General features: G+C 38.5%; 102 protein-coding genes and 5 pseudogenes (1 of these 107 running past the window's edge). 59 read left to right on the top strand and 48 right to left on the bottom strand.

What is annotated here, in order from left to right:
- The 3 genes from PVK70_RS06620 to PVK70_RS06610 form a co-directional block, all read left to right on the top strand.
- A protein-coding gene (locus PVK70_RS06620) for a replication initiator protein RctB domain-containing protein (protein ID WP_130047074.1) crosses the window boundary here: on the top strand, window positions 1-20 show its end. The gene continues 1,966 nt to the left of window position 1, outside the view; 20 of the gene's 1,986 nt are visible here — the last part of the coding sequence; its start codon lies beyond the left edge, outside the window; its stop codon occupies window positions 18-20.
- Between the two features lie 354 nt (window positions 21-374).
- Window positions 375-722 carry a RidA family protein gene (locus PVK70_RS06615; protein WP_130047075.1) on the top strand — a complete coding sequence of 116 codons (348 nt, stop codon included), beginning with the start codon at window positions 375-377 and terminating at the stop codon, window positions 720-722.
- A gap of 81 nt (window positions 723-803) precedes the next feature.
- Complete coding sequence (locus tag PVK70_RS06610) at window positions 804-2,111, top strand: alpha/beta fold hydrolase (protein ID WP_130047076.1); 1,308 nt, start codon at window positions 804-806, stop codon at window positions 2,109-2,111.
- A gap of 63 nt (window positions 2,112-2,174) precedes the next feature.
- On the opposite strand, the gene PVK70_RS06605 is transcribed toward PVK70_RS06610, so the two are convergent.
- Window positions 2,175-2,948, bottom strand: a complete 774-nt coding sequence (locus PVK70_RS06605; protein ID WP_422836537.1) for a DUF4344 domain-containing metallopeptidase — start codon at window positions 2,946-2,948, stop codon at window positions 2,175-2,177.
- 205 nt (window positions 2,949-3,153) lie between these two features.
- Between PVK70_RS06605 and PVK70_RS06600 the strand changes: the two genes are divergently transcribed.
- Complete coding sequence (locus PVK70_RS06600; RefSeq protein ID WP_242504735.1) at window positions 3,154-3,981, top strand: hypothetical protein; 828 nt, start codon at window positions 3,154-3,156, stop codon at window positions 3,979-3,981.
- Window positions 3,982-4,027: 46 nt separating this feature from the next.
- A complete protein-coding gene (locus tag PVK70_RS06595; RefSeq protein WP_242504736.1) occupies window positions 4,028-4,663 on the top strand; it encodes a DUF4832 domain-containing protein in 636 nt (211 codons plus the stop codon).
- Between the two features lie 39 nt (window positions 4,664-4,702).
- On the opposite strand, the gene PVK70_RS06590 is transcribed toward PVK70_RS06595, so the two are convergent.
- From PVK70_RS06590 to PVK70_RS06575, 4 genes are all read right to left on the bottom strand, one after another.
- On the bottom strand, window positions 4,703-5,866 hold the full coding sequence (locus tag PVK70_RS06590; protein ID WP_130047077.1) for an alpha/beta hydrolase: 1,164 nt from the start codon (window positions 5,864-5,866) through the stop codon (window positions 4,703-4,705).
- A gap of 178 nt (window positions 5,867-6,044) precedes the next feature.
- Window positions 6,045-7,271 (bottom strand): sodium/glutamate symporter, encoded by a 1,227-nt coding sequence (gene gltS / locus PVK70_RS06585; protein ID WP_130047078.1) that lies wholly within the window; start codon window positions 7,269-7,271, stop codon window positions 6,045-6,047.
- Window positions 7,272-7,580: 309 nt separating this feature from the next.
- Window positions 7,581-7,751, bottom strand: coding sequence for a hypothetical protein (locus PVK70_RS06580; protein WP_165367173.1), 171 nt, complete (start codon window positions 7,749-7,751; stop codon window positions 7,581-7,583).
- A gap of 176 nt (window positions 7,752-7,927) precedes the next feature.
- Window positions 7,928-9,034, bottom strand: coding sequence for a M20/M25/M40 family metallo-hydrolase (locus tag PVK70_RS06575; RefSeq protein WP_130047079.1), 1,107 nt, complete (start codon window positions 9,032-9,034; stop codon window positions 7,928-7,930).
- 229 nt (window positions 9,035-9,263) lie between these two features.
- On the opposite strand from PVK70_RS06575, the gene msrB reads away from it, so the two are divergent.
- The 11 genes and pseudogenes from msrB to PVK70_RS06525 all read left to right on the top strand — a co-directional run bounded on the left by msrB (window position 9,264) and on the right by PVK70_RS06525 (window position 21,583).
- Entirely contained in the window at window positions 9,264-10,409 is a 1,146-nt protein-coding gene (msrB, locus tag PVK70_RS06570) for a peptide-methionine (R)-S-oxide reductase MsrB (RefSeq protein WP_130047080.1), read from the top strand.
- Between the two features lie 290 nt (window positions 10,410-10,699).
- The gene (locus PVK70_RS06565) at window positions 10,700-11,572 is read left to right on the top strand and encodes a patatin-like phospholipase family protein (RefSeq protein ID WP_130047081.1); all 873 of its coding nucleotides are present in this window, start codon (window positions 10,700-10,702) and stop codon (window positions 11,570-11,572) included.
- A 62-nt stretch (window positions 11,573-11,634) separates the two neighbouring features.
- Complete coding sequence (locus tag PVK70_RS06560) at window positions 11,635-13,086, top strand: catalase (protein ID WP_130047082.1); 1,452 nt, start codon at window positions 11,635-11,637, stop codon at window positions 13,084-13,086.
- Window positions 13,087-13,237: 151 nt separating this feature from the next.
- Window positions 13,238-13,369: pseudogene (locus PVK70_RS19095) on the top strand (rhodanese-related sulfurtransferase); the annotation flags it as partial.
- A gap of 217 nt (window positions 13,370-13,586) precedes the next feature.
- Entirely contained in the window at window positions 13,587-14,774 is a 1,188-nt protein-coding gene (locus PVK70_RS06555) for a lytic polysaccharide monooxygenase (protein ID WP_130047083.1), read from the top strand.
- A 233-nt stretch (window positions 14,775-15,007) separates the two neighbouring features.
- The gene (locus tag PVK70_RS06550) at window positions 15,008-16,546 is read left to right on the top strand and encodes a methyl-accepting chemotaxis protein (RefSeq protein ID WP_130047084.1); all 1,539 of its coding nucleotides are present in this window, start codon (window positions 15,008-15,010) and stop codon (window positions 16,544-16,546) included.
- 191 nt (window positions 16,547-16,737) lie between these two features.
- Window positions 16,738-18,351, top strand: a complete 1,614-nt coding sequence (locus tag PVK70_RS06545; protein WP_130045999.1) for an ABC-F family ATPase — start codon at window positions 16,738-16,740, stop codon at window positions 18,349-18,351.
- 155 nt (window positions 18,352-18,506) lie between these two features.
- Window positions 18,507-19,139 (top strand): 3'-5' exonuclease, encoded by a 633-nt coding sequence (locus PVK70_RS06540; protein ID WP_422836538.1) that lies wholly within the window; start codon window positions 18,507-18,509, stop codon window positions 19,137-19,139.
- A 414-nt stretch (window positions 19,140-19,553) separates the two neighbouring features.
- On the top strand, window positions 19,554-20,615 hold the full coding sequence (gene rsgA, locus PVK70_RS06535) for a ribosome small subunit-dependent GTPase A (RefSeq protein ID WP_130047086.1): 1,062 nt from the start codon (window positions 19,554-19,556) through the stop codon (window positions 20,613-20,615).
- Window positions 20,616-20,764: 149 nt separating this feature from the next.
- Window positions 20,765-21,211, top strand: coding sequence for a redox-sensitive transcriptional activator SoxR (gene soxR, locus PVK70_RS06530; protein WP_130047087.1), 447 nt, complete (start codon window positions 20,765-20,767; stop codon window positions 21,209-21,211).
- A 120-nt stretch (window positions 21,212-21,331) separates the two neighbouring features.
- A complete protein-coding gene (locus tag PVK70_RS06525) occupies window positions 21,332-21,583 on the top strand; it encodes a hypothetical protein (RefSeq protein ID WP_072055435.1) in 252 nt (83 codons plus the stop codon).
- Window positions 21,584-21,734: 151 nt separating this feature from the next.
- Here PVK70_RS06525 and PVK70_RS06520 read toward each other — a convergent pair whose 3' ends face one another.
- Window positions 21,735-21,983 carry a D-fructose-6-phosphate amidotransferase gene (locus PVK70_RS06520; RefSeq protein WP_130047088.1) on the bottom strand — a complete coding sequence of 83 codons (249 nt, stop codon included), beginning with the start codon at window positions 21,981-21,983 and terminating at the stop codon, window positions 21,735-21,737.
- A gap of 440 nt (window positions 21,984-22,423) precedes the next feature.
- On the opposite strand from PVK70_RS06520, the gene PVK70_RS06515 reads away from it, so the two are divergent.
- The gene (locus PVK70_RS06515; RefSeq protein ID WP_045103419.1) at window positions 22,424-22,609 is read left to right on the top strand and encodes a hypothetical protein; all 186 of its coding nucleotides are present in this window, start codon (window positions 22,424-22,426) and stop codon (window positions 22,607-22,609) included.
- 342 nt (window positions 22,610-22,951) lie between these two features.
- Window positions 22,952-24,469 (top strand): peptide MFS transporter, encoded by a 1,518-nt coding sequence (locus PVK70_RS06510; protein WP_130047089.1) that lies wholly within the window; start codon window positions 22,952-22,954, stop codon window positions 24,467-24,469.
- A 69-nt stretch (window positions 24,470-24,538) separates the two neighbouring features.
- Here the strand turns inward: PVK70_RS06510 and PVK70_RS06505 are convergent, their stop codons facing one another.
- Together PVK70_RS06505 and PVK70_RS06500 are read right to left on the bottom strand one after the other, a co-directional pair.
- Window positions 24,539-25,420: a radical SAM protein gene (locus PVK70_RS06505; RefSeq protein ID WP_130047090.1), complete on the bottom strand. Its 882-nt coding sequence runs from the start codon at window positions 25,418-25,420 to the stop codon at window positions 24,539-24,541.
- Between the two features lie 80 nt (window positions 25,421-25,500).
- Window positions 25,501-26,313 (bottom strand): enoyl-CoA hydratase/isomerase family protein, encoded by an 813-nt coding sequence (locus PVK70_RS06500; protein WP_130047091.1) that lies wholly within the window; start codon window positions 26,311-26,313, stop codon window positions 25,501-25,503.
- 178 nt (window positions 26,314-26,491) lie between these two features.
- On the opposite strand from PVK70_RS06500, the gene PVK70_RS06495 reads away from it, so the two are divergent.
- Window positions 26,492-27,442, top strand: a complete 951-nt coding sequence (locus tag PVK70_RS06495; protein WP_130047092.1) for a LysR family transcriptional regulator — start codon at window positions 26,492-26,494, stop codon at window positions 27,440-27,442.
- A 161-nt stretch (window positions 27,443-27,603) separates the two neighbouring features.
- Here PVK70_RS06495 and PVK70_RS06490 read toward each other — a convergent pair whose 3' ends face one another.
- The 3 genes from PVK70_RS06490 to PVK70_RS06480 form a co-directional block, all read right to left on the bottom strand.
- Window positions 27,604-29,463 (bottom strand): methyl-accepting chemotaxis protein, encoded by a 1,860-nt coding sequence (locus tag PVK70_RS06490; RefSeq protein WP_130066348.1) that lies wholly within the window; start codon window positions 29,461-29,463, stop codon window positions 27,604-27,606.
- Between the two features lie 425 nt (window positions 29,464-29,888).
- Window positions 29,889-30,740: a DMT family transporter gene (locus PVK70_RS06485; protein WP_130046807.1), complete on the bottom strand. Its 852-nt coding sequence runs from the start codon at window positions 30,738-30,740 to the stop codon at window positions 29,889-29,891.
- A 116-nt stretch (window positions 30,741-30,856) separates the two neighbouring features.
- Window positions 30,857-31,954 carry an alkene reductase gene (locus tag PVK70_RS06480; protein ID WP_130046806.1) on the bottom strand — a complete coding sequence of 366 codons (1,098 nt, stop codon included), beginning with the start codon at window positions 31,952-31,954 and terminating at the stop codon, window positions 30,857-30,859.
- A gap of 240 nt (window positions 31,955-32,194) precedes the next feature.
- Between PVK70_RS06480 and PVK70_RS06475 the strand changes: the two are divergent.
- From PVK70_RS06475 to PVK70_RS06460, 4 genes and pseudogenes are all read left to right on the top strand, one after another.
- Window positions 32,195-32,461 (top strand): annotated as a pseudogene (locus tag PVK70_RS06475) (EamA/RhaT family transporter); the annotation flags it as partial.
- Window positions 32,462-32,673: 212 nt separating this feature from the next.
- Window positions 32,674-32,985, top strand: a complete 312-nt coding sequence (locus PVK70_RS06470; protein ID WP_130046805.1) for a helix-turn-helix domain-containing protein — start codon at window positions 32,674-32,676, stop codon at window positions 32,983-32,985.
- Window positions 32,970-33,281: a HipA N-terminal domain-containing protein gene (locus PVK70_RS06465; RefSeq protein ID WP_130046804.1), complete on the top strand. Its 312-nt coding sequence runs from the start codon at window positions 32,970-32,972 to the stop codon at window positions 33,279-33,281. The genes PVK70_RS06470 and PVK70_RS06465 overlap by 16 nt, the downstream gene beginning before the upstream one ends.
- Window positions 33,281-34,318: a type II toxin-antitoxin system HipA family toxin gene (locus PVK70_RS06460; protein ID WP_130046803.1), complete on the top strand. Its 1,038-nt coding sequence runs from the start codon at window positions 33,281-33,283 to the stop codon at window positions 34,316-34,318. Before PVK70_RS06465 ends, PVK70_RS06460 begins: the two co-directional genes overlap by 1 nt.
- A gap of 136 nt (window positions 34,319-34,454) precedes the next feature.
- Here the strand turns inward: PVK70_RS06460 and PVK70_RS06455 are convergent.
- Window positions 34,455-34,706: pseudogene (locus PVK70_RS06455) on the bottom strand (CatB-related O-acetyltransferase); the annotation flags it as partial.
- 266 nt (window positions 34,707-34,972) lie between these two features.
- Between PVK70_RS06455 and PVK70_RS06450 the strand changes: the two are divergent.
- Window positions 34,973-35,425, top strand: a complete 453-nt coding sequence (locus PVK70_RS06450) for a helix-turn-helix domain-containing protein (RefSeq protein WP_130046802.1) — start codon at window positions 34,973-34,975, stop codon at window positions 35,423-35,425.
- Between the two features lie 188 nt (window positions 35,426-35,613).
- Here the strand turns inward: PVK70_RS06450 and PVK70_RS06445 are convergent, their stop codons facing one another.
- Together PVK70_RS06445 and PVK70_RS06440 are read right to left on the bottom strand one after the other, a co-directional pair.
- Window positions 35,614-35,988, bottom strand: a complete 375-nt coding sequence (locus tag PVK70_RS06445) for a hypothetical protein (RefSeq protein WP_072055419.1) — start codon at window positions 35,986-35,988, stop codon at window positions 35,614-35,616.
- Between the two features lie 302 nt (window positions 35,989-36,290).
- Window positions 36,291-37,997, bottom strand: a complete 1,707-nt coding sequence (locus PVK70_RS06440; protein ID WP_130046801.1) for a P-loop NTPase fold protein — start codon at window positions 37,995-37,997, stop codon at window positions 36,291-36,293.
- A gap of 346 nt (window positions 37,998-38,343) precedes the next feature.
- Between PVK70_RS06440 and PVK70_RS06435 the strand changes: the two genes are divergently transcribed.
- The 4 genes from PVK70_RS06435 to ugpC all read left to right on the top strand — a co-directional run bounded on the left by PVK70_RS06435 (window position 38,344) and on the right by ugpC (window position 42,619).
- Window positions 38,344-39,636, top strand: coding sequence for an extracellular solute-binding protein (locus PVK70_RS06435; protein ID WP_130046800.1), 1,293 nt, complete (start codon window positions 38,344-38,346; stop codon window positions 39,634-39,636).
- A 71-nt stretch (window positions 39,637-39,707) separates the two neighbouring features.
- Complete coding sequence (locus tag PVK70_RS06430) at window positions 39,708-40,589, top strand: ABC transporter permease subunit (RefSeq protein ID WP_130046799.1); 882 nt, start codon at window positions 39,708-39,710, stop codon at window positions 40,587-40,589.
- A 44-nt stretch (window positions 40,590-40,633) separates the two neighbouring features.
- Window positions 40,634-41,476: a sn-glycerol-3-phosphate ABC transporter permease UgpE gene (gene ugpE, locus PVK70_RS06425; RefSeq protein WP_130046798.1), complete on the top strand. Its 843-nt coding sequence runs from the start codon at window positions 40,634-40,636 to the stop codon at window positions 41,474-41,476.
- 60 nt (window positions 41,477-41,536) lie between these two features.
- Entirely contained in the window at window positions 41,537-42,619 is a 1,083-nt protein-coding gene (ugpC, locus tag PVK70_RS06420; protein WP_130046797.1) for a sn-glycerol-3-phosphate ABC transporter ATP-binding protein UgpC, read from the top strand.
- A 46-nt stretch (window positions 42,620-42,665) separates the two neighbouring features.
- Here the strand turns inward: ugpC and PVK70_RS06415 are convergent, their stop codons facing one another.
- Entirely contained in the window at window positions 42,666-43,559 is an 894-nt protein-coding gene (locus tag PVK70_RS06415) for a LysR family transcriptional regulator (RefSeq protein ID WP_130046796.1), read from the bottom strand.
- Between the two features lie 116 nt (window positions 43,560-43,675).
- Between PVK70_RS06415 and PVK70_RS06410 the strand changes: the two genes are divergently transcribed.
- Complete coding sequence (locus PVK70_RS06410) at window positions 43,676-45,697, top strand: alkyl/aryl-sulfatase (RefSeq protein WP_130046795.1); 2,022 nt, start codon at window positions 43,676-43,678, stop codon at window positions 45,695-45,697.
- A 410-nt stretch (window positions 45,698-46,107) separates the two neighbouring features.
- Here PVK70_RS06410 and PVK70_RS06405 read toward each other — a convergent pair whose 3' ends face one another.
- The 8 genes and pseudogenes from PVK70_RS06405 to PVK70_RS06370 form a co-directional block, all read right to left on the bottom strand.
- The gene (locus PVK70_RS06405; RefSeq protein WP_130046794.1) at window positions 46,108-46,299 is read right to left on the bottom strand and encodes a hypothetical protein; all 192 of its coding nucleotides are present in this window, start codon (window positions 46,297-46,299) and stop codon (window positions 46,108-46,110) included.
- Window positions 46,300-46,310: 11 nt separating this feature from the next.
- Window positions 46,311-47,873 (bottom strand): patatin-like phospholipase family protein, encoded by a 1,563-nt coding sequence (locus PVK70_RS06400; protein ID WP_130046793.1) that lies wholly within the window; start codon window positions 47,871-47,873, stop codon window positions 46,311-46,313.
- A gap of 1 nt (window position 47,874) precedes the next feature.
- The gene (locus tag PVK70_RS06395; protein WP_130066347.1) at window positions 47,875-48,747 is read right to left on the bottom strand and encodes a hypothetical protein; all 873 of its coding nucleotides are present in this window, start codon (window positions 48,745-48,747) and stop codon (window positions 47,875-47,877) included.
- On the bottom strand, window positions 48,735-49,541 hold the full coding sequence (locus PVK70_RS06390; protein ID WP_130046791.1) for a HipA family kinase: 807 nt from the start codon (window positions 49,539-49,541) through the stop codon (window positions 48,735-48,737). The genes PVK70_RS06395 and PVK70_RS06390 overlap by 13 nt, the downstream gene beginning before the upstream one ends.
- Before the next feature lie 251 nt (window positions 49,542-49,792).
- Window positions 49,793-49,978: pseudogene (locus tag PVK70_RS06385) on the bottom strand (sugar efflux transporter); the annotation flags it as partial.
- A 76-nt stretch (window positions 49,979-50,054) separates the two neighbouring features.
- Window positions 50,055-50,393 (bottom strand): annotated as a pseudogene (locus PVK70_RS06380) (nucleotidyl transferase AbiEii/AbiGii toxin family protein); the annotation flags it as partial.
- The gene (locus PVK70_RS06375; protein WP_130046790.1) at window positions 50,392-50,796 is read right to left on the bottom strand and encodes a DUF6088 family protein; all 405 of its coding nucleotides are present in this window, start codon (window positions 50,794-50,796) and stop codon (window positions 50,392-50,394) included. The pseudogene PVK70_RS06380 and the gene PVK70_RS06375, both read right to left, overlap by 2 nt.
- A 194-nt stretch (window positions 50,797-50,990) precedes the next feature.
- Complete coding sequence (locus PVK70_RS06370) at window positions 50,991-52,193, bottom strand: sugar efflux transporter (protein WP_130046789.1); 1,203 nt, start codon at window positions 52,191-52,193, stop codon at window positions 50,991-50,993.
- A 205-nt stretch (window positions 52,194-52,398) separates the two neighbouring features.
- Between PVK70_RS06370 and PVK70_RS06365 the strand changes: the two genes are divergently transcribed.
- Together PVK70_RS06365 and PVK70_RS06360 are read left to right on the top strand one after the other, a co-directional pair.
- On the top strand, window positions 52,399-53,286 hold the full coding sequence (locus PVK70_RS06365; protein ID WP_130046788.1) for a helix-turn-helix transcriptional regulator: 888 nt from the start codon (window positions 52,399-52,401) through the stop codon (window positions 53,284-53,286).
- A 34-nt stretch (window positions 53,287-53,320) separates the two neighbouring features.
- The gene (locus tag PVK70_RS06360) at window positions 53,321-54,160 is read left to right on the top strand and encodes a LysR family transcriptional regulator (protein ID WP_130046787.1); all 840 of its coding nucleotides are present in this window, start codon (window positions 53,321-53,323) and stop codon (window positions 54,158-54,160) included.
- Window positions 54,161-54,494: 334 nt separating this feature from the next.
- Here PVK70_RS06360 and PVK70_RS06355 read toward each other — a convergent pair whose 3' ends face one another.
- Entirely contained in the window at window positions 54,495-55,223 is a 729-nt protein-coding gene (locus PVK70_RS06355) for a TetR/AcrR family transcriptional regulator (protein ID WP_130046786.1), read from the bottom strand.
- A gap of 242 nt (window positions 55,224-55,465) precedes the next feature.
- Here PVK70_RS06355 and PVK70_RS06350 point away from each other — a divergent pair, with 242 nt between their 5' ends.
- The 4 genes from PVK70_RS06350 to PVK70_RS06335 all read left to right on the top strand — a co-directional run bounded on the left by PVK70_RS06350 (window position 55,466) and on the right by PVK70_RS06335 (window position 61,277).
- Window positions 55,466-56,539 carry an efflux RND transporter periplasmic adaptor subunit gene (locus PVK70_RS06350; protein ID WP_130046785.1) on the top strand — a complete coding sequence of 358 codons (1,074 nt, stop codon included), beginning with the start codon at window positions 55,466-55,468 and terminating at the stop codon, window positions 56,537-56,539.
- Window positions 56,539-57,600, top strand: a complete 1,062-nt coding sequence (locus PVK70_RS06345; protein ID WP_130046784.1) for an efflux RND transporter periplasmic adaptor subunit — start codon at window positions 56,539-56,541, stop codon at window positions 57,598-57,600. The genes PVK70_RS06350 and PVK70_RS06345 overlap by 1 nt, the downstream gene beginning before the upstream one ends.
- Window positions 57,600-60,662: an efflux RND transporter permease subunit gene (locus PVK70_RS06340; protein ID WP_130046783.1), complete on the top strand. Its 3,063-nt coding sequence runs from the start codon at window positions 57,600-57,602 to the stop codon at window positions 60,660-60,662. The genes PVK70_RS06345 and PVK70_RS06340 overlap by 1 nt, the downstream gene beginning before the upstream one ends.
- 198 nt (window positions 60,663-60,860) lie before the next feature.
- Window positions 60,861-61,277: a VF530 family DNA-binding protein gene (locus tag PVK70_RS06335; RefSeq protein ID WP_130046782.1), complete on the top strand. Its 417-nt coding sequence runs from the start codon at window positions 60,861-60,863 to the stop codon at window positions 61,275-61,277.
- A 136-nt stretch (window positions 61,278-61,413) separates the two neighbouring features.
- On the opposite strand, the gene PVK70_RS06330 is transcribed toward PVK70_RS06335, so the two are convergent.
- Window positions 61,414-62,133: an SDR family oxidoreductase gene (locus PVK70_RS06330; protein WP_130046781.1), complete on the bottom strand. Its 720-nt coding sequence runs from the start codon at window positions 62,131-62,133 to the stop codon at window positions 61,414-61,416.
- Between the two features lie 165 nt (window positions 62,134-62,298).
- On the opposite strand from PVK70_RS06330, the gene PVK70_RS06325 reads away from it, so the two are divergent.
- Both PVK70_RS06325 and PVK70_RS06320 read left to right on the top strand, forming a co-directional pair.
- Window positions 62,299-63,189: a LysR family transcriptional regulator gene (locus PVK70_RS06325; RefSeq protein WP_274441290.1), complete on the top strand. Its 891-nt coding sequence runs from the start codon at window positions 62,299-62,301 to the stop codon at window positions 63,187-63,189.
- 149 nt (window positions 63,190-63,338) lie between these two features.
- Window positions 63,339-64,640, top strand: a complete 1,302-nt coding sequence (locus PVK70_RS06320; protein WP_130046779.1) for a diguanylate cyclase domain-containing protein — start codon at window positions 63,339-63,341, stop codon at window positions 64,638-64,640.
- A gap of 22 nt (window positions 64,641-64,662) precedes the next feature.
- Here the strand turns inward: PVK70_RS06320 and PVK70_RS06315 are convergent, their stop codons facing one another.
- The 4 genes from PVK70_RS06315 to PVK70_RS06300 are packed head-to-tail and all read right to left on the bottom strand — an operon-like array spanning window position 64,663 to window position 69,419.
- Window positions 64,663-65,637, bottom strand: coding sequence for a GGDEF domain-containing protein (locus tag PVK70_RS06315; RefSeq protein ID WP_242504723.1), 975 nt, complete (start codon window positions 65,635-65,637; stop codon window positions 64,663-64,665).
- A 58-nt stretch (window positions 65,638-65,695) separates the two neighbouring features.
- Window positions 65,696-66,628 (bottom strand): CHASE sensor domain-containing protein, encoded by a 933-nt coding sequence (locus tag PVK70_RS06310; protein WP_242504722.1) that lies wholly within the window; start codon window positions 66,626-66,628, stop codon window positions 65,696-65,698.
- Window positions 66,625-67,206, bottom strand: coding sequence for a YfiR family protein (locus tag PVK70_RS06305; RefSeq protein WP_130046778.1), 582 nt, complete (start codon window positions 67,204-67,206; stop codon window positions 66,625-66,627). The genes PVK70_RS06310 and PVK70_RS06305 overlap by 4 nt, the downstream gene beginning before the upstream one ends.
- Before the next feature lie 2 nt (window positions 67,207-67,208).
- Window positions 67,209-69,419, bottom strand: coding sequence for a TonB-dependent receptor plug domain-containing protein (locus PVK70_RS06300; RefSeq protein WP_130046777.1), 2,211 nt, complete (start codon window positions 69,417-69,419; stop codon window positions 67,209-67,211).
- A gap of 564 nt (window positions 69,420-69,983) precedes the next feature.
- Between PVK70_RS06300 and PVK70_RS06295 the strand changes: the two genes are divergently transcribed.
- From PVK70_RS06295 to PVK70_RS06270, 6 genes are read left to right on the top strand one after another with little or no spacing between them, the layout of a single operon-like run.
- Window positions 69,984-70,427 (top strand): PTS sugar transporter subunit IIA, encoded by a 444-nt coding sequence (locus PVK70_RS06295; protein WP_130046776.1) that lies wholly within the window; start codon window positions 69,984-69,986, stop codon window positions 70,425-70,427.
- A 13-nt stretch (window positions 70,428-70,440) separates the two neighbouring features.
- Window positions 70,441-71,838 carry a PTS mannitol transporter subunit IICB gene (locus PVK70_RS06290; protein WP_130059991.1) on the top strand — a complete coding sequence of 466 codons (1,398 nt, stop codon included), beginning with the start codon at window positions 70,441-70,443 and terminating at the stop codon, window positions 71,836-71,838.
- 50 nt (window positions 71,839-71,888) lie between these two features.
- On the top strand, window positions 71,889-73,160 hold the full coding sequence (locus PVK70_RS06285) for a zinc-binding dehydrogenase (RefSeq protein WP_130046774.1): 1,272 nt from the start codon (window positions 71,889-71,891) through the stop codon (window positions 73,158-73,160).
- A 58-nt stretch (window positions 73,161-73,218) separates the two neighbouring features.
- Complete coding sequence (locus PVK70_RS06280; protein ID WP_130046773.1) at window positions 73,219-73,737, top strand: MltR family transcriptional regulator; 519 nt, start codon at window positions 73,219-73,221, stop codon at window positions 73,735-73,737.
- A 9-nt stretch (window positions 73,738-73,746) separates the two neighbouring features.
- Complete coding sequence (locus tag PVK70_RS06275; protein WP_122032429.1) at window positions 73,747-74,481, top strand: nucleoside/nucleotide kinase family protein; 735 nt, start codon at window positions 73,747-73,749, stop codon at window positions 74,479-74,481.
- Between the two features lie 9 nt (window positions 74,482-74,490).
- Window positions 74,491-75,237, top strand: coding sequence for a phosphatase (locus PVK70_RS06270; protein WP_130046772.1), 747 nt, complete (start codon window positions 74,491-74,493; stop codon window positions 75,235-75,237).
- 95 nt (window positions 75,238-75,332) lie between these two features.
- Here the strand turns inward: PVK70_RS06270 and PVK70_RS06265 are convergent, their stop codons facing one another.
- The 3 genes from PVK70_RS06265 to PVK70_RS06255 form a co-directional block, all read right to left on the bottom strand.
- The gene (locus PVK70_RS06265) at window positions 75,333-76,541 is read right to left on the bottom strand and encodes an MFS transporter (RefSeq protein ID WP_130046771.1); all 1,209 of its coding nucleotides are present in this window, start codon (window positions 76,539-76,541) and stop codon (window positions 75,333-75,335) included.
- A gap of 9 nt (window positions 76,542-76,550) precedes the next feature.
- Window positions 76,551-76,733 carry a hypothetical protein gene (locus PVK70_RS06260; RefSeq protein ID WP_130046770.1) on the bottom strand — a complete coding sequence of 61 codons (183 nt, stop codon included), beginning with the start codon at window positions 76,731-76,733 and terminating at the stop codon, window positions 76,551-76,553.
- 132 nt (window positions 76,734-76,865) lie between these two features.
- Window positions 76,866-77,330, bottom strand: coding sequence for a hypothetical protein (locus PVK70_RS06255; RefSeq protein WP_130046769.1), 465 nt, complete (start codon window positions 77,328-77,330; stop codon window positions 76,866-76,868).
- 294 nt (window positions 77,331-77,624) lie between these two features.
- Here PVK70_RS06255 and PVK70_RS06250 point away from each other — a divergent pair, with 294 nt between their 5' ends.
- Window positions 77,625-78,158: a heme NO-binding domain-containing protein gene (locus PVK70_RS06250; RefSeq protein WP_130046768.1), complete on the top strand. Its 534-nt coding sequence runs from the start codon at window positions 77,625-77,627 to the stop codon at window positions 78,156-78,158.
- A 19-nt stretch (window positions 78,159-78,177) separates the two neighbouring features.
- A complete protein-coding gene (locus PVK70_RS06245) occupies window positions 78,178-79,914 on the top strand; it encodes an ATP-binding protein (protein WP_130046767.1) in 1,737 nt (578 codons plus the stop codon).
- 69 nt (window positions 79,915-79,983) lie between these two features.
- Here PVK70_RS06245 and PVK70_RS06240 read toward each other — a convergent pair whose 3' ends face one another.
- The 7 genes from PVK70_RS06240 to PVK70_RS06210 all read right to left on the bottom strand — a co-directional run bounded on the left by PVK70_RS06240 (window position 79,984) and on the right by PVK70_RS06210 (window position 89,345).
- Window positions 79,984-81,459 (bottom strand): peptide MFS transporter, encoded by a 1,476-nt coding sequence (locus tag PVK70_RS06240; protein ID WP_130046766.1) that lies wholly within the window; start codon window positions 81,457-81,459, stop codon window positions 79,984-79,986.
- A 264-nt stretch (window positions 81,460-81,723) separates the two neighbouring features.
- Window positions 81,724-82,644: a M14 family metallopeptidase gene (locus PVK70_RS06235; RefSeq protein ID WP_130046765.1), complete on the bottom strand. Its 921-nt coding sequence runs from the start codon at window positions 82,642-82,644 to the stop codon at window positions 81,724-81,726.
- Window positions 82,645-82,680: 36 nt separating this feature from the next.
- A complete protein-coding gene (locus tag PVK70_RS06230; RefSeq protein WP_130046817.1) occupies window positions 82,681-87,093 on the bottom strand; it encodes a DUF6701 domain-containing protein in 4,413 nt (1,470 codons plus the stop codon).
- Window positions 87,086-87,517, bottom strand: a complete 432-nt coding sequence (locus PVK70_RS06225) for an MSHA biogenesis protein MshP (protein WP_130046764.1) — start codon at window positions 87,515-87,517, stop codon at window positions 87,086-87,088. The genes PVK70_RS06230 and PVK70_RS06225 overlap by 8 nt, the downstream gene beginning before the upstream one ends.
- The gene (locus PVK70_RS06220; protein WP_130046763.1) at window positions 87,489-88,283 is read right to left on the bottom strand and encodes a PilW family protein; all 795 of its coding nucleotides are present in this window, start codon (window positions 88,281-88,283) and stop codon (window positions 87,489-87,491) included. Before PVK70_RS06220 ends, PVK70_RS06225 begins: the two co-directional genes overlap by 29 nt.
- Window positions 88,283-88,831, bottom strand: coding sequence for a type IV pilus modification PilV family protein (locus PVK70_RS06215; protein ID WP_130046762.1), 549 nt, complete (start codon window positions 88,829-88,831; stop codon window positions 88,283-88,285). The genes PVK70_RS06220 and PVK70_RS06215 overlap by 1 nt, the downstream gene beginning before the upstream one ends.
- Complete coding sequence (locus PVK70_RS06210; RefSeq protein WP_130046761.1) at window positions 88,821-89,345, bottom strand: pilus assembly FimT family protein; 525 nt, start codon at window positions 89,343-89,345, stop codon at window positions 88,821-88,823. Before PVK70_RS06210 ends, PVK70_RS06215 begins: the two co-directional genes overlap by 11 nt.
- 424 nt (window positions 89,346-89,769) lie before the next feature.
- Here PVK70_RS06210 and PVK70_RS06205 point away from each other — a divergent pair, with 424 nt between their 5' ends.
- Window positions 89,770-90,741 (top strand): esterase/lipase family protein, encoded by a 972-nt coding sequence (locus PVK70_RS06205; protein WP_130046760.1) that lies wholly within the window; start codon window positions 89,770-89,772, stop codon window positions 90,739-90,741.
- 79 nt (window positions 90,742-90,820) lie between these two features.
- Here PVK70_RS06205 and PVK70_RS06200 read toward each other — a convergent pair whose 3' ends face one another.
- Window positions 90,821-91,837, bottom strand: coding sequence for a curlin associated precursor, CsgA like protein (locus tag PVK70_RS06200; protein ID WP_130046759.1), 1,017 nt, complete (start codon window positions 91,835-91,837; stop codon window positions 90,821-90,823).
- Between the two features lie 21 nt (window positions 91,838-91,858).
- Window positions 91,859-92,428, bottom strand: a complete 570-nt coding sequence (locus tag PVK70_RS06195) for a curlin subunit CsgB (protein WP_130046758.1) — start codon at window positions 92,426-92,428, stop codon at window positions 91,859-91,861.
- 262 nt (window positions 92,429-92,690) lie between these two features.
- Between PVK70_RS06195 and PVK70_RS06190 the strand changes: the two genes are divergently transcribed.
- The 4 genes from PVK70_RS06190 to PVK70_RS06175 are packed head-to-tail and all read left to right on the top strand — an operon-like array spanning window position 92,691 to window position 95,060.
- Complete coding sequence (locus PVK70_RS06190; protein WP_130046757.1) at window positions 92,691-93,335, top strand: LuxR C-terminal-related transcriptional regulator; 645 nt, start codon at window positions 92,691-92,693, stop codon at window positions 93,333-93,335.
- Window positions 93,336-93,358: 23 nt separating this feature from the next.
- Window positions 93,359-93,793, top strand: a complete 435-nt coding sequence (locus PVK70_RS06185) for a curli production assembly/transport protein CsgE (RefSeq protein WP_422836526.1) — start codon at window positions 93,359-93,361, stop codon at window positions 93,791-93,793.
- 9 nt (window positions 93,794-93,802) lie between these two features.
- The gene (locus tag PVK70_RS06180) at window positions 93,803-94,204 is read left to right on the top strand and encodes a curli assembly protein CsgF (protein ID WP_130043464.1); all 402 of its coding nucleotides are present in this window, start codon (window positions 93,803-93,805) and stop codon (window positions 94,202-94,204) included.
- Between the two features lie 22 nt (window positions 94,205-94,226).
- Window positions 94,227-95,060, top strand: a complete 834-nt coding sequence (locus tag PVK70_RS06175) for a CsgG/HfaB family protein (protein WP_130046755.1) — start codon at window positions 94,227-94,229, stop codon at window positions 95,058-95,060.
- Window positions 95,061-95,122: 62 nt separating this feature from the next.
- On the opposite strand, the gene PVK70_RS06170 is transcribed toward PVK70_RS06175, so the two are convergent.
- Window positions 95,123-96,973, bottom strand: a complete 1,851-nt coding sequence (locus PVK70_RS06170) for a M3 family metallopeptidase (RefSeq protein WP_130046754.1) — start codon at window positions 96,971-96,973, stop codon at window positions 95,123-95,125.
- A gap of 130 nt (window positions 96,974-97,103) precedes the next feature.
- A complete protein-coding gene (locus tag PVK70_RS06165; RefSeq protein WP_130046816.1) occupies window positions 97,104-98,663 on the bottom strand; it encodes a methyl-accepting chemotaxis protein in 1,560 nt (519 codons plus the stop codon).
- 293 nt (window positions 98,664-98,956) lie between these two features.
- On the opposite strand from PVK70_RS06165, the gene PVK70_RS06160 reads away from it, so the two are divergent.
- Window positions 98,957-100,327, top strand: a complete 1,371-nt coding sequence (locus PVK70_RS06160) for an NCS2 family permease (RefSeq protein ID WP_130046753.1) — start codon at window positions 98,957-98,959, stop codon at window positions 100,325-100,327.
- A gap of 152 nt (window positions 100,328-100,479) precedes the next feature.
- On the top strand, window positions 100,480-101,154 hold the full coding sequence (locus tag PVK70_RS06155; RefSeq protein WP_130046752.1) for an NAD(P)H-binding protein: 675 nt from the start codon (window positions 100,480-100,482) through the stop codon (window positions 101,152-101,154).
- 69 nt (window positions 101,155-101,223) lie between these two features.
- On the opposite strand, the gene PVK70_RS06150 is transcribed toward PVK70_RS06155, so the two are convergent.
- Window positions 101,224-103,632, bottom strand: a complete 2,409-nt coding sequence (locus PVK70_RS06150) for a beta-mannosidase (RefSeq protein ID WP_130046751.1) — start codon at window positions 103,630-103,632, stop codon at window positions 101,224-101,226.
- Window positions 103,633-104,081: 449 nt separating this feature from the next.
- Between PVK70_RS06150 and PVK70_RS06145 the strand changes: the two genes are divergently transcribed.
- The 3 genes from PVK70_RS06145 to PVK70_RS06135 all read left to right on the top strand — a co-directional run bounded on the left by PVK70_RS06145 (window position 104,082) and on the right by PVK70_RS06135 (window position 106,988).
- Window positions 104,082-105,965, top strand: a complete 1,884-nt coding sequence (locus tag PVK70_RS06145; RefSeq protein WP_165367111.1) for a methyl-accepting chemotaxis protein — start codon at window positions 104,082-104,084, stop codon at window positions 105,963-105,965.
- 268 nt (window positions 105,966-106,233) lie between these two features.
- Window positions 106,234-106,521 (top strand): hypothetical protein, encoded by a 288-nt coding sequence (locus PVK70_RS06140; RefSeq protein WP_130046750.1) that lies wholly within the window; start codon window positions 106,234-106,236, stop codon window positions 106,519-106,521.
- Window positions 106,522-106,559: 38 nt separating this feature from the next.
- The gene (locus tag PVK70_RS06135; RefSeq protein WP_130046749.1) at window positions 106,560-106,988 is read left to right on the top strand and encodes a hypothetical protein; all 429 of its coding nucleotides are present in this window, start codon (window positions 106,560-106,562) and stop codon (window positions 106,986-106,988) included.
- Here PVK70_RS06135 and PVK70_RS06130 read toward each other — a convergent pair.
- Complete coding sequence (locus PVK70_RS06130) at window positions 106,980-107,465, bottom strand: hypothetical protein (RefSeq protein WP_130046748.1); 486 nt, start codon at window positions 107,463-107,465, stop codon at window positions 106,980-106,982. The genes PVK70_RS06135 and PVK70_RS06130 overlap by 9 nt on opposite strands.
- Before the next feature lie 452 nt (window positions 107,466-107,917).
- Here PVK70_RS06130 and PVK70_RS06125 point away from each other — a divergent pair, with 452 nt between their 5' ends.
- Window positions 107,918-108,040 (top strand): hypothetical protein, encoded by a 123-nt coding sequence (locus PVK70_RS06125; protein ID WP_274440005.1) that lies wholly within the window; start codon window positions 107,918-107,920, stop codon window positions 108,038-108,040.
- A 54-nt stretch (window positions 108,041-108,094) separates the two neighbouring features.
- Here PVK70_RS06125 and PVK70_RS06120 read toward each other — a convergent pair whose 3' ends face one another.
- Together PVK70_RS06120 and PVK70_RS06115 are read right to left on the bottom strand one after the other, a co-directional pair.
- On the bottom strand, window positions 108,095-109,876 hold the full coding sequence (locus PVK70_RS06120; RefSeq protein ID WP_130046747.1) for a methyl-accepting chemotaxis protein: 1,782 nt from the start codon (window positions 109,874-109,876) through the stop codon (window positions 108,095-108,097).
- Window positions 109,877-110,140: 264 nt separating this feature from the next.
- Window positions 110,141-110,830, bottom strand: a complete 690-nt coding sequence (locus PVK70_RS06115; protein WP_130046814.1) for a DNA-3-methyladenine glycosylase I — start codon at window positions 110,828-110,830, stop codon at window positions 110,141-110,143.
- Between the two features lie 194 nt (window positions 110,831-111,024).
- Between PVK70_RS06115 and PVK70_RS06110 the strand changes: the two genes are divergently transcribed.
- The 3 genes from PVK70_RS06110 (at window position 111,025) to PVK70_RS06100 (ending at window position 113,969) form a co-directional block, all read left to right on the top strand.
- Window positions 111,025-111,948: a Gfo/Idh/MocA family protein gene (locus PVK70_RS06110; protein ID WP_130046746.1), complete on the top strand. Its 924-nt coding sequence runs from the start codon at window positions 111,025-111,027 to the stop codon at window positions 111,946-111,948.
- Window positions 111,949-112,091: 143 nt separating this feature from the next.
- A complete protein-coding gene (locus PVK70_RS06105; RefSeq protein ID WP_130046745.1) occupies window positions 112,092-112,919 on the top strand; it encodes a CPBP family intramembrane glutamic endopeptidase in 828 nt (275 codons plus the stop codon).
- 93 nt (window positions 112,920-113,012) lie between these two features.
- Window positions 113,013-113,969, top strand: coding sequence for a LysR family transcriptional regulator (locus PVK70_RS06100; RefSeq protein ID WP_130046744.1), 957 nt, complete (start codon window positions 113,013-113,015; stop codon window positions 113,967-113,969).
- Window positions 113,970-114,029: 60 nt separating this feature from the next.
- Here the strand turns inward: PVK70_RS06100 and PVK70_RS06095 are convergent, their stop codons facing one another.
- Window positions 114,030-114,689, bottom strand: a complete 660-nt coding sequence (locus tag PVK70_RS06095) for a nitroreductase family protein (protein WP_122032476.1) — start codon at window positions 114,687-114,689, stop codon at window positions 114,030-114,032.
- Window positions 114,690-115,343: the final 654 nt, after the last annotated feature.

Here is a 115,343-nt window from a genome sequence, read left to right as displayed (position 1 = left end):
TAGATGAAATGGCAGGGTAATTAAATCATTGACAACGTTATAGCTTTACTCTGACATAGTGATGACAAATGAATGTGGCTGAAGGTTATTATCTCTAACGAATAGACAACCTTTGTCCTTTACCAATCGAAAGATTGGCTCATATTGTTACACATCTTACTTTTATTGGTTTCAATAATCGTATTGGCGAGCCTAGTGCTCGCCGTTTTTTTATCTATCAATAAATCCTCATCACATTCCCCGTATCTTATGGGGCCATGATCATTCTTCCATTATGAAATAAGGCTTTAACGCGAAGAGTCCTCGTATTTTCTTTCATTTTTTATTACCCTAATACTCTAAATTCCACCTTAATATTTTAGAAGTAGGTAAGCATGATTGAACGTCAAGAAACAAAACAGCGCATGAGTCGTATCGTTAAGCATAACGGAACGGTTTATCTGTGTGGTCAAGTTTGTGCTGATGCAACCAAAGGCATAGCAGAGCAAACGCAAACCATGCTTGATAAAGTAGATCTACTACTAGATCAAGCAGGTAGCTCTCGTGAGCACATGTTATCAGCCACGATCTACATTAAAGATATGAAAGACTTTGCTGAAATGAATGCGGTTTGGGATGCATGGGTACCGGAAGGTCACGCTCCTGCACGCGCATGTGTTGAAGCAAGTATGGCTCGTGAAGCACTGCTTGTTGAAATATCAGTAGTAGCGGCTGAAAAATAATAAAAATAGATAATTAAAATAATAACTTACTTAGCAATATTATCTCTGGTTTGTTAGGTAACTTTGATATAAGGAAGTGTCATGCTCAATCATTCTGAACCTGCTTTTTATCTTGATGGTGTAAAGTATCAATCTCATCATTTTACTTTGCCACTTAATTACGATGATTACACATCTACCCCTGATCATGTTTCCGTTTATGTTCGAGAATTAGTAAAAGTAGAAAACAGCGATCTGGATCTTCCATATTTAGTTTATTTTCAAGGTGGGCCTGGTTTCCCTGCTGCTCGTCCACTCAGTAATTCTGGTTGGTTAAAGCGTGCCTTAGATCAATATCGTGTGATCTTATTGGATCAGCGTGGTACAGGATTAAGCTCTCCGATCACAACTCAAACGATCCAACACTTAGATCCGATAAAACAAGCAGAATATTTAAGCCACTTTCGAGCAGATAATATTGTTCGTGATGCTGAAGCGATTAGAAAGCATTTTAGCGTTGATAAATGGGCCATCATTGGCCAGAGTTTTGGTGGGTTCTGTTCACTTACTTACTTATCATTGTTCCCGGAAAGCTTACTGGCTTCGTATATTACTGGTGGAATTCCTTCTATCTCACGCAATATAGATGATGTTTACCATGCGACATACAAGCGAACACTAGATAAAAATAATGAATTCTTTGCTCGCTTTCCACGAGCGCAAGAGCTGTGTGATCGCATTGCGAACAGCTTACTAGATCACTCGGTTACTTTGCCTAATGGCCAGATCTTTACCGTTGAGCAATTTCAACAAATGGGGATCTGTTTTGGTATGGCGGGTGGACCTGAAGAGCTCTATTTCCAATTAGAAACAGCTTTTGTAGATGTAAATGGCCAACAAGAGTTAGGTTATGGCTTTTTGAATTATGTACTTTCACAACAAGCGCACTTAACTAATCCACTGTATGCGATTTTACATGAGGCGATTTATTGCCAGCATAACGCTTCAAAGTGGTCTGCACATCGAGTGAGAGAGAGTTACCCTCAATTTAACCACCAGAAAGGCGCTCCATTGCGCTTTACCGGTGAAATGGTCTATCCATGGTTCTTTGACCAACTTGAAACGTTAAAGCCTTTAAAAGCTGCTGCAGAGCTTTTGGCGGAAAAGTCTGATTGGCCAAATTTATACAATACTGAACAATTAGCAAAGAATACGGTTCCCGTGGCGGCAGCAACGTATGTCAATGATATGTTTGTTGAGTTTGATTTCTCTCGTGAAACATTGAAAGCAATTCCTAGTTCAAAAGCATGGATGACCAGTGAGTATGAGCACAATGGCTTGAGAGTCGATGGAGAGAAGATCTTATCAACTCTAATATCAATGGCTGAAGATATTAAAGCCATTCAATAAGTTTTTTATTGATCCAGAAGCATGATCAAGTAGGACTCGATCCCTTGATCATGCTTCTTATATTTAGTTTGTTTGCTTAAAATAATGATCCCAACTTTGACTTAATGAATCAAATTGAAACTCACAAAACTCTTTTCTATCCTTCAAATAATCGTTTTCGACTTCATCCAATAAATTACTTTGCTTTTTTGGATCACTACCATAAACAAGGCATAAGGTAGAGAAATAGCGCTGTAAATCAAAACTATGTTCATCAATGTACTCTCCGAAATCGTAGTAATCAGGTCTATCCTCTGACTCAAATGCAAACATATCTGCCGCACTTATCGCAATATCATCGCCATTATCTACATAATTTAATAATAAGATGGTTGCAAAGTTATCGGCTGCATCCTCTTCTTTCCCCAATATTGGAATATTTTGATCGGCAATATAAGCATGCCCTACCTCATGTAATAGAGTGTGCAGTAAGGTATCAATAGCTCCTAATTTAGGTGATTTATTAAAGCGTTCTTGATATTTATTTTTTGAGAAATAATCGAGTGATTCTTGATAAAACGAATAAGGGATCTGTATCGCATGAAAGTTAGGGTCATAGAGTGGCCCTTCCGTGCTTCCATATTGAATGGTGACTGTTTTATTAAATGGGAAATAGTCGTTAGAAAGCTCTATCAATGTGTCATTAATGCCACTTTCCTTTATCGTTTGCTGAATTGTGATTTCTTGCGGATTCAAAGGTTTTGAATATTGTATTGATATATTAGGATTTTCAGCAAAGCTACATAAACTGATGCCCATTAAAGCAATGAAGAGAGGGGAGCGGATAGCTGTTTTCATAGTTAGTCCATTAATCATGTCTTGAGTTAGTTGTAGCATAGTATAAGTAAATTAAGGATCCAGAAGAATACACCCTTGATCATGCTTCTGATTTGAACTCTATTTTCTTTATTAGAAGTAAGAATAAAGGAAGATCTGACAGAGGATTTACATGTTTTATCTTTTACTTTGTAAACTTTAGTTAGTTTATCTGTTTGGTTTATTTATGCATTTCTTAAAAGTATCTCCTTTCTTGTTGTCGTTATTTTTAGTGGGTTGTGGTTCTGATGACTCTTCGCCGACAGATCCCATCAATTATTGTGATACTACAATGGGTAGTACAGTAACTGAAAAAGGAGATTTAGTTACAACGAAGCCAAAAATTAGCTGCCAAGTATTGGTTAATCCTGATATTGGTTTTAGTGATTTTCACTCAATTTCTATTCATGATTATGAATACGGTGCTATTCCATCTTATCCAGAGACGAGCACAGTCTATTTTCGGTGGTATTGGTCTGAATTAGAAAAAAGTGACGGTGTTTATAATTTTGCTTTGATAGATAAGCAACTAAATGATGCTAAAGAGGCTGGAAAAAAATTGATGTTTCGAGTCATGGCCATGGGTGAGACTGATACAGGTGACAATTCAATACCTTTATGGTTTTCTGCTAAAGGAAAAAACGTAGTTGTGAATGAAGGGAAAACTGTATTTGTACCTGATTACACATCAAGTGATTTTCGTACTCAAATTCAAGATTTACTTGCCGCATTAAGCACTAAATATAATAATCCAGACGATATTACGAGTGTAGATATTGGCGTTATAGGTTCTTGGGCTGAATGGCATTTAGAGGAGGCTTATCCTAATGAGCCAGCTTTAGGAGCGCATTTAAACGATAATACTCTTTTTGAATCCCCATTAGTTTTTACTGAATATGTCACGATGCATCAATCTAGCTTTACTCGTGTTCCAACGGTGATGTTAATTGGCTCTGAAGATAAGAGAGAGACATTTTTAGCTAGTGCTGTAGCAAATTTCAGGGTGGAGGGCTGATTGTTTAGGAGATAAAGAAGGCTATTATGGTCCAGGTTGGAATCACATGGAAGATGGCTATCCTCATGCTCTTGATAACGCCAATGCTCACGATGCATGGAAACAAGCTCCCGTTCAATTTGAAACTTGTAACGATATGACATTGTGGAAGACAGATCATCATTTTACTGAAAAAGATGTTACTGAGGTATTTGATTATGCACTTAACCACCACGCGTCGTTAATTAATGCGAAATCAAAACCTATTCCTGATGAGTTTCAGCCTGCAGTTCAAGACGTTCTTAAAAAGCTAGGCTATCGTTTTGAGCTAACCTCTTTAACGCATTTTAAAGAGGTTAATTCATCAAGTACGATGACTATCACCTCTGAATGGAAAAACAGTGGTGTAGCACCTTCTTACTACCCATATCGACTTGCTTATCGCTTTGTTGATGCATCAGGGAAAGTAGAGATAACTCAAGAGACGTCAGGGAATGTTTTAGATTGGTTACCGGCAGAGACTAGAGTAGGAGATGCTCCAGTGATTACTATTGATGATCAAATAACCGTCCCTGCTTTAGCTGGTGAGTATGATTTACAAATTGCTTTAGTTAATGATCTTGGAGAGGCGAAAATCAAGCTCGCGATAGATATGCCACAGAAAGAAAATTGGTACACAATCTCTAATATTCAGGTGAATTAATAAAAGTAGGCCCGTATACAGATTGAATACGGGCTTATTTTATTTTTCAGACATAACATGATCTAACATTTCCATGCTTTGTTCAAAGTAAGGGTTATAAGTTAAACGTGCAAAAATCTTACCTTTTTCTTTAACTCCATAAGCAGAAAACCATACATCAGCGCCTTCTTCACAAGCAAATTCTTGTTCTTCTGTCTGCCCATTACTGCAAATTCTCACCGCTCCGTTTTTGCCATATTCAGGATTAATAGGTGAAAATAATAGCCCCATATGAGATCCATCGACTATTTTTAGATCTGGACGGTTCATGCTAAATGTAGTGGCATTATTTGCAGGAAATGTATTTTCCCCTTGCCACACTAAGTGATTTTTAACATTAGTGAATTGGTTTTTAAAAACAGAGGTTGCAAATGTAGTATCTATGACATGATCCCCCTCACTGGTTATCATAAATACGGGTTTGGTGTATTTTTTACCCTTAAGATCCTGCTGGACAACTTTCACCGTATCATAATAAACCGCTGCACCATGCATAGGGAGTGAGTTATAACGAATAGGGTTAGTTTCAGGATCTTGATCTGCCCACGTTACAAAATAGCTTGCGATTTTTGCAAACTTAACGGTGGATGATCCCGGCTTAAACGCCGGAGAAAACAAAAGTAATCCTGCGATATTATCGTCTTTAAGTGCTTCAGATGTAACAAGATTCGCCCCTGTCGAATAACCACCAAGCCACACTTTATCTGTTTGAGCTTTAAGTAATTGGGTATGGTGATGAACGACATTTTGCCAGTCTTCCAAACTAGGCAGCATGAGATCCGCCACTTTACTGCCATGCCCTGGAAGTAATATCGAGCGAACTAAATATCCTTGATCAGCTAGGTGCTGAGCAACATCAATAAAAGAAAAAGGGGAGTCACCCAAACCATGAACTAAAAGCACGCCTTTTCCGTTTGGCTTATTTGGCTTTATTTCAAAAGGTAAATTTACAGAAAGTTCTTTTTCTAGGTTATTACTTTTAAATATTCGATGTTCAGTTAACCATTGCTTGGTTTCATCCACGTATTGTTGAAAGCTACTTTGTGAGTAGTTAGGCAGAGAATCGGATGGAACATAATTAGCGTCTGTGGTGGATTGGCTGCATGCGCCTAATATTGTCAGAGATCCAATGACTGCAAAGCGCGAAAATAATGATGAAATCACGTAAATGGCCCGTTGAACGATAATAAGATGAGATTAGTATAATCTAGTAAGAATGAACAGAGTGTGAATACTTGCTAGGCATAATAGGTCTTGCATACATGCTTTCTAGACACATAAAAATAGCCCGATGTTAAGTCTGGCTACTTTTAACTGAAGAGCTTTCTAGAAGAGGGAAGTGTTATCCGACGATACCAATAAAATAAGGAATAATAAGCGCGTTAGCGAGATCGATAAAAAAGGCACAAACCAAAGGTACGATAATAAAAGCTTGATGTGAATTACCATACTTTTGCGCTACTGCTGACATGTTTGCCATCGCTGTTGGGGTCGATCCTAGTGATATACCTCCAAACCCTGCACAAACCACCGCTGCATCGTACGTTTTCCCCATAAGAGGGAAGACAACAAAAATGGCAATACATATTGCAATAAAGAACTGAGCAGCCAAAATAATAAAGATAGGACCAGCTAAGTCGACTAACGCCCATAATTGCATACTCATTAAAGACATCGATAAAAATGCCCCTAATGCCATATCTGCTATCAGAGCAACCGCAGGTTTACGAGCAGGCCAACGAGTACCAGTTAATCGAGGGTAAGAGGTTGGTATTAAATTAGAAATCAAAATACCGGCAAATAAGCAACTCACAAATAAAGGAAGATCCAACCCAAGCCCTGAAACCACTTCATTTAAGATAGCTCCTAAGATAATACAGATGTGAATCGCGAGCATAGCATCTAAGAAATCATAAGAAGTAATGTGAGTTTGTTTAGAATCTTGCTGAGTTCCAACATCAACCTTTTCGCCTTCATTCGCTTTTAAATTGTGTTTATTAATTAAATATTTTGCAATTGGTCCGCCCATTAAACTGGCAAGAATTAACCCAAAGGTTGCACTTGCTATGCCTATCTCCATAGCGGTATTTAAATCGAACTGCTCTCCAATTTTTGGAGCCCATGCGATAGCCGTTCCATGCCCACCAATTAAAGAGACTGATCCACTTAACAAACCAAAAACAGCGGGCTGATCAAGCAACAAAGCAAACCCTATCCCTGTGAGGTTTTGAATGAACATGTACCCAATGGTGATGGTTAATAAAATGATGAGAGGCTTACCCCCTTTAAACAGATCTTTTAGGCTGGCATTAATACCAATAGTGGTAAAGAAATAAACCAGTAAAAGATCACGAGTAGCTAAATCAAAAGAGATATCAATTTGTGTTGCGTAATGAAGAATGGCGAAAAGAACCGAAACAAGAATGCCGCCAGAAACGGGTTCTGGAATACTAAATTCTTTTAACCAGTAACTCATCTGTGTTAATCGACGGCCTAAGAAAAGAACGATGATCCCAAGTGTTATCGCTAAAAACGATTCGATGTGTAATACGCCGTCAACGAAGTTCATAAATAATCCTTTACTATGAAAATATTAGAAAGATTTATCATAACTGGGTTTGCTAACGGCTTTTCTTCTCTAAAGTAATTCCGTGAACTGTTTCTAATTTTTATCTTGAGCTTTTATACCATTCTGGATAAGTAGTTGTTCAGATAATTGCGTAGGAAAAATCGATTAGAGCAAGGCATAAATTGCAGTAACTAACGGATTTAATTGCAAAATTTATAACACAGATATAATCGATTTTAACAAGCAAGAATGATCAAATACTTATGTAGATTGGTATTAATCGCAATAATCATTCAATGGATGAATATATTAACGTTGATTAAAGAGTAAGTAGTCGTAGATATGAATGGTTTCTGACTGAGTAGGAACGTATTCATTTATTTGGATTAATTGTTGTTTGATCGTATTGACTCGAAAACCAACAACCAAAATAAGAATAAATGCGACGGTATAGATAATGCCATTAGTTGATATGTTCATGCTGCACCACCTTATTGAAAAACAATGATAATGACCGCTGAAATAACCATACTCTAATTATGGTTTTAATTCTGATAACTAGATTAAAAAAACAGCAATAAGTTGGATTTTTATACAAAAAAACAGCCACTGATAATCGAGTGGCTGTTTCATTATTTTTAGGACAATCGTTAAACTTAACGAGTCAAATACGCCGCAACAAAGCGCGTAATGTCTACCATATCTGATACTTTAATGAACTCTTCCGTAGTATGAACTTTCGCCATACCTGTAGAAAGGTTAACAGTTGTTAAGCCTTTTTCATTAAATACGTTTGCATCAGAGCCACCACCCGTAGATTTAGTGAATGGGCTAATGTTAATGCTTTCAAACGCTTCTTTAATACTCGCTACGTGTGCATTGTCGTCTGAAATTTTGTAAGCATTATAAGCACGCGTTGAGATAATCTCGATTTCAGCACCGTGTTTATCAGCCGCCGCTTTAAAGGTTGATTCCATGTGCTCAACTTGTTTAGCTAGCTTAACATCATCAAGAGAGCGAGCCTCACCTTCGATGTATAGCTCTGGCATAACGATGTTGGTTGCTTGACCACCACGAACCACACCAATGTTAGCTGTTGTTTCTTCATCAATGCGAGACAGTGTCATATTAGTAATGGCATCTGCAGCAACCGTTAGGGCATTGATGCCTTCTTCTGGTGCTAAACCTGCGTGCGCTGGACGACCTGTGATGGTTACTTTTAGGTTTTGTTGGCCAGGAGCTGAAGTGATGATAGTGCCAATAGGGCCACCTGAATCGAGTACGATAGCGTGGTTAGATTGAATATAGCTCATATCAAAGTTTTTAGAACCGTGTAAACCGCCTTCTTCATAGACAGTAAACGCTAACTCAATCGTTTTGTGTGCGTGGTTATTTTCTTTAATCACACGTACCGCTTCCATTACTGCAGCAATACCTGATTTATCATCACCGCCAAGGATAGTGTTACCTTTAGAGCGGATCACACCATCTTCAATGATTGGCTCAATACCGTTACCCGGAGTAACTGTGTCCATGTGAGAGCTAAATACAATGCTGCCCTCTAATGAGCCTTCTAATCTTGCGTAAATATTAAAGCCGTTTGATACGTGCTCTGGCACAGGTAATTTAGTAACGGTAAAGCCCAGTTCACCTAGTTGTTCTGCAAGTGCTTCTGCAATCGCTTTTTCATTTTTTGATTCGCTGTCGATCTGAATAATATCTAGGAAGTGATTTACTAAACGTTCTTGATTTACTTGAGTCATGACTTCTCTTCTTTCATTGATAGGGAATAATAAGATCACTCTAACTAAAGAAAGTGCAGAAAAAGATGCACTGAATCAATAAATCGTCCGACTTATCTAGCATAGCCATGCGTTATATCTTAATAACGAAAAGTTATAACACATAATTAATAGTTGATAACATTTTGCAACTTTCTAGATTCATATCACTCTGATAACTATATTAATAAGAAACCATAAAGAGGTTGCTATGAAATCACGATTAAAAATCACAACAGTTGCTCTATTGTTCGCTTCATTTTTTGCTGTTATAACAAGTTTCTTTTCTACCGCTGAAGACATGACTCAGCCAATGAAAGGAGAGTACGAAGTTGCCACTCTCGCAGGAGGATGCTTTTGGTGCACTGAATCTGATTTAGAAAAATTAGATGGAGTGGTGGATGTCGTTTCAGGCTATTCAGGGGGAGATCTTGAAAATCCAACCTATAAGCAAGTGTCATCAGGAAAATCAGGTCATATAGAAGTGATTCAAGTGACGTTTGATCCAAAGATTGTTAGCTATGAGCAAGTGCTTGATCAGCTATTTAGGCATATGGACCCAACGGATAACCAAGGTTCATTTGTTGATAGAGGACCACAATACCGACCAGCGATCTTCTTCCATAATGAAGATCAGCAAGTGATTGCTCAAGAGTTTATGAATGCGGTTGATGCAGCGAAAATTTATCCAAAGCCTTTAGCTACAGAGTTAATTGAGTTTAAAAAGTTTTGGCCAGCAGAAGATTACCATCAAGATTATTACAAACGTAATCCAATTCGTTATAAGTATTACCGTAATGGTTCAGGTCGTGATAAATATTTAGATTCGGTATTTGGTGAAGACAGAGAAGAAAATCCCAAAACATTACGTCAGTACATTGATGAGCAAAAAATGGCTCAAAACGTTAAGTCGTATGCCAAACCATCAGAGTCAGAAATTAAGAAGATGCTGACTGAACAACAATATTACGTAACACAAAAAGAAGGGACAGAACGTCCATTTGATAATGCGTATTGGGATAATAAAGCCGAGGGGATTTATGTTGATATCGTCAGTGGTGAGCCGTTATTTTCATCAACAGATAAATATAAATCAGGCACAGGTTGGCCAAGTTTTACCAAACCAATCAATAAAGCATACATAACTGAAGAAGATGATTTTTCATTATTCAGTAAACGTACCGAGATCCGCAGTAAATTTGCAGATTCACATTTAGGTCATGTATTTAGTGATGGACCTAAACCAACAGGCTTACGTTATTGTATGAACTCAGCAGCGATGCGTTTTGTTCCAAAAGCGGATTTAGAAAAAGAGGGTTATGGAGAATACTTGTACCTGTTTAATCAATCATCTTAAGATAGCTCCATAAAGAAAGCTCCATAGGTATCGTGCTTGTTGGGGCTTTTTTGTTTTCTATTTTTAGCCGTTTTACTTAATATAAAAATCATATCCATATGTTTATTATACCTTTTAATTAACGTTGGAAATATATTCTTGATCGAAGACTTCGTTATAAATCGAGTTCATGATGTAAATCTAATTTTTGATAGGTTTTATAAATCACAGCTATAAGTACAAGCGATTATCTCTTATTCTCTAAAGTGTTTATTCTATCCCCACAGTATTTTAGGGGTTAAATAGAGAGTATGGTCAAGAGTGCATTAGTCGTAGAAGGTGGAGCAATGCGTGGCATTTTTGCTAGCGGTGTTTTGGACACTTTTATGAAGAAAGAATTTATGCCTTATGATTTTGCCATTGGAGTCTCTGCTGGAGCATCGAATCTAATAGGGTATCTTTCTTATGCACCTCAACGTAGCTTTGATGTCATTACGAAACTTGCAACCCACAAGCGCTTTTTTAATCCCACACGATTTGCTCGCGGCGGTGATCTTGTTGATGTGAAATGGTTAATTGAGGAGTCGAACAGAAGACATCCCTTAATTTCAGAACGTTTATTTTCTTCTATTCCTATGTATGCGGCGGTAACTAATATTGACAGTGGTAACGCCGATTATTATCAAGTAAAAGAAAGCAATTTAAATAATGTTCTTGAAGCAACAACTGCTTTACCTATCGCTTATAAATCAACACCTTGCTTTTCTGGTGGTTGCTATACCGATGGTGGAGTAGCCGATTCTATTCCAGTAAAAGAGGCTTATCGTCGAGGTGCGAGAGATATTACGGTGATCTTATCTCACCCTTTAAGTTATGAGATGAAACCTGCACGTTCACCTTGGCTAATGACCAAGTTATTAGCTCGATACCCTCAAATAGCACAAGCAATGTTAGTGAGAGCCGAAAATTATAATCAATCACTGGAATTTATTCGTAATCCGCCTGAAGGAACGACGATTCGAGTGATAGCACCACCAGAAGACTTTGCAGTAAAACGACTTACGATGAAATCGACTGCACTCATTGAAGGTTACAAAATGGGGGAATCATCTGGCTTAAATCATTTATCTAGCCGTGATGGAACCTTTGGTTTAAATACTGAAAACTGTCATTTTTGCGTTTAATACTTTTAACAGTTTTTATTTACATTTTATCGCTTAACCATTGCACTAAAGGATTAATAAACATGACTAAAAAGCTAACCACAGCGGCAGGTTGTCCTGTTGCACATAACCAAAATGTTCAAACTGCGGGTAAACGTGGTCCTCAACTTCTGCAAGATGTTTGGTTTTTAGAAAAACTGGCGCATTTTGATCGTGAAGTGATCCCTGAGCGTCGTATGCACGCAAAAGGGTCTGGTGCTTACGGTACATTTACGGTTACTCATGACATCACAAAGTACACAAAAGCAAAATTGTTCTCTGAAATTGGTAAACAAACTGAGCTATTTGCACGTTTTACTACCGTAGCTGGTGAGCGTGGCGCAGCAGATGCAGAGCGTGATATCCGTGGTTTTGCGCTAAAATTCTACACAGAAGAAGGTAACTGGGATTTAGTGGGTAACAACACACCTGTATTCTTCTTACGTGATCCTCTAAAATTCCCTGATTTAAACCACGCGGTTAAACGTGATCCTCGCACAAATATGCGAAGCGCGAAAAATAACTGGGATTTCTGGACATCATTACCTGAAGCGCTTCACCAAGTAACTATTGTGATGAGTGATCGTGGTATTCCTGCTACTTACCGTCATATGCATGGTTTTGGTAGCCACACGTTTAGCTTTATCAATAGTGATAACGAGCGTTACTGGGTGAAATTCCACTTTGTATCTCAGCAAGGCATTAAAAACTTGTCAGATGCTGAAGCGGGTGCAGTGATTGGTAATGATCGTGAAAGTCATCAACGTGATTTGTTAGAAAGCATTGATAACCAAGATTTCCCTAAATGGACATTGAAAGTTCAGATCATGCCAGAAGCAGAAGCGGCGACGGTTTCTTACAACCCATTCGATTTAACCAAAGTATGGCCACATAAAGATTACCCATTAATTGAAGTGGGTGAATTTGAGCTAAACCGTAACCCACAAAACTTCTTCGCAGAAGTAGAGCAATCTGCATTTAACCCTGCAAACGTAGTACCGGGTATCAGCTTCTCTCCTGATAAAATGCTGCAAGGTCGTTTATTTGCGTATGGTGATGCACAACGTTACCGTTTAGGTGTAAACCACCAACACATCCCAGTGAACGCACCTCGTTGTCCTGTTCATAGTTATCACCGTGATGGTGCAATGCGTGTTGATGGCAACTTTGGTAGCACATTAGGCTATGAACCAAACAACGAAGGCCAATGGGCAGAGCAACCAGATTTTTCTGAGCCACCACTAAATTTAGATGGCGCAGCAGCACATTGGGATCACCGTGAAGATGAAGATTACTTCTCACAACCGGGCGATCTATTCCGTCTAATGACCGCTGAGAAACAAGCGATCCTGTTTGATAACACTGCGCGTAACTTAAACGGTGTACCAAAAGAAATTCAACTTCGTCATCTAAGACATTGTTATAAAGCCGATCCTGCTTATGGTGAAGGCATCGGTAAATTACTTGATATTGATGTGAGTGAATTTAACTCGTAATTTATTGTATTAAGTAACAATCAATCAAAGCGCTGAGTATTATATTCAGCGCTTTTTTTATGTCTGTTTACATTGTAAATACCAGTGGTTTCACCGGTAATATTATTATTGTTTTCTATTATATTTATATAAATGGTTAGAAAAACCACAAAAGGAGTCTGATGCGTTTGAGAAAGGCGTGAGTTGTCCTAAATGTGTTGATCAACACAGTGATGAGCAAAAGTCTCGTTTTCGTGAGCGTGAAAAGCAAGTACAGTTGGCCAATAAAAGAAGTAAACCGCACTTTATGCAGATGTGAACCATAAAGAATGAACTGGCTCGAAAGAATATAATGCGCTTTCATTCTGCTCATACTGAGATGCAAAGTAGATAACAAATGCGTAAATAAAGCATCGATTTATCCCTGTTCTTATCGCCAATTCATGAATTCTTGCTAGTTTTATAAACAAAAGTGAGGCGTTAACGTCTCGCTTTTATTGTTTATAAACAAGGATGAAATCATGACAAATAAAATAAAAATCAGCTCGCTCAGCATTGCTTTTATTGGTGCACTATCATCAATGGGAGCGCAAGCTCATGGTTGGGTTGAGTACCCTAGTGCAAGGCAAAACACCTGTTATTTAGATGGTGGTTTTTGGGATAACACCATTCCAAATCAGGCATGTCAGGCAGCGTATGATGAATCAGGTGCGTTTCCTTTTGTTCAACGTAATGAGGTTGCTGCCAATGTACCAAACTATAAAGACATGGCACATGTTCAAGCCATTGTTCGTGATGGTAACTTATGTTCAGCAGGCGATAATGCAAAAGCAGGTCTAAACGTAGGTTCTTCTCATTGGCAAAAAACGGCGATTACCTTAGATGAAAATAACCAGATTGAACTTATCTTTAATGCCACTGCACCTCATAACCCTTCTTACTGGCAATTCTATTTATCTAATTCTAATTACGATCCAACCGTTCCATTAACGTGGGGTGACTTAGATCTAATTGATACTGCAGGCAATGTGCCTGTAGGCGAAGATAAGAAATACCGTATTAATATTACTCTTCCTGCGGATAGAGCTGATTCGGCCGTCCTTTATACTCGCTGGCAGCGTGAAGATGCCGCTGGTGAAGGCTTTTATAACTGCAGCGATATTTCATTTGACGGAACGGGAACAACACCTCCAGGACCGACAGATCCAGTCGACCCACCGGCATCATATTCTGACTTAGGTTATTACATTAGCCAAGGATTTGGGCCTGTAGAATCAGGCGATACGGTTCGATTTAGAACGTTTGATACGACAGGTGCAGAAACAACAGACATCAGTTTAGCCATTACTGTGAACAATACGGCGACATGGTCTGCGGAACTGGCAGGACAATTTAACCAATTGAAAAATAAAGAATGGTTTATTGGTATTTGGCATCAAGAAATGAATCATTATATGTACGATACCAATAATATTTACGCAAACCGAGTTTTTGCACCAAGTGCAGATCTTAGTTATCAACTTTCTTTAATTAAAGCGGATACAACACCACCGGTAGAGCCGCCAGTTGAGCCATCAAACGCATGGCAAACAGGTTTAATCTATAACACTGGAGATGTTGTTAGCTATAACGATAAAGAATGGACAGCACAGTGGTGGACGAAAGGCGAAGAACCGGGAACGACGGGAGAATGGGGTGTTTGGCGTTAATATAAGGGCATATTAAAACGTGTTATCTTTTAAGCTCTAAAGTTCATTTAGGGCTTAAAGAAATATTCACACGGGCCAATATTATGAAATTAATTATAATGCAATGATCTGAACAGTGATTTGGATAAATACCTTCTTTTCGTCATTAAATATAGTTTTTATTGTGGTAGATAGTGAAATACATCTATGATAAAGGAAATTTCATTAATTTCTTTTTTATATTGTAGGCAAAAATGATTGAAACTTTTTTAAGTGATGACGAGCAACTTGTATCTACTACTGATCTTAAAGGTGTTATTACTTATTGTAATGAAGCGTTCTGTCGTATTGCGGAATACAGTAAGGAAGAACTTGAAGGTAAAAATCATAATATTATTCGTCATGAAGTAATGCCTAAAGCCGCGTTTGCAGATATGTGGAGAAACTTACAACAAGGAAAAGCATGGCGAGGAATAGTAAAAAATAAAGCAAAATCAGGTCGGTTTTATTGGGTAGATGCCTATGTTACGCCTATTTATGAACATGATACTGTAATTGGTTATCAGTCTGTGCGTGTGAAACCTAAACGTGAATGGGTTGTTATTGCTGAAAAAGCTTACGCGGATCTTTTAAAAGCAGAGAGCAGTGGACAAGGGTGGGCATTTTCAATAAATGATACTTTTCGTTATTTGTTATTACTAGGGGCATTGACCGTTCCCGTTTTATCGACATTATTCAATTTAAATGGAGTGATGGCATTGTTATGCAGCGCTCTTCCTATGTGTGTCGTAATCCTATTTTTTCGCCAAGAACTTATTGATACACCGCGCCAATTAAAAAAATTACATGAGAAATATGACAGTGTTAGCCGTCTTATTTTTTCTGGTAATAATAAGTTTTCAATTGCTGATTTTCATTTGAAATTATCCTCATCTCGAATTAGAACCGTCTTAGGTAGAATGACAGACTCAGCAAAACCGCTTCAAGAATTAGCTGATAACTTAAGCTCAACGGCAATATTGGTAACGCAGGAATTAGAACAGCAAACAAAAGATATTCATCAGGTTCGTGTAGCAACAGAGCAGGTTAAATCGTCAGCTGATGATGTATCACTTAGTACTAATGAGGCACATGAACTCATTAATATGACGATTAAGTCATGCGGGTTAACAAAAGAGAGTATTACTCAAACGAATGTAAATTTAGAGCAATTAACGATCCAAGCGAAATCTGCTACACAAATGACTGAGCAATTGAGTACACAAGCAAAAGAAGTCAATCAACTTATGGAAGAGATAGGTAGTATTGCTAATCAAACTAATCTTCTTGCGTTAAATGCAGCGATTGAATCAGCAAGATCGGGAGAGCAAGGAAGGGGTTTCGCAGTTGTTGCCGATGAAGTTAGAGCGTTATCTAGTCGTACTTCTAATGCAACAATTCAGATAAAAGAGAGTGTCACTTCCATGCTTTCGATGATTGCATCTTGGCAATTAGAGATTATGTCGAACCGACAGCAAACTGAACTATGCAATAAAATGGGAGAGGTGAGCATGCAACGATTATCTGAAGTTGATTCAATGATGCAATCAATGAATCAATTAATGATGTCAATAGAAAATGTAGCAGACCAACAACGTCAACTGTCTGGTGATGTGAATACTTATATTCAATCTATTGCTTCAACGGCAGAGCAAAATTTAAAGACCACTTATTCGGTAAATAGCACATCTAAGAAGTTAAAAAATCAAGTGAATGAATTTTATCAATTAGCACAGCGTTTTGAAGATAAGTAATATAAGCTAAAGCCTTAATGAGAGTTAAGGCTTTTTTATTGTGTATTAAAACATCATATTCCTCGACATTGTGATCAAGATCTCTGTATAATCCGCGCCTAGATTTTTTCATTCATCATACTTTCGTCCTTCATCTTGTGGCTCTCTATAGCCAAATCATGACTTGTCAGTAAACCCTAGGAATTATTTCGTTGATACAATCAAACAACATCACAATGCAATTTGGCGCAGAGCCTTTATTTGAAAATATTTCAGCAAAATTTGGCAACGGTAACCGTTATGGTTTGATCGGTGCGAACGGCTGCGGAAAATCAACGTTTATGAAGATTCTTAGTGGTGCATTAACTCCTAGTTCTGGCAACGTATCAATGACGCCGGGACAGAAATTAGGTGTATTAAGCCAAGATCAATTTGCGTTTGAACAATACAACGTAATTGATGTTGTGATCATGGGTGATAAAAAACTATGGGAAATCAAACAAGAACGTGACCGCATCTATTCATTGCCAGAAATGAGTGAAGAAGATGGCATGAAAGTAGCCGAGCTTGAAAGTGAATTCGCAGAAATGGACGGTTACAGTGCAGAGAGCCGCGCGGGTGATATCTTAATCCAAGCTGGTATTGATGAAGCGCTTCATTTTGGTTTAATGCAACAAGTGGCCCCAGGTTGGAAACTGCGTGTGTTATTAGCACAGGCTCTGTTCGCAAACCCAGATATCTTGTTACTTGATGAACCAACCAATAACTTGGACATTCATACGATTAACTGGTTAGCAGAAGAGCTAAACAAGCGTAAATGTACCATGATCATTATCTCGCACGACAGACACTTCTTAAACTCTGTATGTACGCACATGGCTGATATCGACTACGGTGAATTACGTATTTACCCAGGTAACTACGAGTATTTCTTAGAAGCATCAAGCTTGATCCGTGAGCAACTATTAGCGGGCAATGCGAAAAAAGAAGCAGAGATCAGTGAATTACAAGACTTCGTAAACCGTTTTGGTGCTAACGCATCGAAAGCAAAACAAGCAAGTTCTCGTGCAAAGAAAATGGACAAAATCACGCTAGATGAAGTGAAATCATCAAGCCGTATGAGCCCATCAATTAACTTTGGCGAAGGTAAAAAACTGCACCGTCAAGCACTAGAGCTTGAAAACCTAGGCCACGGCTTTGATGGTGAAGTTCTGTTTGAAGGCGGTAACTTATTACTAGAAGCGGGCACTCGCTTAGCTGTTATCGGTGAGAATGGTGTAGGTAAAACAACTTTCCTACGTTGCTTAGTTCAAGACTTACAACAAAACGAAGGTATTGTTAAGTGGTCTGAAAATGCGTCTTTTGGTTACTGCCCACAAGACAGCACGGCTGATTTTGACAACGATTTAAGCATCTTTGATTGGATTTCTCAGTGGCGTACCGTTAAGCACGATGACTTGATGGTTCGTGGTATTTTGGGTCGTTTACTGTTTACTGCTGACGACGCAAATAAAAAAGCGAAAAGCTGCTCAGGTGGTGAGAAAAACCGTCTATTGTTTGGCAAGTTAATGATGCAAGACATCAACGTACTTGTTATGGATGAACCAACCAACCACATGGATATGGAAGCGATTGAAGCACTTAACGAAGCATTAAAAGTGTACACAGGTACTTTAATTTTCGTAAGTCACGACCGTGAGTTCGTATCATCACTAGCAACTCATATTATTGATATTAATGAGAAAAAACTAGTGAGTTTCCAAGGTACTTATGACGAGTATTTAGACCACCAAGTTAAAATGCTACAGGTTAATATTGCTAAATAAGCGTATTTTAACTCGGTAGAATTAAACATAGATAAAAACGCGAGACTGGATATCAGCTCGCGTTTTTTGATCGAAGTCTATATGCTTTTGTTCCATTACGATTAATCTCTCTCTTTCACTTCTTATTTATTATTTGGAAATCATTTGTGTCAGTAATTAGCGTTAATAAAACCGCCCCAGCAAATACCGTCGTTGTACTCGATTTCGAAACCACAGGCTTATCACCAAACCAAGGCGATCGTGCAATAGAAATAGGTGCGGTTAAATTAGAAAACGGCGTGGTGGTTGATCGTTTTCAAGGTTTGATGAATCCGGGATTTAGAGTGAGTTCATTCATCGAAAATTACACCGGTATTTCAAATCGAATGTTAGTCGATGCTGCAAGTTGTAATGTAGTCATGGGTGAGTTTGCTGATTTTATTCAAGGCTGTAATTTAGTCGCACATAACGCCTCATTCGATAAGCGTTTTTTAGATGGTGAATTAGAACTAATCCAGCGCAGCTACGATGGTGATTTTGCTTGCTCATTACTGGTATCAAGACGACTTACTCAAGAAGCCTCATCACATAAACTGGGTGATCTGGTAGCGTACCATCAAATTGAAAACGAAGGCATATTTCACCGAGCGTTAGCCGATGCCGAGGTGACCGCCTCACTATGGTTAGTACAGCTAGAAGCATTAGAGCGTGATCATGGCATTATCAACCCAAGCTTTGATTTAATGATGAAAATAGGAAAAACGCCGAAAGGTTCGGTTGTTAATTTCTTAAAAAAGCACGTTCAGTAGAAAGATTAACGTTCTGTTTTAAAAATGACTAAGCCCCATTGAATGAAGGGATTCAATGGGGCTTTTTGTTATATATGACCATATGGTTCATTAATTATTTTTATCGTAATGACAAGGTTAACTTGTTTTACATCAGCGAGGGATAGGACCATATTTTATGGCGTTGAGAATTCGATAGTAAACGCACTGAGGTAAATAGACGTTAAGTCAAATAATTGCTACCAAGGTCTTAAAATGATGAAAATAAGCATTAATAGAAAAAGTATTATTGCTCTTTTTTAAATGTATGGTGCTACTATTCGTTTCGTTAAAAAGCCACTTAAAACAGCGTTAATTTACAGTTTAAGAGTGTTTACCATTGATGTGTTAACGGTTATCAATGGTAAACAATCTACCATATGTATGGAGCAACAAATGAGTGAGCAAATTCTCACACTATCACAACTAGGCTGGCGTCCTTATTTTCAACAGCAACTGACTCTAGATGACTTAACAGATCTGCAGACAGGTCGAGTTATTGAGCAGCATCGAAGCAGTATTATTGTTTTGAGTGAGCAAGGCCAAGCAAGCTTATTACCACCATCAGGGGATGATCGTGTTTGTGTCGGTGATTGGGTATTGTTTGATGAAAATCTACGAATTCAACGCGTACTAGATAGACAATCTCTGTTTGATCGTAAAGCGCCGGGATCAAAAGTTGCAACGCAATTAATCGCAGCAAACGTAGATAGCGTCATGATCGTGTGTTCGTTAAATAATGACTTTAATCTAAGTCGTATAGAACGTTACCTTGCTATTGCGAAAGAAGCCGAAGTAGAGCCAGTTGTGGTACTAACTAAAGCAGACTTATGTGATGATGCAGATGACAAGCAAGATCAAGTTCAAAAACTGAATCGAATGATGAGTGTTTACAGTGTAAATGCACTTGATTCGAATGATTTAGTTGCTCTACATAGCTACTGTAAAAATGGACAGACTATCGCTTTCCTTGGTTCATCTGGTGTTGGTAAATCAACATTGGTAAATGGTTTACTTGGCTTTGAAGCTCAAGAGACTGGCGATATACGTGAAGATGACAGTAAAGGCCGTCATACAACAACGTATCGAGCGCTTAAGCTAATGCCGCAAGGTGGTCTATTAATGGACACTCCTGGAATGCGTGAGCTTCAGTTAAGTGATTGCGAACAAGGCGTAAGTGCAACCTTTAGTGAGATAACTGATCTTGCTTATAACTGTCGCTTTGGTGATTGTACTCATACCTCTGAACCAGGTTGCGCAGTGCTAAAAGCGGTTGAATCAGGTGTTCTTGAAGAACGTCGCTTAGTCAGTTATCAAAAGTTGATGCGTGAACAAGCGATTAATGGCGCAAGTTTAGCTGAGCAGCGTGCAAAAGATAAAGCGTTTGGAAAAATGGTGCATGGCGCTATTGCTGATGCTCGTTCTCGTAAAAAAGGTTATGAGTCAGCAGCCTATTAATACGGTATTGTAAATAATAAATACATGAATACCCCCCGCCTTTGATTAGAAGCAGCTCTTACTTTTTAGTAAGGGCTGTTTTTTTATCTGTAACAGCATGTATAAAGGTAAAGTTAACTTAATCTTTATACAGAGTCAGGGAGTGACAAATGCTGAATGAAAAAACACTACTAACCATTGGTTCACTGTCTGAGCGAAGTGGAGTCGCACACTCTGCCTTGCGTTTTTATGAGACTAAAGGCCTTATAGCCTCAATTCGGACCTCAGGTAATCAACGTCGTTATCACCCCTCAATGCTTCGTCGAATTGCGCTTATTCAGGTTGCTCAACTTGTAGGCTTTACATTGGAAGAAATAGCTAAAGAGCTTGAAGACTTACCGATGAAAAAAACAGCCACAATCCAGGATTGGGAGAAAGTTGCCAGTAAGTGGCAAAAAGATCTCGATGCTAAGTTATATCAAATACAGTCCTTAAAAGAAAACTTAACGGGTTGTATTGGTTGTGGGTGCTTAAGTATGGAAAAGTGTCAGTTATTGAATCCTGATGACATTTTGCACGAAGAAGGCAGCGGAGCTCAGCGAATTTTATCGGAATAAAGTGGAGTCAGAGCGATAAAGATAGAAAGAGTCGATATTCATTATGGCAATTATTGCCTTGATAAGATAAAAACCGTACCATTCTGTGATTACCGATTAAGTCTACAAGAGAATACCAATATGAACCAAGAAGCAAGCATGATCACAAACCTAGAAGATCTAGAAACGTTTTTAATCTCTGTTGAAAATGGTGGTTTTGGTTTAACAAACGTTGCAGGCATTGCAATGGCAACAAACAATAAAGATGGCCGTCGCTTTGTTGCGGTACTGGATGATAAGCATCAATTACTACTGTCTCGTTGGGTAACAGAAGAAGTATTCCAAACAGGACAAGATTTAGTGCGTAATGGCCCAAGCCGCACCACGCATTAATTCAATTGTATTAGAGCTATTGTTTCTAATTAGGTTTAAAAGTAATTAGAAACAATAGAGATAAGTATCATGCAAATGAAAAAAGTAAATGTTACATCCTCCACAATCCATTCTTTGTCATCCCAACCAAGCATTTTAATTTTTCTTCCCATTATTCCGTGATCATTTGTGGTGTTGTTACATCCATTTGTTTGATGTACTTAGTGATAAAATAGGGTGGGATGAAAAATACCAGAAAATAAAAGGATTGATGAAAGAAGGTCGATGCGATTTCTTTCTCATGGTTTAGGTAGGCAAACAAAGCCAGCACATCCAAAAGAATATAAAGAGTGCTCAAAACAATGGAAATGAGTAAAACTAAACCGAGAATATCTCTACGGTAAACGGTTGGTATCGTCATTTTTATTCCCTCAAAAAATGTAATGTCGATCCAACTTACGCCTAATTCCTAGGTTGTTTTTTGAGCTACATCAAAGTTTAGTTTCTAGGTGTGGAAAGTAAGATTTACTATTTGATAATTAAAGAAAAGCCAAGGCAGCTTCTTCACTTTTTTATCTAATAAAGTATGGTTTTTTATTTTTTAATTCTGGCCGTAATAAAATCAACCGCCGCTTTTACTTTTGGGGTTGAGTAAGCCAATTTTTTATAGCTATATAAACGTAAAGATAGAAGAGCAAGTGAGATTCAATACAATTAACAAACAATGAATTAACAACTTGTTGTGGTTTAGTTTTCACTATGATTACAAACGAAAAAACATTACTATTTATAAGGCAAAAGTCTGGTTTCATAAAATGGAAGTGGTAGCATGATCTGGTATGTTATTTAAGGAATAGAAAAATGGTTACGACCACTCCAACGCGTTTTAAGGTGAAAGTGAACACTCATAAAGGAAGTTCTTATTGGACACTTAGCGGTTCCACAACCATTTTTGAAGATGCGGTTGTATTTACGATGGAATCCATGCCTGACTTCTTCAGGCAATCTCTTAATCAGGATTCTATTGAATTACTGCCTGTTGAGTAAAAACAAGAAATACAGCGTTGTAAACGCAAAGGACAATCATACATTTAATGGTTGTCTTTTTTTTGATAAAAGTTTGAATATAAAAATCTAAATGGAATTTTATTATTAGTTAATAAAACCATTAAATTAAGCAAATTTAATTAGAATATCTTTAATTAATACTATGATTAGTTATAAATAAATAGAATCAAGAGCGAGTTCTCATTCTACAAAAGAGAATCAATTGACACTTAAGTTTGAGACTTACGTATCAAATGGTGAAGTGAGCAGATGATATAAAGACCAAAATACACTTACAAAAAGTAGGTGTTAATAATGTCATTATGATTCTGGAGTAGTAGTATGCAAGACAATAATGCGCGATTTCCCACGATAGCTAAAATTCTCATTCTTAGACAATTTTTATGGGGTGCTGCCTTTTATGGTGCCTTTGTTCTCTTAACTAAATTCTTCCTTAATGATCTTAATTACAGTGAAGCCGACACTATCATGATGATGGGAGCGTTTGGTGCAGTTGGGCCTGTATTTTCAGCGGTTGGTGGTTTTTTAGCAGATAAATTTATTGGTGCGTTTCGTGCGGTTTATATTGGTTATGCAACCTATTTAGCGGGTTTTTTACTGCTAGGGGTGGGAGCAAGTCAATTGAATATTCCAATGAGTATTTTAGCCATCGCTTTAATTGGCTTTGCTCGAGGTTTATCGGCAACTTGTCCAACAGTATTGTTTGGTAACTCTTATTCAGAGACGAACCGCGAGGCTTTCCAGCAAGGTCTTACGGTTAACTATTCAATTAATAACCTTGGTTCTTTTTCTGCTAAATACCTTTTTCCTTTTTTAATCACTTATCTAGCATATCAAGGTGTTTTCTTCGTATCAGCTATCTTAATGGCACTGAATTTATTGATGTTTTATAAGTATCGTAAAGAGCTAGTGAGTGTGGGTAATGATCTCGATAAAGCGCCATTGTCACTGAAAACGTGGATAATGTTTTTTGCTGGCTCTGCGGCTATGCTAGGTCTAATCTTTTGGATTTTCTCGAATCTTGATACAGGAAAATACATTCTTTATACCTTAGGTTTTGGCGCTATTGGTTATTTTATTTATGAGATAACAAAAGCAACGCGCGCATTCCAATATAAAATGGTCGCAGTGCTGATCACCGTTTGTATCTTAATCGTGTTCTATTTCTTTTATGGTCAAATGTTTACCTCGATGAACATGTACGCCATTAATTTAATGGATGATACCTTACTTGGCTTTATTCCAATTCACCCTGAGTCGAACATGGCGTTCAACCCGTTATGGTGTTTTGTGCTTGGTGGACCAATGATCCAACTTTACGCATGGTTAGATCGTAAAGGCTACTCACCAACCATCCCAACCAAAATTGCAGGGGCATTTATGCTTACAACTATTGCGTTTGGTTTATTGGGGTTCTCGGCAGGTACGATGGGTGAAAATGGTAAAATTTCAGCGGATTGGATTTTATTTGTTCACTTTTTCCAATCAGGCGCGGAGCTTATCGTTGGAGCACTAGGCGCTGGGTTTATTTTTGAAATGGTGCCTCGTTACTTAGCGGCGTTCTCGATTGGATTACGTGCTGTGGCTATCTCATTAAGTGGTATTTTAGCGGCGGTAATAGCAACTAAAATCGCGTTGCCTAAAGATATCGTATTTACACCAGAAGTGGTTGAGACGGTATATACCAGTTACTTTTATATGCTAGCGCAAGTGGCGGCGTTCATGGCGGTTCTGACGTTAGGGTTATCTAAAGTGATTCAGAAATTAATTGCTCGTGGAGAAGCGTTAGAAGCAGAAGAGAAAGTTGAGGCGACAATGAAGCCAGAAGTTCAGAGCTAGAACCTCATTAAGAATCCAGCTTAAGATAGAAATAATAAAAGGGCGAATACCGCCCTTTTTATATGTCAGCTAAAACCGACCAACATAAGCTTTACCAATTAAGTTATTATCTTTTTTAGATAAATGGTGATTAATGTGCGAGATCGTGTCTGCTTTCACCTCACTTAATTTACCTTTTATTGGTAATAAGTTTGAGCCATGCGTACTATCAATCAATAGCTCATCATTGGTTAAGGTTTCTAATAGTTGTTTGATCTCCTCAAGTACCTCATAAGGGTCGAGCAGTTTAAAATCGCCCTTAGTGACTTGTCTAAACAGTGCCGTTCCTTCCATTGGAACCGTGGTTAATAAACCCAATAAATATGGATTCATTTGGTTAATTAATTGCGCGGTTTCTAACGCATGACGTTTAGATAGTTCAGGACTACCACCAAGGCCAATCATCACCATTGCAACCAGTTTAATGCCAGCTTCTACAATATTTTGACCTGCTGCGAGCATTTCTGCCGAGTTAACCCCTTTACGAACCGCTTTTAAAACCTCATCAGAGCCCGATTCAACGCCAAGGTAAGTCATGCTTAACCCAGCTTTTTTCAGTTGTTTGAATTCATCTAATGTTTTATCAAGCGTGCTTTGTGGCCCTGCGTAGGTACTTACATGTGTCAACTTTGGAAAAGCCGAATAAAGTTCAGATAAAATCTCTAACAGCATCTCTGTTGGTAATGAAATCGCATCACCATCACTTAAGAATACTTTTTCGACTTTATTTCCGAATGCCGCTTTCGCCATACGGATATCTTCTTTTAAGTCCTCAATAGGACGAACTCTATAACGAACATCTTTGTACATTGAGCAATAGGTACATTTATTGTAAGAACAACCAATCGTACATTGCAAAATATAAGCGTCAGCCTCTGGCGGCGGACGATAAATATCACCTTCGTATCTCATGAGTTACCTTCACAGTATTATTTTAGTGGTCAACTACAATTAGCCGCCAATACGACGGCTAATAATGGAGTGATTTAATTTTATTTAGACAGTTCAGCCGCCGTATCAACAAAAATACCTTGAATGTCTTTTGCTTCACGCTCTGTTTGTCCGCCATGTTTTAAAAATGCAGAGATAATAGCGGCTGTTTTTTGCTCTTTAGCACGCTCTAAAAAGTAACGTAACTCTAACTCTGCACCCGAGTCTTCATCTTTAATTGATGTTGCAATGATCTCTTTGTACATCACAATATCACGCACTTCTAATGTACTAATCACACCTAAAGTCATCGCTAAAAAGTTATCCATTTCTGCTTTAGGTACAAATTGAGTAATGATATTTAAGTTCTCAGCTTGTTGTGCTGTGAAATCGTTACCTAATAGAAGAGCTTGTAATGCTTTGTTTTTGCCCATTCTTCTTGCGAACTGAACCGCACCTTGGCCGCCAGTAGGAATATTTACGTGAACTTCTGGTTGAGCAAACGCTGCATCCTCAGTGCCGTAAGCAAGGTCACACGCCATAACAAACTCATTACCGCCCCCACGAGCCACGCCATCAACCAAAGCAACAGACACTTGTTTCATCGCCTTGATGTTCATGATCATGTGGTTGAACTCAATAGACGCTGCTTGACCGCCTTGCGTGCCGTTAATCACGTTCAGATCAAGATGCGCTAAAAAGAAGGTTTCATGCAGTGATTTAAACACCACCACTTTAGTTTCTCGGTCATCTTTTAAAGAAAGTACATATTCATTAATTTCGTTAATTAGATTGATGGTTAATACATTCACTGGTGGATTATTGATAGCTACTGTTGCGATACCATTTTGGTTAGTGATTGATAATGTTTTCATAATGTACTTCCTCTAAATCGCCTATTGGCTAGTTAAATATGGTTACGTTGAAAGGTCATCCTCTCCGTCAGTGAGATAACTATAAGCAATCCATTAGGTGAGAAAAATACCGTTAATGGCATAAGATTGATGCTAATATTGCACCAATGGTGTTTTTATTTATTCTCGTGAGGCTCAAATGGATTTTTCTAATCGCTTACTTTTATTGCTAGAAGTTACTGAACTTGGCTCTTTTACTAATGTTGCCGAGCAAAAGAACCTAGATCGCTCTGTCATATCAAAGCAGATCAGTCGCTTAGAAGAAGAGTTAGGGGTTCGCTTACTTAACCGCACCACGCGCTCGTTATCATTAACAGCAGCAGGTAATGAAATGGTGAGCCAAGCAAAACTGTTACGTGACTTGCTTAACAATACCCACCGTTTAGCGCAGAACTACCATTCAGAGCCAAGAGGGATATTAAAGATCACCAGCTCAATGATGTTTGGCCGTCAGTACGTTCAAGATGCGATCTCTGTTTTTCAGAAGCAATATCCTGATGTGAAATGCGAGCTAAGATTAGAAGACAGAGTGGTTGATATTGTGCAGGAAGGCTTTGATATTGGTTTTCGTATTGGTAGACCAAAGAACTCCAGTTTGATCTCTCGTAAGATTGCCCGAAGTCGTTTGTTAATTGTCGCATCGCCTGATTTCATTCAACAGCATGGGAAAATAGAGACGATTGAAAAATTAGAATCTCTACCCGCGACGATTTATGCGGCTCCCGGTTTATTTATTGATAAATTTACTTACCTTGATGAAAACAAGGTTGAACAGCAATTCCATTTGAATGTCGCGTATAAAGTAAATGATGTTGAAATGGTGGTAAAAAGCGCGGTAGCAGGTAATACGCTTGCTGTAGTCACAGCCCAAATGATTGAAAACGAAATTATTGAAGGCAAGCTTATCCCAATAATGACGCATTTGAACCTTGAAGATTTTGGCACTTTTTATGCTGTGTACCCACACCGAGATGCGCCTATCAAAACTAAGTTATTTATCGATGTTTTAAAATCAATTATTGGAGAGGATTCCCCGGTTTGGGAGAAAAATATACCGAACTTTGAGGTTATGTATTCTAGTAAGAAATAAACGTTTATGCAGAGCTTTAAGAGTAATGAGAAAGGGAAGTAGAGTAACGCTTTGTTATTAAATTTTTTATCACTTATCCATCATAAAGTTGCCTGAGGGATAAAATACCGCTCTCGAATAACCATCGGAGCGGTATATGTTATTTACTCTATTTGTTTTATTTATATTTTAAAGAAACGGATTTCTTCATTTAAGTTATTAACTAATAAAGCCATTTCACGGTTAGCATCAATGGTATTTTGCACACCAGATACATTATCACTTACCATTTTCTTTATTTCGTCAATATTTTGAGTCACTCTTTGGTTCACCACAAACTGTGCCTCTGATGACGTTGCAACAAAGGAATTGATATCAGAAAGTAAAGAGACTTTTGCAGAGATATCCGTGAACGCTTGTTCAATATCTTGTGAAATCACCGATAATTTATCGGTCAACTGTAAGTTGGTACCCATCGCATTCGTTGCTTTTGTTACACCCGCTTGAAGCGTCACAATAATGCGTTGGATATCTGCTGTGGAATCTTGAGTTTTTACCGCAAGTGCTCGAACTTCATCTGCAACCACAGAGAAGCCGCGTCCTTGTTCGCCAGCTCGTGCTGCTTCAATTGCCGCATTTAATGCCAGTAAGTTGGTTTGATCTGAAATATTACCAATTACATCTACAACCGAGCTGATGTTGTCAGATAATGTTTTCAACTCACCAAAGATAGATGCCGATTCTTGTACCGAGCCCGTTACTTGATCCACAATCGTTGATGATTGCTGTAGCGTTGCTAAGCTGCTTGATGAAAGCATTAATGTCGCACTTGTATTCTCTTCTGCTGACTGAGCATTGGTTGCAATTTCATTAGCTGTTGTAGCCATGTCATTGATCTCAATAGAAACTAAATCAATATGATTAAGCTCAGATTCAGAGCACTTAATATTATTTGCTGTGCTTGATGTAATACTTTGTTGGTGTGCAGACAATTGGGCCATAATGTCTGTTGTAGAGGTCATAACGTTCCAAATACGCTGTTGTAATTGGTGTAATGACGCTGAAATTAAATCAATTTCATTGCCCGTTTTTGGAATGTTGATTGCTTGGAAGTTACCATCTGCCATCTGTTTAATGCTATTCACAACCGTATCAATTTGTGACAATTCACGACGAACCACAATAAATTGAGCAGCAGTTAAAACGGTCCCAAGTGCAATCAATACGATAATTAAGGCATTACGGATCATGTCGGCGTTATCAACGGTTTTACCTTGGTTGGTAAAAATGTATCCGACTAAACCGTGGTTCAGCTGCGTTTTAAATAAGCTGTAAGTACTGCCTGCTGGAGAAACCAGTAACGTTGGCTCAGTTGTTACGTCTTTGTAGGTTGGCCTTACTTCAAATAGGTTTTTACCTAACCAATCTTGTGAGCTTTCATCAATAGCAACCACATAACCATCTTGCGTGGTAATAGCAAATTCAACCCCATTTTTTGGCATTAATACATTTAGGTTTGCAACAATAGCTAAAACACCAACAACTTCGCCATTCAATAAAATAGGTGCGCTAACGGTGAAGTCATATTCACCCGTATTGGATTTATAAGGTTGAGCAATATGAGCACTTTTTTTGCCATCAATGATAGCAGTAAACCATTCTCTTTGATCTGTGCGTGCGTTGAATCCTTTGTTCCATCCATTACTTGATGCAGCAAATGCACGACCATCAAGAGTTGTGATGATGATGTCTTTATAAGCAGAATTGGTGGCAACAATATTTTTTAAATCACTCAGAATGTGTTCTTCATCAAACCTTTTGTTTGGGTTGGTGTATACAGAGTAAGATAATGATTTTAAACTATTAATTAATCCTTCTGTGATGGTATTGTAACTGGCTGTGATCACATTCAACGCTAATACATTGGCGTGATCCATATTATCTTTTTTAAAGTCATCCAAAAATGGTTTAGAAATAACTAAAGTAAAAGCAAGCAAAATGCTAATAATAACAAAGAATAGAGCAACAATTTTTTTTATCATGATTTATGTTTATTCCAAATTAAATATAACTACTTAAAAACCGTATTGGTTAGTTCGATTTTTAGCGCGCGGAGCATACCTGCTTTTTATGAACAAAGAAACTAAATTGATATAGAATGGGATAATTATATATTTGAGATCGAAATCACAAAATAAATGCGACAAAAAATTGATAAACACACCATTTTTTGACGCTAAAAGGTGTATTTAGAGAGTATTACGTAGATAACAAGAATATGGATTAATTGATATTATTAACGGACTTATTAAAGGGTACGATATATTATTATTTCAACTGCACTCATTATTATTAGTACTGTGACTGCGTTTATCTTCAGGGTTTGGTTCTTTAATGATGCACGCTTGTGGCAGTACCACCGAATATCGCTGCTGGTCAATTCATCGATAAATTATCAATGAATCACCTACCTGAGCCTTCGTGACAGTTTGATATAAAGCAACAGAGATAAAATAATGGCACCACCACCGAACATTTTTTGTGTTTCTAACACTTCATTCAGTAAGGTAACACTGATCAGTAATGTCCAGATAGGCTCTAAGATCATAATCAGAGAGGCGGTTTCTATCTCTACCGAAAATTGCCCAAGGGTTTGGGCGAGATAACGAATGGCCGTTGCCACAATGGTTGAGATTAAAAACCAAAAAATAGCATGCTCTGTGAGTTCAAATGGCGCATGTGAATTGAATGATGCATATAAACAGCCGCTAATTCCCACAACAAACATTTGAACACAAATAGATAATAACGGTGTGATAGAACTAATAACACGCTTGTTTAATACAAAGTGTAATGACAATAAAAGAGAAGAGAGCATAAACCCAAGTTGGCTTGGTTCCATTTTCCAACCATTTCCTAGGGTTAATAACATCATACCAAAAATAGAAATAGGCAAGGCTAACCAAAAGGCTTTATTGGGTTTTTGACGAAATAAAACCCAGGCAATCAGAGGGGCAATTAGCATGGCTAAACTCATAATAAATGCGCCCTCTGCTAATGACGAAGTGATAGCAACAGCATACACCCAGACTTGCAGAGCAAGCGATAGCACTAAACCAACGCCAGTAAGCGCAACGCCTTGTTTGATGGTTAAGTTGCGAAGTTGTTTATAACAAAAAGGAAGAAGCACCAAACTTGCGAACAGAAATCGTGTGCCAATAAAAATATCACCGGGAATCGTCATGACGACCATTTTTGATGCACCCCAGCCAATAGCGGCAAGAATGGTAGCGATAACCAGATAAAGGATTCCACGCATAGACGTATACTCTGAATATAAAAAGAAGAAAGGCAATATTACGTGATATAAAAAATAACCCCACTTAAATAAGCAGGGTTATATCATTTATTTTTGGTGTTTCAATATTAAGGCAGTTACGCTTGATACTCAGGGTAATCTGTTAAGCCTTGCTCTGCACCGCCAAATAACGTATTTGGGTCATGTTGCGCTAGAGGGTAACCGTGTTTAATACGAGTCGGTAAATCAGGGTTAGAAATAAATGGACGCCCAAAGCTGACCATATTTGCTAAACCGCTGGTTAATGCGTGCTCGGCTTTCTCGGTATTGTAACGACCGGCATAAATAATAGTGCCTTTAAACGCATCACGAATCGCTTCTTTAAATTCTGCAGGTGTCTCAGGAGCATCATCCCAGTCTACTTCAGCAATATGCATATAAACCACATTGAGTTTATCTAACAACACAGCGGCAGCGGTGTAGGTTTCAATTGGGGTCTTATCAACCGTACCATTTAATGAAGTAAACGGAGCAAGACGAACGCCAACGCGATCATGACCAATAGCATCAGTCATTGCCTCAACCACTTCGCCTAAAAAGCGCAGACGATTTTCGATAGAGCCACCATATTCATCGGTACGATTATTGGCTTCAGAATCAATAAATTGGTTAATTAAATAGCCATTTGCAGCATGAAGCTCAATACCATCAAAACCGGCTTCTACTGCATTTAGTGCCGCTTGACGATACTCTGCAACAACATCAGTAATGTCTTGTTTTGTCATTTCACGAGGCTCAACTACATCTACAAAGCCCGGTGCGTCAGTGCCATTATCAATAAACACTTTTACGTTTTCTGCTTTTAGTGCAGACGATGAAATAGGCTGTTGCCCACTAATATTATCAGGGTGAGTAACACGGCCAACGTGCCAAAGTTGAGCAAAAATAGCACCACCTTTTGCGTGCACAGCGTCAGTGACTTTTTTCCAACCTGCTATTTGTTCTTGAGAGTAGATACCCGGAGTCCATGCATAACCTTGGCCCATCTCTGAAATTTGAGTACCCTCAGCAATGATAAGCCCCGCACTTGCGCGTTGTGCGTAATATTGCGCCATCATGTCGTTTGCCAAGTTACCTGGTTGGGTAGCACGAGAGCGAGTCATTGGTGGCATAACAATACGGTTTTTAAGCGTAAGGTTACCCAGTTGCATTGGTTGAAATAGTGCATTTGTCATGGTACTTCCCCTTGCCTAACTAACGGTTGTTATTTTGTATGGGAGTAAGATATACAAAAAAGAGAGTTACATGAAATTATGATTACTTATTATTTTAATAACAAAGTGTAATAATCCATTGTGGGAAGAGCAGATATTTGGAATACAGTCTGAATGTCGATGTGATTAATATAAGAGCTTTGGGTGCTGCGAGTAAACTAGGCTATCATTCATTACCTTCTAAATTTGATAGTTGTTCTTATGTCTACCTTTTCTTTTTCACTGATCCCGACAGGGGTTAGATTTATGTTTTTGTCTGCGCTTGGATTTGCGCTCATGTCAGCATGCGTAAAATACGTGAGCAATTACGGCATTCCAGTATTTGAAATTGTGGCAGCAAGGGCATTAGTTTCTTTGATCATTAGCTATGCCGATGTGAAGCGAAAAGGCATTTCGATATGGGGAAACAATAAGCCCTTACTTCTTGCTCGTGGAGCGGTAGGCACAGCAGCGCTCATTAACGTATTTGGCAAGCAATTAGTCTCTATTCCTAAGAAAAATAGTTCACTTAACTAAACGGGGCTATTTATACTGGTCAAATATGAATTTTTTATGATAAAAACTATTTTTTTATTCATATATGGCGTGATAGATAGTACCATTGCTATGTTTTAGCCAAATATGAATAAATTTATCAGTTTTTCTATTCATATATTCATTTTTGATAAGAAGGGGTTGTTATGGATACTAATGAAGCTCAAGTAAAGCTAACATTGCTATATAATGAAATGCAGGGGCTTATCGATGAGATCACTGAATTAAAAACAAACCCAAGCAGTAAACTCTGTCTTGATCATCAACATGCAGAGCTAGACAAAATACTTCTAGAGAAAAGAAAGCAATTGGGTATTTCAATTGAAGATCTTGAACTGCAAACAGATATTTCTTTTTCAACGATACAGCGGATCTTAAAAGATCCTCATAATGCCAAGTTATCTAATGTTCTTAGCATTTGTAATGAATTAGGAGTGAAGTTATGGATAGAAAAGTAAATGTCTACCTGTATAAGCAACTCGCAGGGATATTAACTCAAAAAGACAATTGCTTTACTTTTACTTATAGCGAGAGTTATCGAGGAAAACCACTGTCTTTAAGTTTTCCCCTAAAAGAGAAAAGCTTTACAGAAGAGCGCTTACATCCATTTTTTGCAAGCCTAGCCCCCGAAGGTTGGTTAAAAAAACGGTATTCAGAAATTCAAAAAATAGATGAAAACGATACGTTAGGCATGTTAATCCAAAATGGAAATAACTTAATTGGGGCAGTTCGTTTAGAGAGGTTTGAAGAATAATGTATCCAGAAGATAAATGTTTAATCAGCCTGACTCCTTTAACGGATAAGAACCAGTTTCAAGATGAATATACCAAAGCAGGAGTTAAATACTTAACGGCTGATCCAACAACAATAATGCGCCTACCTTTTACACGTAGTGGATTTATTACGGAGCAACCTAAAAAACAAAAAGGGATGAGTATTTCAGGGTATCAACCCAAGCTATCCCTTGTTATCAATGAACAACAATTTGAAGTCGTAGAAAACGAAGCGCAGTACATCCTTAAGCCATCACCAGAAGAGTTTCCTCATTTAGCGGAAAATGAGCACGCCACTATGCTCGTGATGAAAAATTTAGGCTTTGATATACCGGAGTTTGGGCTTGTTCGATTTAAAAAAGATGAGCAAGGTAATGAAGAGAAAGCATTTATCATTAAACGTTTTGATCGCAATGAAAACAAAGAGCCGATCCATCAAGAGCAATTAGATGCGGCAATGAATATTGCGGAAAAGTACGGAAAAATCAAAGATGATGGCGAGAACTATGTGAGTTATGAGCGGATCTGGGATTTCCTTTCTGAAAACTTAGATAATACGTTACAACTTAAAAAAGATTTTTTTCGCCGAGTATTTGTTGCTTATCTATTGGGTAATAACGATTTACACCTTAGAAACTTTGGAATACTTCGGCCTGAAGTTGCAGAAGATAGTTTAGCCCCTATTTATGATTATGTATCCGTTGCGCCATATAAAGAATACATCAGTGACCGAATGGCATTACCGCTGCTTAAACTAGAGGAAGGGGGAGAGGTGCAAAGCAATGGCTTTGAGAAGCACTCGCACTACACTGGTTATGATTTTATTCAGTTTGGTAACGCCATGAATCTAAGCAAAAAGATGACCACTAAGCTGATGGATGACGTACTAAAGCATAAGGATCGTATTTTAAATATATATCGAGAAAGTTTTATCTCTAAAGAGCAATATAGTGCAATAGAGAAGTGGATAATTTCGATAGCGTTTTATGCACAAGATCGTGATGAGTACATCCCTTAACTCAACAATACTGTGATCTTGAAAGTTATACCAATTCCATTAATTATCTGATCATTATTCCTGCGTAATAAATAGATCACCTAATTAGTGACATTGGTATTAATATTTTTATTGTCAGTGAGTTTTCCGATTGCTTATGGTTTCCGCCCATTAAGATAATAACTTCAGCGGCGATACAGACGTAATCACCAATATGAAGCTTATCGATCTCCCATCTTGGCTCCCATTGACGGCTGATTTTATCTCCGTGTAAATACCGAACAACAGAGTCTTCAAAACCGTTATCCCAGCAATCACTGTAATAGCTATGGGTACCTTTAATGTGAATGTTTTTGTTGGTTACGACTTCATGAAGTAACTGAAACTTTGACCAGTGCTTTTCTTGCATAATAAACCTTTAAACTTATATAAAAATAATGGGGTTGGCATTAATTTAAAATAAGTCAGTGGATTCTAGGCTGTTTCAGTAGGGGGATAAGCTTCATGATTATTGTCCTTACAGTTTGAGGGGATAATAACATATTTTCACATTTACTTGTGTTGTTTCGAATATTTCGAATATTGACTTTCTTTCGAATATTTCGAATATTTCGAATATTTCGGATACTGTAACAATTGTACAATTTGTACACATGAATATAAGAGAGAATAAACATGAATGCAGCGATAAAGTTGCCAAGTGCAGAAGAAATAGCATTGGCTAAGCTTGGTAGTCAGGAGTTATCAGCCGTCATTGAAACCAATGGGGAAGCTCAAAGGATCAACGTTGTTGATAAATTAGGTAAATCTCATGAAGTCACAATACCTGCGAGCGTATTAAATATGATGATAGAGGTACTAACTCAATTAGGGCAAGGTAACTCTGTTAGCATTACACCTATTCATGCAGAACTTACCACGCAAGAAGGGGCTGATATGTTAAATATGTCTCGCCCTACATTTATTAAGCTTCTTGATTCGCAAGAAATTCCGTTTAGTCGTACAGGTAATCGTAGAAAAGTCGCGTTTGCCGATATTATGGAATATAAGGATCGTCTAGAAGAACGTAGGCTTGCCTCACTTGCGGAATTGTCAGCATTAGATCAAGAACTGAATATGGATGTGTAATGAATTTCTAGCTTGTTTGCAAAAACAGAGGCTTCCAAGTTTTGTGTCAAAGTTAAAAAGCTTTAAGTTAATGCTGTAGTTTTAAATTATCGTTGTTTGGATTTAATTAAAAATGACAAAACAAAAAAGGCATTAGCAAATTTAACTCTGCTAATGCCTAGAATTTGTATGTTGATCTTTATTAACGTTTATTCAACGTCACAATCCATACAGCTTTGTAGAGCGATTTCGTGCTCAAATACCGCTACCTCGTTACCATCTTTTAGTAACTCAGCGATTTCATCTGCAACTTCTTTCTCATCGTCAGCTTCAATTTGACCTTCTAGCTCTTCTTCAGAGTAACCGTAGAAATTTAGCAATAAGTAATCACGAGCTTCTGCTTTAGTACAAGTCACGTTTACTGAAAGATCAGCTTCAACGTTACCTTGTTCGATAATTGCAGCTAATTGCGCTTGAACATCGTCTTTCATTGTTGCTGTTAACCAACCAAGGTCAGTATTCACTTTGGTTTTTTTACAGTTAAAACAAGGCAGTTCGTGAAAGTAGTATTGAAAATTAGTCATAGGTAATTTCTCTTTGAGTGTTGTATAGCAAGATTATGCGTATTTTTGAGGAAAATACTATCTTAATAGGTTATTGCCCCGAAACTAATTTTCTACAGACTCAAAGATAAGTAGGTGAGCTTTTAGGGCGTTAATCCAAAGATGCCGATACTTTACTGTGACACTCTTATTGTCACTAAAGGATAAATACGCCATAATTGTGACACCTTTATCCAGAAAAGTGTCACAATTAAAAGGGTATCTGTCATGAGCTAAATACAATGGTTCATTACTTTCCGCTCTAACCTGTTGACAGAGTTTGGCTAAGAGTGAACTTTATTACATGCATTTTTAAGGGTTCCGCATAGTACAGACAAAATCCCTCTTTTTAGCTTTTCTTGTTCGTTCTCTATATATTCTTCCAATGTCCCAACTATTTCGTTTAAATTAAGCCAGTAAGATGAGTCGATACTGTTAATTCGTTCATATATATATTGTTCGAAAGCATTAATATTATGAATGTCCCATCGGAGAATACAATCTTTGAAAAATTCACCTGATATGAACTGTAAAAACTCCAAGTTATTGAATTGCTGTTTGGCCTCATCCTCTACTGATAACCATGACTTTTTCATTCGTGATGTAAAAGCATCTACTTTTTCCTTTTGTGATGCTATTTGAACCCTCTCAAAGTTGTCCTCATGGATTTTTTGTAATTCATCGTCACTAAACCTTAGACGAAGCCCCCCTGTTGATATAGGTGCAAAGGTTTTCTTTAAAATTACATCTCGACTAACGTTTAAGATCTCGTTTCGTGGCCAATCAATAAATTGGAACTTTGAAAGGTATAATGCAACGTCGCAAGCTCTAATCCACATAGCATAATTTTCTTTCTCATACGATTTAATGAATGACTGTAATTTCTCAGTTGCTTCGATGAATTCAGGTTCGTTCATATGCAGATAGTTATAACTTATCAATGCAGATAAGGGGTCACTCTTCTTCGGTAAACAGAATGCTTCGATAGCATCAATTTCAAGTGTATCCCCAATACAAAAATCTACTACTTCATCATTTAATGAATGTTGAAGGTTGAATATTCGTCTAGCTGCTTTTGTATTTTCTTCTGGTTCTGTTTCGCTTTTATGTTCCTTAACATATGTATGTAATCGGGTTGAATGAGGTAGATTATCCTTAATAGTTTTAGTACTCAATTTCGCTTCATAGTGTGCATAACAGATAGATAAGACAATTGATGTAACAATTTTTACAGATGTATCCATATCGAGATCTGAGTTGTTGTCTATGTCGCCAAATACTCTATTTAGCCTGTAAATTGCACGTTTAAGAATACGTAAATTAGTGAAGTTCAGTCTTTTAACTTCGTTCAGGATGAGAGCTTTGTGACTCCTGATGTTATTAAATTGCGTATGTTCCAATGCAATATCAACCATTTTCTCAGCCGTAGTACGATAGGTAACAGTATCTATGAATGCTTTTTCTAAATCGTTCTTATCGTTAATCTGAGATGTGTTAGCTGCAATAATTACTGAGATCTTATTGTTATCAGCTAATTCAATACTCTCTCCTAATATTTGTTTTATAAGATTTTTGCTACTAAGTCTTTCAAGATCATCAAGGATTAACGTGAAGTCTTTCATATTCGCTAAAAATGCGTGCTGAGCCATACCCGCCATGCCACTAAGGGCGGCCCCTACACTACCTGAAGTATTTTCACCAAATATCTTTCCAAGAGATACAGCTATACCATTAACTGAATCAGCAAGTTTACTTACGTCTGGGTTATTGGCTAAATAAGCAGATGATAGTTTGCATCTAAAATCATTCAGATCTGAGACACCATATAAAGAAAAGAATACAACCTTTATACTCTTCTTTTTAAAATGGGGTTCTAATTTGTTTTTGATAAAGTGTGTTTTACCACTACCCCAACTACCATCGAGTAAAATCATAGACGGCATTGAATCATCTTTGAGCAGGTAATCTATTCTTTCTATTGTGCTTGTCATTAGGGTATAGACTCTTCAGTTTAGGGAATATCATGAGGAATTATTTTCTATGATTAATGCTATAGATTAAATGGTTTAATGTGTTCTTTAGTTTAAAATTGAGACCTTTACTTCATTAATAAGGCTTATAGACACAACCTGTTTTCTATTTACCTGAGTTAAATTAGAATTATGGATAAGAAAATATGTACTTTTAATGACAACGTTGTTGAGTCAGAACTTTTAATATCCTCCCCCCCAAAAATCATCACAAGAACACAATAAAACTGAAGCATAACTGTCATCTTCAATCCCTACTATGAGCATCACATAAACGGTTACTCATACTAAATCATTAGGGAATAAGATGAAAAAGCAATTGATAACAGGTGTTCTAGCGTCATTACTTTCAACGACAGCCATGGCTGAAACCAACATTACTTGGTGGCATGCAATGAGTGGTCAGCTAGGCGAAACAGTCAATACTATTGCTCGTGATTTTAATGCGTCACAAGATGAATACAAAATTACCCCAGTGTTTAAAGGCTCATACGTAGAGACACTTACCGCAGGCATTGCCGCTTATCGTGCCGACCAAGCGCCGAACATTTTACAAGTGGCCGATGTGGGTGCCGCAACCATTATCAATGCACCTGGGGTTGCAAAACCTGTCGAAGATATTCTGGTTCAATCTGGCTATTCATTTAATAACAAAGACTACATTGCAGGGGTTCGTAACTTCTACGCAGACAGCAATGGAAAAATGGTTGGCATGCCATTCAACAGCTCAACGCCTGTGCTTTATTACAACAAAGACATTCTTGCAAAAGTAGGGGTAGAAGCGCCTAAAACCTACGAAGAGCTAGAACAAGTCGCACAAAAATTAAAAGCGCAAGGCTACGCTACTTTCTCACAATCTTTAACGCCTTGGATCATGTTCGAAAACTTCAAGTCTCGCCATAACCTTCCCGTTGCTAATAAAAACAATGGTTTTGATGCGCCAGCGACCAACATCATGATTAATACGCCAGATATGGCAATGCACTTTAACAAGCTAAAAGAGTGGTCAGACAAAGGGTACTACAAGTATTACGGCTCAGATTGGGATGCAAACCAACAACCGTTTGAGCAACAAAAAGTAGCAATGTGGTTAGGCTCATCAGGCTCGTTTGGTGGGTTACGTAACCGTGTTGATTTTGAGTTAGGTACAACCTATCTACCATATTGGAAATCAGTCAATAAAGAGGCAGGCCGTACCTTTATTGGTGGCGCTGCGTTATTTGCGATTGATGGTAAGCCAAAAGAAGAACAGCAAGCCGTTGCTGCTTTCTTTAATTTCTTAACAAGTCCTGAGACACAAATGTTTTGGCATAAATCGACCGGTTATGTGACGGTTACCAAAGCGGCTTACGACATGACAAAACAATCAGGCTACTACCAAGAACAACCCGATGCAGAAGTGGGCGTAAAACAGTTGAGCTTACCGGGTGGCGAGTGGACGCGTGGTTACCGTTTAGGTTTTTACTCACAAATCCAAGAGGTAATGCATAGAGAGTTTGATAACGTATTTGCAGACCGAATTACGGTAGAAAAAGCACTCGCCAATATCGATAAAGAAAGCAAAGTAATGTTAAACCGTTTCGCACGCTCGGTGCAATAACAAGGATTCACTGTGGTTGAGTTAGGTTAGCCACAGTGATTTTTTTCTTTTTAATGTAGTAGGTTATAACAGTGGAACAACGACAACAATTTACCCACTCGGCGTTGCCTTATGCGCTTTTAGTGCCCCAAATTGCCATTATTGCAGTGTTCTTTTTCTATCCCGCAGCAGAAGCGGTTTATCTCTCCTTTATGCTAGAAGACCCTTGGGGGTTGTCATCAACCTTTGTCGGTTTAGAGAATTACAGCATTATCTTTAGCTCGGCAGAGTATTTAAGATCGATCTTTTTTACGGTTGGCTTTGCCATTGTTGTGTCATTTTTATCATTAGCCATCGCACTTTTACTGGCGGTGAAAGCCAATAATATTTTGCATGGTAAGAGTGCTTATAAAATCACGCTCACTTGGGTGTATGCGGTTGCTCCTGCGGTGGCCGGTATTATGGGCGGCTTTATTTTTAATCCTCATATTGGTGTTTTTACCGATATTTTTGCCAGTCTTGGTTGGGATTTTAGTTTATACACCAGTCCTTTTGATGCGACGCTAACCTTGGTTTTAGTCTCGGTGTGGAAGCAAGTCTCGGTTAACTTTATCTACTTTCTTGCAGGGCTACAGTCTATTTCCTATGCGGTGAACGAGGCGGCAATGTTGGATTGCGAGAGTGATCGCCGTCGCTTCTGGACTATCACTTTTCCACTGCTTGCTCCTACAGGCTTTTTCTTATTAGTCATCAACTTAACCTATGCCTTTTTTGAAACCTTCGGCGTTATCGATACCTTAACGTCAGGCGGTCCGGGTGGGGGAACGACCTCATTGGTTTATAAGATTTATCGTGATGGCTTCATTGGGACAGACATTGGAGGCAGTGCGGCGCAATCGGTGGTGTTACTGGTTTTAGTCTTAATGCTGACTTGGGTGCAATTTAAGTTTATTGAAAAGCGTGTGCACTATTAATTCAAAGAGATGTATTGGTACACAGCAATGATGAGAATTTTATTATGAAACAAAATCAATGGTTCGATCATGTGATCCTAATAGCAGGGGCGCTTTTTATGATCATCCCTATTTGGCTAATTTTCGCTAGCTCTACCCACAACCCAAACACCATTATTAGTGATGGATTGCAGTGGTGGCCGGGCGGTAATTTTCTTGAAGTTTACGGTGAGGTCTGGGACAAGAGCGTCGGTTTTAGTACGGATGTGAATGCAAAATCAATGATCATTAACTCAATGGTGATGGGACTTGGCTTTGCCATTGGCAAGATCATTATTTCGATGATGGCCGCTTATGCCTTGGTCTATTTTCGTATGCCTTTTGCTTCGCTGTGGTTTTGGCTGATATTTGTCACGCTATTGTTGCCATTAGAAGTTCGTATCATTCCTTCTTATGAAGTGGTTGCGAATTTAGGGATGTTAAACAGTTTTTCGGGACTCATTTTACCGCTAATAGCTTCAGCGACAGCGACGTTTTTCTTTCGTCAATTTTTTAGAACTATCCCAAATGAATTACTAGAAGCAGCGCAACTTGATAACGCGGGACCAATTCGCTTTTTTATCGATATTTTATTGCCGTTATCTAAAACCATGATCGCTGCGATTTTCATCATCATGTTTGTGGTGGGTTGGAACCAATATTTATGGCCAATCATGATGACCACCGATGAGAGTTACAACACCATCGTCATGGGCGAGAAACAGTTATTGAGTGACATAAGCCAAAGCAGTCAACCGCGTTACGACCAAGCCTTTGCTCTGGTTATCTTCGCTATGTTGCCACCGATTTTAGTGGTTATTATTTTTCAGCGTTGGTTTGTGAAAGGCCTTGTTGAAACCGAGAAATAACCGTGCAGATGCGGTGATGAAACCGCATTGCCAATACCCAATTTGTGAAGAGATAGAACGATGTTAGCACTTAAAAATTTAGTAAAAACCTACGATAATGGCCACCAAGCAGTAAAGGGCGTTTCTGTTGATATTAAGCAGGGCGAGTTCATTGTATTGGTTGGCCCATCGGGCTGTGGTAAGTCATCTATCTTGCGCTCTATCGCAGGATTAGAGTCGATTACTGGTGGAGAAATTGAGCTAAATCATCGCCGTATTGATACTGAAAAACCAGCCAGTCGTGATATTGCGATGGTGTTTCAAAATTATGCGTTATACCCACACATGACGGTGTATGACAACTTGTCTTATGGGCTAAAAAACCGTGGTGTCGATAAACAAACCATTGCTGAAAAAATTGAAAAAGTGGCAGAAACCCTCAAGATCGCAGATTATCTCGACAGAAAGCCTGCAAAGTTATCGGGTGGGCAGCGTCAACGTGTTGCTATGGGACGTGCAATTGTGCGTGATCCACAGTTGTTCTTGTTTGATGAGCCATTATCTAATCTAGATGCTTCACTGCGCGCCCACATGCGTTTAGAAATTAAAAAGCTGCAACGTGAGCTAGGTGTAACCAGTGTGTATGTGACTCATGATCAAGTGGAGGCGATGACCTTGGCGGATCGCATTATCGTGCTAAACCAAGGCGAGATTGAGCAAATTGGCACACCATCAGAGGTTTACCATCAACCAGCAAGTACGTTTGTGGCGAGTTTTATTGGCAGCCCTGCGATGAACTTTCATCAAGCCGAGATTGTGAATGGGGTGATTAAGTTTGATCAGCAAAGTGTGTTTCTGGCTGAATACGCACATTTACCTGCTCAGACAATACAGCTTGGAATTAGACCTGAACACGCCTTATTAGAGCCAGTAAATACAGGGTTAAGTTTTCCATTAAGTGTGCAAGCGGTTGAACCGTTAGGCCCGAACCAATTAGTGCATGGTTTGGTCGGTGGCAAAACATTTACCGCATTAACGCCAGAGTTAGACTTTGCCACTCAAGAATCTCTGACGCTTAACGTTGCAAAGCAGCACTTGCATTTGTTTGATGAGGCGGGAAAGCGCTTATTGGCTGATACTAATGTATTAGCGCAAGCAAGCTAGATCATTCGTTTCAGATTAGCTCACTTTAGCTGATGGTAGAGTGAGCTTAACAAAAATAGGACTTTATTTTTTCTCGTAACCACATATTTGCTGGGCTTTGTCGCTCTCGATTATGGGTGAGTAAGCGATAGTGAACTGGCTTGGACGTAAATGGGCAATCTAATACCTGTATATCCAGCTTATCGGCAAATGCGGTTGCGATACTCTCGGTCACCATTGCAATGCAATCACTCGCCGCGGCCATCGACATAAGCGACACTAGAGAGGTACATTCTGCGGCTACTTGTCGTTCACTTAGTCGTTCCTCGGTAAAATAATTTGCCATGTAGGTATCTTCACGGCGTAATTTCCAAGTAATGTGTTTCTCAGCATAAAACTGCTCACGAGTAACATTACCTTTTATTCTAGGGTGTCCTTTTCGTGCAATCAGGCGAATCTTATCTTCAAATAGTGGTTCGGTAAAAAACGAGTGTGTTGAATAGTTAGATACTTCGATAGCAAGATCGGCTTGATGTTGATTGAGCGCTTGGATCAGTGCTTCTTCATTAGAGTGTGTTGGCTGTAATTCAATAGTGACATTACCCAAGCTACTGTCGGCTTCTAATTTAGGTAGCAGCATTAACATTACAGGCTCTGAGGTATATATAACGAACTTGCGTGGATACTGGGTAGAAAAGCCTTCCAACCCTTCTAATGCGTTGTTGATTTGAGCTAATGCAGGCTCAACATGACGAATTAATTCTTGGGCATGCTGCGTTGGAATAATCCCTCGGCCTGATCGAATAAAAAGCTGACTTCCCACCTGCTGTTGCAAACGCTTAAGTAAACCGCTTACTCCCGGTTGAGTTAATCCCATCTCTTCTGCGGCTAAGGTAATCGATTGGTGGCGATAAACCACCACAAACACTTTTAATAAGTTTAGATCTATATTCGAAACCATCCTTTCCTCAAACATAACATTTTGTGATGTGTTAAATACAGTTTCATGCATGTATTGCTATGTGTCAATACGCTAAATTAGCACCATACCAATACGAATTCCCAAAGAGGCTACTTATGAAAACTCGTTTTACTCTTTCAGTTCTTTCACTCTCTGTTATGGTTTCATTTGGCGCAGCAGCTAATGATTATGCATCTATTGATACGTACGAGGGAAAAGCGGCATCTAAGTTCACCGAAAATGCCAATACCGCAGTGGCAAAAACGCTTCCTTGGGAAGACACGTCTGCGTTTAAACGCACTACTCATGGTCTTATTGCTGAGTTTGGTACGCATGAAGCAGGCGAGCTTAAAAACCGTTTTGAATACATGGCGGATATGTCTGTGGAAGACTTACCACCTTCAGTAAACCCATCAATTTGGCGTCAAGGAATGCTAAATTACGCGGCAGGCGGTCTGTACGAAGTGACGGATGGGGTATACCAAATTCGTGGCGCTGATTTATCAAACATGACGATCTACCGCACCGATAATGGCTATGTGATTCACGATCCGCTTCTGTCTCGTCAAGCCGCAGCCGCTTCGTGGGAATTCGCAAAACAGCACCTACCAGCGATTAATGGTGAGCACAAAATTACGGGCATGATCTACTCACACATGCACGCCGACCATTTTGGTGGTTCACGTGGTGTTTATGAATCAGGTGATTTTGCAAAAGATGCTGAAATCTACGCACCAAAAGACTTTATTAAAGAGCTGGCTGATGAGAATGTCATCGCAGGCACCGCAATGGGCCGCCGTGCAAACTACCAATACGGCACAACCCTTGATACCAACACCAAAGGCATTGTAGATAACGCACTTGGCCTTGGTACATCACGTGGTGAAGTGACGCTAGTTACACCGACGATTGAGATCCAAGAGCGCGAAAAAGTCATCAACATTGATGGGCTCGATTTCCACGCAATCAACATGCCGGGGGCTGAAGCGCCTGCTGAGATTGTGCTGTATGTACCAGAGTATCGCTCATTGAATACCGCTGAGCTTACTTACGACGGTATGCACAACATTTATACTTTCCGTGGTGCAAAAGTTCGTGATTCATTGGTGTGGACTAAATATCTCACGGAGTTAAAAATGCGTTTTGTTGATAATGGGCTAGTAGACAATATTCACGCGGCACACTCAGCACCAGTATGGAATGATGCTAGTACTGACGTAAACGAAATTTCTGAGTATATGACACTACAGCGTGATAACTATGGTTTCATTCATAACCAGTCTATGCGTTTAGCCAATCACGGGGTGACTATTCACGATGTTGGCCGTCAAATTGAGGAGATCGTTCCACAATCTCAAATCGATACTTGGCACACCAATGGTTACCATGGTTCATACAGCCACAATGCTCGTGCAGTGGTAAACCTGTACCTTGGTTACCATGATATGAACCCTGTGAACACCAATCCATTGCAAACCAAAGATCAATCTTGTGTGTATGTGAATGCAGCTGGTGCAGACGTACTATATAAAGCGGGCATGACTCACTTTAATGCTGGCGAATACCAAGAAGCCTCTCAACTGTTTAACGATCTAGTGCAATGTAACCCGAACAACATTGATTATCGTTTCGCACTTGCAGACAGCTTTGAACAGCAAGGTTACCAGTCTGAAACCATGGCGTGGCGTAACAGCTATTTGCAAGGAGCGGTTGAACTACGTACTGGTGAGATCCAAGAGTCAATCAAACTTGCTTCATCTGACGTAATCGCTAACACTCCAACGGGCATGTTCCTAGATTTTATTGCGGTGAGTTTGAACACACCAAAAGCGGAAGCCGCAGGTCTTGACTTCAACTTCGGTGTTTATCACCCAGATCTTGGAGAGCGTTACTACGGTGAAGTGTCTAATGCGAATATGGCTAACATTGAAGTCGATAAGTTACCAAAAGTGGATTTTGAATTAATTATCAACAAAGCAGATTTCACAAAAGTCGTTCTTGGTGAGACAACACTAGAGGCATTATTCAAATCTGGTCAAGCGGGTGTGAAAGGCGATGCATCGCTGCTAGGGCAACTGTCAGGCTCACTAGATAAGTTTGATGGCATGTTTGAAATTCTACCAATGCCAAGCAAATAACATGTAATGATAAAACCTCCCTATTGTGGGTAATGAAATGCCAGTCAGTTAAGTTGACTGGCATTTTTAGTTTGGTGGAGAGGGGGATGTGCTTATTGGCGATACGAATATGTTAGCGTAAGCAAGCTAGATCATTTGTTTATATTGGTACACTTTAGGTGATGTTGTAGATTCAGAGAAATATTGTGGGGCTGCCTATGAAATAAATACAGATATGTCAGCAATGATATACAGGGCTTTCGGTTATGATTTGAAGTAGGTCTACATAGCTTTAAGCTGTGTGTTGGAATTTACTTGCGAAGAGCCTTTACGATTCATTAAGTGCGGAGAAAGGCTTAAAAAATCTGAATAGAGTAAATACAGAAAACCTCAATACTCTCAAGAGTATTGAGGTTTTAGTATGGAGTCTTTTATATAGAGAATGCTTTTGCTAGTTCAGACTCTTCATCAACTGACTGTTTCATAGCCAATCTAGCCTGTTTAATTTTCTCTTTAAGGTCACTAGCAGTTTGTGATTTACTATCAAAATACTCTTCTGGTGAACTCTTTTTCATCAGAGAAGAGCGGCGAACAGATAAAATTTTTGTTGTTTTATTTTCCATAACCACCTCCTTTAAAAACGAGCATTACTTAGAACTCGACCTAACAGAATTAACCATGGTTGCAACATTTCCGTCCGAAATGTTTCTTCTAATACAACCCTAGTTTTATGCAAGTATAACCACATACACTCTTCAGGTGCAACATTTGTATCAAGAACTAAGACTCCAATACAATGGCTCTCTGTTGTATTGGATTGATGGAATCTAAGTGTATCTTCTTCCCTAAAAATTGGGAATGAAATTCTTGTTTTTGTTTCTGCATTATCAGAAGAGACTATTTCTGCCTTCTTCATCCATGCTTCTCGCGCATCAATCACATCATCATTTGAGTCCAGAGACCATTCATACTGCTTGCCAGAAGCATTAGCGGATCCCGATATACTCACAAGAGAATTTCTCGATGTTGGTACATAAAGCCAAACTCGGACCAACTCTTCCTCGAAAGTTGACTCTTCTTGAATTGCATTCAATACGACTTTAAACATTTCGGCAGAACCATAATTAGCTAATGCTTCTTTGGTTATATCATCTAAAGATGCTTTTAGCAGTTTAACTGTCTGGTCATTAGAAAAAAACTCTAGTCCATCAGTCAAGCCTGCATAATACAAACGCATTACATCCAATTTTGATACATTAACATCTAGTGTATCTATATCTTGAGGAACATTGACTTTTACTCGCTTGGCATTCAGCATATCAAACATAACGTTATCACTAGCCTCAAGCGCAGTGTCAATAAGTCGACTAAGGTAACTGAATCTCCCTAATTCTCCTTCTGGAAGAATAGCCTCTTTATGTAAATCAAATGCATAAATAGGTATATTTGCACTTTTTTGCTCATCTTTGAACATAAACATGGGGACATTTGAAGATAATCCTCCATCAATTAGAACCTTTTCATTATTGATTTGAGGGTTAAACAAAAATGGGTAAGAAGCAGAACTGCACACAGCATCAAATACGTCTTCATTTGGTGTTGTTTGAAAAGAGTATACGACCGCTCTTTTTGAGGATAAATCAGAACAAATTATTTTCAGTTCTAAGTTGGTTTCTTTATATAGCTGTGCAAAAGTTAAGCGGTCATCATGGACGCTTAATAAGCTAGGGATTTGTTTTTTAGTCCACTCGACTAGAGTTGTTCTTAAATGGTTAGTATCATAAATCCCTAGTTCTTTGCTTCGAACAACATTAACTAGTGGTGCAATGGACTTAATAAATGGTGGGCAAGTTAAAACTATATTTTTTGCTTTATCTACAAAATTATTTCTATTCGTACCTTTGAACATACTTTTGAATGAGACTGGAAAGCTTGAGAAACTATTTGCAGATTTTTTTAGTAAAAACAGTTTTTCACCTTTATCTTCAAATAGCATATCTTTAAAAGGACTACGTATCATCTTTATATAGATTTCTCTTCCACCGTAACCAATTGCAGCAAGGTATGCTATGATTGCTCCAGCAGATGCTCCTCCATAGCCTAAAAAATCAACATTTTCTCGCTGTGCTGCTTCCAAAGCACCAGCTAAAGCGGCTCCCTTAACTCCACCACCCGCAAAAATACCATATGCTTTCATGTTATGCTGCTATCTCAATTATTTTATTTGCGGCCATTTCAGATGTTTCAACAGTACAAATGGTCACATTCGATTTCTGTCCTATATCTTGAATCGTATATATTGTATCACTTAACTTATCTTTGATATTATCGGAAATTGAAATATCATCTTGTTTAGGCATCTTAATTAGAATGGCATATTTTTCTGGTAATACTAGGCTATTACTATTCATCAAGTGTTCTAGATCTAAAATTCTAGCTTTTATTGTATTTAAAGAAGATGAATGCCCAAATCCTGATAAAACTCCAAAGTTAATCGCAGTTCGATCTGATAAAAAGCCAAATTGTGTTTTTGTTTTGGACCGGTCGATTGCGATCTTTACTTTAAAGTAATCTTCAAAGCTAGGCATTTTAGTAAGTACATTTTTAATAACAGTCTCTTGCCAGCGCAGAGATATTTTATGGCTTTGCTTCAGCTCATCGTCATAATCTCTTTCAGCTGCCATACTAAGGCTACTCAGGCTTGAACATCTTTGAATTGCTTGTTGAGCAACTTTAAATACGCTATCGTCTGCTGCTGGAGTGGTTTTTCCTTGAAACACCCCTTTAAAAGGAGGCTGCCATAATTCGAATGGTTTATTATTTTTCAAGTGTTTTTTTATAGACTCTTCACAGTGCTTTATTATATTGGATAGATTTTTAGACTTAATGCCATATAGTGAGTCCAATACCTCCTCTCTTAATGTTGGGAATATCTTAAAATCACCACTAGGATCGATAATCACAATAGCAATTGTAATTCTTTCTCCAGATAAAAGGATTGGTTCAAAATAAATAGGTATCCAATTCGCTTCGAATGATGGAAATTCAGGAAACATATCTAGATCGCACATTGGAATAACTCGCCTTGTTCTGGATTTAGCTTATTTACAATTATGTCATTAAGGAAGCTAATTCTTTCAATTAAAAAATCTACTATTGAGTCTATAACGTCTCGCCCAAGTAAAGATGGTCCATAACAAATTTCCACACACTTTTGTATATCAACTTTCGAATAGTTACCACACAATTCTTCTCGAACTTTTTTAACTATCCTCACTTTTGATAGTTCATCAACTTCTTCAGAGATAAAGTTAAACAACAAATTTTTATCGATAGGTTGATTTGATTTTACTTGTTCAGGTAAAGCTAAATCGTGATCAATGAAAATAAATTCATCCCCACCATCATATAGCAAATTACCCCAGTGGCGATCTGAATTGGCTATCCATTCATCAAATATTGCGGCCTCTAGTGATTTAGTATGAGCTCTAAGCTTGTCCCAAATCAACTCGTTGTCCTCGACGTTTAGTACACGGTTCAAACTTGGATAGTCAGCATCTTTAGAACCAAAACCGATGCATATACTGCTATCTATGCTCTCTTCGCCGACAAGATCTATCATTAAATGAGCTGGAATCTTAACTAAGATAGGCTCTGGAATTGGTAACCCAATTTGACGACCGATAATTGCACATATTGCTTCTGCAAACAGTCTCCGCGGTTCCAATAATTTTAAAAATACAAACTCTGTTTTTAAGTCTGTCGTTTTTACCGGGGCTTTCCAAACTGGGTTTTTCGAATTATCTTCCAGCAACTCTGCTCCAGGCAGTAAAGTTCCTAGCACTATGTTTGATTTATTATCCACGATTGACTCAATGGTAAGTGATTCATTGCTTGAAAAACAATGATAAAAGTAAGTTATATAGTTGGAAAGATGATAACGAAAACACACAGGGAATGAAAGGTGATTTAGTTAAACAACACAAACAGAAACTTTTTCTCTACCGCATTATCCTCTTACGTTGAGTTGATTATCTTTAATGTATTTAGAAGCGTAACAAACAATGAGGCAATAGCAAATCAGCTATTACCCCTGTGCTTTAAATAGTATTAACCCTAAACCTCTCCAGCCACCGCGCATTGGCCTTCAATCACTACCTTCTGCTTCTTCTCTAATATCTCAAACACAATCAGCAACACGGCAGCTATAACAGCACCAGCAAAGCACAAATACAGTGCGCTGTAGTAGTTGTATAACTCATCCATAACACTTGATGCCAACATGCTGATATTTAACATGTTTTAGTGATTGGCATGCCTGTAAAACAGGTGGTTGAGTACCAGTCAGTTAAGAATACGGTTTTTTCCATAGGCTTCTTTAAATGGTTTTAATTAATGACTCGGCGATGCGTTTAAATGAGGCAAAGCAAGTATCAAAATCATGAGGTTTGGTGTTAAACACCATTGGCGTGACAAAGTCTTTAAAACGTTGGCGAAAAATTGGATTTTTCTCTAGCTCGTTAAGACCTAGTTGTAACTCTTGTTTTGGATTGGCGACAAACTCTGCATGTTGGTTGCCAAAACGTTCAATATCTTCTTTCAACACCATTTTAAATAGTTCTGCAAGCACGACATTATCGGGAATTTCTGATTGTGTTATGCAGTGAACGTCGTAGATATGGCGTACAAGAGTTGTATCGTCCTTGCGTTCAGTATTAACTCGGCGAGTTTAATACTCGGTTACCCACAACCAATTTGCGATTAAATTGCTTGGGATTCCATGAGTATTGAATGGATGATGGGATTTGGGTGCTTTCACCTGATAGACTTTGTAAAGATAGGTTATCCATTTCGAAATCGACCCCTTTCATCTTTAATATCTCGCGCATCAGGGCGTCGCTTCCCCCAGGGTTAGTGGGCATAGGGTTGCCTGTTAGGCTGTTAATTCTTGCTTTAGTATACAAACCATAACCAAGCTTTATTAATTCACCTTGCTTGACCAACTGCCTAAGTACTCGACCAATTTGGTCGTAGCTAGCAAAACCATCAAAGTCTTTGCGCTCAAAAACATAGCGTCTGGAACGCTTTATCTTTTGATAAACACGATCAACGGCTGTCATTTGAACCTCCTAACTTTTTAATGTGTTCGAAGTATAACTCAACCTTGTTACTATAGGAATAAATACGGCATCATTACGATAATAAATTAACGTAATGATGCCGCATTTCATTGCAATAAAAATAGATCATCTAATTAGTTGCATTGGTATAACCGTTAGTTCGTAACCATAACCGACACTGCTATCTAATGTTGCTATGAGTTTATCACCGCGCATTGGCCTTCAATCACTACCTTCTGCTTCTTCTCTAATATTTCAAACACAATCAACAACACAGCTGCTATAACAGCACCAACAAAGCATAAATACAGTGCGCTGTAGTAGTTGTATAACTCACCCACAACACCCACCATTACGCTTGATACCAAGACACTGATGTTCAACATATTTGAGAATAGAGTAGAGGCCGTGCCTAATCGGTCTTTCATCATGTCTTGCAATGCGACCATGCCAAGCGTGGCGCACACACCAATGAAGAATCCATTAAGTATTTGGGCAATCAGCATGCCTGTAAAACTGGTGGTTGATAGCATAACAAGAAAGAACATAGCACCAGATATCACGCCAAGCGTCATTACTCTAGTTGTGCCTAGTTTATCAGCCATTTTACCAGCCCCAAGCATCACAGGGATCTCGCAAGCTGCCGCCATACCAAACATTAAGCCTAACCAACTGACATCCACTTGCAGCTCTTGTGAAAGATACAGAGGCATACTGGTAATGTATAAATTGTTGGCAGAAAACGCACACACAATAATGAAGCAATAGAGAACCACCATTCGGCCTAACGATTTATGCTCAACAACAGCCGCTGTTCGTTCTTCTTTTGTCACCACGTTATCAGGAATAAACTTAGCGATGATGAGTATTGCGATAGAGACCGTAATGGCAGAGACTGCAAACGCTGCACTAAAGCCAAATTGTGCTTTAAGCATGAACGCCGCTGGTGGACCAAATACCCATGCAATGGCAAGGCCTGCACGCATCTTGGCTAAAAAACTGGTGCTGTTAGCGACGTGTCTATCACCATATTCTCGACCTAGAGCAAACAGTTGACCAAAAGAAGCGCCACTGACGCTACCAAAGACCACGGCCATGGTAATTGCTAACCAATAATCACGAATAACGGTAAAACTGGCGACCAAAATTAAGTAACTTGCTAACGAGACAATCAGAATGGTTTTACGGTTCCAATGCGTGTCTGAGCGTTTGGCAATAAACTGAGATACGATCACAGAGCTGCTGACAGCGAGCGTCATATATAGGCTTAACATCATTGGTGATGCGCCCAACTCCTCTACAATAAACAAGCTTGATAGTGGGTAAAAAAACGCACTACAAAGCCCGGTAATAAAGGCGATAAAAATAAACAAAAATGTCTTCTTGTTTTGCGGCATAGTGAAGCTCCAGTGTACGAAAGAGAATGTGGTTGAACCGTTTTATTTAGGCGTAGTCTACTCAATGATAGGGAAGGTGAGTGATGTTATTCGAGCTACCTCTAATACTATTCAGTCATTTTGATATCTTTCTTTGACAGGTGACGCTTACACTATTAGCCTGAGAGTGACATATTTAGAGTGGTATTAACCGTTAAGGCCAAGAATGAAACCATTTAAAGAACACGTGCAAAATGTACCTAGTTTTGATTGGATAGTAAGAGAGTTTCATTGTCGCGTAGAAGACAATGAATTTGCGTGTTCTTGGCATTATCATTCTGAATATGAATTGGTGTTGTACTTAGATCCTGATGAGGCATTTCAAGGCAGTTATTTTGCAGGAGATGCGATTGGCGATATCCATCATAATTCTCTGCTTCTTTATGGGCCGGGTTTACCTCATATGGTGGCGGGGCGAAGCGTAAAATTAGAGAAGTCGAAGCATCACACCTTAATTATTTGGTTTGCTCACCATTGGGTTGAGCGTTTAATGGCACTGATCCCTGAAGCGAGAAACTTAAAGCGGTTATTAGATAATTCTGCTTATGGCCTATCGTTTAGCCCAGAAACCGCACATAAGATGTCAGAATTATTAAAACACGCCAATACGTTAGATCGTCATTTTCAGGCGATAAAAGTGATTGAGATATTAGTCAGTCTTGCTGATGATACGAAAGCTAAAAAACTATCAACCACGCCTTATCGAATTAAGCCGCTTTCGGATGATTCTGAATTAAACCATCGAATTGAGCGAGCAACTCGTTATATAGAAACGTATTATGGTGATGCAATTAAGATCTCTGATTTATGTAAGCGACTTCATATGAGTGAGAGCTCGGCTTATCGAATGTTTGAGAAGCATTATGGAATGAGTTTTTCTGATCATCTAAAGCAATACCGTATTGGTAAAGCATGTGAGCTGTTAGCGAGTACTAACTTTCCTATCGCATTAGTGGCAGAAAAAACGGGATTTAAAAATATATCTAATTTTAATCGCCAGTTTAAAGAGCTAAAAATGATGACGCCGAGTGAGTTTCGACGTCGATTTAATTAGGTATTTCTTCCAGGATATAAAGTAGGGAAGCGAAATGAATTTAAATTTTATCAAACATTTTTTAGCGGTGTATGACTTTGGTAGCGTGACAAAAGCCGCGGATCATTTGAATATTACTCAGCCTTCAATGAGCAGTGCGATTAAAAAATTTGAAGAGAGTTACGGGCAACCGTTATTTCTAAAAATAGGACGATCTCTAGAGCCAACCGATGCAGCCCATTCATTAGCCTATCAAGTGCGTCCGATAATGGAGCAATTGGTGGTGGCGTTGGAATCTCCACGTCGTTTGATAATCAGCGCGCCAGAAATCGTATTGCAATCTTTGCCTGATATGGACGATGCGTTGCTGACAGAAAGCCCAGCGGTTGAGTACCAAATGCTTGATAAAATTCGCTCGGGTGAAGTCGATATCTTGATTGATGATATTACCGTGACGGACTATACCTTTGTGAGTGAGAGTTTAGGTAAATTGGATATCGCCTTTGCGTGTCGATGCGATCACCCAAGTATTACTGGGAATTCATTAAGTTTAGAGCAATTTAATCAAGCTGAGCATGTCATGCTTAAACTGAAAAATGAGAACATGGGGGCATTTGAAACGCGTCCTGATGAGATATTTGAGCGTAACATTGTTCGTGAAGTCAGTGGGCCATCTAATTTATTGTTAAGCGTTAGACACACGGATGCGATCTGTATTGTGGCTGAAAGTATGTTTGGTTTAGCCCAAGAGCTCGGCCTAAAGGTATTGGAGTCACCTTTTCCACTTCAACCGTATGAAATTAAGCTTATTTATCATCGCCGTAATATAAGCAATAAAACGCATCAATATGTACGTGAGCAGATTAAAGCTAGGCTAAGTGAACTGCATCAATAAATACATAGATAAAAACTATACATAGAATAGTCAGTGACCGATAGTTTCTCGTTATCAAGCATCATAGTATTACCTGATTAGAGTCTAATTCATTCATCTTTAATGAAAAATTAGATTTATTTAAATGATAGGTAAACCGGAGTTATTTGATGAAAATTGATAAAGATGTTCTTATTCCTCGTACATTAGTTGCAGCTATTATTGCCGTTTTGGTTATTGCTCCTAATGTGTAAAGTAAAAATTATAGCAAGAGAAAATTTGATACTGCTTTTGAATTAAGATAATAAAAAACCTTCTTTTTATTATCTTTTTTGCTTTTCTCCCACTTAAATAATTACACCTTAATCTTATGTTCTAGTGGGCATTCTACATCAATTAATAACTCACAAAGTTCAGTTGGACAAAGCATATCTTCTTTCGCCACTGAGAACTTAGCAACCATGATTTGATTAAATAGGTTCCAATGTTGCAGTAACAGTTTTTCATGGTTATCTGCAAATTGTGGCCAGGTTTCAGACATCATTGGAGTTAAGCTTGATGCACCATGAGCAAAAATCAGCATTTGCCATTTAGTTTCCCAAATATCGAGTTTTCCATCAGGGTTGGCTTCATTGTACTCTTCAAAAAGATCTTTAAATATCGCTTCAAACTCGCACTTAGTTTTTAAGAAGTACTCAAGTAATGCGTTGTCGTCTTGGCGAATAGCATCAGCGATCATTTTAATTGGCTGTGGGTTCATCAAGGTAAACGCAGACAGCTTAGTAATGAATAGGTAAATACGATAGCTGGGTGTTTTATCAATTGGCAGCGAATCGATAATGGCATCTAAGTAGCTTTGCATATGTTTATCACAGGCATCACAAATTGCCTTCCAAATCATATCTTTACTACCAAAGTGATGACGAATAAGACTGTGGGAAACGCCCGCTTTTTCACTGATATTACGCAGTGATACACGCTCGTAACCTAGCTCGCCAAACATCGTTGCCGCAACCATTAAGATTTGACATTTTGTTTGTTCAGCAGCTTCGGTACTTCTTTTTCCCTGCTTTTTCTCTGTCATTATTCACCCTTAGTTTGTGCTCTTAATTACCAATATATACGCATTAATTGTTGCTAATCGCTTTGATTTCTGAGCAGCCGAATGCGTATTTATGACTTAAGCATACCAAGTTCAGCGCCTAACGCGTACTTAAAAATGCACTTTTCAACTATTTTACTGCACGGGTGTAAAATATATTGATCTACTTCAAATTAAAACTATACTGCACGGCTGTGTAGTAAATAATATGAGTGGAGATACTTGTGCGAAAACAAAATATAAAGCGCACATTCCTAGGAGCTGTTGTTGTATTAAGCTTGTCGGGTATGTTGACGGGATGCAATAAAGCGATATCTGAAACCACAGATATGACAGTTAAGCCTGTGAAACTATTGTCGGTAAAAGATCTCGCTGTTGCTGATTCTGATGCGTTTCTTGCGCGTATTGATGCGACATATCGAGCACAGTTGTCATTTCAAGTAGGTGGTGAAGTCTCTGATATCAAAGTTAAAATGGGACAAGCGGTAACTAAAGGTGAGTTATTGGCGTTATTAGATCCAAATGATTTACAACTGGCATTGGATGCAGCGAAAGCACAGTTTTCATTAGCTAAGACACAATGGAGTCGCGCGAAAAGTTTGTATGGTAAGAAGCTTATTAGTACCAATGATTACGATCAGCGTGAGACACAATATCAAGCGGCATTGGCAAATTACGAACAAGCAAAAACGGATTTAAGTTATACCGAAATTCATGCGCCGTTCTCTGGCATTATTTCGTATACCTACGTAAAACCACATCAAATTGTGGGTGAGAAGCAAGAGATTTTAAATCTGATTGATAACTCAACATTGGATGTGTCGGTAACCTTACCTATTAGCTACGTAGACTCAGTTTCTATTCCGGCATTAATTAGCAGTGATATGTGGGTAACCATGGATAATGAGCCTAACAATCAAATTAATGGTAGATTTAAAGAGATCTCAACGCAGCCTAATTTAGACACGAACAGTTATGAAGCGATTGTAACGATGGCCTTGCCAGAAGGGCGCAATTTATTAACGGGCATGACGGGACAAGTTCATATTCCCAAACAGAAAAGCTCTGATTATTTGCAACTTCCCCAAAGTGCGTGGGTAAGTAAAAACACCAACCAAGGGCAAGTGTGGTTAATGAATGAAGAAACAAACACCGTCACTAAAGCGACGTTACCGTTAAACGAGCAAGGGTTGGTGATATCAGGCTTAAACGCGAATGACTATGTTGTGATTGCCGGCGTTGATAGCCTTGTTGAAGGTCAAACAGTAAAAGCATGGCAGCGTGAGGAAGGTATTTAATGAAGCGTTCATTATATTCATTATTGGTACTGAGCCTCTTTATGTTAACGGGTTGCCAAGAAGAAACGGTAACTGAAATCAGTGAACCACTTTATATCTCTGGCTTTACAGTTGGTTCGCCTGTGACCCAACAATTTCGCTCTTTTAAAGGCCAAGTGGTTCCTGCTGAGCAAACACCGATTGCGTTTCGAGTTACCGGTGAGATCCAAGAGGTCTTAGTTAAAGCCGGAGATGTGGTTAAACAAGGCCAACTTATTGCAAAACTAGAAGATAGCAAGGTAAAACAAGCGGTTAATGATGCTAAGGCACAGTATTCGTTAGCGTCAAAACAGTACCAACGCGGTAAAGAATTGAACCGCCGCGCTATGATTTCAAAAGCGGAACTTGATGAGTTATTTGCGAACAGAGAACTGGCGCAAGCGACGTATCGTTCAGCACAAAACCAATTAACTTATACTCATCTTGTTGCGCCATTTAGCGGCAAAGTGCTTGATGTTTATAAAGAGCAGTTTGAGCGAGCAGCGGCAGGCGAGCCAATTTTGAGTTTGTATCAAAACGATAAAGTGTACGTGCGTATTGATCTTTCAGATAACGTGTTAGCCATGATAAATCCTGAAACCAATCGAAACTCTTACCATCCGTTGACTACATTTGTTGGTTTATCAGATTCTTATTCTATGGAGTACTTAGAGCACACGAGTGAGCCAAATGCTCAAACTCAAACCTATGAGATGTATTTAACCATGCCTCAACCGAGTACTGAGATTTTGCCTGGTACCAGTGCCACGGTGAATGTGGACATGGTAGAAGCCGGGATCTCCTCAATTGATGGCTACCATGTTCCAGTGACGGTATTGCAAGCGGGTCAAAAAGCAGGTCTGTTTTATGTCTGGATCATACGTGATGGACAAGCGGTTAAAGTACCAGTAATCATTCGCCAAATTAACGGTGAAGGGGCAATTGTGGCTTCTGGTATTACTCAAGGTGATGTTCTTGCCGACTCAAGTTTACGAAAATTACGCGAAGGTAAAAAGGTAACGTTAGTGGAGAATCAACAATAATGAACATTGCTGAATATTCAATAAAAAACAAAGTCATTAGCTGGCTATTCATTGTTATTTTAACCGTTGGTGGAATCACCTCATTTTTAGATTTAGGCCGTTTAGAAGACCCAGCTTTTACGATTAAAGATGCGATGATCATCTCGACTTATCCGGGGGCTACCTCAAAAGAAGTTGAAGAAGAGTTAACGTACCCGTTAGAAAAAGCGATCCGTAAATTACCTTATATAGATAAAATCACATCGACGTCGTCTAATGGGATGTCGCAGATCATGGTGAGCATGAAGATGGATTACGGTCCAGATGAGTTGCCACAGATTTGGGATGAAATGCGTCGTAAAATTAATGATTTGAAACCAACTTTGCCTCAAGGGGTTCAATCTTTACAGATCATAGATGATTTTGGTGACGTGTTTGGCGTAATGATGATGCTGACGGGTGACGATTATAACTATGTAGAGTTAAAACGTTATGCTGATACATTAACGCGCGAATTAGAACTGATTGATGGTGTGGGTAAAGTCTCTATCGCGGGCGATCAACAAGAAATGCTGTTTGTTGAGATCTCACTCGATCGCTTAGCGGCACTGAATCTAGACATGAACACCGTAGCTGGCCTATTAAACCAACAAAATAATGTGGTGCAGGCGGGTGAAGTATTGGTGAATGGCGAGAGCTTAACCATTCGTCCAAGCGGTACGTTAACCACGATTGAATCGTTAGAAGATTTGATTATTCATGGTCGTGATACGGGCAATCTAATTCGTTTAAAAGACGTCGCAACCATTAGCCGTGGCACGCAAGAGAAACCAAGCAATGTGATCCGATTTAACGGGAAAGATGCGTTAAATATCGGTTTATCGTTCGCTTCTGGTGTAAACGTGGTTGAGGTTGGTCAACGTGTACAAGACGAATTAGCTTATCTCGAATCGATCAAACCTGCGGGACTTGAACTAAGTTATTTCTATAACCAAGCGCAAGAAGTCGATACGTCAGTTCGTGATTTTATCATCAGCTTAGGTGAAGCGGTCGCGATTGTTATTGTGGTTCTACTGTTCGCTATGGGTATGCGAAGCGGCCTAATTATTGGTGTGGTGTTACTACTGACCGTATTCGGCACGTTTATCTTAATGAGCTACAACAACATTGACCTTCATCGTATCTCATTGGGTGCATTAATTATTGCGCTAGGGATGTTGGTAGATAATGCCATTGTAGTGGTTGAGGGGATTTTAGTTGGCCTTAAAAAAGGACGCACCAAGGTTCAAGCAGCTGCGGACATTGTAAAACAAACACAGTGGCCTTTATTGGGCGCAACAGTGATCGCGATTGCCGCATTTGCTCCGATTGGTCTATCTGAAGATGCCACTGGCGAGTTCATGGGCGACTTGTATTGGGTGTTGTGTTACTCACTGTTTTTAAGTTGGGTAACGGCTATTACAATCACGCCATTCTTAGCTAACTTGTTATTGAAAGAAGAAGATAAAAATACGGGCGAAGAAGAGGACGCGTACAAAGGGTTCTTATTTACTGCGTTTGGTTCATCGCTTAAATTAGCATTACGTTTCCGTTGGTTAACCGTGGCATCGCTAGTGGGTTTACTTGTTGTTGCGGTAATGGCGTTTGGTAATGTGAAGCAGCAATTCTTCCCTGCATCAAACACGCCAATGTTCTACGTCGATATGTGGATGCCAGAAGGCACTGATATTCGTGAGACAATTAAGCAATCAGAAGCGGTTGAGAGCTACATTAATAAGCAAGATAACATTGAATTTGTTTCAGCGTCGATTGGTCAAGGTATGCAGCGTTTTGCGCTAACTTACCAACCAGAAAAAAGCTATGAAGCGTATGCACAGTTTCAGATCCGAACCACAGATCGTGAATCAATGTTTAGCTTGTTAGAAAACCTAACCAACTCATTAGATAAACGTTTTGAGAAGCCGACATTCCAATTCAAAATGATGGAATTTGGCCCTTCTCCTGCGTCTAAGATCGAAGTTCGTATTTCAGGGCCTGATCCTCAAATTCTGCGTGATTTAGCGACTGATGTTGAAGATATTCTCGCGACAGATTCAGGCTCAAGAAACATTCGACACGATTGGCGTGAACGTACTAAAGAGTTAACGCCTGAGTTTAATGAATCGAAAGCGCGTCGTTTAGGGATCTCAAAAGAAGACTTATCAAATACGCTGCAAATGGCATTTGGTGGTAATACATTAGGAATGCTGCGCGATGGTACACATACTCTACCAATTGTGGCGCGTTTGCCTGAAGTAGAGCGTGTGGATTTTGAATCACGGCAAAACGTGAAGATCTGGAGTCCATCACTACAAAGCTACATTCCAGTAGACCAAGTGATTGATGGTGTGAACCTAGATTGGAGTGAGCCTCTTATCCAGCGTCGCGACAGAAAACGTACTATTACGGTCATGGCCGATCACGATTTATTAAGTGATGATACACCTGCAAGTTTGTTAGCGCGTGTTCAGCCAAAAGTGTTAGAGATGCCGTTACCAGAAGGGTATGAGATTACCTGGGGTGGTGAATATGAATCATCAAAAGATGCACAAGAATCTCTATTTGGTTCACTACCAATGGGTTACTTGTTCATGTTTATCATCACAATGTTGCTGTTTAACTCGTTTAAAAAGCCGTTAGTGATTTGGTTTACGGTTCCGCTTTCTATCATTGGTGTCGCGTTTGGTTTGTTAAGTACCAACATGCCGTTTAGCTTTACTGCGTTCTTAGGCTTATTAAGTTTAAGCGGTATGATTTTGAAAAATGGTATCGTATTGCTTGATCAAATCAACCTTGAATTGTCATCAGGTAAAGACCCGTACATTGCGATAGTGGACAGTGCGATCAGTCGTGTTCGTCCTGTGAGTATGGCGGCGTTAACGACAATACTAGGGCTTATTCCATTATTGTTTGATGCGTTCTTTAGCTCAATGGCTATTACGATTATGGCGGGTTTAGGTTTTGCGACCATCCTGACCTTGATTGTAGTGCCAGTAATGTACGCGATTTTATTTAAGATTAAGCCAGCACCAAACCACGCATAAATAAATACTGTCTTTGAGTTTATTTTTACTCACCAATCACAATGGCCTTAGGGTTATTGTGGTTGGTTTTTTACGTTATAATCACCCTAAAGATAGTTACTTATATTTCACGGGTTAATACTATATTTTGAGTGATAACCCTGTATAATTCGGCGCCTATTCACCCTGTTTGAACAACTAACACTTAGGATATCCGTTATGATGACTGATGAAGAAAGAATTGAACTGCAACAAAACAACCCATTACACGGTCTTAAGTTAGAAATCTTACTGCAAGAGTTGGTTGATTTTTACGGCTGGGAAATTCTAGATACTGCAATGCGTTTAAATTGCTTTAACACCAACCCGTCGATCGCAAGTAGTGTTAAATACTTAAAGAAAACAGAATGGGCGAGAGAGAAGCTAGAAAACTTCTACTTATACCGTTTTAAGCGTATGCCACGTGCGTCTAACCTTGAGTTTGATAAGCCGCCACGTTCACGTACTTTCCCACACGGTCTTGAGCCAAAAGAGCCAATGGAATTGACGGTTGATTCGATTTTAAAATCACAAGCAAAAGCAGCATCTGCTCATAAAGAACGTACTTCTAACCGTGGTGGTAACTACCGCCGTTAATCATTATAGCCAAATGAACGGCTGTTAATTGAAGATGGTTTCTCGCTAGAAATAAAAAAGCCAAACTGGGTAATCCAAGTTTGGCTTTTTTGTATTTAATATTTAACGATGATTTCGCTAAGTAAGTTAGTACCTACTATGGTTGCTGCTTAGTTGGAGCTAGAGCAATCTCACGGATACATACGTTTTGAGGTTGTTGGTAAGCAAAAGATACTGCACGTGCAATATCATCAGCAGCTAGAACTCCACCCATGCTTTCTTTCCATTCGCCGTAACCGTCTTTGATTTCTTGAGAAGAGGTATGAGAAAGAAGCTCAGTTTCAACTGCACCCGGTGCAATTGTAGTTACGCGAACGTTTGATAAAGCCACTTCTTCACGTACGTTTTCAGAGATAGCGTGAACCGCAAACTTAGTACCGCAGTAAGCCGCATGGTTTGGGAATGTCTTCTTACCAGCAATAGAGCTGATATTGATAATAGTACCCGTGTTACGCGCCATCATAGGTGCTAAAACCGCTTGCATACCATTTAGAAGGCCAATAACGTTCACATCAAACATTCTCTTCCACTCTTGTGCATCTTGTGTGTCAATTTGACCAAGAAGCATAGCGCCTGCATTGTTTATTAGCGCATCAACAGGGCCGAATTTTGCTTCACCCTGAGCGATTGCTGCATCAAAAGAGTCTTTGTCTGTAACATCTACTTTTACAGATAAAGAGTTTGGTAAGTTAAGCGCTTCAAGGCGGTCAATGCGACGAGCAAGAAGAAGCAGAGGATGGCCTTCATCGCTTAAACGACGTGCGATTGCTTCACCAATACCAGAACTTGCACCTGTAATAACAACTAATTTTTTCATCTTCTATTTCCTCAATAAATTCAATGAACAATCGAATGCAGAACCCTGCTTCGTTGCGATGGAGGTATATTACTGCGACTCGTATTGTTGATATATAGTCATTTACTTGAAACTCTGTTGCTGTACTGCAACAATAGGCCGTATTTACTTTATGGTGCCTAAATTATGATTAATCATATTAACCTTACCGATATCCGATCTTTTGTTCTTATTGCTCGTTTAGGCAATTTTACTAAAGCCGCTGAAACGCTTGATGTTTCTCGCTCTCACGTATCACGTCAGATAAGTAGCTTAGAAAAACAGATGAGCGTGACTTTATTAATACGAACAACGCGCACGCTTCGTTTAACAGAGGCCGGAAAGCATTTTTATCATCAATGTGAACAAGCTCTTCATACTATAGACCAAGCGTTGTTATCTGCTGTAGATGATGTCGAAAAAGTACAAGGAGAGATCAAAATAAACTGTGTTGGTGGTTATTTAGGTGAGGTGTTTCTTGCTGAGCTAGTAAATGATTTTATGCAGCAATATCCTGATGTATCGGTGAGTTTAGATTTCAGTAGTAACCGTGTTGATTTAATCGAAGAAGAGTTTGATATTGCGTTTCGTATGGGAGCCCTTGAAGATTCAGGATTTGTCGCTAAAAAGCTGTTGAACATTGAAATGGGAACATTAGCAAGCCCCTCTTATTTGGCTCAACGTGGAAGGCCAACTCACCCAAAAGAGCTGAATCAGCATCATTGCTTAACGGGGTCGGTACGAAAATGGCATTTTCAATCTCTTAAAAATAAAGAGCACTATGACGTTACCGTGAAAGGCAATTTACAGTGTAAAAATGGTCGCGTATTGGTATCTGGTGCGCTAGCAGGTAATGGAATTATTCGTGTTCCACTAATTTATTGTCAGCAAGAGTTAGATGATAACAAGCTTGAGCAAGTATTTGAGGAGTGGGGGATACCAAGTGTCGACTTTTCAGCCCTTTATCATCGTGACCGCTATCAAGCCAAACGATTAAGAACCTTTATTGAGTTTATAGCGAAAGCTTGTCAACCTTAGTTACTTTAATGCGTTAATAACTGAGCGATTAATAAATTTATTACCTCTAAAGATTGATATTGAGCCATTTATTAAAAAGAGTTTTGGCATTTTTTCTTATAACGTCTACTATTCACTATAGTGGTTCGCAGTAAAAGGTCATGGATGATATGAGTGTTCGATTAAAGCTAGCGTTATATTTATTGGTGCTGTTTTCAGTATCTATTACCAGTTCAATTCTGACATTTAAGTTAGAGGCCTATGGTGATAAAAAACTTGAATGGGTTATTCATACTCATGATGTAATAACAAATTCAGAAAAACTACTCAGTAGTCTTAAAGATGCTGAGACGGGGCAAAGAGGCTTTTTATTAACCCATAACGTCAGCTATCTTCAGCCATATTATATGGGCGAATCTGAAGCTCGAAATATCTTAGAGCGTTTATACCAACTGACTAGAGATAACAAAGATCAGCAAGCTGCCCTTGATCATCTTTCCGAAGTGATGCAACTGAAGTTCGATGAGTTAAAAGAAACAATTGAATTAGCGCAAAATAACCAACAGGCTCAAGCGCTCGTTATTGTCAGAGAAGACAAAGGCAAAGCGTATATGGATGATTTGAGAAAAGACTTAACTCAGTTCATTAATATTGAGCTTATATTATTAGAAAAGCGTAAGGGTGATTATAAAGAAAATCGCAGTAAGTTAGTGACCTTCATTAAACTACAAATGGTATTTTTGGCTTTTTTAGCCATTGCGACTCTCTTTTTCATGAAGCGAAATTTGTTCGATCCCCTTCATTTATTACTTTCTAGTACTAAAAAAATGCAACAAGGTGAAAAATTAGATATTGCCGACATCGTTGAACAAAATGAGATGGGTAACCTTTTATCTGCTTTCTTTAAAATGAATGAAATTGTCCATGAAAAAACAGAAGCGTTAACTTATAAAGCGCATCATGATGAGTTGACTGGGCTTAAAAATAGAACAATGGTGAATGAAGATCTTCAGTATGCGCTGCAACACGCTGAACGAACTCATTCTAAGGTTGCAATCTACTTTATTGATTTAAATAAATTTAAAGAGATTAATGATACGCTTGGCCATGATGTTGGTAATGAGGTTCTGATTAAAACTTCGCAATTGTTGGTTAAAGCGGTACGACGAAGAGATAATGTATATCGATTAGGTGGCGATGAATTTTTAATTATAGGTCAAGAGATTGCTCAACATTCTGGCGTGAAGAGATTATCATCAAAGTTACAAGATCAGTTTACCTCTCCAGTCATTATAGGATCTGAACCTATGAGTATATCGCTGAGTATGGGTGTCGCTATTTATCCTGATCATGCACAGCATGGAGAGGAGCTGATTAAGTACGCAGATATTGCCATGTATGAAGCGAAAAAAGAGGAAGGGACAACCTGTTCTGAATTCACTCCCTCTATGCTTAAAAGAGAGAGTGATTAAAGAGTAAATGATATCGATACCATTAAGCGATATGGTATCGATTTTTTCCTGATATTTTTGCACGGTACATGGCTTTATCTGCTTTATTAAGTGCTGCTTTAACACTTACGTTTTCATCCGCTTTCCAATAATATACCCCAATACTTGCTGAGATTACTGGTTCATAATGATTAATTATGATTGGTTGATTAATCGTATCTAAAATTCGATTTAAAACGATATGTATATGGTTATGTGTTTGTTCTTCATCATTTGTCAAAGTAAATGCTAATAAGAATTCATCACCCGCTAAACGGGCCACTAAATCATCTTTAGAGACGCTATTTTTTAATCGTTGTGCAATTATCTTAAGTAGGTCATCACCACACTGGTGACCATAAGTATCATTCACGGCTTTAAAGCCATCTAAATCAAGGAATAAAATATAAACCGGTGTATTACTTTGTTGATATTTAAGAAGAGTTTGATGAGCATTCTGCCTATTGGCTAAATGCGTTAATGCGTCATGATTCGCTTCAAATCTCAATTGCTTTAATTTTACATCTTGTGTTTTATCATTAATGGAAACAACAAAAGATTCTACTTTGTTTTCGCTATTTTTAATGATTTTAATTGTGATTAAGCAAGGTAGCCACTCTCCGTTGCTAGACACATCGGTTTTGATTTGAAAAGAACCACGAGTGAGTAATTGCTTTAAGATGCGATAAGAAAATTTAACAGGGTGGCGAACAACTAATTGGTTTAATTTATTGATATCACCAAAATAACGAATAAAGGCCGTATTTTTTGTTTCAACGCTCATGTCGCGTAAAAGAACGACAACAGAGCTTGGGTTCTGGTCAAAAATGGTTTCGGCTAATCGTTGACGTTGCTCTGCAGCATAGCGTGTAGTGATGTCTTCAATATGCAGTAATGAGTGTTGTTCACCTGAAATTGGGTATGATGAGATTTGATAGCGTACGCCAGTAAGTTGATGGCGGATAATAACGGGTAACAAACGTTTATGCTGTTCAATATGTTGTAATAATTCGTTGATACGTGCGCTTGGCTCAAACTCATGCAGTATGCAGTATGCAGTATGCAGTATGCAGTATGCAGTTAGGCGTTAAAGAACCATTATTATTATAGCTTTGATTACCAATCTCAGGAAAAAGCAGATGGGCCGCAGGGTTGTAATAGGTAATTTCTTTACTCGGTGAAATGACGATTAAACCTTGCTCTATAGAGTCAAGAACTTGATTAATATAGTGGTTTCTATCCTCTAAACTTTGGAATGCTTGAGTTAATAAATCATCTCGATGACTCAGGTTATCGAGCATTTCATTAAAGCAGTGAGTCACCATGCCTATTTCATCTGGGTGTAAAACATCAAGGCGTTTATTGGTAACTCCTTTCTTAATAACCCCTTGCATTGAATGAAATAGAGACAACAAAGGCGTGGCAATTAGTTTGTGTAATCCATGAGCGAAAATAAGCGCTAAAACAGACAGTATTATTGAGGTAATTAAGAAAATAACGATGATTTGATTACGCTGTTTAAACATATTATCTTTGGATGCCCATACTGTTAGATTACCAAGATGCTCATTATCTAGTGTAATTGGATGGGTCACAGCAAAGAAAACAGAGTCAGAGCAATGAATAGCCTTATCTTTCCACTGACAGCTTTCTGGTAAATTATCCAGTTTTGCAAAAGGCTCATTATTTACATGTTCAACGTGAGCAGCAATGATTTCTGGGTCAAAAGAGAGGGCGTTCATTTGGTCTAACCCTGTTTCTTTATCATTAAAGATTAAAGCACCAGATAGGTTGCTCGCGATCCCTTGGGCAAGAATGGACGTTCTTGTATATAAATTAGCACTGTGAGTAATACCGACAAAATGCGCAACACTGGCACCAAGAACAAGGCTACTGAGAGTTAATAGTGTCCAGATAGGATAAATGACCTTTTTACGCAACGGTAATGCGCTAAACCAATGCTGAATCATAATTTATCCTCATTGGTTGCTATTTCTGACACTGAAAGTAGCTGCGAACGAATAGATAATCCGGTTGGCTTAATATTATTTAAACTGATCAAAGGTTTAATTCTGTTATTTACTTTAATAAATGCAATCATTCCGCCAGATTGAATAAATGGCTTTCCGTCACCGATGAGCAGTGCGTGTGGTTGCGTCGTTTTTAATTGCTGAATGACACTAGAGCTTTGAGTTGAAAGATAAATGAGATGGCAAGTTTCTTTCTCTAGTTCTTTTATAGAGGTGTACGGTGTGAATTTTGCTCGTTCAGGTTTTTTTTCTATGAGTGTTTGTAAGGTATTACTCGTCTCTAATTCTGCTGCTGAGCAAAAATTGAATTGTTTACTAGCTGGAGCAAATTCACCCCAAGTGGTTAAAAAGGCAAATCGAAAAAGATAGACTGCTTTTAGGTTGTGATCTTGGATGTTGCTATCATTTGCTTTTAGAGGAAAACAGATAAGTAAAAGCAACAGGCAGCCCATGATTTTACAACGTAAGCTGTAAAACAAAGAGTTAAATGAACTTGCCTGTGCTTTTGTATTTAGCATAGCTATATGAAGTTCCAGCTGATTTCAGCGTAGTATTGGGTACCATTAGCAAAGGGACCATATTGCTCTGGGTATTCTTTTAGTTGATCGCTGCCTAGGTTTTCTGCGCTGACTTTTATGCTTGGCCATGTTGGTTTGTGCTGCCAGTTAACCGACATATCAAGAGTGATGATCTCTGGCCATACTAAGTAGTCATCACCATAGTCTTTATAGGCCTCAATAAGCGCTTCATCAGGCTCTGATGCTGAAACATAGTTAACAACAGAAGAGACCCAAACCGTTGGATGGATGTCCCACATAATATGCAAAGTGGCATAATGGCTTGGAGTGTTTTCTAGGTCTAAAACAGGTAAGTCATTTGAGCCACAGATAGACCCAGTACAATCCCCTTTAATGGTTTTGTAGCTGTAATTAGCGTTAACTTGCAACACATCAATAGGTCTCCACTGAGCGCTGATTTCTCCGCCCATGGTTTCTTGGGAGAGAGGGTCGATTAGTTGGGCATACATATCATGAATTACAGTTCCAATTGAAGTATCAGAGCCAGCAGATGATGTATAAACATAGCCACCAAGGTTTTTATAAGCTCGAACATTATCATGTTGGCTGTAAAATAAACTCATACTTAATTGGAATTGATTGTCTTGCCAATAACGATATCCAATTTCATACGTATCAACGGATTCCATTTCTAGATCACGATTACCTAAATATTTATAGGCTTGAAGATAATCAACAGGGCCTATCGTACCATTTACAGGCTTGTCATAAACGCTGCCTGTTGCAGGGTCATAATAACCACATGAACTACAAGAGTAGTTTTCTTGAAACTGAGTATCTAACTCTAAGCGAGAAGGCGTAATCACTGCGCGACCCCAGCCCATCCATAGACGTTGATTATCCGTTAACTTTTGCAGTGCACGCACTTGTGGTTGTGAATACCACTCTTCGGTAATGTTTGCATATTGTATGCGATTGCCAAGGGTAACTTCTGTGCTGTCAGTTACGTTAATGCTCCAGTTTGTATAAATACCATAGCTTTGGTTTAAGAACTCATGATCTTCAATAGTGCGTACATAAGGTGAAAAGTATTGCTCTTTTTCTGTGAATTGAGCGTATTCCTCATCAATAATACGGGCGTTGGCTCCAATGGTTAGCGCCCCAAAATCTTGAGTATTAAATGTGTATCGAGTATCTAAATCGAAACGCGTAAAACTGGCAGGTTCATTGGTGCCATCTGATTCACTGTGAGTGAGCCAAAGTTGATTTTCCCATTGGTCACCATCTAGTTTGTCATGTAAGTATTGAAAGCCGGCAAAGAGCTCTTGAGAGTTCATTTCAGTAAAGAAAGCATCGTAATCATTTTGATGTGATGCTGGGTCTAAAAAAGCAGGCGTGTATTGCAACCATTGATAATCTTCACGAGAGCGGATCCCGCCAAATTGCATTGAGACGGTATTTTGTTGGTTTTGGTAATCCGCACGCATCCCAAAACGCTCGGTTAATACTTTTAAGTGGCGAATTTCATTGAAATGCGGGTCTTTATCGGTAAAGGGTGAGTGTTGTAAAGATTCGATATAGCCAGATAAATGGGTATAGTCATTTATCTGGCCACTGTGATGTGCTTTAAATTCTTTATAGTCGAAATTACCTACCGCTGCACTCACTTGAGCTTTTGGCGCATTTTCTGCATCTTTTGTGATGATATTAATAACACCATTAACCGCATTTCCTCCCCATATGGTGCCTACTGACCCTAAGACGACTTCGATGCGATCAATATTATCTAGGCTTACAGGCAAGGTATCCCAATTAACACCAGAGTACATCGGGTTGACGGTACTTCTTCCGTCAATCATTACTAATAGTGTGTTGTTTTCACCTTGGTTTTTACTACGAGCAGAGACTGTCCAGTCATAATCTGAGAATTTAGCGACATGAAGACCGGGAGCAAGAATAAGGACATCGGCAATTGAGCGAGCACTAGAACGTTCAATCTCTTTTGAGGTAATGACATGAACAGACGCAGGGACGTCCGACAAGCTTAAAGAGGTTTTGGTTGCGGTAACAACTTTTGTTTCAGTGAGTGAATCTAAAGGCATATTTAACAGCGCATCAAGCTCATCAAACTCTTGCTCTATGTTTGCAACTGCAGAAAAAGACATAAAGACACATACAGCATATAGGAGTGAGGCTCTAGGAAGAATCAACATAATATCTAACACACTACATATAAAGAAAGAATGAATGGTAATAAGTAAATACATATTTTGTGTATTTTGCCCCTATTCTTAAATTTAAGATAATGTTGGGGGAGGTATTTGCGACTTAACTCTATATTCTTATAATTTATTTCATCTTATTGCAATATTGTGATGCCGAATGTTTAGGTAAGAAAATAACATAATTAGCTAGTAAAAGAAGAATGGTGATTTCGATCACTTAAGATATGAAAGGGAATTCGTATTTAGCAGAAATAAAAGAAGTTTTTTATCACATATTTTGAAGTGTCAATTGCCTAAGTGTGATTAATGTCTTAATTGAAAATTTAAAAGAAAATTACTGAAATGTGTTACTTGTCTTACTTTATCTATTGCTATGTAGTTAAAACAAAATTTGTTCTTATATTACTTTCTATATTTGAGGTGGCGGTTCTTTATATTAGCTTGACTGAATGAAAAGTGTGGCTTATTTCACAATATTCAGCCTATTGCTGAGATACCTCATTTATATTGATAATAACAACATCAAATACAAACTAAGAAGAAGGCTTGCTCATGCTATACGATTTAATTGATCATGATTTAATTGATGTTGTTAATCATAATATTGATGCGTGGGAAGACGCAGTAAAAACCACAACACGTTATTTAGAACAAAAAGGATACGTTACGGTAAGTTATGCTGATGCCATTATTCAATCCACATATGATAATGGTCCATATTACGTACTTTGTCCAGGTATTGCCATGCCTCATGCTCGTCCTGAAACTGGAGTATTAAAAACAGGATTAGGTATTCATATATTCCCATCAGGCATTGAATTTGGCTCAGATCTTGGTCCTGCCAATATATTACTCACCTTAGCCGCAAAAGATTCAGATACCCATATTGAAGTTATTCAAGCATTGAGTGAAATGCTAGTAGATGAAGAGAACATTGCCAAATTAACCGCAGCTACTTCAAAAAAAGAAGTGCTCGATATTATTAAAGCATATTAAGAAAGGATATCTCATGAACGCTAGAGCAAAAGTACAGGCCTTCGGAGGTCATTTGACCGCGATGGTACTGCCAAATATAGGGGCCTTTATTGCATGGGGCTTTATTACTGCGTTATTTATTCCAACGGGTTGGATGCCAAATGAACAGTTTGGTGAAATTGTTGGACCTATGATTACTTATTTATTGCCACTACTTATCGGTTATACCGGTGGTCAGCTAGTCGGTGATAAGCGTGGTGCTGTTGCTGGTGCTATCGGTACAATGGGTGTCATCGTGGGTGCTGATATTCCGATGTTCGTTGGTGCAATGATCATGGGGCCTGTGAGTGCGTGGGCGATTGTTCAGTTTGATAAACGAGTTGAACATAAAATCCCATCAGGTTTTGAGATGGTAGTGAATAATTTCTCGCTTGGCATTATCGGTATGATCTGCTGTTTGATTGCGTATGAAATTGTTGGTCCAGCGGTCACTGCCGCTAACTTGTTTGTAAAATCAGGCATCGAAGCACTAGTAGCAACAGGTTTCCTTCCTTTACTTGCAGTCATTAATGAGCCTGCAAAAGTTCTCTTTTTAAATAACGCTATCGACCAAGGTATTTATTACCCACTTGGCTTACAAGCGGCAGCGGAAACGGGTAAATCTATTTTCTTCATGGTGGCATCTAATCCAGGACCAGGCCTAGGTATGTTGTTAGCTTATGCCAAATTTGGTCAAGGGCTAAGTAAACGCTCTGCACCTAGTGCGATTATTATCCATTTCTTTGGTGGTATTCATGAGTTGTATTTCCCTTACGTACTAATGAAACCAATTATGATTGTAGCCATGATTGCTGGTGCCGCGACAGGTATAGCAACATTCAATTTACTGGATGCTGGCTTGGTTGCTGGTCCAAGTCCGGGCTCTATCTTCTCTTATTTAGCATTAACACCAAAAGGCAGCTTTATCGCGATGCTTGCGGGTGTAGTAAGTGCCACGGTTGTTTCATTCCTTGTTGCTAGTGCGATTCTTAAAATGAGCAAGAAAGAACAATCTGAAGATGAGTTTGAGCAATCGGTTATCGATATGAAAGACATGAAAGCCGAAGGTAAAGCACAGCCTCAAGCATCAGTAGAAAAAGCAGAAGCACAACCAATTAAATTTGTCGCTTTTGCTTGTGATGCGGGAATGGGGTCAAGCGCAATGGGGGCTTCAACCTTTAAGAGAAAATTAGTTAAAGCGGGTTATGACATTGAGGTTAAAAACTTTGCGATAGAAAAAGTACCAAGTGATGCGGATGTTGTTGTAACTCATGAAAGTTTAGAAGAGCGTGCAATTAAAGCGACAGGATTACCTGTGATTACGATTACCAACTTTCTTAATGACCCTGCACTTAACGAGTTACTCAATACGATTGAGACACAACAGGCTTAACAATATTTATTTCTGGGGGGTGGTATGTCCCCCAAGTAGGAGAAAAAATTATGGTACAAACAACAGCTGCGGTTATTTGTGGTGAGAAAGACATCCAATTAAGAACATTTGAATTACCGTCAATTTCTACCGACGAATTACTGGTAAAAAATATTTCAAACAGCGTATGTTTATCAACATATAAAGCGGCATTACTTGGTAGTCAACATAAGCGAGTACCAGAAAATATTGATGAAGTTCCTGTTATTACAGGTCATGAATATGCAGGAATAATTGTTGAAGTTGGTGAAAATTTAAGAGATCAATTTAAAGCGGGTGATTCTTTTGTACTTCAACCAGCAATGGGTTTACCAACAGGTTATTCTGCGGGTTATAGTTATGAAACTTTTGGTGGAAATGCAACGTATTCTATCATTCCTAAAATTGCTATCGATTTAGGCTGCGTATTGCCTTATGACGGTTCATATTACGCCGATGCCTCTTTGGCTGAGCCAATGTCATGCATTATTGGTGCTTTCCACGCAAGTTATCACACCACGCAGTTTGTGTATGAGCATCATATGGGTATCAAGGAAGGGGGAACGCTGGCGTTACTTGCTTGTGCGGGGCCTATGGGGATAGGTGCGATTGATTATGCGATTAATGGGTCAGTAAAACCAAGACGAATTGTGGTTACGGATATTGATGAAGATCGCTTATCCCGTGCTGAAAGTTTGATCCCTGTTAGTGCAGCAAAAGCACAAGGTATTGAACTGATTTATGTCAACACGATAGAAATGGAAGATCCGGTTACTTATCTTAAATCCCTGAACGATGATCAAGGGTATGATGATGTAATGGTATATGCTGCGGTTGCACAAGTGTTAGAGCAGGCCGATGCCCTTTTAGGTAACGATGGTTGCTTAAATTTCTTTGCAGGACCTACGGATAAAGAGTTTAAAGTGCCATTTAATTTCTATAACGTGCACTATGAATCAACGCATATTGTGGGAACATCAGGCGGTTCTACAGGTGATATGGTGGAGTCTTTAGAATTATCAGCTAAAGGTAATATTAACCCTTCGTTCATGATTACTCATGTTGGAGGCTTACAATCTGCGCCCCATACCATTTTAAATCAGTTGGATATTCCAGGTGGTAAAAAGCTGATTTATCCACATATTGATTTACCACTAACAGCCATTGATAATTTTGCTTCACTTGCAGATCAAGACTCATTTTTTGCTGAGTTGGATGTGATTTTAGCGAAGAATAATTATGTGTGGAATCAACATGCAGAAAAAGCATTACTAGAGTTCTACGACGTGAGCTTAAGCGTTTAATTCTATTAACTTTATGTGGTAGCCTCTAGGGGTTACCACATACAGAGAGGTTTAAGCCTTGTCACAAAAAGTTGAATTGTTAGAAGCGCTAGAGGATTGTGAGGATGCGACCTCTTTTCTTGTGCTGTCTAATCAATTAGTTAATCTCAAATTAAAAGCATTACTCCCTAAAGTCTTTGTTCAAGATGAATTGGTTAGGGAGCATGCGGTCGAGCCACTTTTAAAAGAAGATGGTCCGCTTGTGACAACTGATGTGGTATCTAAATTAGTCTTGGCGATGGGAAAAATCTCAATACAAACTTATGCAGACATAGGCTTGTATGCACAAGTTTTAGAGTATGCACAGAGTCAGCCTAATCACGTATCATTTGGTGATGATGTGATTTATGACTTCATTAGTAATCAAGCGGTATTATCAACACAGCAAGACAGCTTTTATCTTGAGTCAATCAATCAGTTAAAGTTTTCTTCTTTTGAAGTCTTTTCTCAAATGAGATATGAATCTCTAATAAAAACCGTTCTCAAGCTTTCTTGTGAAATGTTATTAGAAAAAATTGAAGAGGAAATCACTCAATAAGGTTTCGTAATGAAAGTGAATTTAAACGTTAGTGGTTTTGATACAAAAGCATTTTTCCCAGATAAAGACATTACTAAGATTCATAAACCGTTAGTCGAAAAATTTACCCGTTTGTACCAAGAGCAAGAAGAGCGAGTCATTATTTTTCTCTGTGCGCCTCCGGGTAGTGGTAAGTCAACGTTAGCCGCATTTTGGGAGCACTTATCTCATCAACTTCCAAATGTAGAACCATTACAAGTATTGCCTTTTGATGGCTTTCATTACACCAATGAAATCTTAGAAAGCAATACTGCACAACGAAATGGTGAAACGGTTTCATTAAGAAGTATTAAAGGTGGATTTGAAACCTTTAACTTAACCGACTTGATCAGTAAGTTGAAAAGGTTAAAAACTCAATCGCCAAAGTGGCCATATTATGATCGTAACTTGCATGATCCGGTTGATGATGCGATTCAAGTTGAACAGAATATTGTGGTGGTAGAGGGCAATTGGTTATTGCTCAATGAGCCAGTTTGGTGTGATTTACATAAGCTTGCTGACTTTACTGTGTTTATTGATACTGATCCGAATTTCTTAAAGGACAGGTTAGTTAATCGTAAAATACGAGGTGGAGTATCAGAAGAAGAGGCTTTAGCTTTTTACGAGGATTCAGACGCGGTAAATGTAGAGAAAGTATTAACGCATTCAGTTAAAGCGAATTTAAATTTGTATATGCATCAAAATGGGTCGTTTGAAATTCAGTAGGAGAGCATCATGAATATCGTTGTAGACACTCATACCCATACTCTTGCGAGTGGTCATGCTTATAGTACGATCATTGAAAATGCACACTCTGCACAGAACAAGGGGCTAAAACTGCTTTGCACCACTGATCATGCTCCAGAAATGCCGGGTGCCCCTCATTACTGGTATTTCAATAATCAGAGAATTTTGCCCCGTTTTCTTCATCACGTCGGTATTCTTCGTGGTGTTGAGGCGAATATATTAAATGTGAAAGGTGAAATAGACCTCCCACTCTCGTCAGATCAACACCTCGATTGGGTTATTGCTAGCTTTCATGAGCCTGTATTTGCTCCAGCGAGTGAGGCTGAACATACAGCTGCTTTGATTAATGTGATTAAAAGTGGGCGTATTGATGTGCTTGGTCATACAGGAAACCCTAATTATCCATTTGATATTGAACGAGTGCTACAGTGTGCAAAAGAGTATAACGTTGCGATAGAGGTAAATAATACGTCGCTAACAGGGAAAAGCCGTAAAGGAAGTGATGTTCGCTGCGATAAAATTGTAGAAATAGGCAAAGAGATTGGTGTGTATTTTACAACAGGCTCTGATGCTCATTTTTGTGAGGAAATAGCACGGTTAGATCTTGCGATAACATTGCTTGAAAAATACGAGATTGCGGAAGACAAAATCATTACGACATCGACATCTCGCTTTCTAAACTTTCTTTTGTTAAGAGGAAAGTCAGTGATTCCTGAGTTTGAAAGCTTATATTAACTAATAAAAGCTAACAGGCAACAAAAAGCCGATACACATGCTCATATAGATGGTATCGGCTTTGTTGTAGTGTGCTGCCTTGTTCTGAAACGTACTTACGCGGTTTGTAATTTCAGCCTTTCTACTGGTTTATCATTAATTGGTAAATGAATTAATGCCGCACAGAAAGCCAGAACAACCGTAGACCACCAGATTGGCTCATATGAACCGTAATAATCATAAATACGACCGCCAGCCCAAGCGCCTAAAAAGCTGCCAACCTGATGAGTAAAGAAAACTAAACCATACAAGGTTGATAAGTAACGAGCACCAAATATTTGGCGAACTAAACCAGAGGTTAATGGCACTGTTCCTAACCAACAGAAACCAATGGCGCCACCAAAGATAGCCGCCGTATGCTCTGTTACAGGTAAAGTGACGAACGCACCAATGACAACAGTACGAACAAAATACAGTGCAGACATTACGTGACGCTTGTTGAATTTATCGCCCATCATCCCCCAGAAATATGATCCGAAGATATTAAAAATACCCACATAAGCTAGTGCCATTGCTGCGCTTGAGGCTGGTAAGTCTTTATCTGCCAAATAACTAGGTAAATGCGTTGCAATAAACATCACATGAAAACCACACACAAAGAAACCTGCGTGTATTAACCAGTAGCCCTTGTGTGAAAAGGCCTCTTTTAATGCCTCTGTTAGGGTTTGAGTGTCTTCTACTGTCGTGCCTTGTGATGATGGTTTTGCGGTTTTCATAAATAGCGCAAAAGCCACCATCAATGCACATAACATCGCAAATACTTGCATTGCGATTTGCCAGTTAAAGTCATGCAATAATGTTTGTGCACCAGGGATCATAGCAAACATCCCAAATGAACCTGCTGCTGTGGTTAAGCCAAAGGCTTTTGCCGCGTGTTCAGCAGGAACGACTTTGGCAACCGCGCCCAAAATGATCACATAACTTGTTGCACTTAATCCAAGACCAACGAGAGCCCCTAAAGAGACATAAAGCATGCTTGATTCAGTGGCAATAGACGTTAAAGCAAGGCCAGCTGCATAAGCGATAGCACCCATAATAATGATGCGCTTTGAGCCCCATTTGTCAGATGCCATGCCTATAAATGGTTGGAAAATACCAAATAAAAGGTTTTGTAAGGCAATAGCAAAACTGAAAAATTCACGACCGGTTTGGAAGTGCTCTGAAATTGGCATCATAAAAATGCCGAATGATTGTCTGATCCCTAGACTGATAATTAAAATCCCGATCCCAAGCCATACTAGTGGTGGAAAACGAAAAATACTCATAATGTGCTCTTAATGGTGATGATGAGAATGCTGATGGCTATCGTCTTGACCTGTTTGCTGGTGGCATCCACTATTTACGGCTTGTTGAGCTAATAAATTCAACAAAGCAGGTGAGTTATGAACGGCAATAAGGGATAAAACTAATAACACACTCATTCTGACCAATTGAGCGAAAATGGATTGTGAAAACATGCTGCGCTCTTAGGGTTAAAAAAGAAGAGCGCGCATAGTAGAGAAAGGCTGCCTATGAGGCAAATGACTATTTTTCAAAGACTCTATGATTTTTATGCATAATATTACCAATAAAGGAAGGTGCTAGCTAAATTAGTCGGTAATTTCACCAACGATAACGTCTTCAACTTTACTGTTTAAAAACAGATTACGTTTAATTATAGGATCTACCGCAGCCAGTGCAGCGGAAGAGCCCGCCCAATGGTTGGTATGAGCGGCGAGCTCTACGTACGCAACATTGCTTTTAATTCTAAAATGAACGACTTGACCTGTGCTTTTATAGTTCGAAGATAAGATCGCTTTAGCGCTGTTCTCGGCAAGGTCTTTAAAAGACGTTTTAGGTATGCATTGGCTGACAAAACTCATTGAATTAAGAGGGTTTTCGCCACCAATTTGTGAAAACTCAGCCATGGCGTGACGATAATCAGGAATGTCTTCTGGTAATGACAATAAGAACTCATTGTTACTGCACTGAATAGCCTCTGGTTCTAGAGTGCTTTCTAGCTGGCAACCGCTAAGAAGAGTAAGTAATGACATTAATGGAAGTGTTGGCTTCATAAGAGGGGGGCTCTATATACTAACTTTTATAAATATTGAGGCCAGTGTATAGACTTAAAGCTAAATGTCGTGTCTTTATTTTGATAAATGCTGAAACAGAAGCAGAAAAGTCAACTTATTACTCATACTGCATCCTCAGAGATTGATGCAGTATTTTAGGGGGATCAATGTGTGATATCAAACAGTAGCATTATCTGTTTGTTAGATTTACATTTTAAAATCAAAGATAAACCTACCTTATTTAGTTATTACTTCCTACACTTAGATAAAGCTAGTTTGTAAATAGGATCAAATATGAAAGGGATTATTTTTTCAGAGTTTTTAGAGTTAGTTGAAGATACTTTTGGCTTAGAAGTCTGTCAGAAAATGCTGGATGACAGCTGTGATGAGGGTGTGTATACCGCTGTCGGTACTTATGATCATAAAGACTTAGTTAAGTTGATTGTATCATTAAGCAAATTAACTAATATTAGTATTGAAGATTTACAACAAGTGTATGGAAAGTCGGTTTTTCTTACTCTTTATAACAGTATGCCAAGTTTGGAAGGTAAATCGTCCAATACGTTTGATTTTATTAAACAAGTAGAAAGCTATATTCATCTTGAAGTGAAGAAGTTGTATGCACAAGCAAGCCCGCCAGAGTTTGTTTTTATTTCTAATACAGAATCAGAAATGGTGATGGATTACATTTCTGCACGCTGTTTTTCTAATGTGTGTTTTGGATTGATCCAAGGGTGTGCTGAGCACTTCAATGAAAATATAGATATTCATATGCAAGCGATACAGCAAGATGGTTCTCAAGTTCGTTTTACTTTATTGAAAGTGTAATTTCATTAAGGAGATAAAGATGGATAGCGAGAAAATGATAGAGCTGTTAAACCGGAAAATTCAGCGAGAAAAGCAAGCTCGTAAAGCCGCAGAAACCTTACTTGAAAAGAAAAGTAATGAGCTTTATAGCGCCAAAAAGTTAGTTGAAGATACGTTACTTATGGTGCAAAAGCAGGCTGAGAATGATGTGGCTCTATTGAAATTTAAAAGCTATCTTGAGGCTCTTTTTTTTGAGTATAGCCAGCGATTACTGCAAGAGAAATTAACCAAAGGCCTATTGAAACGATTACTTGAAGATCTCGTTAATATTGAGCCAATACAAGCGATTCATCTTTCTTCAAGCCTAGCGACACAAGAGCATGATATTAGTGTTTTCTATACCGATAAGAGCATTCAATTTAGTGATTTCTCTGTATCTAAGCACTCTTTAGATTGGAATGTGGAGTGTACTCAGTTGATTGTTTACCTTCATCAAGATGATGTGCAATGTGGATCGCTGCAAGTTATGTTTACTCAGCCTCCGAGTTCTACATGGTATGACACCATTGAGAATCAGTTTGGTTTGTTTTCTGAGATGCTCAGTGCCGCTTTTGAGAGGCAAAAATTATTAGAGGAAACACTTAAAGAGAAGCAAAGAGCAGAGAAATCAGAACAAGCAACTCGTGACTTTGTTGCCATGATAAACCATGAACTAAGAACACCGCTTAACGGGCTGCTAGGGTCAGCAGAGTTAATGGAAGATACCGTTATTACTCCATATCAGCGTACTTTGCTTGAGACTGTACATCAGTCAGGTGAGATGCTTAGAGTTATCATTAATGACTTACTTGATTTCAGTAAGATGAGTGCAGGAATGCTAGATCTTAAAGTTGATAATTTTGCACCAAGTCGACTTATATCGACTATTCAGCAAATTTTCACTCGCCAAATTGAAGAAAAAAGACTGACCTTTGAAGTCAATGTGACTCCTAATCTCCCTGAAATGTTGCAAGGTGATGTAGATCGAATTCAACAAATTATTGTAAATCTAATTGGTAATGCGATTAAATTTACCAAAGAAGGCAAGATCATATTATCGGTTTCTTGGGTTAATAATGCACTACAAATAATCGTTTCAGACACGGGATGTGGTATTCCTAAAGATAAGCAAAGCAGTCTCTTTGATCCTTTTAGTCAGGTGGATAATTCGAGCCAAAGGCAGTTTGAAGGGACTGGTCTTGGATTATCTATTTGTCAGTTTTTGGTCTCGGTTATGTATGGGGATATTTCGTTTTCAAGTGAGGACGGTGTTGGTTCTGATTTTAAGGTAGTCATTCCACTTAATGAGCCTTCGATTCAGCAAAGGAGTAATGAGAACGAGGTTGGTTCTTCCTTTCCTATTGAGCAACTGTCTATCTTGGCGGTAGAGGACATTAAGATGAATCAGACCATTTTAAAGATGATGTTAGCTAAGATTGGTGTGATTCCAGAGTTTGCCGATAATGGGCAGCAAGCCATTGATTTTTTAAATAAGAATGACGTTGATATTGTACTGATGGATTGTCGAATGCCAATAATGGATGGTTTTGAAGCGACAAAACAGCTAAGAGAGAGCGGGTATAATAAGCCGATCATTGCGCTTACTGCGGGGACGACATCGATGGAAGTGGATCTGTGTATTGCTGCAGGAATGGACGATGCGTTGAATAAGCCTTATAAATTAAAAGAACTTCAAGCGATGTTGAAACGATGGGGACAACAATTGGTAAATAGATAGTTTGGTATAAAAAAGCCTTACTCTATAAAAATACAGAGTAAGGCTATGATATTTAAAAAGAGGTTGAAATTACATTTCTTGTTCTTTTAGTTCTGCTGTTTCTGCATGTTTGCTACTTTCAAGCATCTTACGAATAATGAATGAAGCAACAAAAGCAACTGCAACCATCACAACCGCTAGAATGGTTAATAGCTGGAAATAACCGCCATAAACCGTTTGCACAAACTCTTGGGTGATCACTTGGCCTTTCTCTTGAGCGATAGAGGTTGAGAATACCGCACCAATAATGCCACTTAACGCCATCGCAACAGAGAATAGACTGACAGAAAAGCCTTCGATGTGTTTTGGTGCAACAGACAGAATGAATGCAACCACTAAACTGCCTACAATCACTTCAGCAAACGCTTGGAAGAAGTGAATTAATAGGAACACTTCAGGACGAATGATTACATCTTCGCCCACGCTCATTACCGCCATGGTTAAAATACCAAAAGCAATGGCTGTTAGAATGAAGGCAAATCCAATTTTAGTTGCTGTTGAGAAATGAATATCACGTTTCTCAAGAGCAGAAAATGTCATCGCAATGATTGGGCCAGCGACAATGCACCATAATGGATTCATCGCCATTGATGCTTCTGGTGCAATAGGGATTAGGTTGAATAGGTCACCACGCATAGTATTGATGGTTACCATGGTCATTGATGTCATCATTTGACCGTAGTAAACAAAGAAAGCTGTGGTCAGTGCTGTAACGATAAGGATAGTCCCCATTTTTAATGCGTCTGATTTCTCAGATTTGATCATTAAGAAAATGAAGTAACCAATAGCGGTAAGGCCAATGGCGTAAACAATGTTTTGGCCAATGTCCATGTTTGAGAACATGAAGAATACCAATGCAATCATAGCAATAGAGGTAACTAAAAATGCAGCCCAGTTTTTAGAGCTTACTGGTTGTTGGTCAATATCCGCACCAACAGTTAATAATGATTTACGGAAAACCACTAATGTCACTAATGCAAAGAAAGCAAGAATAGCAGATAACATGAAGCTTCCATGGAAACCAAGCACTAGTACGAACATAGGGAACAAGTACTGGCCCAATAACGCACCTACATTATTTACTGAGTAGTTTACAGGGTAGCAGTTTTCAAAATGTTCCTGGGTATCAAAGGTGCGCTTATAAAGGCTTGGATAAGAAGGAGACATTAAACCACGGCCGTAACTTGCTAATGCAATACCGCATAATGCCATTGGAACATTGGTGGTGTATGAGCCTAAGACAAGTAAAGCGTAACCCACAGAGAAACCAAGGTAGCTGATGGTTAATGAGCGGTAAGCGCCTAAAAATTTATCGGCAATAAAGCCACCGGCGATAGCAAATAGAGGGCCAATAGATGAAAAGGCACCGACTACCATCATGGTATCAGCTTCGCTATAGTTTAGTTCTTCTAAGAAAAAGCGAGTTAATATAACCATTACGCCATAAAATGATAAGCCAAACATCATTTGGCAAAACATCATGGACTTATTTAATTTGTTCCACATAAGGATTCTCTTTTAGATAATTACTCCAAGTATTTTACCATTAAGAGAATGTAACAAAATACGAATTTTTTATTTTTTCATCGTATAAATATTGTAAGTAAGGGTGTTTTTTAGTGGGATATATTACAATTTATTAATAATTCTATATATTAATTTTCTTATGATTACTAAGTGTACGATATCCTGATAGGAAATAGATGAATCATTCAAAAGGTGTTCTTTTTGATCCGAATCATCTATTTCCTAAATAGAAGGGGGTATTTATTACTTTTGGGCTAATAGATACTCAACGCCACCAACAATGGCGGCAACTTGTGCATCATTGCACTCTTGTGCTGTTACTTTGTCGCTGTCTGGATACACTTCAGTTGTCGATACAAAATCAGCATCCGTTAGACCTGCACACAAACCTAACTTCTTCGTTGGGTATTCAATTACGCCTTCTTGAACCACATCAGAGCCAATAATTTGATTATTCTCATCAGGTGGTGCAATGTGCGTAACGGTACGAACAGAATCAATGATGGCTGTTTGAAATGCCGTTGCTGGTTTTTCTGTATCACCTACCGTGTAGAAACCATCAGGAATGTAACCTTCAATGTATTCTAGGCCATCGCGTGCAGCTAATGCAGGGCGAAATTCTGTTTCATCACTGTCTGTCGTTTCATGCAGATCAATGTGCGCAAAAATAGGCGTTCCAAGTGATGCAACTAATGCCATTAATCCTGCCGATTCTTCAGCAGGGCTATCTGCATAAAAAGAACGGTTTGGATCCGTCGCTGTTGGGTTCCAACGATTAATCACTTCATAACCCCATGGGCTAACACAAGGGGCAACGACAATATTAAACCATTGGCTGTAATGCTCAGCTTTAGTGTCTACAAATTGCAATGCACCATGAACGCCTGAAGTTTCATAGCCATGAACACCACCGCTAATTAATAGTGTTGGTTTCGCATTATCCCATTGGCGAGTTTTAATGCACAATAATGGAAAGCGCGATTCGTCATACGATAATGCGCCATATTGAGAAACATCAAAACGCTCTGCTAATGCTTGAATTTTCGTCACAACTTCATCTTGGTATGAACGTTTTACTGTCATTGTTGCAAGCCATGCGGCTTTTTCGGTTTCACCCCAAGGTTGACCTTTTGTTCCAATTGGGTAGCTGTAATCGTCTTTCATGATGTTTCCTTATTAATTATGGCTATCTGTATGAACTTAGTTGGTTTGTTCATGGCTCCATATAATACGATCACTTCCGCGATAAATCCCAAAATGTATGGTTGCTTTAATGAAATCTTCAAAAGAATCGTTATTGTCTTGGTCTTGCTGTAGCCAAGGCAGGTTAACTAACGACAAAGTAGGAATGACTTGCCCTTGATTTCCATTTCCTGGGGCTGTGAAGTCCATACTTGTTATCTCATCATTTATGTTGGTACTAGTTAAACTTGCAGCTGTTGTTCCTTTTCCTACAGGCAAGGCATTTGGATCTTTACCCACATCAAATGAAAAATCAGATATTGCGAGTACTGTGCAGGAGTCAGCATCATTACGAATAAAGCTACCAGAATCGTAATATTCAGTCTCAATTCTCGATTGAAGTGCATTTAACTCTGAGCCATACGCATCTTCCATTGTAATTCGTCCCCACTTTTGCTGATGCTCAGGCGTGGCAGGGAAATTATAATTAAGGCAATTTCCTGTGGTATTTAACTTATAACAAACGCCATCTTGATCTTCGATGTCTTCAGCAGTAAGCGCTAAAGTGATGGTGTCATTGGTTGGTGATATCGGATCAAACGGTTTGTTATAACGCAGTTTGGCATTTTGCAGTTGTACCTTATTCTGTAGAGGCAATTTAACGACATTACCAGAAGAAGCAAAGCCTGCGCGTAGCCCAAGGATAGAGAGTGAGTCACTGTCTATCACCTCAATATTGGAGGGTGAAGCTGAATAGGTTCTAAAATCCCACTCTTTGTTATAGCGCCACCATTGGCCGATACTGTAGTTTTGTAAACGACCGCCAGTGTAAGACAGTGGTGTTAACTCTAATGTTGGTAAGGTATCAAACTCAAATGTTTGTCCCATGTAAGTAAAGTCACCACAGGCATTTTTGATGGTAGGTTGCTCAGCAGATAAGCTAAAATACGCCGGAATAAATCGACCAATGGCCCCCGTATTCGCTGCTTTAATATGGTATGCATTACTGCCTAGATATCCGGGTGGTGGCGTGACAGATATATCAAAAACACCGACCTCACTAATACTTTGCTTAAACGTATTTGTGCTGCCTTGTTTTGCAGCATGATCATAAGTATTAACCAATAAATTCCCTGTATTGCCACCAATGTTTTGGGCAGGAGCAATAAGTGTGTGGTCTAGTATTAAATTATTTTGAGCATAGTTTGGTGTGACTGGGTTATCAGTTAAATTGGTGTCGTTATCCTTCTCCCATGCGTGAGCCTTAATGTTTAAGTTAAACTCTTCACCAGCATGAGCAAAAATAGAGCAATTCGTGTCTTCTGATTGACAAAGACCGTTAGCATTTGAATTGTTTTTATCGCTTACTGACGCACTTAAGCCAACAGGAAAACTGACAAATTGATCGCTGCCTTCAATATCTTGGTTATACGATTTTGCGTATTTAGCATTGAGTTGCAGTTGCCCAGCATCGATATAATTTAACGTAATTTGAGCCTCATTATTGGCAAAATTTAACGTAAATGTAGTCGGAGACGCTTCTTGTTTTCCTATCTCATTCCATGAATTATTAACAAGGCCATATAGGCTTGGCGAACCAATAATATTCTGTTTACTTGGTGAAATATAATCAGACCATAATTGAATGTTCTTTGTGCCCGTAAAGGAATTACCACAGCCTTTAATGGTTGCTGTCACGGGTTTATTGGCTAATTTATCAGGAACAGTAACGGTTAATCCCTCAGATTTGAAATTGATAGTACAGTTTTGGCTATTCAATGAACCACCATTGATACTGCATAAGGTGTTGCTGAATGGTTTTGTTGAGGGAGATGAGCTATCAACATTCAATCTCACATTCCCTTGAGTTGGCTTACCTATGGACAGGTTCGCAATACCATTTTTCATTGTGATATTGTTTCCACCAAGCCAATAACCATCCGAGCCTAAGTTACTGGTATTAAGAGTGACATTAATCTCATCGGTAAATAAGCTTGAGCAAGAGGCATCAGCACACGCTCGCAATGTTACGTTAGATACATCACAAGTAGAACCTTGCCCTGAGTGGTCAAATTCAAAATGGTCAATTTGCTCTCCAATCGGTTTTGAATACAGAGCACACACTTTGAAATTATCTATTTCATGAGTGTTATATAACTGCCCTGTTGAACCAGTTAAAGACATGATGAAGTTTTCAGGTGTTTCATCTTGATTGTATTGAGAGCTCAGTACATTTATCGGCCCAATGATTTTGTTAAAACGAGGAGAATTTCCCTTAGGTTCTACACTTCGTTCCACGGTTACATTAGCTGTATTATTACGTCTTGAGTCGATAGTAATACGATAACGATGGGTATTATAGTTGCCATTATTTCCGTCAATATTTGGAGAAACCTTTTCTCCATCTATATAGTTATATCCAGAGTATTGCTGGCCTGATCCTCTGAGTACAACAGATTGATTGGTATAGTAAGAGTTGTGGTTTTTAGAACCACCTTCTTTAGAGTAGTTACCATACTCATCTAAACCTACACCGAGCCACCCACCAGTAAAACCAGGCTTTGTTGCTTCTGAATTTCTCTTAAATCCATAGCCTAAAGGCCCACCAAATGCACCAGCTTGAGGGGTTATTTCGGCATCAGAAAATACAATAGCAAGGCCGTCAGCACCATTGCCACCATACGCCATATAATCGAACTCCACCTCTATCTTGTTACCAAGAGCAGGGTATAAATATTGATAAGAAGAAGCCGTTGATTGTGCTCTTCTTGCTTGAGTTAATTGTAATCGGCCATTGATTATTTTAGGAATAAAACTGCCACTACTAGAACTCGTCACCCAATTGCTGTCTAAATTTCCATTATTAAAATTATCTTCATAACAGGTAGGCAAAACCACATCAGGACATGGGTGGCGTTGCTCGTATAGCTGTTCAATTTGATCGTCTGATAAGGCTTGATCAAATACGTTTACTTCATCAATTAAGCCATTAAAAGTACGAGTTAAATCATAATCATTACCTACTTGTAGTGGCTGATTATTTACCTGTAAGTGCTTTAGTGGAGAGACGTCTTCAGTAATGGATTTTACTTTTTCGCCATTAATAAAAATCGAGGCTTTATTTCTATCGTGAGCGTTATAACGAATGGTAACGTGCGACCACTGGTTTTTGGGAATGCTTTGTGTCGTCGTTAGGTTCATAGGGTAGCGAGAGTTTTTTAACTCCCAATACCAATTGACTTGGCCATGTGAGTTTAAATGAAATTCATAATTACCATTTTTCGAGATAATGGTATTAAGGCGACCGCTAGAAGGGTATGAGCTTGGGTTTATCCATGCACTGACCGTAATGGTATCTTCATTAGACAGTTTACTGTTATTCGGAACTTCAATGTATTGTTGTTGTGATTTATTAAAAGCGCCATAGCCACAAGTCCCCATCTTTGCTACATCGATAGGCAGGGCTGGGTTGTCTTTTTGAGGAGAAAGGTTATTAATAGCGATACCGTCATAGCCGTTGCCAGAGCTGTCTTTAACCTCTCCAATCGAACCGTTCCACGAGTCTTCATCTAAGCGTAGAGATAGTATAGGGTAAGCTTCTGGTTCTGGTGGCGTTGTCGCTTTATTGATACGGCTATTATCTTCCATAAATAATTTCTTACTAGAGACTCGACCATCGATATGGCTATCATTGTTTAATGAAAGAAGGTTATTCGCATACACATAGCCTTCTAGATAGGCATTGTTATTTAGTTGTATATTATTAAATCCAATAACAGTAAGTGAGGCATTTTGTTCTAGAGTCATTTTCGTATTGTTATTTAGAAGAAAATTATCATAAACAAATAAACGAACACTCCCTGAAATTTTAATGTGCGCGTTGCCGCTGGTAAAGATTTGAGTAATCCAGTAGTCGCCGGATAGTAGGGTAAGAGTCACATTATCTTCTAGATCTAAGCTACTAATATAAGTAGTGCCGCTTGAGTTTTTAAAACTAGCGCGACATGAATTACGTAACTCAATACGATTGTATTTCTTTGACTTAAACTCCTCTTGCCCAGAGTTACAGACTTCATTTTTAGGAGAATAGTGAGTTTGAAAATTACCTAGCGATAAAGAAGTTGTTGCTTTGCCTGTGATTTCACAAGGTTGATAACTACCATGCCCATCATCACAGCTATTACTTGGTAATCCAGCTCCTTTGTTACTAGAGCAATAATTTAATGCCGCCCCTTGAGTTTCATTAATCTTTGCTGAGTTATTGAGTTCTAATTGGGTGTACGGACAACTTTCCCCAGAGCTTTTATGTCCTTGAGCAACATCTGGAAAATAAATACTTGAGTTTATTGTCGGAAAAGCAAATGCACTCAGTGGCATCAAACATAAGCTAAAGGCTGAAATAATGAGTGAGCGAGAGAAAAGTTTAGTCATCACTGCGAATACCTACTTCAATAATACGTTGTAAGGTGGTGGTTCCAAATTTACATGTTGCTGTACTGGTTAAGCTGTACACTTCTCGGCCTGAATCTAGTTTGCCAATAGGTGTACATTTTACTTCTGCTGTACATTGCGATAAGCCTTCGCCTTTAAATGTATAAATACTTGCTGGATTATCAGTAGTAAAACAACTGCCTGTTTTTTCCATGTAGAAACGACTGATCTCAATTTGAGAGCCAGATTGAGCTGCCATATTAGTTCGCGTGCCCATAATAGAAGTCACGATATGCGTACTCATTTTCTGTTGGTTTTTCGTTGCCATAAGAGCCAGAAAACCAACAATAACGATAACAAAAACAGTAAGAATAAGTGCTGAGCCATTTTGACGACTAAGGCGTGTTTGCGATAAGGACATCATGATCCAACCTCACTTCTTCATTATTATCACTAAAGACAAATTGCAGTTTTACTAAGCCATTACGCACGAGAGAAGCTTGCTTAACATCAAATTGAACACTTTTGATTTTTTCAGCCATTATTTCACGATCTCCTATGCTTAATTCAGCAGGAGAAAGTTCACTGCGAGACAACGGATAATTAGCATAACGATATAATTGGCTGCCCTCTAAGCAATAAGCCACAGGGGTTTTGTAAGCAAATAAGCGATGGGCAGGGGAGTTTGCCGTAAAACTGGTTTCTTGAGTAAAGGTCAACTCCACCATGTTTTTTGATTTTGCTGTTTGTTTGAATTTTGCTTCTTTAATTTCAGCGACACGATCTACACCATTGCTTGGTATATCATCAAGTAAGTCTTGAGCATTGATTGGCATAATAACCACGCGTTCTGATTGAACAAAACCATGCTCAGGTAACACTCTCATCGTATTTGCAGATTCTGGTGCTAATGGCAGTGCCTCATAGACTGCGGTATTGGTGATTGGTAACCATTCAATGCATTGTGTTGTTTGGTTGATTTGTACGCTGTTTGGTACGGCATCACGAATTTCTTTGTGCATACGCTCTGTGACAAAACGGCCTTGTAATAGCAACTCTTCACGGGTAGTGGTATCGGCATAAATAGACATGCTGTGCTGAATAATCGCGCTGAGAGAAAGCCCAACGACGGCCAATAAGACAATTGAAACAATCATTTCAAGTAGAGTAAATCCAAGGGAGCGTTTCATTAAAAATTACCTCGAATTACTGAAAAAGCGTAATGCTGACCAGATGGGTCTATTACATCGACAACTATACGCTTTAAGTTTCCTCTGATAGCATCCGGTTTTCCATCTAAATTAGCGTCGTAGAAAACCTCAATAGAAATAGAAAAGTTAGGGTAGATACCTGCTAAATCATTGCCTAACACATCTTTTACAGATCCAGTTAAGCCGTTAAAGTCATCAACATCGTTGTAGAGTGTTCGTGTTGTTTTATCTTCGTTAGCTTCTTCATCTGGGCCTAAGTTTTTAGGAACTGTACAAGAAGGTTTTTTGGTCGGCTCGCATACAGGCAAGCCCCCATTAGGACCACTGTTTTGATCATATTGGCGACCTAATATTTCATCCATTACCGCGGCACCAAGTTCAGCGGCTTTTGTTGAATACATTAGTTCAGCATTATGTTGTGAACGAGGAACGAGTGAGGTGGTTATGATAATTAAGGCAAAACTCATTAGAACAATTGAGAGAACAATTGAAACCAGGCTAAATCCTTTTTGGTGTTTAGCAAGCATGAATATATCCTTCTTTTTCAATGCAGATTTTAGTTTGTGACTTAGCATTAATGAAAATTTCACAAGTTGTGTTTTTGCACTGCATTACTCGTCCCATTACATCAAAATCAAAAGCAAAAGGTGTAGCTAGTGCATTGTATTGATTCCCTATCTGTAAGGCGAAGTAGGCATTTTGTTTTTCTAAAATAGCAACGTAGGTGATGTCTTCGTTTTCAAGATACTCAGTGTTACCTTGAGCATTAGGGAATGATGTAGAGCATTGTTCTTCTTTATCAAGGCTAACTTGTTGAGCTCGGTTTGAATTAATTAGCCACCGGTTACAGTAACCGTTTCTATTCATGGCGCGAGTTTGAGTTAAGCGTAATGAATGTAGTAATTCAGTTTGTAATGTGTGTGCCGAAACGCTACTAATTCCAGAGAAATAGCTACTTGCGCTAATTGATATGATTGAGAGCAAAATAATGACAGCAATTAGCTCAATTAAAGTGAATCCTGATGTATGGTTTCGAGTCATTTTTTATGTTACAAAACATTAACTGTAAATAGGTCGGTTAGTGTACGGATAAAAGTTTTTAATGGAAGTAAAATAAGCGCTAATCAAATGGATATTTTATGTGATTTATGATTTATTAATGTAAAAATTCATTGTTTTTACTAAATTTTTTTGCGATTGACTTCAAATAATTAACTTCATTGAAAATACTCGCTTTTTATAAACTGTCAATGGGTATTTATTGGTTTTAGAAATAAATAGAAAGAAAGCGTGAGGTGAGCTTTTCTCCCCCATTTAGAGTTATTGGGCTGTTACCTTCTTGGCTTTGATCTGCGGCAATAACAAGAGAGCTGTCGAATAGTTTGTTAATGTTCTTCATCTAAGGGTAATAATGGAATATAAAATACTCTATTATTATTTTATATTGTGTTTATGGATGAACTTAATGAATCAAATCGACTTTTTGCGATGTGCCTGCGTTGGAGTACTCTTCGGCCTAGTTGGTTGTTCGTCAGCTTCAGTCAATGATATTGATAAGGTTGAAGAACCAACCATGTTAACCAAACAAACCTTACAGATTGATGGCTTAAAGCATTGTAATAATACGAGTGATAATCGCATTCACTTAAATCCTGATGAGCCGCTAACCATTATCGCTCATGGTTGCTTCGCTTCTGCTGGCCAATTTAAAACCTTAGCGGATGTCTATGGTTTATATGATCAACAAGCCATTTGTTTTGAATACGATGATAGAAAAAGTTTAGAAGAAACCTCCGGCGAACTGGTTTCTGCCTTAAATAAATTATCAAATGAAAACCCTAATCAATCCCTACATGTAATTGGACATAGTCAAGGTGGTTTGGTCGCTCGTCGGGCACTTACGGTTGATAGAGAGGATGAGAAAAAAGTCGCTACAAAACAATTGCAACTTACAACCATATCTTCGCCATTTAATGGTATTGAAATATCGTCACATTGTGGTATCACGCCTTTAAGAATTCTTTCTTTGGGGATTGTCGATTTAATTTGTTATGCAGTTACTGGAGAGAAGTACCAACAGATCCCCCCTAATGCTGACTTTATTGAGCAACCGGGAGAGCTTGTTGCTTCTGTATCTCAACATTTAGTTATCAAAACAGATGAGCGTAATACGTGCCGAAGAACCAATGATGAAGGTGTTTGCCTTGAAGATGATTATGTATTCAGCGTCAATGAGCAATCAAATAATCAGGTAGATAATAGGGCTAATACGGATTTGGTAACGGTACAGGCAGGTCACGTAGAAATTGTTGGTAATGGAGATTCTGTGCCGACAGATTTAATTAGTATTTTAAAAGATCAACAATTGCTGATTGATAATGGAACTATTGATCAATTAGAGCAAGCGCGTTTAATTCAACAATTGTACTTGGATTAAACATCATTAATGCTTCTACAATAAAAATCCCTATCAAAATAGATAGGGATTGTAATTATATTAACTTATCAACATGGAATTAGAATTGTGTAATAAATACACCGTTACCACTACTATTATCTGCCATAACAGTTGCTGAATCGTTGTTAGTTTGATTAACCATAATAAAGTTACTGTTAGAATCATTAACTAGGCTAATGGTTGCATCAGAATCACTGCCCCATTGATTAACCATAGCAAAGTTATCGTGGCTGGCATCAATAAGTACATCTACCTCATTATCATTTCCGCCAACAACAACGGCGTAAACTGTATTCTCTAGTGCTCCATTTTCTAGTAGGATTTCAGTGTCATTATCCGATGCTCCACCATAAAAGGCAGTATAAGTCTCGTTATCATGACCATCGATGTCAGTTAAAGCAGTATTACCTGAACCACCATAAACACTAATCGTTGAGTCATTTCGGCGACCATCTTGTACAATGGCAAGAGAATCATTATTAGAACCGCCATAAATACCAATGGTGGCATCATTTCGACGACCATCTTGTACAATGGTATTACTCGCATTGTCATCGGCGCCATCTAGATAAATAGCCGCATCATTTCGACGACCATCTTGTTCAATAGTATTAACCATATTGCCATCAGAATAATCCATATCAATTAGAGCATCGTTATGGCGTCCATCTTGGTCAATCAGTGCCATGTTATCATCACTGTCGTATGCTTCAATTTTACCGAAATTACGACGACCTTGTTGCTCCACAGCAAGGTTATTGTCATCACTATGACGACGAGCTTTTACTACTGCTTCATTGTGTCGACCTTGTTGACCAATGAATAGATCATTGTCATCACTGTTATTACGAGCTCTAACGACAGCATCGTTATGACGGCCCATTTGATAAACATCAACGTTATTATCATCTGAGTTTTTAATTAATACGTCCGCATCATTACCTAGTGCTGGTGACATCTGGAAAATATTCACAGTGTTATCATCAGCGTTAACTAATTCAACATCGGCCGTGTTTCCGGCATATACCGCACCAGAAAGTAAGATGGTTGAGATTGCGATAGCTAGATTTTTCATAATAAACTTCCTTGAAATACTTTAATTTATGATGGATATAAATCTATCCATACCATTGACTAAGATAATTCCTTGATTGCCAGTTTGATTAATGGAAAAACCTGCTCCATTATTTTTATTTACTGCCGCTGCAATGTTTGAATCACCTGTCTGATTTACTACATTTTGTTTACCGTTACCCGTTTGTGTTAAATGAGCGATATTGTCATTCCCATTTTGTAAAATAGCACCTTCATGGTTTGTTCCCCATTGCTCAAGAGAAGCACTATTATTTGTTCCATTTTGGGAAATTAGGCCTGTGTTATTGCTTCCCAGCTGTACTATATTGGCATTATTGTTGTAACCTGCTTGTTGTACTTTAGCTTTGTTACTTCCTGCTCCATTCACGTTATGCTGTAAAATAATTACCCGAGAATTAGTCGAATTGGTAAGCTCAACGATGGCATTATTATCATGACCAGTGTTTAGTTCAGATAATAGAGTCAATTCATCAGGCGCATTAAATTCATTAATTCCTAGATCACCAGTGGCATAGGTATAACTACTTACAGCTAGTAATAAATAGAGATAACTTACTGATAATTTTATCATATCAGTATCCCTCTTTTCTTGTGAATATGTTTTTTGTTACCTAAAAAGTATGGTTTTTAAAGAAATAACAACCATGAACTTTTTTATGATATTTAGAATAAATAAAAACAAACTAAAGTATTAGGCCCCTCATTTTTACTGCTCTTATAGTATTCTCAATAGTGAGACTTTGGTGTAGGTAGTCATTAGTTTATTAGTTATTTATTGGATATAGTTGAGTTATGAAACTAGATTTAAATAACATTCATCGCGGGGGTTCGGTATGAGTTTTTATTACTTATCATCATGTCAAACTTTATACTCTTCGTTACTTGTTGATTTAATAGAAAAATCATCGTGTATGAATATCGTTGCGCTAAGTTTTGATGAATTAAGTTCGATAGGTGAGTCCAGTGAAGATATTTTTATAATTTTAGATTTAAAAAATCAAACAGATAAAAAATACAAACGCTACTTATCTATTATTAATAAAAGAAAATTAAGATTTAAAGAGATTCTATTTAATGTTACTGATTCTAATATGTCTAAAGATATAATGAAGTATCCAAATGTTGTTGGTGCTTTTTATGAGACTGATAACATTGATGTTATTTCTCAAGGAGTTCGAAAAATAATAGGTGGTGAAATGTGGCTTACTAGAGAAATCACCAAAGAAATTATATTTTCATATCGAGAGAAACAAAATGGAATATTGTCAACGTCGATATCATTGACAGGCAGAGAAAAGGAAATATTAAAGTTGTTATCACTAGGTGCGTCAAATATAGATATAGCAAACGAACTTTTTGTTAGTGAAAATACAGTTAAAACACACCTTTATAATATATTTAAAAAACTAAATGTTAAAAACCGATTACAAGCAATGATGTGGGCTAAAGGATTTGATTTTAAAGAGGATTTTTTATGAGATTTTTCTCGATATTCTTAATCATGTTGTTGTTCTTTACGTCATTGTTTTCCAATGCATTAAACGCTCAAGACACTCTCGAATCCAAAACACCATTAGAAACCAATAAGGTGGATGAGTCTGATGACTTAATTGAGATTGAAGGCTTGATCATTGACCGGACATTAACGCGATTAGGCCGTGATTTTTATTTTGCTTTTTCGATGAAAATGAACAGCAAATATGACGATATAGATGTGAATTTGACAGTAAAGGAGAGGCCGACGGCCTTATCTGGCAGCATTATAGGGGTTTATCATTTTGATAAAGTGGTTTACAGAGGAGCGCTTTCTCCAGGGCAAAGGCAAGCAGACGAAAAAGCGGATCAAGCGATAGAGGCTGTAAATCAATACATCATAAAATGGCAAACTGAGAAATTATTTAGAGATACATATGATCTTGAACTTCCTGAGATCTAAGGGGTTAATATGGCCATAAGGAATATATTTTTCATCATAATAGCTAGCTTTATACCGTTAAGCCAAGCCAGTGAATTAGTGTACACACCTGTGAATCCTAATTTTGGTGGAAACCCATTAAATACATCGCACCTTTTTGCTGGTGCTAATGCAATTAATGATTATAAAGGTCCGCAAGATGACTCATTATTTGAGCAAGAATCGGCACTAGATCGCCTTACTTCTAGTTTGGAATCTCGTCTAATAAGTCAGCTATTAGCGGATGTAGGTAATGGTAATACAGGACAGCTTATTACGGATGATTTTATATTAAACATTGTTGATGATTCTGGCGCTTTACTGATTCAGATTGTAGACAAAGAAACCGGTGAAACCTCAGAAATACAAGTGAGTGGTCTTACTCCCGATTAATTTCTAAGCTAAGGAATCAGCAATGAAATATTCAATATTATTATTACTTTTTATTATCTCGGGTTGTTCTAATTCTATTGACGTGCCTGAAACTTCAGAATCGCCAACATTAATGCAGCGCGGTGCGAGCTATGTAGATCTCATTTCTTTACCTAAGCCAAGAGGGAAAATTTTTGTCTCTGTATATGATTTTAGAGACCAAACGGGACAGTATAAACCACAACCAAACAGTAACTTCTCAACGGCAGTACCACAAGGTGGGACAGCGCTTTTAACGATGGCATTACTGGACTCAGAATGGTTTCATCCGCTAGAGCGTCAAGGATTGCAAAACTTATTAACGGAAAGAAAAATTATTAGGGCTGCTCAAAAAAAGCAAGAATCGATTTCTAATCATGGTTCTACGCTTCCATCTTTATTATCTGCAAATGTTATGATTGAGGGAGGAATCGTAGCGTATGATTCAAATATTAAAACAGGTGGTGCAGGGGCTAGATACTTAGGTATTGGAGGTTCAGGGCAATATAGAGCGGATCAAGTGACGGTAAATATTCGAGCGGTTGATGTGCGTAGCGGTAAGATTTTAACGAGTGTCACAACCAGTAAAACCATATTGTCTTATGAAGTATCAGCAGGTGCTTTTCGGTTTGTAGATTACAAGGAGTTGTTAGAGGTTGAGCTAGGTTATACCAATAACGAGCCTGTAAATATCGCCTTAATGTCAGCGATTGATTCTGCCGTTATTCACTTAATTGTGAAAGGAATAGAGGAAGGGTTGTGGCGTCCAGAAAATCAAGACAGTAAAGACAATCCTATTTTCATTAAATACGCTTCAGAAACTCACCAAGTATTATAATGCCGGCATTGTGAGATAATCCGTTTACCATTATGTGATGATAAACGGATTACTTATCTATATTAACGCCCGTATTTTTCCATAATATAGGCCTCAAAGTCATCACACATTTTTGCGTTTGAATCTGTATTGCTTGCAAGCGTTTTAGTGCCATCAATAATAGTGATAGAAGCGTTTAATGGTGCTACTTCGGTTTGAGTTCGAGAAGCTAATTCTGCGATCTTCTCTTGCTCCGACTTCCATGCCTCTTCAACCGATAAATTACACTTATCAGCGAGATACTTTGCGTTAAAACCTTCACCAGTTAAAGCAATAATTGACTCGTTATGGCTAACGCTGTTACCAGCATTCCAATAATGTTTTGCTAATAATGGACCAATCTTAGGGTTGTCGGTTAAGTAACCAAATTTCTCTGTAAAATAAGCACGAGTTTGATATACCGCCATGTGCGCAAGTAAATAACCGTGGTATGCGCAAGCGGCTTCATCAGAAACCAAGTGTGGGATTGCCATTAATGGACGTGGGCTGCACGCTAGGCCAAGAATGTTCTTCTCTGTTGCACGAGCCAGTGCCGTAATATTTTCTGGTGTTAACTCTTCATCCGATAATTGATAAAGCGCTCGTTCAAAATAAGGAACAACGAGAATACTGCGCTCTTGGTATGCACGGAAAGGTTGTTTGCTGTCGATCATCGCTTTGATTATTGAATCAGGAACTGAATTGCCATCGGCATCGAGAGCATACTGTTTTAGCCAATCTGCATCTTCTAATAGGCTGTCGCAGAACATAGATTGTGTTTCAGCATAGGCCATTGATGTTGGTGCAAACTCTTGTGAGAAACACGGAGCATTCATTTTTACATTAGAGAAATGTGCAGCATGCCCGCCCTCATGGAATAAGGTGTTCATACCATCATAACCACTGCCTATTTGGTCTGGTTTAGCGTTACTAGTGAAGTTTACTTTTGCAGCAACCCATTCACCTTTTTCATCATAAAAAGAAGGGATAGGACCATGACAGAAACCATTTGGGTATTTGCCTTTACGATCCAATAAATCAAGGGTTAATTCTGCGCCAGAGAATTCGATGTTCAAGCGACCGAATGATTCAACCCAACGACGAAGCGATTTAGAAAACGGCACATAAGGGTCTAATTCACGCATGACATCGCCAGCAAACGAGAAGACAAAGTTATGAGCCAGTAACGCATTATCGCCTTTATCTGCGGCGAGTTGATTTAAACTGATTTGATTACAATCACGAGTACGGATTTCAAAATCATCCAAAATGACAAACAGTTCATCTGCACTCATTTTCTCTTTTTTGGTGACAGAGTAATCAAAGAAAGTATCAAAACCTTGAGAGCGAGCAAATTTGTTGCGCAGTTTAATTAATTCAATAAATCCGTTTTGTAATAGCCATTGCTCTAAGCCAAGAAACGCTTGGTGTGCAGACTTACGGGTATTTTCATCAGAGCTAGTGCGAACAACAGAAGCGAGCACAGGAAGAGAGCCTTCAACCGTTTTTCCTTCTTCGTTCACATACGTCATGGTGTGTTTTTGTTTTTTCTCAAACAGCCCAGCTTCAAACTTAATTAATTCTGACTTTAGAGTCTGAGCTTGTTCAGATTCAATTGCATGAGATTCAAAAGTGTCTAACCACCCCGTTAACCCAATAAGAGTTTGTTTTTTTTCTTCGATATTTTCGATTGTGTCAGCAAGAGCGATTTGTTCTTTAATTGCAGAGATTTGATCAGCATTACTTAAAAATTTCGTCCATGCAGTCTCGGCTTCAGTAGAGCCTTGGTGATCATCACTTAACCCCATATAGGTGTCCCAAAAGAAGTTCTCTTTGGTGCGATGAATTGATAAATAGCGTTGGTTTAAGTCATTAAGATAGGCTGTCGCAGTCATTTTCTTCCCTTTAAATCAGTCCTTAGGGCAAAGCCCATGCTTCAGGATTATGACATAAATTGAAGAGGTATAGTGAGGTTGGCATAAAAAGCCCAATCTTCTATTAGATTAGGCTTAATAAATGAGTTTATTAGCTTAATATTCTGAATTGAGACACTAAAGATCCTTGAGAGTGAATCGTTGTTGAAAGTGTCTGGCACTCTTCCATTGTTCCATTCGCAAGATTGGTTGTTTCTAAACTGACATTATTAATCAATTGAATATTGGTGTTCATTTCGTCTGCTACCTTGACCATTTGCTCTACAGCAACAGAAATTTGGGTATTTTGCTCTGAAATATTACTGACTTGATCTAATGATTCTTGCAGTTTATTTCCCGATCTTTTAGCGTTATCAACACACACTTCAGAAAGATCTTTACCTTCTTCTATGGTTTGTACGGCTTCTTGCGTACTTGATTGAATATGCAAAATGATTTCTTGGATTTCTTTGGTCGACTCTTGACTTCTTTGAGCTAGGGTTCTTACTTCGTCTGCCACTACGGCAAAACCTCGCCCCTGCTCTCCGGCGCGAGCGGCTTCAATAGCGGCATTTAATGCGAGTAAATTTGTTTGTTCAGCAATAGATTGAATGACCGTTAATGCAGAACCAATGGTATTACCGTGTTCTTGTAATGTACCAATGACAGTAGAAGCGTTGGTCAGTTGTGATACTAGCATTTCAATTGATTTAACTGTGTCGGTCACAGCTAGCATACCTTCAGCAGTTATTTGATGTGCATGCTCTGTTGCTCCTGCTGTTGTTTGTACGTTTCTTGAAATATCACTAACAGAGGCGCTCATTTCTTGAATTGCATTCGCGACTTGTGCAGTTTCTTTACTTTGAATCGTAATATTGTTTACAGTGTCTTGGCAGTTGCTTGTTGATGATTGTGCTAATGTTTCAATTTTCTCATTTGAATCTTGAATACGACCAATAACCGCATTGATTTCTGATTGGCGCATTTTTAACGCCAGTTCGATCTCTGAAATATCATCAATGTGGTTGGTATAAACTAATTCCATTAATGGATTATCAAACACTTTTCTGGCTTTAGTCGTTAAGGTTTCTAATCGACGTGTTAACGAATAGGCACTTATGAGTGAGAGCCCAGCAAAAGCAGCTAGTCCTAGTAACGGTGACACTGGAGTCATTGCTGCAGAAATTGCAAAGTTAGGAATAAGGGTTAACGCATAACGTTGCCATAAACGCGTTCTTGGCAGTTTCATTTTTAATGGTTTATTGCCTGATTTTAATGCAGCATACACTTTTTCTGCACTTTTAACGTGTTCACGTGAAGGGCATAAGCGAACCGATTGATATTCTTGAATAGCCCCATCTTTTAAAATAGGAGAAGCAAAAGCGTCAACCCAGTAATAATTGCCATCTTTACAACGGTTTTTAACTAATCCCATCCACGATTTTTTTTCTTTAAGGTGAGCCCACATATCTTTAAATGCGTCAGAAGGCATATCGGGATGACGAACAATGTTATGAGGCTTATTAACGATTTCATCTAATGTGAAACCCGCGACTTCACAAAATTCTTTACTTGCGTAGGAAATATGGCTTGAAGGGGTAGTAATGGATAATAAGTTGTATTCTTTTGGAAACAGAATCTCTTTATTGTTTATATGTATTTTTGACGTCATATCTAATTGTTCTTCATGCGTTGGCTGTAAGTATCTGTTATTTAATGTAAGCAAATATTGCACCAGTTTGGCGTGTATGCTGAAATTTATAGGGTGTAAAAATTGGGAGATTAAAATTGAAAACGTTCAACCTAATGACGGATTAAGTTGAACGAAAGATTAGTATTGAGCTCTTAAATGATTGCTATTTTGTTACGGTAACGATTGCTTATTTATATTTCTCTCAGTTTATGCAAAAATGCGCGCAGAAAATTAACTCCACTTTACAGTTACCTATTTTAAGGAATGTTCTAATGTCGCAGAACAATGTACAGAGTACGGCACCACAATCTAATTTAGATAAAAAGCTTGATGGTTTTTTTAAGATCTCTGAGCGTGGCAGCAGCGTGAAAACAGAAATGATCGCAGGTCTAACGACATTTTTAGCGATGGTTTATTCGGTTATCGTTGTGCCAAGCATGTTAGGTGCCGCAGGGTTTGATACTGGTGCTGTATTTGTTGCAACCTGTTTAGTGGCGGCATTTGGTTCATTGCTAATGGGGTTATGGGTAAATCTTCCAATGGCGATTGGCTGTGCTATTTCATTAACGGCATTTACCGCGTTTAGTCTGGTGTTAGGGCAAGGGGTGAGTATTCCGGTTGCGCTTGGTGCTGTATTTATCATGGGGGCTTTGTTTACGCTTATTACGGTGACAGGCGTTCGTCAGTGGATTTTAAATAACTTACCTTCAGGCATTGCTCACGGTACTGGTATTGGTATCGGTCTTTTCTTACTGTTGATTGCTGCTGATGGTACAGGCTTAATCGTAAAAAATGCACATGCAGGCTTACCGATTATGTTAGGTGACATCAAGTCATTCTCAGTTATTATGTCGGTACTAGGTCTTGCTGCTATCTTTGGTTTAGAGAAGAAGCGTGTTCCTGGTGGCATTCTGTTGGTGATCGTTGCTATCTCAATTATCGGTTTGATTTTTGATCCAAGCGTCACCTACAACGGGTTCTTTGCGCTACCAAGTTTAGAAACAGCAGATGGCAGCTCATTGATCGGTTCTATGGATATTATGGGAGCGTTAACGCCTGCGATTCTTCCTGTTGTTATTGCTTTGGTTATGACGGCCGTATTTGATGCGACAGGTACAATTCGAGCGTTAGCAGGCCAAGCGAACTTACTAGATAAAGACGGTAAGATCATTGATGGCGGTAAGGCATTAACAGCAGATTCAGCAAGCTCAATGGTGGCTGGTCTCGTTGGTGGTGCACCTGCGGCAGTTTACATCGAATCAGCAGCGGGTACGGCTGCAGGCGGTAAAACAGGATTAACAGCAACGGTTGTTGGCGTATTGTTCTTAGTGATGATTTTCTTATCACCAGTGAGTTACTTAGTACCTACTTACGCAACGGCTCCTGCATTGATGTACGTTGGCTTACTGATGCTAAGTAACGTGTCGAAGCTAGATTTTGAAGATTCAGTTGATGCGCTTTCTGGCCTTGTTTGTGCGGTATTCATTATTCTTTCAGCTAACATCGTAACAGGTATTATGATTGGTTTTACGACACTAGTAGTTGGCCGTGTATTCGCTGGCGAGTTTAAAAAATTAAACGTCGGTATTGTTTCAATTACTATCGCTTTAATTGTATTTTATGTCGGCGGTTGGGCGATCTAATCATTCCATTCAGAGAAGCGTAATTGCACTGAAATTAACATTTTTAGAAGCCAGTGAGGAAGTTCACTGGCTTTTTTTGTATAAAAGCAGGACAGCTTGGCCATTAAGGGTTAGGCTAAAAGTATCAGCAATAACGGCTTAAGAAGTAAATTATGTCTAATTCAACATCGATTATTATTGCGGGATCTACCGGTCTCATTGGGCACCATTTGTTGAACTTTGCATTGAAGAGTGACGACATTACTCATGTATACAGCATCACTCGTCGTCCATTAGATGCGAGCAGCTCAAAACTAGTTCAAATGATAGATTCAGAGTTGAAAATCAATAAAGAACAAGTACAAGAAGCCTCACCAACAATAGGCTTTATTACTTTGGGAACTACGCTAAAAAAAGCAGGCAGCAAAGCCGCATTAAAAGCGATTGATCTCACCTTAGTCGTTAATACTGCCAAGGAAATGTATAACATAGGTGTTAAGCATGTTTATGTGGTTTCATGCATCGGGGCGTCACCTTCAGCGTTATCTCACTATTTAAAATGCAAAGGACAAATGGAAACTGAGATATCATGCATTGGGTTTGAGAGTGTGACATTTATGCAACCTGGACCATTAGCAGGAGACAGGGATGAGCCAAGAAAAGACGAAGTATTATTGCAGGCAGTAGCAAGAGTATTCACACCTCTTATGAAAGGCTTTTTACTTAATTATAAGCCAATTGAAGGGGAAAAAGTGGCTCAATGCATGCTTGGTTTGGCCTTAGAAAATAATCAGCAGAGAGGCATACACCGTTATACATCAAAAGCGATGTTTGGGTTGCAAAAGTAATTAGTATAAAAAAGCCAATGGTCTATTCCATTGGCTTTTGATTATCGGTAATGCAAAATATTGAAGCGGTTAATAGCTATTAGATAAATCATACACTCGCAGAGTTTGCTTCAGTGTTTCAATATCGTCGCCAATATAGTGAATAATTCGTGGTGTGTTTGGTAATAATGTAAAGCTAGAATCAGTGAAACGACCATTACCATCATGTTCCAAATGGGTAAAGAATGCTGGTTTATCGGAGCATAACGTAATTTCAGAGCCGTTAAGTGTCACCTCAATCTTCGCTTTTTGAATCCTAAGTTGTTTGAAAGTAGGGGCTGCAAACCAGGTGTTTTCATTTTGAATACCGTTCACTCTCGTCTCTACGAAAAAGAAACTATTGTTGGCATTTAGTTGGAATTTTTCTTTGCATAACGACCAAATAACATCATTACCATCTGCTTCAATAGTATAATTCATAGACCATTGGCCTAATATCTCACCATCAAAATCCATCCAATAAACGGTGCCATCAAGATGGTTTTCATCACGGCTATCATTAACAGCGCGAATACGTAACTCGGTTTCTGTTTCTTCAAAAGGCACATAGGTCGGCGCGAAAAATCGTTTCGCGTGGTAATGAAGTTGTTTCCATCGGCCGCTGTATTCAATACTAGACCATGAACTGACAGGCCAGTTGTCGTTAAGTTGCCAATACAGCATTCCACGACATATAGGGCTGATAGCTCGCCAATATTCGCACCCTGTTTTTATCGCAATAGATTGCTGAACTTGGCTTAAATACAGCATATTCTCAAAACTAGATGGGAAGCGAAAATAGCGAGTAAACATTTCGGTGATAATGCTATTGCCGCGTCCGTTCTTTTGATGGCTCTCAAAGGTTGGAGAGGTGACATTCCAATCTTGCTCTGGAACAAAACGTTTTACTTCCGCAAAAGAAGGCCATGACTGAAAACCAAACTCAGAGCAAAAACGAGGTTTGATATCTAAATACGCATTAAATGATTTACCAGAGTGCCAAACATCCCAAAAGTGCATATCGCCTCGGTTATCATTGTGCCATGCATCACCAAAATCCATATCTCCATTGCACGGTGAGCTGCTCCAAAAACGACGGCTAGGATCTTCTTCTGCAATCCATTGAGCAATCTTACGGTTTAAACGGTCATAATTAACCGTGTAGGTAGTTTTGTTATTCTTTGATTCATCGTACCAACCAATGGCACCAATTACTTCGTTATCGCCACACCAAAGCACAATAGAGGGGTGATCTTTTAAACGCTGAATTTGTTGGCGGATCTCGGGCTCAACATCATTCATAAAAGTTTCAGTTGATGGATATAGTGAGCAAGCAAACATCATGTCTTGCCAAATCATTAGTCCTAATTCATCACAGATATTATAGAACATATCTGATTCATATTGCCCACCACCCCACACGCGGATCATATTCATATTCGCGTCTTTTGCGCTGCTTAATAATTCACGATAGCGAGCTTCTGATTCGAGGCTTGGCATGGCATCCATCGGGATCCAATTTGCCCCTTTTGAATTAATAGGAAAACCATTAATAACAAACTCCATCGCAGAACCTATGTGGTCGGCTTTATTATTTAACTCTAACTGACGAAGCCCAATTTTCTTAGATATGGATTGGTTATCAAGTTCAACATTCAGTGTATAAAGCGGTTGTTCTCCATAGCCTGCGGGCCACCAAAGCTTTGGATCTTCAATATGAAAAATCGTGCTACTTTCACCACTACTATTGCTAAGTAGTGTTTGAGTTTGTTCTGCAAAAGTTATCGTCAATTCGTGTTCCGCAATGGGTTCATGCCTAATGGAAACCACAACATCGACACTGCCTTGATGCCAAATTTGCTCTGTGTGCACAGAATGTAAGGCGATAGAGTTAATCACATCAATAGTGATAGGGTCATACACTCCAGAAACCAATAAACAGATCCCCCAATCCCAACCAGAATGGCATTGTGTTTTACGGATTAAATTCATATGTGGGATTTGATTATTACCGACAGCCCATGGAATTGGCATTGGTAAGGTCTCTGCTCGTTGCTTTGCTTCTTCATCAACTCGATGTAAATGAATCGAGATCCTATTTTCTCCTAAAACAGCAAATGGAGTGATATCAATGCGATGTAGTTGAAACATGTTAGAACTGCGTAATACGAGTTCATCGTTAATGAAAACATCAGCAAGGGTATCTAAACGGCTTAAATTCAAAAGTAACGAAGAGGCGTTTAGGTTAGATTGAGATAAAGAAAAGGTGCGAGATAAGTGCCAATCACATTGATTAACCCACTGTACATCTTGTTCGTTTGTGTCTTGATAAGGGTGAGGGATAAGGTTAGCGCGATAAAGGGCTTGATAGTTATCACCAGGAATGACCATCGGAATGCAAATTGTTGGGTGCGTAGGTGAAGTCAGTGTCCAATCGCCATTGAGAGAAACTTGCGACATAAAAAATCCTTCTGATGCCGTATTAATAAAGTGAGAATGGCAAGGAGTGTATGTCTGTAATAAAAGAAAATATGTGACTACATTCTCGGATAAGATGGAAATTTTATTATTAATTTTAATAAATTAGAGCATAGCCACAATTCAAATGTGTGTTGTTTATTATCTACCCTTAATATAAACGGAGTGGTGTGTTGTTTTTTGGGGCGGGACGCCATATACTAGCCTAGTTAATAGACTTGTTTGGAAGTATAAATTGCTTGAATGTGTTCTTGGTTCAATTTCGAATTTAATCTTATTGATGTAAATCATGATATATAATTCTAGTGAATGCATTCGTTCTCTGTCAGTTGTATAAGACATTCAGGATTTTATTTGGTGTAGTCCAAAATGAAGTAGCAGAGCGCTGTTATTTTGAGTTTAAATTGAATTTATAGTAATTAGGCACGATCATGTACAACAATATATCAATAAAAAATAAGTTAACTCTCATGTTTGTGGTGGTTATTTTGTTTATGGCATCAATTCAAACTTATATGACAGGTAAGCAATTGATGAAAGAAACACATCGGTCTGTTGAGCAATTCTCATTAGCCATTACGCAATCCAGTATTGCGGGTATTGAGAAGTGGATTGATGGAAAGATACAGATCTTATTAGCGACAGAAAAGTCGTTTTCTTATTCTGATAAACCAATTAGCTATTTTACTCAAGCAGAAAAATCAGGTCAATTTGATATCGCTTATGCTGGTTTATCAACGGGTAAATTTTATCAAAGCCGTGATTTGCCCATTCCTGATGATTATGATCCAAGAATTAGAGATTGGTATTTAGCGGCACAAAATTCATCAGATCCTATTGTTACAAGCCCATATATGGATGTGGGAACTGGCAATCTTATTGTGACCATTGCTGATTCATTTCATACGAATGGGTTTAGTGGTGTTATTGGTGCTGATATTAGTATTCAAACTATTGTGGATGATATTTTATCGATAAATCAAGAGGGTGTTTCAGCTTATTTAATTGATGAACAAGGCAACTTTGTTGCACATGAAGATAGCAATATGACTCAAAAATCGGTTTCAGTATTGGGCCCAGATTTTTCTTTAAATAAAGTGAAGCAACTATCAAAAAATAACAGCCAGAGTGAAACTACAGTTAATGGTAAAGAAGCATTTGTAACTGCTGCTGCAATATCTAAAACTGGGTGGTATTTCATCGCTGTTGTTGATAAAGATCTAGCGTTTGCCTCGGTTCGTAGTGTGATCCGTGATTCTGCGTTTATGGTTGTTTTACAGTTAGTGATCATTGCTGTTTTAGCAATGTTCTTGATTAAAAAAGCACTGGCACCATTGAATGTCTTAAGTAAAGCGATGGAAGACCTTTCTAAAGGCGAAGGGGATTTAACCCAACGTATTAAAGTAGATACAAAAGATGAAATAGGGTATTTAGCTATTCATGTAAATGCCTTTATTGAAAAGCTACATACTATAATTAAAGACATAGCGACGTCATCATCAGAGTTAAATTCTCAATCAAAAGTCAGCACGCAGGTGGCATCTAAAACCAATGACAGCCTAGCAGTTCAAGTAAATGAAATTACTCAAATTGCAGCAGCGGTACATGAAATGTCAGCGACGGCTCAAGAGGTAGCTAACAATGCGCAGCTAACGGCAGAATCAGCTATTAGCTCAACTCAAAGTTGTGAGCAAGGCAAGCAAGTCATTATTCGCAACCAAGAATCAATTACAAACCTAGCTAACCAAGTTGATAATGCATCAGGAATAATTCAAGAGCTTGAAAGTAACGCACAGCAAATTAACACGATACTTTCAACGATTCGTGATATCGCTGAGCAAACGAACCTATTGGCGTTAAATGCAGCAATAGAGGCCGCTCGTGCTGGTGATCAAGGCCGTGGTTTTGCGGTTGTTGCTGATGAGGTTCGGGTGCTGTCACAGCGAACACACAGCTCAACGGATGAGATCCGTCAGATGATTGAAACACTGCAACGCAATACTAATAGTGCAGTACACAGCATGGATGAGAGTAAGAAATTTGCTCAATCAAGTGTTGATGATGCGAATAATGCAACCACCGCATTAGAAGAGATTTCATTCTCTATCCAGCAGATATCTGACATGGCAATGCAGATCTCAAATGCAGCAGCAGAACAAAGAGCGGTGACTGATGAAGTGAGTCAAAATATTCAGTCGGCAAGTGACGTGTCTGATCAAATGTCAACTGAAGCGAAAAATTCTCAACAATTATCAGAAGAATTACGTGAGATAACAACACAGCTAAATAACCAAGTGAACTTATTTAAATATTAGGTTTTAATAAAAAAGTACTTATGCCTCTGTTGAACTTATTAATAATGTTATTTGTTAATAAGATTTAATGGAGGCATTTTTGTATACATAAACTGAGTATAGTGAGAGTTAGATCAACTTCTACTGATTTATTGATTGATTGTTTTACTGTAAATAAATAGATTCATTCATGAGCTTTATAAAAATATTTGTTAACTCTAAATAATAAAATATCACATCCAATTTTAAATCATTTTTGAGACGTTTTATTTAATAGAGGAAACTAGCTATGGCTAAATATCAATTCTTTTGCATTCCCAATAGCAATCGTAAGCAATACACCTTTCTTGATATGGCATCAAGTTCGTTCTTACAAGAGAAGTCTGCGATCTTAGATCAAGGCTTTGAAGTCGAGGATGACGTTATCTATGCAGACTCTTCTGAAGAAGCGGTCGAAAAATTCCAATCAAACTTTATTTATGCAGTTGATGAGTATGGAAAAGCGGATGTTAGTTATGGCTTTGTCGTTTTTCTTCAATCTATCTATAAAATGATTTTTTCTAAGAAAGTTAAATAACTTATCGCAATAATAACAATGGATGAAAAGGGACAAACATGGATAAGATATTATTTGATTCGAAGAAATATCAGCTCACAAAAAGCAGCTTTACCTATCAAGGCCATAAGGAAAAGTTAGAGAATGTTTTAGGCCTTAATATCATTCAATGGCAAAGAAAAGATCGTGTTAAATATGGAATGGGACTTGGCATATTTAGTGTCATTATGTTTTATACCATTGGGTGGTTTTTAATATTGCCAATATTAGATGCGTTAAGTGGGGATGAATTATCTGATTATTTAGTTGAAGCCGTGACTTCCGTTGTGTTTATTTTTTTTAGCGTGTTAGGTTATCTTTCTCGTAAGGGATACACATTAGAGATAGAGAAAACGAATGGAAATAAAGGAACCATAGGAAAAAGTACTCATCGGTTAGACTTTGATAAATTATTAACGGCTTTTGTAAGAGCAAAAAAGTTAGAATAAATTATCAAAAGACAATTGCAGGTGGTGCATCAAAATGATGCCTTTTGAATCTGGCACAATACCATTTACAACAGAAAGGGCGATTGTGTCACTAATAGGGTAAGTAAAGATTAGCTGAGGTATTAAATACAAGCTAATATCTTCATTGATGTAAGTGATGATTTGGTCCTGCTCATAGCCTGTAACAACGCCAACGACAGCTCCTAAATGAATGGATAGATCGTATATTTTTATCTCGTCATCCATTCTAAACTTCCAACCTATCAATGTTGACTTATTGTGATAAGAGTTGACAAAATGAGCAATACTAAAGCCATTATTGATGCTTAATCCAATTAACTGGTGGCTTTCATTGTAATTATAATCTCGGTCCACATAATGGTTACTGTAACCTAAAAAAGCGACTTCGACAGAGTTTGAAAAGGCGTTTGTTGTAACGAAAATTAAAAGTAAACCAGACAGTGAAATCCATTTCATTCAGACACCTAAAAGTGAGAGGGTTAGCTGTAATGGTAGTCTGATAATATTGATTTTTCTTGTTTATTTATAAATTTTTGGCGTTAGGCTATAAAAATGACATGGCCACAAATACAATACCAAATGCCGCTTGTTTCACTATAAAACCATTCTTTTTGTTGGCGACAGCATGGGCAAATCGGCTTATCCATCATCTTCTCTTTTGTTGTTTTTATTCTATGTTTAATTATGGAATCAAATTTTAGTTTAGCAAATCAAAATGTGAGCCTATGAGGTTCATTTAGAGTTAACTTGTGTTTTTATGTAATTGTCAGAAGTAACAATAACAAGAGCTTAAAAAAGGAGCTGTTAATGCTTGGTATTTAGTCATGTTTTTGGCTAACGTCACATTTTGAATGTAACAAATAAGAGTAGAATAGAGTTCTGAAACCGATATTACTCAAGGAGGAGTGATGATTATCTCAGATGGGTTAAGCCCGCTAACAGAGCTTGTTATATGGATGAGTTATGCCGTGACAATAGTGATAGCAGTATTGGCTGTTGGCATATTACTTGAACTTAATAAGAAAGAATAAAACAAAGACAGCGATATTTTTATATGGCTGTCTTTTTTAATTTAGCATTAATTTTTAGCTGGTCTTAAATTGCGACACTTGTTCTTTCATCTCCTGAGCTTGCTCTGCTACCTGTTGCAGTTCAGTTAAACAAGCTTGTGCTGAGTGAATGTTACTGTCAGTTAAGTCATTAAGTTCAGTGATAGTTTGACTTACTTCGTTGGTTGTTGTGTTTTGTTCTTCAATGGCTGAGGCGATTTGAATTGATGAGTCAGAAATGGTCGACATATCAATGATGATTTTATTTAATATCGCTTCTGCACTGCGGGCTTTCTCGACAGAGCTCTCACCTTGCTCGCTGCATTTCTCAATATTAGTAACTACTTTATCGGTTTGAGTTTGAATGGATTCAATGATTGCTCTTATCTCTTCAGTCGATGATTGGGTTCTTGTTGCTAAAGAACGAACTTCGTCAGCAACAACTGCAAACCCACGGCCTTGTCCACCGGCACGAGCCGCTTCAATTGCGGCATTAAGCGCTAGAAGATTGGTTTGCTCTGCAATGCTTTGAATCATCTCAACCACACTACCGACTTGACCAACTAAGCCACTTAAATGCGAAATGTCTGTTTGGCTTAAGATCAGAGTACTCGATAACTGAGTGATCTCTTGAGATGCGGCATGCAAGGTCTCTTGGCCTTCTGTCGCATGCTGATGTGATTGGGTAGCATTGCTTGCTGCTGCCTCAGTATTGTTTGCAATTTCAGCGACAGTTAGGCTCATTTCATTGACGGCCGTAGCCATCATCATTGTATGCTGTGACTGCTGGTCAAAATCGCGTAATACTCCCTCCAATTGAGTTCTCATTGAAGATGCGCTACCTGCTAAGTGAACTGATTTTTGTTGTGTATCACCGAGCAGAGAGTGAATTTTATCCAGTAATTGATTAAAACTTAACCCTATTTGGCTGATCTCATCATTGCCCATATTTTGAGCTCGTAATGAAATATTATTAGTATCAGTAATTTCTTTAATAACATTAGCTTGGTTTGAAATACGGCGAACAATCATCAAAGAGAGAGAAATAGACAGAGCAATTAATATGATGATTAAAAAGCCAGATACAAGGTATTTTTGCCAATTTAAATAGGTAATATATTCATCCACTTTCTCGTTTAACTCTTTAGCTAACAGAGAGAAATTACTTTCAACTTCAGAAGACTCTGTACGAGTTGCGCCTTTTAATCCTTGATCGTATTTTAAGCCTAATGTGATTTTTTGTTGGATAACAGCGTTCGCATTAGAAGCCAATGAAAATAGCTCACCCGTATAATTATTTAAAGTAATAGGGCTACCGTTAGCAACACTTTCATCAAAGCGTAAAATCCCTTCTAACAAACTGATGTTTTGCTGACGAAACGCTTTCGAGAATAATACTTTTCGATTTTTATGATAATTCGCAAGCAATCCATCTTGCTGAGTTAACCCCAATACTTGGTAGGCACTCACTAACTGCTGAAAAGTAGTTTGATACTCTTCTAACTCTTTTTTTATCAAATCATTACGCTCAAGTTTTATGTCAAAATCATCAAATATTTGAGAAATCTCTTGGCTTTTATCCATGAATTTATTGGCGTTTTTATCAAACTTAGCAAGGTATTTTAAATCCATTCTTGCCATAAAATCTTTTTCATTATGACGCATATTAAGCAAATTAATTTCTAATTCTGCTAAATCTAAACGGGCTTGATTGAGTTGATTTGAATCTTGGCTTATCTTGTAAGCATACCCAAGGGTAAAGATCATACCGAGTACGCCGACTAGGCATAAAGAGTAAAGTATGTGTTTAATTTTCATTTTATTGGCTGTCCATAATTTCGATTACTTTGCGACCATATCGACTATTTTGTAAATTATCAATAGCGTAAATGTGTCAATTAAACCCATCTGATTTATTAATGTATGCAAGGAGGAAAAGAATATTAATGGATAGAGTTTTTCGGTTTGAATTAGAAATAAGACGATAATCTTACATATATCATGTGGATAAATTTAATTTTCAACGCAAAATAAGAATAAAGTTAGAGGAGATCAGAATGATCTCCCTAAGAACCAAGAAAATTACACGACTCGATTATCCCCACAGCTATAAGCAATTATTTGGCTAATTTCAGACAAAGATCGCCCTGACTCAGTTTTCCATTGGTTAAATGCTTGAGTTGCTGCTTGAAGTGCTCGCTTCGTATCTCGGCCACTATCAATAATATCGCAATGACGTAAATACCACTCAACATCAGAAGAAAGAATAAAGGTATCGACACCCATTTGGCGTAATGCATAGGCACCAGTATTTCCACCTAAGCGTTTTCCGTGTTTTTTAAGATATGCCCATAACCCCGTAATATCATCACTAGGCCAATTTGCAACCATCTTGCCAAACGAACCATATCTAAGGCTTGCCATATTAATCATCATGGCATTTGCAGGAATCGTCATTACCTTAGTTAGATGGCGGATAATTCGCGGATCTTTAGCTTTCTGTTCCCATGTTTCATCAGGTTGAAGTAATAGAGGTTGAATGCGAAATTGAAAGAAAACCTCTTCAAACTCAGGCCATTTTTTACGAACTACATTCCATGAAATACCACACTGAAAAACCTTTTCTGTAAATACGGCTAACCAACGGTCATCAGGGATCGCGGCTAATTCTTCTGGTGATAATGGCTTATGTAGCATCAGCTCTAGTTGTGCTTCCCCACCTTTACGCTGCGCCGCTCGTTGATAAATGGATTCAAACTTTTCAATAGTCATGATTGTCTCTGATTTAAAAGCATGAAGAGATTGAAGCATAAATAGATCTATTTTTGTATTAAAAAGAGTGAGCACTTACCCTTAGTTACCCTCATGGTTGGTTAGCGTTAATTTTCTTATTTGATAAATGATGGCAGTCTTATAAAGTTGTGATAGCGTTGCAGTATACCTATCGTATTTAAACAAGGATCATCATGAAGATTGGAATCATTGGCTTGGGTGATATTGCTCAAAAAGCGTACCTGCCTATCATCACACAGCTTGAGAATGTTCAGCCGGTTTTTTGTACTCGCAATCCAGAGGTACTTAAACAATTGGCACAGAAATATCGTGTGGATCAATATTGTGAAGATTACCAAGAGCTACTAACTTTGGGCGTTGATGCGGTAATGATCCATGCGGCAACTCAGGTGCATTTTGATATCGCCTCCTTCTTTCTTAAAAACGGAGTACCTACCTTTGTAGATAAGCCGTTAGCGGATTCAGCAGAAGAGGTTGAGCAACTTTACACTATTGCTGCTAAGCATAACCAACCACTTTATGTTGGTTTTAATCGTCGCCACATCCCGCTCTATAATCAACATTTACCAGAGTTGGCAAACGGAGAAGTAGGTCAACTACGCTCACTGCGCTGGGAAAAACACCGCCATGCTTTACCGGGTGATCTTCGCACCTTTATTTTTGATGATTTTATCCACCCATTAGACAGTATCAACTTAAACGCTCAGGCGACGATAGATGATCTGCATATCACGCACCAAATGCAAGGCAATCAACTAGCAAGATTAGATGTGCAATGGCAAGTTGGTGAGACTGTATTACATGCTTCAATGGATCGTCATTTTGGTATCACAACAGAGCGAGTATCGGCAAGTTATGTGAATCAAGCCGTTGAATTTAGCTCTTTTGTTGAAGGGAAAATCTGGCAAAACAATACAGAGCAAAAGCTTTCACTTAAAGATTGGACGCCAATGCTAACCAGTAAAGGGTTTGACCATATGATCCAAGATTGGATTAGTGTTGTAGAGAAAGGGAAGTTAGCCACAACAACGATAGATCGTAATATTGCCAGTCATCAATTAGCAGAACGCATTTATCAAAAGATCCTTGGTAAGTAACAGTAAAATAAAGAAAAATATATCCGTAAATGTATACTAATAGCCAAATATATTGATGGTAATGATATTCATTTGTCTTTCTATAAAATCTATTACCCTGTATTATTTCCATCAATTTTTATTGTTGTGTTGTAGGTATTATTTTGGTCTTTGATTTTTCGATGTGGATTTGGATATCACTTGCTTTAGCTATTGTTCTGGCTTTTGTCCAACAAATGAAAGCGAGTTTTATTTTACTTGGAATAAGTTTAATCGGTGCAATTATAGAGCAGAGATTAAATTTTACAGGACTAGCTGGGGTGATAGTCGGCTTAGTCATTGCTTATAAAGCACCAAATTTAGAGCGTAAGTGGAAATATGGCGCTTATGCTTTTATTTTTATTTGGTCGATTGCGTTGTTCCTACATTTTATCCCCGGTTTTAATAATGCTAAAGTTTTAGATTCTGTCGTTTCTGGACCATTAAGTATTCCGTTTACGATGTATTTGAACTTAGATAAGCCGCTGATATTTTTTGGATTGTTACTGGCTTATCCTGCTTTACTAGGTAAAAAAGACACCTTTAACAAACAAGCATTAATGCTTATTGCTGTTCCCTTATTTGCTTTACTGCCTCTTGCGTGGGGATTAGGAGCATTAAAGCCAGAGTTTACAATCCCGAGCTGGTGGTGGGTATTTGCTTTAAATAATTTATTACTGACTTGTGTTGCTGAAGAGGCTTTTTTCCGTGGTTTTATTCAACAAGAATTAGGGAAACGTTTTGGCTGGGTTTTAGGGATAGCAGTAGCAAGTGTATTGTTTGGCTTAGCGCATATTGGCGGTGGCTGGTTGCTCGTTGCTTTTGCTACCTTAGCAGGCGTTGGATATGGTTTAGCGTTTCATTACAGCAATCGTTTATGGGTCGCGGTCGGTTTCCACTTTTTGTTTAACTTTTTACATCTAGTGTTTTTTACTTATCCATTGATGCGTTGATAGCACTTTATATTTAGACAAAGATGATAGGCTTTAGTTAATGATTTATAATGTCATTAGTTAACGCTTCTCTATTTAAACAAAGGATCCGTCATGTCTCTGGTTAATCAGCTTTCACTCTTTATTGATGTTGTACAACAAGGCTCGTTTACCAAAGCCGCTGCGCTGCATGATATGGACAATTCAACGCTTTCCAAACAGATAAAAAAATTAGAGACAGAGCTTGGAGTGCAACTACTCAACCGTTCCACCCGTTCCTTTTCTTTAACTCCTGCCGGTGAAGAGATCTTAGAGCAAGCTCATCAACTGGTTAACACCATCGGCCATGTACAAACTATTGCTGATTCTTATCATGCAGAGCCAAAAGGTCGTATTCGAATTACAGCACCAGTGCATATTGGACAGCAATATCTGCAACCTGTGATCAGTAAATTCATGAAATCGTACCCAGATGTAGAGATTGTGTTGCTAATGGACGACAAACGATCTGACATTATCACCGATCACTTCGATGTTGCTTTTCGCTTAGGTCGTTTAGATGATTCAAGTTTGATTGCCAAAAAAATAGCAGACATTCGTGCGGTTGTTTTAGCCTCCCATGAATTCATTGAGCAATATGGTGAACCAAGCACACCAGAAGAATTAGTTAGTCTACCTTCGGTTATCTACAGCAACGGTACGCTAACAGTGGATACACTTAGGTTTAGTGAAAGCCCTGATTCAAAGCAGTTTAAAAACTACAAGATGAAGGGTAACTACAAAGTGAATGATGTAAGAACGCTATTGGAAGGGGTAAAAGATGGTTTAGGTTATGCAGCAATCGCTTCTTCTAATTTGGCATGTTCAATTGAAGAGATGAAGCTAAAGCCGTTATTAACAAACTATGCCATTTGTAATAAGGGGCTTGCAGTTTATGCTTTGTATCCGCATAGAAAGCAGACCGCGTTAGTGAGAGAGTTTATTGCAGCAGTGAAGGAGTATATAGGTGAGCCGCCTCGTTGGGAGCAACATGTCCCAAATTTTGAAACCATGTACCAAATCCATAAATAAAAATAACCCCACTCAAAAGAGCAGGGTTAACGTAATATTCATTTCTGTAACTATCTATTCTTAAAGAACAGTAATCACATCTTCCATAGCTAAACGTGCTTTTGGAAGACCGTGGTTATAATCTTCAACTTCTTTGTGGTAACCCAGAGCAAGAGCAAAATCACACACATAGCCATCAAGTTCGTCTTTAAACTCTTCGCCAATTAGCTGAGCATCAACGCCTTCCATAGAAGTAGAAGCAATACCCATACGTGCAAGTGTGTGCAGCGTGTTACCTAAAGCGATGTAAGATTGTGCTTTAGTCCAGTTGCCATTAAAGCCATTTTCATCAGTATTCAACTCAACAAAACCGTAAGCACCATCAAGCATGTCGTTGTAACGCTCAGCAGGAAGGTGGCCAGAACTTACTTCAGCATCAACCACTTTACGGTATTGGTCTTTATCAAATTTCGGGTTGTGTGCAAATAAAATTGTATGTGATGCTTCTTTTGCGTGCGGTTGGTTAAATTGGAACATATTCGCAAACGTACCGTGGAAACGCTCTTTTGCTACATCACTTTCAAGGACAATGAATTTCCATGGTTGTGAGTTAATTGAAGAAGCAGACAGGCGGATTGCTTCTTTAATCACATCCATATCTTCTGCAGAGATACGTTTAGTTGCATCGTATTTTTTTGCTGTGTAACGAGTGTTTAAATCGGCAATAATTGGGTGAGTCATATCTACTTCCTAAATTCGGTGAACAAAAGCGTAGAAGGAACATCCGACCTACGCGCTGTTGATGTGAGTAAGATATACAAAATTCACTAAGAGAGAAATAGCGTAATTACCCAATAACTATGGAAGAAAAGTTCCATAATGATAACGGGAGAGTAATGTTTCTTGTTCATCAGGACTCGTGTTTTTCTATAAGATTCGAGCTGTTTTTAAGAATAGGATAAATACAATATTTTAGATTATGCTTTATATATAAGCATTATACCAATCGTAGTAAATAACTGATTATCCTAGCTGGTTAAAATTCTCGATAACTGCGTTGACATTTTTGATTGTAGAATAACTACTTATCGAAACTATTTGTTGAAAAGTGCCGCCTTGTTCTCAAGTATTTTTTCTGCGCTATTACTGATCACTTACTTACTGTGATTGGTATTAGTTGTAACCTAAATGATAGATTTATCTTGATGTTTTATATGTATATACTCTCTGCGGGCTAAACCGAACTAGGTACAAAAGAGTGTGCTTTGATTCGTTAAAGTGTGTGAGGTAGGAAGGACAGATGTTAGCAAAGAAAATGGATGCGCCACACGATATGCAAAATGGTGCAAAATTTAAAACCAAAAAGCACGGCTATGTTACCGTGATCGAATACTA

Origin of the sequence: Aliivibrio sp. A6 (genome assembly GCF_028765505.1) — a bacterium.
Classification (GTDB): Bacteria; Pseudomonadota; Gammaproteobacteria; order Enterobacterales; family Vibrionaceae; genus Aliivibrio; species Aliivibrio finisterrensis_A.
This window is presented reverse-complemented; position numbering and strand designations above follow the sequence as displayed.

Excerpts from the sequence above, each read along its gene's own strand:
- PVK70_RS06435 (WP_130046800.1), top strand. The coding sequence starts at position 38,344 with ATGAAAAAGCAATTGATAACAGGTGTTCTAGCGTCATTACTTTCAACG.
- PVK70_RS06210 (WP_130046761.1), bottom strand. The coding sequence starts at position 89,345 with ATGACTCGAAACCATACATCAGGATTCACTTTAATTGAGCTAATTGCT.
- rsgA (WP_130047086.1), top strand. The coding sequence starts at position 19,554 with ATGAGTGAGCAAATTCTCACACTATCACAACTAGGCTGGCGTCCTTAT.
- PVK70_RS06230 (WP_130046817.1), bottom strand. The coding sequence starts at position 87,093 with ATGACTAAACTTTTCTCTCGCTCACTCATTATTTCAGCCTTTAGCTTA.
- PVK70_RS06465 (WP_130046804.1), top strand. The coding sequence starts at position 32,970 with ATGGATAGAAAAGTAAATGTCTACCTGTATAAGCAACTCGCAGGGATA.
- PVK70_RS06140 (WP_130046750.1), top strand. The coding sequence starts at position 106,234 with ATGGCTAAATATCAATTCTTTTGCATTCCCAATAGCAATCGTAAGCAA.
- PVK70_RS06560 (WP_130047082.1), top strand. The coding sequence starts at position 11,635 with ATGACTAAAAAGCTAACCACAGCGGCAGGTTGTCCTGTTGCACATAAC.
- PVK70_RS06150 (WP_130046751.1), bottom strand. The coding sequence starts at position 103,632 with ATGTCGCAAGTTTCTCTCAATGGCGATTGGACACTGACTTCACCTACG.
- PVK70_RS06480 (WP_130046806.1), bottom strand. The coding sequence starts at position 31,954 with ATGACAAATGCACTATTTCAACCAATGCAACTGGGTAACCTTACGCTT.
- PVK70_RS06310 (WP_242504722.1), bottom strand. The coding sequence starts at position 66,628 with ATGATTCAGCATTGGTTTAGCGCATTACCGTTGCGTAAAAAGGTCATT.
- PVK70_RS06485 (WP_130046807.1), bottom strand. The coding sequence starts at position 30,740 with ATGCGTGGAATCCTTTATCTGGTTATCGCTACCATTCTTGCCGCTATT.
- PVK70_RS06245 (WP_130046767.1), top strand. The coding sequence starts at position 78,178 with ATGGATAGCGAGAAAATGATAGAGCTGTTAAACCGGAAAATTCAGCGA.
- PVK70_RS06290 (WP_130059991.1), top strand. The coding sequence starts at position 70,441 with ATGAACGCTAGAGCAAAAGTACAGGCCTTCGGAGGTCATTTGACCGCG.
- PVK70_RS06320 (WP_130046779.1), top strand. The coding sequence starts at position 63,339 with ATGAGTGTTCGATTAAAGCTAGCGTTATATTTATTGGTGCTGTTTTCA.
- PVK70_RS06405 (WP_130046794.1), bottom strand. The coding sequence starts at position 46,299 with ATGGAAAATAAAACAACAAAAATTTTATCTGTTCGCCGCTCTTCTCTG.
- gltS (WP_130047078.1), bottom strand. The coding sequence starts at position 7,271 with ATGAACTTCGTTGACGGCGTATTACACATCGAATCGTTTTTAGCGATA.
- PVK70_RS06125 (WP_274440005.1), top strand. The coding sequence starts at position 107,918 with ATGATTATCTCAGATGGGTTAAGCCCGCTAACAGAGCTTGTTATATGG.
- PVK70_RS06415 (WP_130046796.1), bottom strand. The coding sequence starts at position 43,559 with ATGGTTTCGAATATAGATCTAAACTTATTAAAAGTGTTTGTGGTGGTT.
- PVK70_RS06145 (WP_165367111.1), top strand. The coding sequence starts at position 104,082 with ATGTACAACAATATATCAATAAAAAATAAGTTAACTCTCATGTTTGTG.
- PVK70_RS06470 (WP_130046805.1), top strand. The coding sequence starts at position 32,674 with ATGGATACTAATGAAGCTCAAGTAAAGCTAACATTGCTATATAATGAA.
- PVK70_RS06550 (WP_130047084.1), top strand. The coding sequence starts at position 15,008 with ATGATTGAAACTTTTTTAAGTGATGACGAGCAACTTGTATCTACTACT.
- PVK70_RS06375 (WP_130046790.1), bottom strand. The coding sequence starts at position 50,796 with ATGACAGCCGTTGATCGTGTTTATCAAAAGATAAAGCGTTCCAGACGC.
- PVK70_RS06340 (WP_130046783.1), top strand. The coding sequence starts at position 57,600 with ATGAACATTGCTGAATATTCAATAAAAAACAAAGTCATTAGCTGGCTA.
- PVK70_RS06275 (WP_122032429.1), top strand. The coding sequence starts at position 73,747 with ATGAAAGTGAATTTAAACGTTAGTGGTTTTGATACAAAAGCATTTTTC.
- PVK70_RS06300 (WP_130046777.1), bottom strand. The coding sequence starts at position 69,419 with ATGTTGATTCTTCCTAGAGCCTCACTCCTATATGCTGTATGTGTCTTT.
- PVK70_RS06445 (WP_072055419.1), bottom strand. The coding sequence starts at position 35,988 with ATGACTAATTTTCAATACTACTTTCACGAACTGCCTTGTTTTAACTGT.
- PVK70_RS06100 (WP_130046744.1), top strand. The coding sequence starts at position 113,013 with ATGTCTCTGGTTAATCAGCTTTCACTCTTTATTGATGTTGTACAACAA.
- PVK70_RS06270 (WP_130046772.1), top strand. The coding sequence starts at position 74,491 with ATGAATATCGTTGTAGACACTCATACCCATACTCTTGCGAGTGGTCAT.
- PVK70_RS06285 (WP_130046774.1), top strand. The coding sequence starts at position 71,889 with ATGGTACAAACAACAGCTGCGGTTATTTGTGGTGAGAAAGACATCCAA.
- PVK70_RS06580 (WP_165367173.1), bottom strand. The coding sequence starts at position 7,751 with ATGAACATATCAACTAATGGCATTATCTATACCGTCGCATTTATTCTT.
- PVK70_RS06355 (WP_130046786.1), bottom strand. The coding sequence starts at position 55,223 with ATGACAGAGAAAAAGCAGGGAAAAAGAAGTACCGAAGCTGCTGAACAA.
- msrB (WP_130047080.1), top strand. The coding sequence starts at position 9,264 with ATGAAATCACGATTAAAAATCACAACAGTTGCTCTATTGTTCGCTTCA.
- PVK70_RS06255 (WP_130046769.1), bottom strand. The coding sequence starts at position 77,330 with ATGAAGCCAACACTTCCATTAATGTCATTACTTACTCTTCTTAGCGGT.
- PVK70_RS06575 (WP_130047079.1), bottom strand. The coding sequence starts at position 9,034 with ATGACTCAAGTAAATCAAGAACGTTTAGTAAATCACTTCCTAGATATT.
- ugpE (WP_130046798.1), top strand. The coding sequence starts at position 40,634 with ATGAAACAAAATCAATGGTTCGATCATGTGATCCTAATAGCAGGGGCG.
- PVK70_RS06365 (WP_130046788.1), top strand. The coding sequence starts at position 52,399 with ATGAAACCATTTAAAGAACACGTGCAAAATGTACCTAGTTTTGATTGG.
- PVK70_RS06250 (WP_130046768.1), top strand. The coding sequence starts at position 77,625 with ATGAAAGGGATTATTTTTTCAGAGTTTTTAGAGTTAGTTGAAGATACT.
- PVK70_RS06130 (WP_130046748.1), bottom strand. The coding sequence starts at position 107,465 with ATGAAATGGATTTCACTGTCTGGTTTACTTTTAATTTTCGTTACAACA.
- PVK70_RS06400 (WP_130046793.1), bottom strand. The coding sequence starts at position 47,873 with ATGAAAGCATATGGTATTTTTGCGGGTGGTGGAGTTAAGGGAGCCGCT.
- PVK70_RS06440 (WP_130046801.1), bottom strand. The coding sequence starts at position 37,997 with ATGACAAGCACAATAGAAAGAATAGATTACCTGCTCAAAGATGATTCA.
- PVK70_RS06500 (WP_130047091.1), bottom strand. The coding sequence starts at position 26,313 with ATGAAAACATTATCAATCACTAACCAAAATGGTATCGCAACAGTAGCT.
- PVK70_RS06330 (WP_130046781.1), bottom strand. The coding sequence starts at position 62,133 with ATGAAAAAATTAGTTGTTATTACAGGTGCAAGTTCTGGTATTGGTGAA.
- PVK70_RS06155 (WP_130046752.1), top strand. The coding sequence starts at position 100,480 with ATGTCTAATTCAACATCGATTATTATTGCGGGATCTACCGGTCTCATT.
- PVK70_RS06305 (WP_130046778.1), bottom strand. The coding sequence starts at position 67,206 with ATGCTAAATACAAAAGCACAGGCAAGTTCATTTAACTCTTTGTTTTAC.
- PVK70_RS06195 (WP_130046758.1), bottom strand. The coding sequence starts at position 92,428 with ATGATAAAATTATCAGTAAGTTATCTCTATTTATTACTAGCTGTAAGT.
- PVK70_RS06510 (WP_130047089.1), top strand. The coding sequence starts at position 22,952 with ATGCAAGACAATAATGCGCGATTTCCCACGATAGCTAAAATTCTCATT.
- PVK70_RS06205 (WP_130046760.1), top strand. The coding sequence starts at position 89,770 with ATGAATCAAATCGACTTTTTGCGATGTGCCTGCGTTGGAGTACTCTTC.
- PVK70_RS06335 (WP_130046782.1), top strand. The coding sequence starts at position 60,861 with ATGATGACTGATGAAGAAAGAATTGAACTGCAACAAAACAACCCATTA.
- PVK70_RS06610 (WP_130047076.1), top strand. The coding sequence starts at position 804 with ATGCTCAATCATTCTGAACCTGCTTTTTATCTTGATGGTGTAAAGTAT.
- PVK70_RS06240 (WP_130046766.1), bottom strand. The coding sequence starts at position 81,459 with ATGTGGAACAAATTAAATAAGTCCATGATGTTTTGCCAAATGATGTTT.
- PVK70_RS06555 (WP_130047083.1), top strand. The coding sequence starts at position 13,587 with ATGACAAATAAAATAAAAATCAGCTCGCTCAGCATTGCTTTTATTGGT.
- PVK70_RS06110 (WP_130046746.1), top strand. The coding sequence starts at position 111,025 with ATGAAGATTGGAATCATTGGCTTGGGTGATATTGCTCAAAAAGCGTAC.
- PVK70_RS06135 (WP_130046749.1), top strand. The coding sequence starts at position 106,560 with ATGGATAAGATATTATTTGATTCGAAGAAATATCAGCTCACAAAAAGC.
- PVK70_RS06325 (WP_274441290.1), top strand. The coding sequence starts at position 62,299 with ATGATTAATCATATTAACCTTACCGATATCCGATCTTTTGTTCTTATT.
- PVK70_RS06220 (WP_130046763.1), bottom strand. The coding sequence starts at position 88,283 with ATGAAACGCTCCCTTGGATTTACTCTACTTGAAATGATTGTTTCAATT.
- PVK70_RS06605 (WP_422836537.1), bottom strand. The coding sequence starts at position 2,948 with ATGAAAACAGCTATCCGCTCCCCTCTCTTCATTGCTTTAATGGGCATC.
- PVK70_RS06505 (WP_130047090.1), bottom strand. The coding sequence starts at position 25,420 with ATGAGATACGAAGGTGATATTTATCGTCCGCCGCCAGAGGCTGACGCT.
- PVK70_RS06360 (WP_130046787.1), top strand. The coding sequence starts at position 53,321 with ATGAATTTAAATTTTATCAAACATTTTTTAGCGGTGTATGACTTTGGT.
- PVK70_RS06200 (WP_130046759.1), bottom strand. The coding sequence starts at position 91,837 with ATGAAAAATCTAGCTATCGCAATCTCAACCATCTTACTTTCTGGTGCG.
- PVK70_RS06170 (WP_130046754.1), bottom strand. The coding sequence starts at position 96,973 with ATGACTGCGACAGCCTATCTTAATGACTTAAACCAACGCTATTTATCA.
- PVK70_RS06180 (WP_130043464.1), top strand. The coding sequence starts at position 93,803 with ATGGCCATAAGGAATATATTTTTCATCATAATAGCTAGCTTTATACCG.
- ugpC (WP_130046797.1), top strand. The coding sequence starts at position 41,537 with ATGTTAGCACTTAAAAATTTAGTAAAAACCTACGATAATGGCCACCAA.
- PVK70_RS06115 (WP_130046814.1), bottom strand. The coding sequence starts at position 110,830 with ATGACTATTGAAAAGTTTGAATCCATTTATCAACGAGCGGCGCAGCGT.
- PVK70_RS06295 (WP_130046776.1), top strand. The coding sequence starts at position 69,984 with ATGCTATACGATTTAATTGATCATGATTTAATTGATGTTGTTAATCAT.
- PVK70_RS06595 (WP_242504736.1), top strand. The coding sequence starts at position 4,028 with ATGGAAGATGGCTATCCTCATGCTCTTGATAACGCCAATGCTCACGAT.
- PVK70_RS06190 (WP_130046757.1), top strand. The coding sequence starts at position 92,691 with ATGAGTTTTTATTACTTATCATCATGTCAAACTTTATACTCTTCGTTA.
- PVK70_RS06450 (WP_130046802.1), top strand. The coding sequence starts at position 34,973 with ATGAATGCAGCGATAAAGTTGCCAAGTGCAGAAGAAATAGCATTGGCT.
- PVK70_RS06260 (WP_130046770.1), bottom strand. The coding sequence starts at position 76,733 with ATGTTTTCACAATCCATTTTCGCTCAATTGGTCAGAATGAGTGTGTTA.
- PVK70_RS06515 (WP_045103419.1), top strand. The coding sequence starts at position 22,424 with ATGGTTACGACCACTCCAACGCGTTTTAAGGTGAAAGTGAACACTCAT.
- PVK70_RS06410 (WP_130046795.1), top strand. The coding sequence starts at position 43,676 with ATGAAAACTCGTTTTACTCTTTCAGTTCTTTCACTCTCTGTTATGGTT.
- PVK70_RS06395 (WP_130066347.1), bottom strand. The coding sequence starts at position 48,747 with ATGTGCGATCTAGATATGTTTCCTGAATTTCCATCATTCGAAGCGAAT.
- PVK70_RS06615 (WP_130047075.1), top strand. The coding sequence starts at position 375 with ATGATTGAACGTCAAGAAACAAAACAGCGCATGAGTCGTATCGTTAAG.
- PVK70_RS06175 (WP_130046755.1), top strand. The coding sequence starts at position 94,227 with ATGAAATATTCAATATTATTATTACTTTTTATTATCTCGGGTTGTTCT.
- PVK70_RS06565 (WP_130047081.1), top strand. The coding sequence starts at position 10,700 with ATGGTCAAGAGTGCATTAGTCGTAGAAGGTGGAGCAATGCGTGGCATT.
- PVK70_RS06235 (WP_130046765.1), bottom strand. The coding sequence starts at position 82,644 with ATGAAAGACGATTACAGCTACCCAATTGGAACAAAAGGTCAACCTTGG.
- PVK70_RS06095 (WP_122032476.1), bottom strand. The coding sequence starts at position 114,689 with ATGACTCACCCAATTATTGCCGATTTAAACACTCGTTACACAGCAAAA.
- PVK70_RS06490 (WP_130066348.1), bottom strand. The coding sequence starts at position 29,463 with ATGATAAAAAAAATTGTTGCTCTATTCTTTGTTATTATTAGCATTTTG.
- soxR (WP_130047087.1), top strand. The coding sequence starts at position 20,765 with ATGCTGAATGAAAAAACACTACTAACCATTGGTTCACTGTCTGAGCGA.
- PVK70_RS06345 (WP_130046784.1), top strand. The coding sequence starts at position 56,539 with ATGAAGCGTTCATTATATTCATTATTGGTACTGAGCCTCTTTATGTTA.
- PVK70_RS06225 (WP_130046764.1), bottom strand. The coding sequence starts at position 87,517 with ATGATGTCCTTATCGCAAACACGCCTTAGTCGTCAAAATGGCTCAGCA.
- PVK70_RS06120 (WP_130046747.1), bottom strand. The coding sequence starts at position 109,876 with ATGAAAATTAAACACATACTTTACTCTTTATGCCTAGTCGGCGTACTC.
- PVK70_RS06160 (WP_130046753.1), top strand. The coding sequence starts at position 98,957 with ATGTCGCAGAACAATGTACAGAGTACGGCACCACAATCTAATTTAGAT.
- PVK70_RS06525 (WP_072055435.1), top strand. The coding sequence starts at position 21,332 with ATGAACCAAGAAGCAAGCATGATCACAAACCTAGAAGATCTAGAAACG.
- PVK70_RS06495 (WP_130047092.1), top strand. The coding sequence starts at position 26,492 with ATGGATTTTTCTAATCGCTTACTTTTATTGCTAGAAGTTACTGAACTT.
- PVK70_RS06600 (WP_242504735.1), top strand. The coding sequence starts at position 3,154 with ATGCATTTCTTAAAAGTATCTCCTTTCTTGTTGTCGTTATTTTTAGTG.
- PVK70_RS06520 (WP_130047088.1), bottom strand. The coding sequence starts at position 21,983 with ATGACGATACCAACCGTTTACCGTAGAGATATTCTCGGTTTAGTTTTA.
- PVK70_RS06215 (WP_130046762.1), bottom strand. The coding sequence starts at position 88,831 with ATGCTTGCTAAACACCAAAAAGGATTTAGCCTGGTTTCAATTGTTCTC.
- PVK70_RS06265 (WP_130046771.1), bottom strand. The coding sequence starts at position 76,541 with ATGAGTATTTTTCGTTTTCCACCACTAGTATGGCTTGGGATCGGGATT.
- PVK70_RS06185 (WP_422836526.1), top strand. The coding sequence starts at position 93,359 with ATGTTGTTGTTCTTTACGTCATTGTTTTCCAATGCATTAAACGCTCAA.
- PVK70_RS06370 (WP_130046789.1), bottom strand. The coding sequence starts at position 52,193 with ATGCCGCAAAACAAGAAGACATTTTTGTTTATTTTTATCGCCTTTATT.
- PVK70_RS06460 (WP_130046803.1), top strand. The coding sequence starts at position 33,281 with ATGTATCCAGAAGATAAATGTTTAATCAGCCTGACTCCTTTAACGGAT.
- PVK70_RS06165 (WP_130046816.1), bottom strand. The coding sequence starts at position 98,663 with ATGACGTCAAAAATACATATAAACAATAAAGAGATTCTGTTTCCAAAA.